This window comes from Legionella genomosp. 1 (genome assembly GCF_900640215.1).
Classification (GTDB): Bacteria; Pseudomonadota; Gammaproteobacteria; order Legionellales; family Legionellaceae; genus Legionella_C; species Legionella_C quinlivanii_A.
Window position 1 is genome coordinate 57,672 of sequence record NZ_CAAAJH010000001.1, and the last position, 115,343, is coordinate 173,014.

Below are 115,343 nucleotides of genomic sequence, written 5' to 3' on the forward strand. Positions count from 1 at the left end.
TCCGGATGGTGGTTTTCTACATTCGCTATCCAGGCAACGGCATTAACAAAGGCCATTGTTTCATAGAAATTATCGAAAGAAAAAGAACGTTTAATCGCCTGATGCTCATTAACAACCTGCCATCGTTCATGCAATTGGGAAAGTAAATTCAGGATTTGTTCCGCATTGAGGGTTTGCCCAATTCCTTCACAGGACTCACAGTGTTTTTGACGCAAATCATTAGTCATACAGTCTCCTTATTGGCTGATAAACATGTCGGTAATGTAGCAAGCAGGCGTGCATTCTGTTCTTTTGTGCCAATACTTATTCTTAGATGATTTGGTAATGCATAAGGAACAAGCGGCCTTACGATGATACCATGCTGAAGCAGGGATTGGTAAACTGGTAATGCATTTTGCTTACAATCAATGGTTAAAAAATTACAGGCAGAGGGAAGACAAGACAAACCCAAATCACTAAATCCCGCGGCCAGTTGCTCCATACCCTGCGTATTCACACTTAAGGTTTCTGCAACGAAGTTCTGATCAGCAAGCGCCTCAATGCCTGCCTGCATTGCGACCTGATTAACTGCAAAGGGTAGTTGAACTCGCAATAGCAACTGAATAATATCAGGATGGGCTATCGCATAACCAAGACGAAGCCCTGCCAGCCCATAGGCTTTCGAAAACGTACGGGTAATAATTAAATTGGGATATTGATTTAAAAATTGAAGTGCACCGGGCTGCCTGGCTGGATAGGCAAACTCATAATAGGCCTCATCAAGAACAACTATGGTAGAGCTTGGTATTGAAGCCATTAAGCGTCCGATTTCCTGCAAATCAAGCAGTAAACCGGTAGGATTATTCGGATTCGCAATAAAGATCAGGGCAGTATTGAGCGATGTGCGTTTGATTAATTCATCAATATTGACTTCCCACTCATTGAGCGCCGGACATATAGAGGTCGGAATCCCCAGAGTTTGAGCCTGAATCTGATAAGAAATAAAGGCGTGCTGATGCGTTAAAATCTCCTTTCCGCTGTGCAGGGCAAATGCAGTCATCACGGTATTAAAAAGCAAATCGGAACCATTGGACAAGGTCAGCATGGCTTCTTCAACACCGAGCCGATTCGCCAGTTGTTTTCTCAATGGATGGATGCCTGGACTAGGGTAAGTCGCGATAGTCGTACTGCCTAGCTTTTTAAGCACATCCAGGACATGCGGGCTGCAACCCAATGGGTTTTCATTACTGGCTAGTTTGATGATATTATCAATCCCTAGTTCGCGAGCAAGCTCCTCAATAGACTTACCCGGCACATAGGGATTAAGCGTTTTGATTCCTGGATGAGGAAGTGAGAAAAAATCACAGGCCAAAAGACTCTCCTTTTTCATGCCAAGAAAATATATTTACCCAAGTAAGCCTGAATTGCAACTCGTATACGCAGCCTGCCCCAGATAGTACTGTCAGCAAAATATACTCTCCTGATAAAATAAAAACATATTGGAATTATATGTCCTACTTATTTAATAAGTTTAATACAGAGCCAAGAGGATCTGAGAAATATTAAGTCTTCTTATAAAAAATATTGAACAAGAGGGCTGAAAGAGATAATCTCTCCCTGCAAGTTTGACCCCGGGAATATAAATGGAAATATACAAGGGATTTTCTTTGATTGAAGTGCTTATTGCCCTTTTTTTGGTTGGAACAGGAGCGCTGGGTCTTATCTCAGTACTTTGGCAGAGTTCACATCGGCTCAATGAGTCGCTTGACCAATTTTCTCAATTCATTATCCGTGTCAACCAGCAGGAAGAAGGTGGCCTTTTATGCGCTTTCAGCAGGGAATAAGTCTCGTTGAGTTGCTCATCAGCTTATTTTTATCAAGTCTGTTATTGATGGTTCTCAACCAGCAATACATAAACACCCGGCAACAATACTATCACAGTCAAAATCTGCTTGAGAAAGAAAATGATCTGCTGATGCTCGTTCAGTTGCTGAGGGATAGTTCGCGGCGTGCAGGTTTTAGTCCCTGCGCAAATATCGCAAGTTTAATTAATCCTGGTTTGGAAACGATACACATTGATAACCGTAAAATGGAATTGCGTTTAGCGAGGATGAATGAATCCTTTTCACGCCTGTTGGAGGAGAATGGAAAAATCATTCTGCTTGAAAAAAATGAAACGATAAAAGCGGGACAGACAATTGTCATTGCTGATTGCTTTCATGCGGAAACTCGCCTGGTAAAAATCACCAGGTTTAATCATTTTGGCCAGTTGCTGGAACTGGATCGCGCACTCATTTATCAATATCTTGATCCTGTCTATGCAGGGCTCTGGATTCAGGAGCAATTTTCTGTAGAAAATCATAGCCCAACTTCTCCTGCACTCTTTTACACTTTTAATAAAAAAGAAGAACTGAGCGGCATCATTGATGGAATGAAGACTGAACTGATTAGAAAAGGCGGCTATTGCTTTCTAAAAACAATGCTATTTTTAAAAAAAAGCAAGCCAGTTGAATTATTGACGCGAGTCCGTACCGTATGAAAAGTTCGCAGGGAATGATTCTAATCGTTTTTTCATTAATTTTAAGTTTTATCGCTTTACTGGTTATGGCTCAAAGCGAATCCTTGTTATTATTTTACAAAAATTTAGGACAGATGATCCATATTCAAAGCGAAATCCAGCTCCTGGAAGAGGAGGCCATCCGATTGCTAAAACAGAAAAACAATACATGTATAGTATTTGCTCAGGGAGCTAATGAAATTCTTCATCAGCTGCAATCAAGATCGGCATGCTGTATCATGCATGAGGAAAAAAAATACTGTTATTTGCTTGAAGACTTAGGGGAGTTTCCTTGTCTTCCGATCAAGAATAAATACCTGAGTCATCAGTGGCGAATTACACTAAGCGAAAATGAATTACGACCCTTAATCATGCAGATTCGCTACGCTGAAGCAGGGCGCCCTCAACAATGCCTGGAAAATCAATCCAGGGTGATAGAGGAAGGAGTCCAAAGTTTAAGAATACTGTAAACGATGACTATCAGGATGCTGAGGGGCCATTTATCCCCCTGCTGATATCCACCAGCTGATCGCTATCCAGTACCTCAATCGCCTGCCTTGGTTTGGATTTATATTCATAGATTCCAAAGCTCAGGATTTTAAGTATAATTCGCGTAAATTTTTCAAAAGTACTGTGCAGTGAAGATAAAGAGGGTTTGTCCAGAACTGTATCTTGTACCGTTTTCTTTAAATCATCGCTATATTTAACCAGCAGCAAGCCTGCATTATGCGTATTGCCCGTTTCCAGAATGAACTTAATGCTATCATCCAATTCTGTTTGTGAGGCATTGAATTTAAGAAGCGCATCATCGATGTCTTTTAGTTGCTGTTGCTTTAGCGGATCGGAACTCTCTGGGTCAATTGAAGTTTTAAATTGTTCCAGGCTATTAATTGCCTCCATTAGATTTTCATGCAGTTTCCTTAAGCGGGCAAGAGGGGGCAATTCGATATAGTTCATAACCGATTTTACTGCTGATGTAACGATCGGTTTATAATTTTTAGGACATTTGGATAAGTCATCAAGTTCCTTCTGATATTTGGGTAGTTCCCGTACAATGAGGTCCAAATGTGCCTGGTATTCGGTACTAAAATAATCAAGATCTTCGAGGTCCTCGGTCACATTCCTGTATTTCATGGTGAGTGATTCGACTTCCACATAGACATCAGTGGTCAGATCAAGCAGGCTTACAAGGTTATTACCAAAAGTGCTTGCCTGGGTGGCAGAACGAAATAATTTAGGGGCATATTCCTTTGTCAATTCAAGCACACAGGCTCGCCACATTTGCGCTTGCTCCCGGTTTTGAAAATGGAGTTTGGCTGGATAAATTGATTTGAGTTGGGTCAGCACTTCCTCAACGCTCTCCCGATTTACAGCCACAGAGGGTTTTCTCTTTTGAATTGTTCCAACAATTTTATCTTGAAGCTCATTAGCCAGATTAATAACCTGACATATGGCTTGTGCTGTAATAGGCAAGCTTAGGGAAGCGTTAATCGCTGTGATTAAATCTTCAAATTCATCGAGAACCAATTTATCGTTCAATGGACCAGGCATACCCGGGGTTGTAGAATCACCTTTGCCAAGCTCAGGAGCAGGACTGATAATTTCCAAATTAAAAGCAGGAGTCGTTAAGAGTTCATCCTGTTCTCCATCATTAGAGAAGAGGTTTTCTTCTGGCGGCAGCGAAGGTAAATCAATCACTGTCAACTCAGGAAGAGGGGCTGGCATGCTGAGGTCTTGCGAGCGAGCTGGTTGGGGTGACGGATTGCAATTAAAAAAAGAAGCCCTTGGCAAGGGTGATGAGGGGATTACCCTGATTAATTCTTCCTCTTCTGCCTTTGGAACTGGTTGAGTTCCCTGAGTGCTTATCTGAACAGGCTCCATTAGTGAATTGACAATTTCATTCAGTTGGGAGACGCCCTTTAAAGTATACGGCTTGCCTTGTTCCCGGAGTCTGAGGCAATTTCTAACGGCAGCGATTATTTCTGGAGAATACTCATGAATAAATTCAGGCAACTGAGTAATTAGTTCTAAAAATAAGGAACCTGGCTCTGGATTAATAATTCGAATGGCCATCTCTTTGGGAACCGCATTGAGTAGCGTTGCATATTTCGATAGTTGCAGGGCAAGTAAATCAAGGAATTCAATTTCGTTTTTCCTGTCAAGCCCAGTTGACACTCCCTCGTACATCCTGTTAACGTGTTGTTTGAGTATATCCAAACCCATTCGAGTCACACTGGGGTTATCTTTCAAAAGCCGAACTATATGGCCTAGCTTTGAGTCATCCGCTATTTCATAGTCCACGCGTTCCAGCTCATTATCGGTTCTTTCCCAATGCCCGCCATCTCCAGCTCCTCCGATGCCTCCTTCATGATAAACATCGATTAATCCAACCGGGTCGTGTAATGCGATATGCGGAAGAGTTTTGGGAGGTGTCCCGGCTTTGTGATAAGTAAACATAATCCCCAAAGGTGCTGCGACAAAGGTTGAAATTTCATCGGGGCTGGCGGAGTGAAAACGATTTTGTAATTCTGGAACTGGTTCAGACATCTGCCGTATATAAGCTTCCAGTCCGGTTTTATCTTCAAAAAAGTCAGGTAATGCCAAATCAACTTTCATTGAATCAGCCATAAATTGACGTAGTACGGGTCCTAAGATGATTTGCTGGTCGAATGGATTATATTGCCGTAAAAGTTCCGCGAGTTCTGTCCAGGATATTTCTTTTCCTTCAAGGTAGGTAGCCGCAAACGTCTGTTTCAAACGCTCATAGTTCACATCATCCTGAGGACGGCTGTAACTGCCGTCGCTGCCCCGTTTCATGCACTCCTGAACAATTTCAGGGGTTAGAAAATGCATTGGGCAGTTATTCAGTAAGGCAGAAATTTTTGGATAGGCCATTTTCTTTTCTAAATTTAAACATATGTTATAAAAATAACACAGATATGAGGTTTGTATCAACTAGTGCCTGATTAATAGGCAGTAATAAATCGTGACAAATCTGTAAAGCATCCCGTTATGAGTAATGCCGGAGCGCGTAGGGGGGTGGATGAGAGAGGGATTCCCGCATAGCGGGAATCCGGGTTAATTACTGTGAGGTTTTATTTCCACTGTTAGTTGTGGTTTGATTGGTGGAAGGCACGCTTTGTTGCCCAGAACCTATTTGTCTGGGTGAGGCGATCATCTGCATAATACCCAGATCACCGGTAATTTTACGTCCAATGACTAAGTAAACAGAGAGAGGCTGAGTCAGCTTTTCTTTGTCATTCTGGTAGACTACCTGCAATGGAAAGGTGATTTTCCATTGGTTATCTTTACTCTCTACAACTTGTTCCTGGCCATCGATCATACTGCTGACCATTAATTTTTGGGCTTTGATGGCTTCCAGGTTGCCTGATTTGGTCAATGCATCATTGAAACTTTGCCAACCCTGATCCGTATAGCAATTTTTCAGTGATGCAAGTTGCTGATCAACGGTATTAAAATCCAGATCAAACGATTGTTGTAATGCTTTTGCTGCCCATTTAATCACAAGGGATTGCTCAATTTGGGTGGTTTCTGCAGGTATGCGGTAATTGCAATCAATGACCTGAGGCTGAGCAGTTGCAGGAATTGTTGTCGTCTGGGTTGTTTGTCCAGCGGGAACGACTGTGGGTTTCACGGAAGTATTGGCCGGATTCGCTGTGTTCGCTGCAGGAGTTGTCTGGGTCGTTGTCTGGCTGGGTGTTTGAGTAGTGGTCGTGGTGGTTTGAGTTTTGATTGTGGCAGGAGTTGTTGCCTGTTTTGTCTGGGTTGTACTGTCGGTCTGACCACTTTGAGTCTGTGTGGCGGCCCCAGACTGGCCAGCTTGCCCATTCTGATTTTGGGTTGCTGCGGCGGGCTGACTGGTTTGACTGCCTTGATTTTGAGTAGTTGTATCCGGTTGAGTTGTTTGTGCGGCTACAGGCTGAGTTAAAATAGCAGCAGGTTTGTTATCGGCATGCGCAGTCGCACACATTATAGATAACACACTACCACACAACACTAATTTATTCATTGGTTGACTCCTTGCAATAAAATTCACGTAACTATTCACCACGTTCAACGAAAAGCCATATTTGGTGCATCTTGGACGATCTCGATTCAAAAAACTGCTCACATACTGATGTATGCTGCGCTTTTTTTGAATCGAGATCGTCCAACCTGCGCTCAAATCTGTCTTTTCCCCTTAAAGGATTCAAAATGTGGTGAATGGATACAAATTCACAACTTAAAGACCATTAATTGTTCGCTCTGATTTCAATTAATCCATCTTTTCAATATCAACAGACGTTTAATCAACAGGTTAGATTACTATCTTACAATTCATGAATTTACGCAACCAGCGCAGATGATCCTGAATAAAATTAATGCTTTCAAACTGAGCTTTCAAGATGGTATTAACAAAACCAGAGACCTGTTATCATTTCCTCTATTTAAAATTGACAGAGGCTGCTGCGGTTTAACTTGTCAATCCCTGAATAGTAGCGGCCTGGCAGTGAGGATAACTATGTTTTTAATTACCGGAGGCGGCACTGGTATTGGACGTGCCTTGGCTATTGCACTGACTGAACGACAAAAAGAAGTCCTGATTGTGGGGCGGCGAATCGATGTACTTGAATCAACAGCCAGTCTGTCAGAGCGAATTTCATTTTTTCAATGTGATGTCTCCAAGGCCCGGGATCGTCAGCGTCTCGTGGATCATTTAGAGACAAGGGGCAATCTGGAAGGTCTGGTGCACAATGCTGGAGTGATTACACCGATTCAGCCAGTTCAAACTGTCAGTGAAGTTGACTGGAACCGCTTTATTAAGACTAATTTAAATGCACCGCTTTTTTTATCTCAATTACTCCATCATAAACTGAGCCAGGGGCGAGTACTGCATATCGGTTCAGGCGCCGCCTATTTTCCAGTTGCCGGATGGGCAGGCTATTGCGTATCTAAAGCAGCATTGGCTATGCTGACGCGCTGCTGGCAATTAGAAGAGAAAGGGGTTGCTTTCGCCAGTGTAATGCCGGGTATTATTGACACGCCTATGCAGGAAATTATTCGTGAAGCCAGTCACATGGAAAATGAAAAGCAAAGTTTTTTTAAATCCCTGAAGGCTGAACAGCGACTGCTTGAGCCCTCTACAGTGGCTCTGTTTTTGACATGGCTGCTAATTGATGTTCCCAAAGAGGAATATATTGCGCAGGAGTGGGATATTTATGACACAAGTCATCACTCTGCCTGGTTAAAAACTCCTCATATCGTACCTCACTGGGAGTAATATGAGTCTCACCATTTTAAAAAATGCTTTGACGCTTGCTTCGAATGGATCGGAAAGGGGCGGACAGTCAATTGTTATTTCGCAGGATAAAATTGCCTGGTGTGGAAAGGATGAACTGCTTCCTGTGGAATTTCAGCGCATCGATGCCTTGATTGAGGATTGTCAGGGGCAGTTGATTACTCCCGGTCTTATTGATTGCCATACACATCTTGTATATGCCGGCGATCGCTCCAGAGAATTTCAGCGAAAACTCGAAGGTGCCAGTTATACGGATATTGCCAGAGAAGGCGGAGGTATTGTCTCCACGGTGACGCAGACTAGAAAGGCTTCATTGGAAGAACTGATTGAACAGTCCTTGCCTCGCCTGCTTGCCTTGCGCTCAGAAGGTGTTACCAGCGTTGAAATCAAATCGGGCTATGGCCTTGATCTGGACAATGAAATTAAAATGCTGAAAGCGGCAAGGCAGCTGCAGACTTTCAGCGGAATGCGGATTAAAACCAGCTTTCTGGGTGCGCATGCAGTGCCTGTCGAGTATAAACACAATGCACAGGCTTATGTGGATTATTTATGTGCAGAGGTACTGCCTGCTGTGGCCGACCAGGGGTTGGCTGATGCGGTCGATGTATTTTGTGAATCCATTGGTTTTAATCTTGCTCAAACAGAGCAAATATTCAATGCTGCGCACTACTATAAGATTCCGCTCAGATGCCATGCGGAACAGATTTCCAACCTGGGTGCAAGCAGACTGGCCGCGAGCATGAAGGCTTTATCCTGCGATCATCTGGAATATCTGGAGGAGGAGGGTGCAAGAGCTTTAGGCGAAAACGGTACTGTCGCAGTTCTGTTGCCGGGTGCTTATTATTTCCTTGCAGAGAAAAGGAAGCCGCCGGTAGAGCTTCTGCGTCAGCATGGGGTGGATATTGCTATTGCAACGGATTGTAATCCAGGCTCATCACCAACAGCGTCTTTATTGCTGATGATGAGTATGGCTTGCCGTTTCTTTTCCTTAAGCATTCCGGAAGTACTCAAAGCCGTTACAGTAAATGCAGCAAAAGCCTTGGGTATTCATCAGGAAACTGGCATACTTGCCGCTGGTTTTGCCGCGGACCTTGTTCGCTGGTCAGTAAAAGAAAGTGCTTCCCTGTGTTATTATTTTGCTTACCCTCTTCCTCACAGCACAATGATTGGCGGAAAATGGTTAAAGCAGTAGAGGAGTCGTTATGAAAAAAATAGTACAAATACTGATGTTATTAACTCTAATGACTGGCGGCGTTTCTAACGCACTGGCATCGGTAAAAACAGTCACCATCAAGCAGGAAGATGAAAAGCTGGTTTTGGATATTAACTACCCTCAGGGCTATGCCAGCAACACAATAAACAAACCTGTTCAGGATTTTATTAGTAAGCAAAAGGAAGCCATTTTAGAGATAAACAAACAGGATAATTTATCTGCCGATATCCCTGGTAAAAATGGATTATACATCAATTATCAAACCAAGTTTTCCAATGCCTGTATTCTGAGTCTTTTATTTAATGTCTCAAGCAATATGAGAGGCGCCGCTCATCCTTCCCAAAGCATTAAGACATTCAACTTTTTTAATGGGCAAGAGATTAGTCTGGATTCACTGTTTAAACCGGAGAGTGACGCACTCAATCAAATCGCAAAATTCTGTCATGATCATTTCGTCAAGCAAGGAAAGGCAGATGAAAACTGGATTAATGAAGGAACGAAACCCACTGCTGAAAATTATAAAAGCTGGTATTTCACTAGGTCTGGAGTAATGATTGTGTTTGATACCTATCAGGTTGCAGCCTATGTCTATGGACCGCAAAAAGTCCTGATTCCCTACTCAATGCTTAAGCCCTGGATTAAACCGGAAATTGCCAAGGCTGTCTGGGGTAATGCATGACCAAGTCTGTTGTGAAAGAAATAAAAGAGCCCTATATAGCTGAGTTAACACTCCGTAGTATTTTGCTGGCGGTATTACTGACTGTACTACTGGCTATGTCCAATGCCTATCTGGCATTGAAGCTGGGGATACTGACCTCCGCATCTATTCCTGCCGCTATTATTTCAATGGGTATTTTACGATTTTTCAAAAATGCGACCATTCTCGAAAATAATGCGGTACAAACGGCTGCTTCGGCAGGTGAGGCTGTTGCAGGAGGTATCGTTTACACCATTCCCGCTTTAGTTATTATCCATTACTGGCATCATTTTGATTACATTAACAACTTCATGATTGCAGCCTGCGGCGGGATTTTGGGGGTACTTTTTTCAATCCCCTTACGCCGGGTACTGGTTAATGAACCGGTTTTGAAATTCCCGGAGGGCCGGGCAATTGCCGAGGTGTTAAAATCTTCGAGAAGCTCTGGCATCCGCGATATCTTTTTAGGCGGGGCTATTGGCGGTTTAATTGAATTATTGCAGGTTGGCTTTAAACTGATTGCCAGCAGTTGGAGTGTCTGGTTTGTTGCCAGACGTTCCCTTTTTGGTTTTGGTGCCGGATTTTCTGCCACTATGATTGGTGCAGGTTATCTGGTTGGCTTTGAAATGGCTATCAGTATTTTTATCGGCTCGGTGGTATCCTGGTTAATTGCTCTGCCAATTGTGAGTCGATTTTATCCCGAGTTCCTACATCAATATCCGGTTGAGCAGGCAGCGGCTTTCCTCTGGGATAGCGAAATGCGCTATTTAGGAATTGGTGCTATGCTTTTCGCCGGTGTATGGACTTTCCTGAAGCTTATCAAGCCATTGGCCAAAAGTATTTCTGTCTCCTTTGATGCCTTTGTCACCAAGAACCGTAAGGATAGTTTTTTTCCCCGAACGGATCGGGATATTCCGTTGCCGTTTTTATTAATCGGGATCATGCTGATGTCGGGCATCCTGTTTTTCTTTTTTCAGTATATTTTTCCTACTGAAGCAGTCGGGTTTTCAGAGGATTCGGCTCCCGGTCTGGCATTCGCAGCGGTTTTATACGTTCTCATCGTTGGATTTTTATTTTCGGTAATGACTGGTTATTTTTCAGGAATGGTAGGGGTAACTGCCAGTCCCGGAAGTTCTGTTGTGATTGCCGGAATGTTATTTGCTGCCTGGGTATTATTGACCTTTATCAATAAAATGCTGCCTTTGCCTTTTACCGAGGATCAGATTAAAGCGGCGGAAGCGATAACCATCATTATTGGCTCCATTGTGACGGGTATTGCAGCGATTGCAAATGACAACACTCAGGATTTGAAAGTGGGGCAGCTGGTTGGCGCAACCCCATGGCGTCAGCAGGTGATGCTGCTTTTAGGCGTTATCGTTTCCGCATTAGTTATCCCTCCAGTAATGCAGCTTTTATTTGATGTATATGGCATTGCCGGTGTGATGCCCCATGAAGGAATGGACCCTGCCCAATCCTTACCCGCACCGACTGCCGCATTAATGGCTGCCATTACCGAAGCAGTTTTCAGGAATACGTTGCCCTGGGCGATGATGTTAATAGGTTCCGCCATCATTGTGGCAATTATCATTATTGACAAATTGTTTAAAATTCATCGCATAATCCGCTTGTCAATTCTTGGTATAGCTATCGGGATGTACCTTCCTATTGCATCCTCATTTCCTCTGTTTTTAGGCGGCCTGATTTACATGCTGGTTCAATGGTCCTTAAAACGCAGAAAAATAAATGAGGAAGAAAAGAAAGAACGTAAACAAATCGGGATTCTTCTGGCCTGCGGACTTGTAGCAGGTTCGGCCATTGTCGATGTATTGCTGGCGGTGCCATTCTCTCTTCTGCACTCCCCGGATGCCTTAAAACTGGTGGGAGACGGCTGGCATAATTATGGAGTCGCCCTGGGAGTTATCTCGACAATCCTGTTGGCTTTATGGATTGAACGCAGGGTTTGCCACTCTGAAAAAAGTAATTAATATGGATAAATCAAAGCTCTTGGGTTTGGACAAATTTCAGCTGGATACCCCTTGTTTGCTGATTGACAAGCAAAAGCTTGAGCTTAATCTTTTATCCATGCGCGACCATTGCATACAACAGGGTATTCAGTTAAGACCCCATTGTAAAACACATAAATCGTCTTCCCTGGCACAGATGCAAATGGACTATGGCGCTATTGGTCTTTGCGTAGCCAAAGTGAGTGAAGCCCTGGTGCTGGCATCTAAAGGCCTTTCTAATATTTTGATTACCTCGCCGGTGGTTACCAGGCATAAGATTCAACGCTTAATGGAATGCCATCAGCTTTGCTCTGATTTGTGCATTGTGGTGGATAATAAAGAGAATATCGAGCAACTCAATGCGGCTGCTCAAATCTGCGGTAAAGTGTTATCAGTTCTGATTGATATCAATTCCGGCATTGGACGAACGGGAGTGAATGCCAGTGATGCTTTGTCACTAGGTCAGTTTGTCCAGCGAATGCCTTGGCTGCGTTTAGTGGGAATCCAATGTTATGCGGGAAATTTACAACATATAGCAATATATGAGGAACGTAAAAACAAGTCACTTGCCGTTATGGAAATGGCTAGTGAACTGGTTTGTCAATTTAGAAAAGCGGGATTGCCTTGTCGGATTTTGACCGGTACGGGAACGGGCACTTTTGATATTGATTGCCAGGCTTCTGAGGTCACTGAGATTCAGCCGGGGTCTTATACGGTCATGGATGTTCAGTATAGTGCAATCGGCTCAGGAGCTGGCAATCGCTTTTTGCCGGCAATGACGCTGCTCACCACTGTTATCAGCATCAATCAAACCTCGCATGTAACTGTTGATGCGGGTACTAAAGCCTTGTATGTCGATCGCTGTAAACCTGTCATCATCAGTCACTCGAATTTGGAATACGACTGGGCCGGCTTCGGTGATGAGCATGGTCGTGTTTCTTCTTCAGGAAATGCGCCGCTGCCCCAAAATGGCGAAGTTCTGGAGTTAATCGTTCCTCATTGCGATCCTACTATTAATCTGCATGATTATTTTTATATTACTGAGAATGATATTGTAGTCGATGTATGGGAAATTGACATGCGGGGGAAAGTTCAGTAAAGAGTAGTTTGGTAAGTGCATTGGGAGTGAATAGGAAGTATTAATCGTATTAGCTTTAACAAGGAGTGTGAAAGTGAAAACGGTAGTATATGATTTAATAGAAGGTGATTTACAATTGTGGGACGGCAAACGCGAGGTATTAAATACTTATTCCTTAGATAGTCTTGTCAATGGCGAGAATAAGGAGATTTTGTATCGATTCGCATTAACCATCCATCAAAATCGAGGCGGTGGCGAGTTTTATACATCCACTGACACGTTTAAATATTTCAACAAGCCCGCCATACTTTTGCAGTTTAATCTTCCTGAAGATCTGCAGCAGGCTGTCACTGAAGATGTTATTTATCGTGATCATGATATTAATCCACGCAAATGTGGTTTATCCAATGGGTTCTGGGCTGGAAAATCCAATATAAATAAGATTTTTGCCCCTGCAAACTTCGCTGGTTTTTGGTATAAACCTGAAGCTGAAAAGCCCGATAGTTATTTTGTTTCTGCCGAGGATTTTAAACGCAGCCTTATGGAGGGGAAGTCAATTGCTGATACGGTGATTGGCTTTTTTGGTGCAGCACCCCAGATGCAGCAGGGTGGGATGCAGCCGGCTGAAATTGAATACCACTGTGTGAATGCAGCTTGTACTTTATTGTAGGGGTGAGGCTCTCCCAATCATCCGTTAGCAAATTGGCGTTGTTAATAGATGAAGATAAGTACACAAAAACCGTCTTTGCGAGCCTTAGCGAAGCAATCCAGCTCTTAACTTTGTTCAGGATTCGATCTGGATTGCTTCACTTTGTTCGCAAAGACGATAGGTTGGTTATTTGGTCATGAGGCTCTCGTTTTTCATCGCCTCAGTTGCTTTAATCAATTTCCTGGTTACATTAACTTCCATCGCCGAATGACCGGAGCTGTCAGCAAAAATCAATTGCGAGTTCGGCCATGCCTGATGCAATTCAAATGCTGTGCGGGCCCTGGTCACCGTATCATAGCGCCCGTGAACGATAATCAAGGGTAGATGATTGATTTTGTCGATGTTATCCAGGAGCTGATTCTCTTCCAGGAAAAAATGATGTTCATTATAATAAATAAAGGTTCTGGCAACCCCCAGAACGAGTTGATCATCGCTTAGAAACGCTTCTAATTGTTTTTTACCCAGCTTGATAAATGAACAAATCAGATCATATTTCATGAGTGCTTTCGCCGCTGGTAAAGCGACCTTGGGATCAGAGTCCATCACCAGCTGGTAATAGGCATTTCCCAGATTATGTTGTTGGTCCTTGGGGATGAAATCATTAAACTCTTGCCAGGCCTCAGGAAAAGTATCGCGCATGCCATATAATAGTTGAGTGCTTTCCCGCTGACGCGCGAGGAAAATCCCCCGCAACACAAAGCCTGTTACTTTATCAGGATGCGCTTCACCATAAGCCAGCGCCAGTGCACTGCCCCAGGAGCCTCCAAATACCATCCATTGCTTGATGTTTAACTGGGTTCGTAAACGCTCAAGATCAGCGATTAGATCCTGGGTGGTATTTTCACGCATCTCGCCAAAAGGTTTTGAGCGTTTAGCGCCTCGCTGATCCAGCAAAATAATACGCCAGTAAGCGGGATCGAAATAACGCATGTCATTTTCACCGCATCCGGCACCAGGCCCCCCGTGTAATACTATAACGGGCTTCCCATTGGGATTGCCATACTCGGCATACCATAGTGTGTGCAGGCCGCCAGTGACTAGATAATCTTCATGAAAGGGTTTGATAGCAGGATATAAATAGCTTTCCTGAGCAGTACTATTCGCCATATGCTTTGAATTCCATTGATAAGCGGCCGTCAGAAGAATGGCCGCTAAAATAACACCAAAAACTATACGAGACATTTATTATCCTCGAAGCGAATCTAGCCTGAAATGATAGGTCGGACGCTTCGTCCGACATTTTTTTTGCATATTCAAGCATGCGGTAATTTATCAATAGGAGTTCCATCCTTCTTTGGAATAATAACATCTCATCTATTTGATTTGATGAAAATCCAATGTCGGCTACTCCAAATTCTCAACGGTTTTTTTATGCGCCAGTAACTTTTCCTTCGTCAGAAGGGCCTGCGATAATTTTTCCTTTTCCTTGGCAATAATATCCGCCGGTGCCTTATCAGTAAACTTCGGATTATTCAACTTGCCTTCGGCCAGTGAAATATCCTTGTTCAATTTTGACAACTCTCTATCGAGTCGCAGCAATTCCGCTTGCTTGTCAATCAAACCTGCCATTGGAATTAAAAACTCGGCATCGCCCACAATTGCAGAGGCGGATGGTGGAACAGGTTCATTAGCTTCGATAAAATGAACGTGAGTCAGCTTGCAAAGCGCAATTAGAATGGCATGATATTTTTTCAGTAGCTCTCTTACCGCTGGAGAAGCGTTTTTAACCTGTAAGGGGATCAGTTTGGCAGGCGAAATTGCCATTTCGCTTCGAATGGTTCGCAGGGATTGGATCACTTCTTTAAGCCATATCACCTCTTTTTCCAGGTCCTCATTGATAAATTCTTCAATAACCTTTGGATAAGGGCAAAGCATAATGCTTTCGCCATTTAAGCTGGTGAGATTATTAGTTCTCTGCCAGATTTCCTCAGTAATAAAAGGCATAATTGGATGTAAAAGCTTAAGGATCTGATCGAGAACATTCAGTAAAGTTCTGCGAGTACCGCGCTTCATTGCTCCTAATGCTTGCTCAGCATAAAGAATAGGCTTGGAGAGCTCCAGATACCAATCACAATATTCATGCCAGACAAAATCGTAGAGAGTATTCGCCAGCAAGTCAAAGCGGAAATTGTTGAAGTATTGATGACATAGAGCAATTGTTTGCTGAAGTCTCGATATGATCCATTGATCAGCCGGGCTGTACTGGAAGGCGCCGTCTCCCAAATCAGCACGTTCTTCTTCGGTGTTTAAAAGAACATAACGTGCTGCATTCCAAAGTTTATTACAGAAATTCCGATAGCCTTCCACACGCCCCAAATCAAAGCGAACGTTCCGGCCGGTGGATGCCAGCGAACAGAAGGTAAAGCGAAGGGCATCAGTGCCATATGCGGGTATACCTTCAGGAAATTCCTTGCGGGTTGCCTTAATAATTTTATCTCGGGCTGAACCCAGCATGAGACTGTCTGTACGTTTATCAACCAGAGACTCAATATCGATTCCATCAATGATATCGATAGGATCAAGCACATTTCCCTTGGATTTCGACATTTTCTGGCCTTCACTGTCACGAATCAAGCCGGTGATAACGATATGCCTGAAAGGCACTTTGCCAGTGAATTTAAGCCCCATCATAATCATGCGGGCTACCCAGAAGAAAATAATGTCAAAACCGGTCAGCAGGACAGACGTCGGGTAAAATGCTTCCAATTCAGGCGTTTTCTCGGGCCAACCTAAAGTCGAAAAGGGCCACAGGGCTGAAGAGAACCAGGTATCCAGAACGTCTTCATCCTGTTTTAAAGGAATAGAATCATCCAGTTTATACTTGAAACGAACATCGTTTTCACTGTAGCCTACATAAACATGGCCTTGATTATCGTACCAGGCCGGAATTCGGTGTCCCCACCATAATTGACGGCTGATACACCAGTCCTCGATATTTTCCATCCACTGGAAATACGTTTTATTCCAGTTCTCAGGAACGAATTGGATATCCCCGCGCTTGACCGCTTCAATAGCAGGTTCAGCCAGGGGTTTTGTTTTCACATACCATTGATCAGTCAGCAAAGGCTCGATAATGACACCTGACTTTTCACCGCGAGGCACTTTCAAACGGTGCGGCTCAGCTTTAACCAGCAAGCCGGCGTCGGTCAGATCTTTCAAAATCTGCTCACGGGCAATAAAGCGATCCATACCTTGGTATTTGACCGGAGCATTTTTATTAATGGTCGCTTTTTTAGTAAGGATATTAATTGATTCAAGTTTATGGCGTTTACCAATTTCATGATCGTTAAAGTCATGAGCTGGGGTAATTTTTACACAACCGCTGCCGAATTCCATATCCACATAATCATCGGCAATAACTGGAATTTCACGATCGCATAGGGGGAGGCTTATCATTTTTCCAATAAAATGCTTGTAGCGCTCATCTTCAGGATGAACTGCAACCGCCACATCACCAAGCATGGTTTCAGGACGAGTGGTGGCTATCACCAGGCTGTCATCAGAGTTTGAGAGGGGATAGCGTATATGCCACATCTGTCCATCTTCTTCCTCAGAAAGCACTTCGAGATCAGATACTGCGGTTCCCAGCTTGGGATCCCAGTTAACCAGGCGTGTTCCTCGATAAATAAGACCTTCGTCATAGAGCTGTACAAACACTTTTTGTACAGCAGCAGATAATCCGTCATCCATTGTGAATCGTTCACGGGACCAGTCAACAGAAGAACCAATTCGTCGCATTTGTCGGGTGATATTGTTACCCGATTCTTCTTTCCATGCCCATACATGCTCTAAAAACTCATCGCGGGTCATGTCTTTTCGGACTAAGCCTTTCTTTTCTAACTGACGTTCTACGACCAACTGAGTCGAGATTCCGGCATGATCGGTTCCGGGTTGCCAAAGCGTACGCTCACCCAGCATGCGATGGTAGCGAGTTAATGCATCCATTAGCGTGTGTTGAAAACCATGCCCCATATGCAGGCTGCCAGTCACATTTGGAGGGGGCAACATAATGCAGTATGGTTTTCCTTCACCATGCGGTTTGAAAAAGTTATGATATTCCCAATTGTCATAACACGCTTGTTCAATTGCTTTAGGTGAATACGTCTTATCCATTGTCTAGCCTGTAATGATGAAAGCTGCAATTTTAGCACAAGATTTTTTAATCTCGCAGCGTAAAATCTTTATATTATAGGTGATTACTGGTGTTGATGGGGTTGAGCTGAGCCGGATTGCCGGGCTTTACAGCCCGGCATTCAGGATAGTCGAGAGTGTTCATCAAACTGTCTCATGCCCTGTCAGATTTTGGAGATCTCTCACTGCGTTCGAGATGACGGCGTGCCTGTGAGTAATGACACAGTTTAATTAGCACTCCCGGTTAGTCTTATGGACTAAGCGCATCAGGATTTTTCTGTTCGCGATGATCTTCTGCAATGTAGGAATACATTGTGGGTACTACAAACAAGGTGAAGCCAGTTCCTACCAGCAGTCCTGCGGCAATAACAAGACCTATATCGAAGCGGCTTACTGCTCCAGCTCCTGTAGCCATTAATAAGGGAATAACGCCGAAAACCATTGCAGCTGTGGTCATAAGAATTGGTCTTAATCGAATGCCTGCGGCTTCCTCTACGGCCTGGCGACGATCAAGTCCTCTTTCCTTTTGAAGCTGGTTGGCAAAGTCAACGATCAAAATCCCGTGTTTACTGATTAAGCCAATCAGGGTAATTAATCCAACCTGTGTATAAATATTAATACTGGCCGCTCCAAAGCTCAGTGGAATCAATGCTCCGCAAATGGACATCGGTACGCTGATAAGAACGATTAACGGATCGCGAAAACTTTCATACTGGGCAGACAGCACCAGAAAAATCACAATAATCGCCATAAAAAAAGCAAAGATTAAGGCGTTTCCTTCCTGTATAAATTGCCTTGACTGCCCGCCAAAGTCGTAAGTATATCCTTTTGGTAAAGTATTTTTTGCCTCTGCCTCCAAAAAGTTCAAGGCTTCCCCCAAAGTGGTTCCAGGCATCATTACCGCCTGGATAGTGGCTGAGTTTAATTGCTGGAAATGTGAAACTGCATTAGGCTGCGTTTTGGCCTTTGGTGTGACCACAGTGGATAAGGGAACCATTGTTCCGCTAGCTGTTTTTACATAAATCCATCCAAGTTGCTCTGTGGTCAGGCGAAAACGACGATCGAGCTGGGGTATAACTTCATAACTTCGGCCCTGCAGATTGAAATAATTGACATAATTGCCGGAGAGGGCGCTGGTCAGGCTGCTGCCAACCGCCTGCATATCCAGACCCAGATCAGAGGCTTTTGAGCGGTTAATCTCAAACTCGATTTCAGGCTGGTTAAATTTAAGGCTGTTATCCAGATAGATAAATAAGCCGCTGGCCTGCGCCTTGGCAATCAGCTGATTGGATACTTCAAATAAGGTTTGGAAATCATTAGTCGTCTTAATCACAAACTGGACTGGTGTTCCCGAACCGCCACCAGGTAATGGAGGAGGAATCACCGCAAACGCTTTTAAACCCGCTACTTGATCAAGCTTGGCCTGTAAGGGCTCTTTCATTTCAAACTCAGTTCGTTTGCGCTCATCCCAGGGTTTTAAAACCATCCCGGAAATCGATTGCGTTGACACCGAATTCAAATTAAAAAAATGAGCTGTTTCAGGAATGGTTTTATAAATTTCATCGAATGCTTTGGTAAACGTTTCGATGTAATTAATAGTGGCATATTGTGGGGCGGTGGGTACAACAATAAAAAAGCCCTGATCTTCTTCAGGAGCGGTCTCGGTGGGGATGCTGTTATATAAATAAGGAAGCATTAGCAAAACGACGGCTGCAAACACCAGCATAATGGCTCGTGTGTCCAGCAAACTGTGCAGCATACGCTGATAGCGTATTTTTAAATTATGAAAACGCTTATCAAGGAATTGGACAAAACGGCCGCTGCTCATCTCCGCAGTGAGTAACCTGGAACACATCATAGGTGTCAGTGTCAGCGCAATAATCCCTGAAATAATTACCGCACAGGCGAGTGTAAACGCAAACTCTTTGAAAAGAGCGCCTGTTAATCCCCCCATAAAACCAATGGGTGCATAGACGGCAGCCAGGGTAATCGTCATCGCGATGACGGGGACGGCGATTTCACGAGCACCTGTTAATGCCGCCTGGAAGGGACTTAAGCCTTCTTCAATATGGCGGTGAACATTTTCCACAACCACAATGGCGTCATCCACAACCAGACCAATCGCGAGTACAAAGGCAAGCAAGGTTAAAAGGTTAACTGAATACCCAAGGAAGAGCATCAGCGTACAAACACCGACCAGTGACAGCGGAATAGTGATTACCGGAATGATCACGGATCGCAGGGAACCAAGGAACAGGAAAATCACTACCACGACAATGAGAGCTGCTTCCGCAATGGTTAATATTACTTCTTTGATCGATGCGCGGATAAAATCGGTGGCGTCATAAACAATTGTTCCGGTCAAAGAGGGAGGGAAGTCCCGCACGATTCCTGGAAACAGTTTGCGAGCATCTTTAATGACCGTTAGGGGATTTGCGGTGGGCGTCGGTGTAATCGCCAGAAAAACCGCTTTTTTACCGTTAAAAGTGACTGTGGTATTGTAGTCCTGTGAGCCTAGAATCACATTACCCACGTCCTTCAGTCGAATAATCGAGTTTTTATCGCTGCGAATAATCAATCGACCGAATTCCTGGGCATCATTCAAATCCGTTTTCGCGGTCATATTGACTGCGACGTATTCTCCTTTAGTGCTGCCAGCCGCTGTAAGAAAGTTATTCTTGGCGAGTACGCTGGATACCTCGGATGGGGAGACATTCAAAGCGGCCATTTTTATCGGATCGAGAAAGATACGCATTGAATAAGTAGCTCCACCGAGAATCTGAGCCTGCGCCACTCCGTCTACTGTCTGTAACTGCGGTTGAACCACACGAACCGCGTAATCAGTAATTTGCTGCGGCGTCATCGAATCGCTGTCGAGACTAATATACATCAGGGGAGTAGAGGTATCGGAGCTTTTTATGATTACTGGCTGCTGCGATTCCGGAGGCAGCTGATTTAAGGTTTGCTGGACTTTACTCATCACATCAGTAAAAGCGACCTGCGGATTAAAGTTCAGTTTAATATTGAGAGTGATTGTGCTCAAACCCTGAGTACTGGTCGATGTCATATAATCAATCCCTTCCGCGCTGGCTACAGCTGCCTCAAGTGGAGTGGTTATAAATCCGGCAATCAGATTAGCATCAGCCCCGGGATAGGCTGTAGTGACTGTAATGATGGTATTATCCATCCGCGGATATTGGCGAATTTGCATGGTGCTAATCGAGTTCAGCCCGAATAGAAAAATCAATAAACTCACCACAGTAGCCAGCACGGGCCGCTTGATAAACAGATCAGTAAAATTCATAAAAAAATCCTGTAATGTACAATGCCGGACAACAGTCCGGCATATCCTCTACTGCCCTAAGCTGTCGGGATTATTCACGGTGTTCATGGGGATACTATTGTTGATTATCACTCGTGTTCCATTCTGTAGTTTCAATTCTCCGGAGCTGACAACCTGCTGTCCTGCCTCAACACCTTTAGTAATGACGGTTAAATTGCCTTCCTGTTCGCCAGTACTGACAAAAACCCGTTTGACATATAACAGATCATTGCCGTCCTGATCTTTCTTTCCTTCTTTATCTTTCTCAATGATAAAAACCGAGTTGCCATATAGACTGTAGGAAATGGCTGTGGATGGCAGAACAACCACATTCGGAATAGCTGGTTGTTCGACCGAAATGGCGCTGAACATTCCGGGAATAAACGCGAATTGGCTTACGTGATTCTTCGCATTAAGCTCACTGTTACAGGACACCGTTATTTTTGAGCTGCCTTCCTGCTTTGCTGCTTTAACCAGCGTAGATTGCTCGGGTGCTTTCAGTGCTTCCAGAGGGCAGTTAGGCAACGTCGCCTGCACAAGAATATTGTGTGTATTTGTATCGACTTTGGAGTTTAATGCGGTGATTTTTCCTTCAAAAACCATGTTGGGATAGGATTCAATAGTGAAATGAATTTGTTGATTGAGATGCAGTTTTTTCAGAAGCTGCTCAGGTAAATAAAATTCAAGATATAAAGGATCCAGGGATTGCAGGCTAACGATTGCTGTCTGTCCGGGACTTACATACTGTCCCAGATTAACCTGTCGAATTCCTAACTGACCTGAGAAGGGAGAGCGTATGTGCTTCTGATAGATTTCTGCCTGTGTTTTTTCAACATTTGCCTGTGCCTGTTCCAGACTGGCCTTCGCTTCATCCACGTTGGATATTGGGGTAGCTCCACGCTTGAAAAGGTCAGCCTGTCTTTTATAACTGATATCCCTGAGAGCAAGCTGTGCCTGATTAAACTTTAATGTAGCCTGATCCACAGTGTCATCAATATCAATTAATAGCTGATCTTTTTCAACGTATTGACCTGATTCAAAATGAATTTTGACCACGTTTCCTGCAGCTTGGGAATTCACATCGACCCCATTGATCGCAACAAAATTACCGACTGCGGGCAGGTGAGGTTCCCAGCTTTTTTGAATCGCTGTTACACTGGATACGGTCACTGCGGGCGCTTCATAGCTTGCAAAAAAACGCTTCATCATAATGCTTTTGAATAAGTTAAAAGCAATTAATCCACCAAAAACAACTATTAAAGCGGAAATCATAATTGCCATGCGTTTTTTCATGCTGCTTCCTATGAGAACTGTTTGTTTCAAGAGTATGAATGGCTGAGTAATATATCATAATTAAGCGCTAGTTCCAGAGAAGAAAATTATTATTAAATTCAATCAAAAAAGAGGTAAAACTATGGACACAAAAAAAACCTGTTGACTAAATACAACACTTTGTTAACATTCGATTTCCATTTATCACTTGGACTAGTTATGAAATTAAAAGCCTTGTTGTTTGTTAGCTGTTTCGGTTTGTTAGGTTCTTCCTACGCGGAAAACCACCATGTTTATCCAAAAGCTGACGCTGTTCAAGCTCAAGCTAGCACTCAAAAAGGAGCTATGCTTCCTGGTTATTGTGAAATTGAAATTATTAACAGCAGTTTCGATAACGTAACTGTTTATGGCACTTTTGATGATGGTACTACGCTGACTCCTTTTGATGTTTACACTTTTGAAAGCCCACACTACATTGATTTGTTCTACTATGGCTACTGCCATAAGACAATGTATCTGGATGTTGTGACTTTCAGTGGTTATCACATTTACTCTGGATATACCCGGGTTAACAGCACAGTCCGCATTGTTCCCTATCTGAATAAGCAACCAAAATTCAAATTAGAATCTAAATAGTTTACATCCAATGGCACGAGAATCCTCGTGCCATTTCCCTGCAAATTAATGGTCTGGAGTTAATATGAAACGTTTTTTTGGAATATTAGCGCTGCTGCCGGCAATTGGAAATTCTACTGCTGTTATTGTTGAGAACCATTCACATCCTCTGCCTTCTGCTCAGGTTCAGATTATGGCTCGGCATTATGTAGCTGCAGTTAACACACATGGACATACTGTTACACCGGTACGAAAAAAGCCTTTGGAACGTAGTTATCATGGACACCGCCCGACTCATGTGGCTCGAGAGCCGGCACCTGATACACGTCATCACAAAAAATATGCCGCGAATAACCACGGGCATCTAAGTGCTCCTGGTAGTAAATCACACGGTCACGGTTAAGTTTTCTTAATTCGTCCCTGCTAATAAAACACAAGCAGGGAACTGCTAAGACTGAAGTGCACAAAAACTGTCTTTGCGAGCGTCAGCGAAGCAATCCAGCTCTTAACTTTGTTCAGGATTCGATCTGGATTGCTTCACTTCGTTCGCAAAGACGATAGCTTCTAGTTATGCTCCATCATCAATGTACTTATAGTTAAGCCACCGCTATAATCTGAAAATTAGAAACATGAGCAAGAACTCCTTGCTCCCATCCTCCGTCAATCAGATCATCCGCATTTTTTTGCAGCGCAGCAGCCACCTCACCAGAAAAATGTGCTTTTTGAGCATTCTTATCCTTAAAGGCATCGAAAATGGCATAGGTGTTGTTATCGGTTTTTAAGGCGAGCCAAAAATGCGTTCCTGGTTCTGTTGTATTTATAAGTTTGGCTCCTTCTTTCAGGAAGCTCTCCAACTCATGACTTTTACCCGATTTTGCCTTGAAATAAATATAAGATGCTTCCTTTGCTGTTAAGACCTTGTCCTTATCAAAGTGACTGGAGGCGATAAGATCATAATTATTAATATTTGCTAATACGCCTTGCTCCCATCCACCTGATACTAATTGCGAGGAATTCTCCTTCAGGGCATTGGCGACAAGGCCTGCAAAATGCTCCTCTCTTCCTTGCTTATTGAAAAAAACATCAAAGATAGCAAAGTGATTATCTTGTTTTAAAGCAAACCAAAGTGCCGTATTGGGCTCGGTTTTGTTAACCATCTGGGCGCCTTTTCGCAAAAATTGTTCAAATCTTTCCTCAACACCTTGATTGCTGATCATAGGGATATAGGTAGTGTCCTTAATAGTTTTTTCATTAATTGCTTTCATTGTCATACTCGCATAAGCAGAAGTTATTAAACCGCAGGTAAGGGCGCATAAACTTAACCATTTTTTCTTCATGTTCACCTCCAATGCATCTATCAGTAGATAGATAAATTCGATAAAAAAATTAAAATACTCTCTTTATAAACGATTTCACAGGTTCCACATAAGATATATCCTCGTATAATCTGGACAGTAGCAACCCGCCTTCCAATTGAACCAGCAAATTTCTTGAAAGTTCCCTGGATTGTAAAGCGTCCCATTGTTCTTTATCAGAGGATCCCTCACTGATCACATGAGTCAGCCATTTCTCTAAAATATTAAAAAATGAACGAACTTTGATTCGAAGCCTTTCCGGTAATGAAATCACATCCGATGCCAGCATGCCCCCCAAGCACATTTTCATTTCATCATGAACTGTCAAAAGCATTAGTTTATCGACCAGGCTGATTAACTTTTGTTGTAAGCTCAAAGTGGAGTTTAATTCCAATTCGTTTAAATACAACGACAGTCGGTGCAGTTGCCAGTCAATTACAGCAATAGCCAGGTCCTCTTTTGCGGGATAGTAATAATGTATACTTGAGGTTTTAATCCCTACTACCTGCGCAATATCTTTATAGCTAAAAGCGTTGTAACCCATTTTCTGGATCAATGTTTCAGCGGTATTCAGAATTTTTTCTTGCATCGTCGTAATATTCATAACGCTTATTCTACCTATCGATAGATGCATAATCAACCACTTTATTCAAATAATTTCAAATTTTAACCAGAAAGGGAGCTTAAACAGAGATCATGACTATAAGGTCAGGATATGATACTCTTGCCCTCCTGAATTTTCTATGAAGGAGTTTTGTGAAATGTTGTCATTTACTAAAAGCCTGTTGATTGCGTTCGCTGCATTTGCTTTGCTTGCCTGTTCCGCTACTCCCACTCGTGAAAGTACCGGACAATATCTGGACAGTACTTCAATCACTGCCAGAGCAAAGGCAAAGCTTGTTGATGAGCTGGGGCCAGAGAGCCTTTCCATTCAGGTTAAAACCTTTAAGGATGAAGTCCAGCTGAGTGGCTTTGTCAACAGCCCGATCATCAAAAACAGAGCGGCGCTAATAGTAAGAAGTATTCCAGATGTAAGACGCGTGCGAAATGATTTGATTGTGAAATAAAGGTAGGGGTGATTTTAAACCCCTCTCTCTGACTCTCTCCCTGAGGGAGAGAGGATTCATCTAAGTCAGGGCTTTTGCAGATAATATTTTTGCTGTTAAACACTCGTTAAACTACAATTATTCAATCGTAAGCAAGTAAGGAAAGTTATGTTTGATAGCCAGTACACGATAGCCGGGTTTGATGAACAACTCTGGCAAGCCATTGAGGCTGAAAATAAACGTCAGGAAGAGCATATTGAACTCATCGCGTCTGAAAATTATGCCAGTCCGCGTGTGCTGGCTGCGCAAGGCAGTGTCTTAACCAATAAGTATGCCGAAGGATATCCTGGTAAGCGATATTACGGTGGTTGTGAATACGTGGATATCGCTGAAAACCTGGCCATTGAGCGTGCAAAGCAGTTATTCGCCGCCGATTATGTCAATGTTCAGCCGCACTCAGGTTCTCAGGCAAATGCAGCGGCGATGATGGCTTTACTGTCACCAGGTGATTCGGTACTTGGCATGGCGCTTCCGCATGGTGGGCATTTGACGCATGGTTCAAAGGTAAATTTTTCCGGAAAAATTTATAATTCTCATGAGTATGGTGTTGACCCGCACAGCGGTCTAATCAATTATGATGAAGTGGAAGAAAAGGCCAGACTGCATCAGCCAAAAATGATTATTGCAGGATTTTCAGCCTATTCTCAGGAACTGGATTGGGCAAGATTTCGTGCGATTGCTGATTCAGTAGGTGCTTATCTGATGGCGGATGTGGCGCATGTCGCCGGCTTGATTGTCACTGGATTATACCCATCTCCTGTTCCTTATGCAGATGTGGTAACGACAACAACACATAAAACCCTGCGTGGCCCCCGTGGCGGGATGATTCTTGCGCGTGCTAATGAAGTTATTGAAAAGAAATTGAATTCATCTGTTTTCCCTGGGAATCAGGGCGGGCCGTTAATGCATGTTATCGCTGCAAAAGCGGTTGCCTTCGCTGAAGCTTTGCAGCCGGAATTTAAAGTGTATCAGCAGCAAGTGCTGACTAATGCAAAGACCATGGCTCAAACCCTCATCGAAAGGGGCTACCCCATTGTTTCCGGCAGCACTAAAAACCATTTACTGCTGGTCAATCTAATTGGCAGGGAATACACGGGTAAAGATGCGGATGCCGCTTTGGGACGGGCGAATATTACTGTAAATAAAAATACCGTACCTAATGACCCCCGTTCACCTTTTGTAACCAGCGGCTTACGTCTTGGTACGCCGGCAGTCACTACTCGTGGATTTAAGGAAAAAGAGATAGAATTGCTGACTGGATGGATTTGCGATGTATTGGATCATATGGGCGACGATAGTGTGATCGATCGCATAAGATCGCAAGTACTGCAATTGTGTCGTGAATTTCCGGTATATCGTTAATCATGTATTGTCCCTTTTGTCATGCAGAAGAAACCAAAGTCATCGATTCCCGCCTGGTTGCCGAAGGAGCTCAGGTACGCAGGCGGCGTCAGTGCGTCATATGTAACGAGCGGTTTACAACCTTTGAAACTGCGGAATTAATTATGCCGGATATCATCAAGCGTGACGGGGCAAGAGTTCCTTTTAATCTGGAAAATTTACGTCTTGGAATGAAAAAGGCTCTTGAAAAGAGACCGGTTAGCACGGATTTGCTGGAGGAAGCGATAGTTGCCATTACGCAGGACATTCGACGTAGTGGCGAGCGAGAAATACAATCTCGTCAGGTAGGTGAGCTGGTTATGGAACAATTACTTAAATTGGATCATGTAGCTTATGTAAGGTTTGCGTCTGTATATAAACGATTTAAGGATGTGAGTGATTTCAGACAAACTATTGATCAAATGAAAAACGACAAAACGTCCTGAGGTAATAGTGGAAAAAGAAGCAATACGAGGAAAAAGACGAGCGCGGCGATTAGCATTACAAGCGCTGTACCAATGGTTAATGTCTGGCCATGACTTACACGAAATAGAAGCACAGTTCAGAGTAGCTAATAACATGGATAAAGTCGATGCCGACTATTTTTGTAATTTGCTTTACGGTGTTCCAAAGCATTTGCAGGAACTGGAAAGCGGTTTTGAATTGTTTCTTCAGGACCGATCGCTTCAGGAATTAAATCCAATCGAGCATACTGTATTAAGAATAGGTGCCTATGAACTCGTGTATTGTCTGGAAATACCTTACAAAGTAGTTCTGGATGAAGCGGTTAGTCTGGCCCGCGAATTTGGCTCACAGGATGGCCATCGTTATGTGAATGGTGTTCTCAATAATCTTTCAAGAAAAGTTCGTTCACTGGAAGTTAGTCTTGAGCCTAAATGAGTTCTCCCTTATCGATACCTTTTTCAAATCAGGAGCAATCGAACGCTCTGATGTGGTTTTTGGAATCGGTGATGATGCAGCCTGCCTGGAGGTTCCTCCAGACAGGCATTTAGTAGTAAGCACTGATACACTGGTTGCTGAAGTGCATTTCCTAAGTGCATGGGATCCTTATGATATCGCCTGGAAGGCGGTTATGGTGAATGTCAGTGATATGGCGGCAATGGCTGCCGCACCTTGCTGGATGAGTTTAGCGCTTACCATGCCGACTGCCTGCGAAAACTGGCTTGGCCGTTTTTCTCTAGGCCTTAAGGCTGCATTGAAACGTTATAACATCGCATTAGTAGGGGGAGATACAACGAGAGGCCCCCTTAGCCTGAGCCTGACTATTCATGGACTTATTCCCAAAGGAAAGGCGGTCAGACGTTGTAATGCAAAGCCTGGCGATACCGTTTGGGTTAGCGGAGAGCTTGGTGCAGCGGCTTTAGCGGTGGCCTATTTACAGGACGATACTATTCTAGCTGAAGATAAAGCTATACTCATGGACAAGCTTCTTCATCCTGTACCACGTATTGATTTAACTGGCTATTTACAGCAGTGGGCCAGTGCATGCATTGATATTTCAGATGGCTTGTCAGCAGATCTTAATCACATCTGTGAGCAAAGCGGCGTAGGTGCCTGCATCGCCTGGTCAAAAGTTCCTGTTCATCCCTTAGTCAGTAAGTACCGTCAGAATGCGACAGAATTTGCCATTGCTGGCGGTGATGATTATGAATTATGCTTTACCATTCCCGAGATTCATCAGCAGACTTTTTTTGAAGAAATAACTCGTAGTGGAATGACCTGCTACCCAATAGGGGTAATCGAAGAAGAAAAAGGCTTGCGATCTTTACAAGAAACAGGCAGAGTTTCTCCTTTAATACCCAAAGGGTTTGCTCATTTTTAAAGGTTGAATTCAATGAACCTATCTAGTAAAGTCTGGCAGGATCCTGCTTATTTTATTGCCTTTGGTTTTGGAGCCGGATTGGCTCCTGTTGCACCTGGCACTTGGGGAACGCTTGCCGCCTTTCCCATTTACTTACTGATGTCCTCACTCTCCCTGCCTCTCTATTTATTAATAACTCTGCTGTTTTTTATTCTTGGCGTGTATGTCAGCGATCGAGTATCCGCTGATCTTGGCGAACATGATTATTCTGGAATTGTCTGGGATGAGGTCGTCGGGCTTCTATTAACAATGGCCTTAGTGCCTCCCAGGCTGACGTGGATGATTATCGGATTTTTACTATTTCGGCTTTTCGATATCTGGAAGCCCTGGCCTATTACGATTGCTGATGAAAAAATTAAAGGCGGGTTTGGAATTATGTTTGACGATGTGCTTGCAGCTGTTCCTGCCTGGATAATTTTACAATTATTAATCTGGAGTTTCTCCTGATGAATGAGAGCCATAAAGAACTAATTAATATTGCCCTGACTGTCGGCATCGTATTACTCGCACTTTTCATTGTTCATCGATTTATTCCTTCCATGATCTGGGCAGCGATTATTGCAATTGCGACCTACCCGCTATACAAGCGCTGGAAGCAGTTTTTTGGCAGGCACCGTAATTGGGCCGCATTGTTATTTACAGCGATTCTGGCTTTGATTTTTCTACTGCCTTTAAGCTGGCTGGTCACCTTACTGGTAAAGGAACTGCAGGTTTTTATTAATTATCTGCAATTAATTAATAAAGAGGGCGGAGATGCGCCAGGAATTATTCAGCAAATTCCAGTGCTTGGTAAAGATTTAACAAACTACTGGCAAAATAATATTGGCCAGCCTGGTAATCTCAGAAATTTTCTATCGAACCTGCATATTTCACTGACGCCGGCGAGTTATTACATTAAGCAAGTAGGGGTTAATCTGGCCCACCGTGGTTTTCAACTTGGGTTTACCATTCTAACCTTATTTTTCTTCTATCGTGATGGAGATAAATTATTTCAGGAAATTAATCGTGTAGGAGAGATTTGCCTTGGGAAACGCTGGTTTCGCTATGCAGACCGTCTGCCATCGGCTCTTCGCGGCACCGTAAACGGTACCATTCTGGTTGGGCTTGGAGTGGGTATCTTAATGGGTTTGTGTTATGTCATCGTCGGAGTACCAGCGCCAACTCTGGTTGGTTTTATCACTGCTTTTGCTGCGATGATCCCATTTATTGTGCCCATCGTTTTTACCTTTGTCGCATTAATATTGATTTCAAGCGGCAGCCTGGCGGCAGCCATTGTGGTAGTAGTATGGGGCACCGTGGTGATGTTTATTGCCGATCATTTTATCAAGCCAGTGCTGATTGGCGGTGCAATTGAGCTTCCTTTCTTAGCGGTGCTTTTCGGAATATTGGGCGGAGTTGAAACGTTAGGATTGCTTGGTTTGTTTGTAGGGCCAATTGTGATGGTATTATTCGTGACTTTATGGCAAGAGCAGCAGGGGATACCCCTACAAGCATCTGAGCAGTAAAAAACAAGATAAGTTTGTATTGATTTTGTACAAAAAGTATGGCATTCTATATCTCTAGCCGCTGAACTTGCTATGGGAATTAACCATGGAGTAAGCTGCGTTAAGAGTTGCCATACTATCGAAGTAAAGGGGTGATTATGAATAAAAACTGGCCGACCAGAGATAAAGACATGTACACAGCACAAGTGATCATGGAAGAATATGCCAATAAAAATAAAAGCGAGGCGCTTGGATTGTTTGAACTGGTGGTCGATAAAGAAGAAAAACGAATGAATTTTCGTATTTCTGGCTGGGTGCGAACACTGGCCGAGTATTTCAAATCAGTCTATGGTGCAAATCAGGGTGACTTCGTCACTCGACAAGTGATTAGCCACTGCCTTACGAAGGGCGAAACAATTCACTAAACCATTGTGAATGACTTAAGGCAATCCCATTTCCAGGCTTCGGGATTGCCGCCCTATAAGTGATTAAATATCGAACAATTCTGGTGAACTTCTACTATAATTTAACAATCTTCGTTGTTTTATGAGAAGTGCCATGAGAAAACGTACTAAACATCCCAAGCATCAGCCTAAGAAAAAACAATATCTCAATGATAGCCATTTAGAAGAACTCTCTGGCGGAGGAATGTCCTCTATCAGAGATAGAATCGATGTACTCAATGATCTCAAGGGTAAAGCTATGGACGCAGCGCTGACCGCACGTGCCAATGTGGGAGCAGTCACAGGTCCTGCAACGGATCCAAAAATAAAAGCTGCTGAAGTGCGTAGCGCTGCAGTCCGGCAGAAATTTGTCCGCAAACCTTAATGGGACTAAAATTTAATAGCCTGCAAAATTGCTTAAAATATTTTTGTAATGAACTCTGATTTTATTCAATACATTAATAAATGAAGGATAGGCGGAACGCTTAGGTTTGGCAGAATGAGACTTTCCACTAACCATGGCTGCTTTCATTTCCAGATTCAAATGGAATCTCGATAAGATATTGAAACAATTCCACAAAAGTGGGCTATGATTTAATCAAAATAATGAATGGATGCAGTTATGCTTACCCCAAATGGATTACACGCGAATAAAATTGACAGAGTCATGCTGCTGGCTCTATGGGCAAATACACTGGCAGAAGAAGAGCAACAGAGTAGAGTTATTTTCGCAGGCGTAGGGAAACCGACCTATCCCATCAATGTACAGACTATTCGTTCTTTTCTGGGATATTGGCAAAAGCTTGAAAATCTGGCCGAAAATGAACGCCTTGATATCGATAACACTGACGGCGAGCATGCGATTGATTATGGAGATCCCAGAGGGGACAAAGGACCTCGTGAATTAATGGCGCAGACTATGTCTGCCTGGTATGAAGCCGATATCAGCCCGGATAATGTCCTGTTTACAGTGGGGGGTATTGGCGCTTTGCGTATTATGTTTGAAACATTGAATACGCATTATGAAGAATATCCAGGTTATCGCATTATTACGCCTTTTCCGCATTATTCAGCGTATGCCAGCAACGAGCTGCATCGTTTGCATCCCATCCATGTGATGAAAGAAAAAGGCTATCATATTAACGCTCAGGCTTTGGAAGACTCTATTCAGGAGGCGCTTTTCCTTGCTGAGGATGATCATGGCTGGCCCAAAGCCGTATTATTCTGTAATCCGTCGAACCCACTGGGAACAATGATTCCCGAGGAAGAGCTTGCCAAAATCGCAGAGGTACTTCGCCGTTATCCTGACTTATTTATTATTTTTGATGAAGCTTATACAGAAATGAGCTTTGTTAAAATCCCTTCCTTTTTAAAAATCGCTCCGGACTTGAAAAAACGCATTATGATCATGCGCTCAGCAACAAAAGCCTTATCCGCGGCGGGCGAACGTATGGCGGTGATTCTGGTATTTGACGAATTCGTGATGAATGAAATGTTGAACAAAAATATTAACTATTTCTTGCACGCGCCTCGCTCTGCCCAATTGGCATATGCTGAAACTATGGCTCATTTTGATGAAAAGGAAAGAGAGGACCTGGTTTTGTTTTACAAAAAGAAAGTGGACTATGTTTTAATGCGATTAAAAGAAATGGGCGCTGAGATGCCCGATCCTGATTATCAGGTTGAGGCAACTTTTTATGCCCTGGGTGATTTTTCTGATTTATTCGGTTTAGACCTTCCAGCACAGGCGGCTCGTGCACTGCAAAGAACAGGAAAAGTCAACAGCGGTGAGGAACTTGCCTATTATTTGTTGTTTGAAGACAAAATAATGATAGCTCCTTTGTCCTATTATGGGCTGGAAAAAGACTGTCCATTTATGCGAATCACTTGCAGCGCGAGTGAAAGGGATTTAAAAGAATTAATGGACCGGCTCGAGCAGCGCCTGTTCTCTGCAAGAAAAAGGAAATATCACAGTCTTTTAGAGAATATTGATAGCAATCTGGAAGCTGTTAGACATATAGAGCTTCATTTGTATGAAACCATCCGAAGTAAAATCAATGTGTTGTCAAATGAAGCTGAAACTTGTTTATCCTTGAAAGCAAAAAATCACTCCTTGAATAAGATTCAGTCCATTATCAGTAATCTATTGGATATAGAGTCTTGAAGCAAGCTAGGATTTGGAGCTCGCGACAGGTAGTGTGGTTACTAAAATGAGGATCGATGTACAAACTGTCTTTGCGAGCGTCTGCGAAGCAATCCATTTCCTAACTTTCTTCAAGTTCGATCTGAATTGCTTCACTTCGTTCGCAAAGACGACAGGTTACTCAAGGGACCTGGTATGGCCCTGGGAAAATAAGCCAGATCTCAGGATTTCCAATAATCAAATAACCCGCCCTTTGTTCCAAAGACCGGATCGCAGGCTGGCAGGCCTGTTCCTGCGATGTTTTCATCGACCCTTGGATGTTCTTCCAAAAGTCCGTAGCAAACATCGTAATCCCGCTCGAAGGGATAGGAGCCTATGCATTTAAAATCGTCCGAGCTGCCTGTGTTTTTATGAGCAACCCCTGCAGGAATTATAACGACATCGCCACGGCTCACTTCATAAATAATCCCATTATCGCCGCCAAATTGTACTTGGCAATGGCCCGAATAAATTACCAGGGTCTCATGAGTATTGCTATGATAATGCTGATAATCATAAACAACATCCAGCCAGGAGTTGATCCATTGGTTTTCTTTCAGAAATTGCTGAACATTCTCGACTGATTGTCCGTCCAAATCAAATACGTTCTTATAAATCAATAACGGGTAAATTGAATTATTCGGAAAATACCTGTCCGGCCCAATCAGCGGGTGCAATACTTTTGCTGAGCTTAAAGGAGTTAAATGATTCATTATTCCCCCGGTTCAAGTTATTAAGGCTTAAAATCTCCGAAATACCTGTCGTAATCTTGCTTAAAAATATCACTGGCGTGATATTGGCTGATCGCGTTGTTTAACTGTTGCAGTAATTCAAGATTATCTTTATTCACGGCAATGCCATACCCAAAACCATAAGTCTCTTTTTCCCCCAGTACAGCCAGTACACCTGAAGAATGATTGGCCCAGTAAATGGCAGTTGCATTATCCAGCAAGGCCAGATCAATATCTCCATTCTGTAGAGCAACTAAAATGTTGTCCTCTGTGTCATAGAGTTCTATTTGTGGATTTTTGATACCCAGGGTTTGGATAAGTTGCGGAAACAAAGTGCCTTCTTCAACGCCAATTTTTTTATTAGAGAGAAGGTCGAGACTAAAGTGTTGCAGGCTTAAGGCTTGTTTTCCCATGAATCGAAACTGACTTAACATATAAGGAGCGGTAAAATTGACGCGTGTCGCACGGTCAGGCGTTATGGTAATGGCACCGAGCGCCACTTCACTCGTTTTATTTTCAACCTCTTCCAAGAGGGAGTGGAAATGGACTGGTTTGTACTGGCAGGTCCTGTTCATAATTTTACAAAGATGCTCCATCATTTCCACATCAAATCCGTGAAATACATTATTTCCTGCCCGCATCACAAAGGGAGGAGAAAAATTATCCACCGCGATGAGCAGAGGCTCTCCCTGTGCAAAGCCAGCAGTTGAAAATGAGAGCAGGCCTAATAAAAAATAGCGGATAAGTTTCATGGTCCTACCAATTTATAGTTATTTAATTAATATATAGTACCTTTTTATTGTTAATAAACCATTGCTTATGATAAATGTTATTCAGGAACTTTATAAATGACAGATATAGAGGTGTTTATTGACTCACGATCCCAGCTTTTGGATAAGCATTTTAGCCATGCCGCCCCGCATTTGCGAAAGGGGATACAAAAGGTTTTGCTAAGCAGTGATTATGCTCTGCGTCATATTGAGATTTTTTCAAGATTAGTAACAGAAGATGATTGCCTGGCTCCGGTTTTTGCCAAAGAGTACCGGGAGCGATTCCAGACTATACCGAATTCACCCTTTACTTCCTTTGCCAAAGAAATTCGACAATATCGGCATTACAGTTTCCTGAGATTACTATTGAGGGAGGCATCGGGCCTGGCTGACACCGCAGAAACAATGCGCTCCTGGTCTGATTTTGCCGATGAAGCCATCCGCAGCGCATTGAGCTATTGTGAGCAGGATGTCAGCCAAAGACATGGTATTCCCCTCGAAGAAGGCGGTGACCCAGCCCGACTGTATGTATTGGCAATGGGAAAACTGGGTGGAAGAGAGTTAAATTATTCTTCGGATATCGATCTCATTCTTGCATATTCCAAAGATGGATGGACCGATGGTGAGGAATCCATCAGCAATCAACAGTTCTATATTAAAGTAGTCCAGCGTTTTATACAGTTATTGCAGCAGATCACTGCTGAAGGCTTCGTATTTCGTGTCGACCTGCGATTAAGACCGAATGGAGACAGCGGTGCTTTAGTGATTAATCTGGCCACTATAGAGAATTATTATCAGGAGCAGGGGAGAGATTGGGAGCGGTACGCAATGGTCAAGGCAAGGCCGCTGGATCTGACAGTTTCTGCCGATCACTGGTTCTATCAACTGATTACACCTTTTGTCTATCGCCGTTATGTTGATTTCAGCGTAATCGAATCACTTCGCAGTATGAAGTCCATGATTATCAGAGAAGTTCAGCTTAATCCTCGCCTGAATGATATTAAACGCGGATCAGGGGGAATTCGGGAAATTGAGTTTATTGTTCAGAATATACAATTAATCAGGGGCGGTCGATTACCTCAATTACAAAAAACCAGTTTATTGGAAGCCCTGGCTACTATAAAGCAAGAAAAATTGCTGACACGCGCTCAGGTTTTACAAGAAGCCTATTTATTTTATCGGAAACTCGAGAATGCGTTACAGTCACTTAATGATCAGCAAACCCATGTATTACCCGAAGATGAAGTTCGACAATTCCAGATTAGTCAGGCAATGAATTATGCTGACTGGCAGTCAGTTTATTTTAAGCTGAAACAATATCAGCGAATAGTCAGCAATTTATTCAGTTCGATGCTGGCTTATAAAAAAAGCAGCGGACAACTTGAGGATAATTCGAGACTTTTGGAACATCAATTGGCCAGTGTATGGCAGGGACACATCGAGTCGGAAATGGCAACTAACTTACTGGCCAGCATCAATTACCAGCATGCAAAGCGTTGTTATCAGCTGATACATTCATTCAGACATTCTCCTCGTTGTCTTCGTCTTAGCCAGGCAGCACGCATGATACTGGACCGATTCATGCCGCTTTTACTGAAAGAGCTGACACAGGTCAAAAATACAGAAGCTGTTTTACTCCGGGTCATGCAGCTTTTGGAGAACGTAGTCGGGCGAAGCGCTTATCTTGCATTACTGACCGAGAATCCTCAGACATTGAACGAACTGTTATACTGGTTTTCCCGCAGTCCCTTTATTTCGCAGTTGCTGGTAGCGCATCCTTTCCTGCTTGAAACCTTACTTGAGCCTATGCCCAATTGGCTCCCTCCTTCACGTCTGCAATTGAAGCAGCAGCTTGAAAAGAAAATGGCTCACTGCAAAGACCAGGAGGACGAGGAGGAGTATTTAAGACAATTCAAACTAAGCCATTGGCTATTGGCTGCAAGAGCCGAACTTCATGGCCGATTAAATGCAATACGCGCCGGACGTTTCCTTGCTGATTTAGCGGAAGCTATTGTTGTTCGGGTTGTTGAGATCGCTTCCAGGCAGCTGGCTTCAAGATATCCTGTTATGGATGCCGTATTTCAAGGATTTGCGGTTCTGGCTTATGGTAAACTGGGAAGCCGTGAAATGAATTATAATTCAGATTTGGATTTAGTATTCATTTACACATCAGATGCTGAACATAGTTCTTTGATTACCCGCCTGACGCAAAAGATTTTACACATGCTAACCACTCGTTTTCAATCTGGTATTTTATACCAGGTCGATACACGTTTACGCCCATCAGGGTCATCGGGTTTATTGGTAAGCAGTTTGTCTTCCTTCGTAACCTACCAGCAAACGGAAGCCTGGACCTGGGAACACCAGGCTCTGATTCGATCGCGCGTATTATTGGGGGGGCCGCGTGTGAGAGCCGTTTTCTCGAAACTGAAAGTATCAATATACGCTGAGCAGAGCAATGCCCGGGATGTGCTGGACGAAGTATTGTCAATGCGGGAGAAAATGCTGAAGTTTCAACTGGGACATTCTATTAAAGAGCGGCCGGGTGGATTGGTCGATTTGGAATTTCTGGTTCAATGCCTGATTCTGATTCATGCCAGAAAAAATTACAGCCGATATACGCATACCTTAAGTCTTTTACGGCAATTGGCAAAAGACGATATCCTGAGTAAGGAACAATTTAACTGCTTGAAAGAAGCCTATCAAAAATACCATCAGGTTTTACATCTGGGGCTTTTGGAAGATTATGAACCGTCCTGTGAAAAGGAATTGCAGCAGGTTTTTGCGATTAGTGAGGCAATTTATAAGCAGATAAAAACCAGTTAGAAAAACCGAGAGTGTTCATTAAACTGTGTCCTTACTCACAGGCACGCCGTCATCTCGAACGCAGTGAGAGATCTCCTGAATCTTGGTTTGTGCCAGCATTCGGAGATCTCTCACTGCGTTCGAGATGACATGGCCTGACACAGTTTGATGAAGACTCTCGTAAACCCTCTCTCTTAAGCTCTCTCCCCAGAGAGAGAGGACTTAAGGGGGATTTACAGAGGGTTTTTCTGATCATTTCTGCGTTTTACCGGAATCATCTTCCACCAGTTTTTTTCCAAAATGCTGTCTGACCAATACAAAGAATATTGGAACAAAGAATATTGCCAGGAAGGTAGCAGTAAACATACCGCCGACTACGCCAATTCCCACCGCGTTCTGAGCACCAGAACCGGCACCAGTGCTTAATGCCAGCGGTAATACCCCAAAAATAAAGGCAAGAGAGGTCATCAGAATAGGGCGTAAACGCATTCTTGTGGCTTCGAGCGTTGCCTCAATGAGTGGCTTATGCTCTTTTTCTATTAGATCCTTGGCAAATTCAACGATAAGGATGGCATTTTTCGCTGAAAGCCCCATAGTCGTCAGTAATCCGACCTTGAAATAAATGTCGTTATACATATTGAATAGTTTCGCCGCAATTAATGCGCCGATAATCCCCAGCGGAACCACCAGCATGACTGAAAAGGGAACTGACCAGCTTTCATATAGAGCTGCAAGAGAAAGGAATACCACTAAAAGAGATATCGCATAAAGAGCCGGTGCCTGATTACCAGAGAGTCTTTCCTGATACGACATTCCTGTCCAGTCAAAACCAATGCCGGTCGGTAATTCAGAGGTTAATTTTTCCATCAAAGCCATGGCCGTACCGGTACTCTGGCCTTCTGCCGCTTCACCCAAGATTTCCATTGAAGGTAAGCCATTGTATCGCTCAAGACGCGGCGAACCCTTCTGCCATTTGGCACTGGTGAATGCGGAAAAAGGGACCATTTGCCCATTGCCGCTGCGCACATACCATTCATTGATATCCTGCGGCAGCATCCGAAAACGGGGTGCTCCTTGAACGTATACTTTTTTAACACGTCCTCTATCAATAAAATCATTAACATACACACTGCCCAAGGCGGCGGAAATAGTCTGATTGATATCGGTAATAGAAACTCCAAGCGCTTCTGCTTTCTCCTGATCAACGATTAATTTATATTGCGGTGTATCTTCCAGTCCATTCGGCCTTACTCTGACCAGCACATTGGAATGCTCTCCCACCATTTCCATCAGTTTATTGCGTGCTTCTGTGAGTTCCTCATGGCCGAGGCCGCCGCGATCAATTAACTCAAAATCAAATCCGGTGGCAGTACCCAGTTCAATAATGGCCGGTAAATTAAAAGGGAATACCATTCCATCATTAATTATTTTGGCAAATTCCCCGCCAGCCCGATTAATAATTTCCTGCACACTGTTTTCTTTTCCGCTTCGCTCTGACCAGTCTTTCAAAGTGAGGAAGGCGATCCCGTTATTTTGTCCTTTACCGTTGAAACCGAATCCGACCACGGAGAACACGGAAATGACATTGTGCTTCTCTTTGGTTGCGAAATACTCATAGATCTGCTCGGCTACTTTTTGCGTACGTTCCTGAGTCGCTCCCGCAGGCAGCTGTATCATCGTCAGCAACATACCCTGGTCTTCTTCCGGCAGGAAGGAGCCAGGCAGACGCAGAAACAGATAAACCATGGAAATAATGATAATCAGATAAATTAAAAGATAGCGGCCTGTTCTCTTCAATATACTGGCGACTGCATCATGGTACCCATGAGTTGCAGCATGTAGAAAACGGTTAAACCATTTGAAAAGCCATTTGTCATGCCGCTCTTCGCCATAGGGTTTCAAAAGATTGGCGCAAAGGGCAGGTGTCAGGATTAAAGCGATTAGGATTGACAGTACCATTGCAGAAACAATGGTAATGGAAAACTGACGATAAATAGCACCTGTTGAGCCGCCAAAGAAAGCCATCGGGATGAAAACTGCCGATAAGACCATGGCGATACCTACTAAGGCTCCCTGAATCTGCTTCATGGAACGGTGAGTTGCTTCTTTGGGTGGTAAATTCTCTTCAGCCATCACTCGTTCAACGTTTTCTACCACTACAATGGCATCGTCAACCAGCAGACCAATTGCCAGAATCAGACCGAACATAGTCAGGGTATTAATTGACATGCCAAAAAGGGAAAGCACAGCAAAGGTACCCAGTATGACTACCGGGATGGCAATAGTTGGAATCAGTGTAGCTCTGAAGTTCTGTAAAAACAGATACATAACCAGAAACACCAGCACAAATGCCTCAATAAGGGTTTCCACTACCTTGTGGATCGAAATTTTGACGAAGGGGGTAGTGTCATAGGGGTACACCACCTTTAATCCCGGGGGGAAATAGGGCTCCATCCGTTTCAATTCAGTTTTAATGGCAGCTGCTGTATCGAGTGCATTGGCACCTGTTGTCAATCTGATTCCGAGCCCTGCTGCAGGCCGGCCATTATACTGGGCAATCAGGTCATAGTTTTCACCGCCAAGTTCAACTTTTGCGACATCTTTCAGGCGCACCTGAGAACCATCTTTATTCACCTTCAAGAGAATTTTTGAAAATTCTTCCGGGGATTTAAGACGGGTCTGAGCAATAATCGACGCATTAAGCTGTTGATTGGATGTTGCAGGCAGTCCACCCAATTGGCCTGCTGCGATTTGATTATTTTGGGCACGAATGGCTAAGATCACGTCAATAGGCGTTAACTGATAATTATTTAGTTTATTGGCATCCATCCAGACGCGCATCGCATATTGGGCGCCAAAGAGCTCCACATTACCGACACCATTGATACGGCCAATCGGATCTTTAAGATAGGAGGACAGATAGTCTCCCAGGTCATACTGGTTCAAGTGGTCATTCTCAGAGTAAACGCCCACAACCAAAAGATAACTGCTGCTTGCCTTTTGAACTACAATACCCTGTTGCTGAACCTCGATTGGCAACAGAGGCATGGCAAGCTGGAGTTTGTTCTGTACCTGTACCTGTGCGATATCCGGATCGGCTTTAGGATCAAAGGTCAGTGTGATTGTCATGCTGCCTGAGGAATCGCTCTGAGAGGACATATAAAGCAGGTTGTCAAGCCCTGTCATGTTTTGCTCAATAACCTGAGTCACTGTATCCTGCACGGTCTGGGCATCAGCTCCTGGATAAATAGTGGTTACTGCAATTGACGGCGGTGCTACTGTTGGATATTGCGAAATGGGCAGTTGAAATAAGGCAATACTGCCAGCCACCATAATCATGATGGCGATTACCCAGGCAAAGATAGGACGATTTATAAAAAAATCTGACATAATCAGCCATCCACCTTAGTCTGCTCAGGCTTTTTCTCATCTGGCTTGAGTATTTTAACTTTTGAACCCGGTTTAACCTTCAGTTGTCCACTGACAATAATTTTATCACCGGCGCTTAGTCCTTTGGTCACCAGCCATTTATCCCTGACAGCCTGCGTGACCGTAATATTGCGTTGTTCAACCTTGTTTTCACTATCAACAATCAGAGCAGTTGCCTTTCCGGTGTTATCGCGGGTGATTCCCTGCTGAGGTACCAGCAGGGCTTTGGGATTAATGCCCATATTCAGCTGTGCGCGAACAAACATCCCCGGCAAAAGCTTGCTATCAGGATTTGGAAAAATTGCTCTTAAAGTAATGGAGCCTGTGGTTTCATCAACCTGAACTTCTGAGAACTCCAGTTTGCCTTTCTGATCGTAGAGGCTGCCGTCATCTAAAAATAACTGAACGGAAATATCCTGTGATTTTCCTTGAGGTTTGCCTTTTTCCAGTTCTTTTTGGAGCTTGAAATAATCATTACTTGACTGGGTAATATCAACAAAAATGGGGTTAAGCTGATGGATAACGGCCATCGCGGTTTGCTGATTGGCTGCCACTAATGCGCCCTCAGTTACACTTGAGCGTCCAATTCGGCCATTAATGGGTGAGAGAACCTTGGTATATTGTAAATTGATCCTGGCTGTTTCTAGCGAGGCCTTGGCGGATTCAACACTGGCTTCTGCCTGTTTGGCATTAGCTACCGCAGTATCATAGTCTTGCTTACTAACAAATTTATTGCCCAGTAAGGGTTTATAGCGCTGTACGGTCAGGTTGGCAATTTCGAGATTGGCTTCTGCTTTGCTGAGCTCGCCCTTGGCGGTATCTACCGCAGCCTGATAAGGGGCGGGATCAATCTGGTATAATGACTGTCCTTCCTTGACATCGCTGCCTTCTGTAAACAGTCGTTTTAAAATAATCCCGTTCACTTGCGGGCGAACTTCAGCAATACGATGAGCGCGTACCCGTCCCGGTAATTCAACTGTGATCGGAAAGGATTGATATTGCAGTTCAACCACGCCAACTTCTGGTTCACCCCAGGATTGCTGGGCAGGCTTTTCTCCGCAAGCGGTTATCAATAGCAGCGGAGACACCAGAAGACAACGTCTCAATAAACTGGATATATAATGATAAGAAGCCCACTTCATTCAAAGTAAACCTGTTAATTATTAATATCCTATGAGTATACGCATGGAATATGGATCAGGTACAGATCTTATTAAGCAGGAGTTGTAAAGGCCGCGTATAAATCATAGTCATCGCTGTCAACAATTTCTACATCCAACAGCTGACCGGCTGTGACCTGGCTATCAGGAGGCAGATAAACCAATCCATCAATTTCAGGCGCATCGCTTTTACTGCGGGCAATAATTTGCTCATCATCGACAGAATCTACCAGAACGGTTTGAATACTCCCCACTTTCTCAGCTAATTTATTACGGCTAATTTCAGCCTGCAGCTGCATAAAACGGTGGTAACGTTCCTCTTTGACTTCATCTGGAACCGGATCAGCCAGTTCATTAGCCTTGGCCCCTTCAACTGGAGAGTATTGAAAACAGCCTACTCTGTCGAGCTGGGCTTCCTCGAGAAAGTCGAGTAACTCTTCAAATTCTTCTTCAGTTTCACCGGGAAAACCCACAATAAAAGTCGAACGAATAGTTATTTCGGGACAAACTTCGCGCCAGGAAGCGATACGTTGCAGCGTGTTTTCACTGCTGGCCGGACGCTTCATAGCTTTTAAAACCCTTGTGCTCGCATGTTGCAGGGGAATATCCAGATAGGGGAGAATTAAGCCGTCTCGCATTAAAGGAATGATCTCATCAACATGAGGATAAGGATAAACATAATGAAGCCGAACCCAAATTCCCAACTCCCCGAGTTCCTGGCATAGATCAAGAAAACGGGTATTCACTGTACGGCCTTGCCACTCAACAGGCTGATAACGGGTATCTACGCCGTAAGCGCTGGTATCCTGAGAAATAACCAGCAACTCCTGTACGCCTGCCTCTTTCAGCTTTCTTGCTTCAGTGAGAATCTGGCTTAAAGGATAGCTTTGCAATTTTCCACGCATGCTGGGAATAATGCAGAAAGTACATTTCTGATTACATCCTTCGGAGATTTTTAAATAGGCGTAATGGCGGGGTGTTAATTTAATTCCCTGAGGGGGCACTAATTGTGTGAAGGGATCAGTGGGTGGGGGGAGATGGCGGTGAACCGCACGAAGTACTTCTTCATAGGCATGAGCACCACTGATATGCAGGACATCCGGGCAAGCTTCCCGAATCACGTCGGCTTTAGCGCCCAAGCAGCCGGTTACAATAACCCGTCCGTTTTCGGCCATTGCTTCCTTAATAGTATCGAGGGATTCAGTGACCGCTGAATCAATAAAACCGCAAGTATTGACGACGACTAAGCCGGCATTCTGATAACTGGAAACAAGCTCATAACCCTGAGCCCGTAATTGGGTAATAATCCTCTCTGAATCAACCAGTGCCTTGGGACAACCCAAACTGACAAAGCCCACGCGATGATTCATTGATAACTCCCCAATGCAAAAGGCGACTATTATAACCTTTTGAAGTAGCGACTGTCCAATTAAAAGACGGACAAGCAGGATAACTGGCAGGGCTTGGGATTTCAGAGATCGTAGGTCGGGCGCTTCGCCCATAGCCGTCAGGCTAAGAATATCTGATCCCCTCTCCACCGCGCGCAGCGTGGGGGAGAGGGTTAGGGTGAGGGGGCTATAAATAAGGTCGCGTAGCGATTCATTACTCATTTTTCTGTAGCTATGGTTTATTGTCACAACAAAAATGGAATCACTAACGTGATAAATTTTCTAACCCCCTCTCCCCCACGCTATGCGCGGTGGAGAGGGGATAACATTAATTTTTAGCCTGACGGCTATACGACCTACGATTTGATATAAAGGGTGAGAAATAGTCAATTTCTTGCCAGAGTTTCCACTTTTTGCAAGCGATCTAAGAACTCACGAGTAGACACATCACCCACTAGACGCAGTCCGCTTAACTCTTTTCCGGCGGAATTAAAGAAAAGGAAGGTGGGAGGAGCTACTACCTGATACTGTCTCATGAGTGCCTGTGCTGCTGCGTCATTGGCAGTGACATCAATTTTCAAAACTAGAAAATTACCCAGGGTTCTTTTAATTTCAGCATTGTTTAATGTGGAAGAAGCGATGACTTTACAAGATGCACACCAGTCGGCATAAAAATCAAGCATTACCGGTCGGCCTTCTGCTGTTTGCAGCGCCTCTTTTAATTCTGCAGGGGTTTTAATAATCAGCTCTTCGCGTTCCATACTGGCTGCGGTGGCTTTACTGAATATACCTGCTAAAGGCAGCAGGGGATCTTTACTGCCCATGCTGGCGCCTGCCAGAATCAGTAAGCCATAAACAAGAAGTAAAATACCAGTGCTCTGATGCATTTTTTCAGAATTGTTTTGTGCAGGGTTTAGAGCACCGGCAAAAATACCGGAGAAAACGAGAAGCGCTGCCCATAAAATCATGGTGACAGGAGGGGGCAACAGACGACCCATTAAATAAATGGCAACCGCCAGCAACAGGAAGCCAAAAAAGTTTTTTACCGAATTCATCCAGGTTCCTGCCCGGGGAAGCCATTTACCGGCGGAGGTGCCAATCAGCAGAAGGGGGGTTCCCATACCCAGCCCCAGGAAAAACAGAGTCAGGCTGCCAAACAGTACATTGCCTGAATGCGCAATGTATCCCAGTGCACCGATTAAAGGAGCGGTTACGCAGGGAGAAAGAATAAGTGTTGACAAGCAGCCCATAATGGCCGCCCCAAGATAATGACCGCCATGCTGACTGCGGCTGGCTTTAGCTAATTTCGCCTGCCAGGAAACAGGCAGTTTTAACTCAAAAAAACCAAACATGGAGAGAGCGAGCAATATAAATATCAGGCTAAACAATCCAATAGCCCAGGGGGCCTGCATTATAATTTGCAGATTGCTGCCAAGCGTGGCAACGATGGCGCCCGCAATCGCATAAGTCAGTGACATGCTAAGCACATAACTGAAAGACAGCAGAAACGCCTTGCGTGTGGAAATGTCATGGCCATGCCCGACAATAATACCTGACAAGACCGGAACCATCGGCAAGACACAGGGTGTAAACGCTAAAAGCAGGCCAAAGCCGAAGAAACTGAGAATAACCATAAACCAGTGTGAGTTTTTATAAATATCAGCTATCGCATCACTTTCCTGATCACTGGTCTGCACCACCGGCGGTGCCTTAACTGCGGTACCAGTGGACGCCGAAACTAAAGCTAACTGCTCATTAATGGCTAATTTAATCTGTTTGGTTTCAGGCGGATAACAGAAACCATCATCCGAGCATCCCTGATAATGCAGGCTTACAGAGGTTTCTCCTGATTGCTCACCGAGCACCGGGATTAATAGTGATAATGCATCACGGTACACCAGATAACTATGACCTTGGCGATCCTTCTTTTCGGTTGCCTGCGGAAAGATAATGGAGCCAAATTGAAGAACAGGATCAGCAGGCGCACTCAATGAGATGCGATCGCGATAAAGAAAATAGCCTGGCTTGATTTGCCAATCGATTGAAAAAGTATTGGGATCGACCGGTTTTACCTTGACTGTAAAGACTTCTTCAGCGGGAAGAGGCGCTGCGTAACCGAAACCATTAAAAATCGCGAGAGACAGCAAGAATAACCACTTATACATGCTTAATCCAGGTTATGGTTCAATAAATTGAACTTAATCTATATAGCGTAGCAGCTTATAATACAATTATTGTCCGATTTTAAAAAGTATGGGGCATTATTTGAGTGTTCGGCCATACAAAAAGCTATCTCATCTTGTTTTGATTCCTTTAATCGCTTCATCCACCTTAAGAGTGACATTTTCGGATTCTGTTTTGGGTTGAAACAGGCTATAGCGGCCTGTCCATGCATAGTTGATACCAAATGCAATGCCGGCTGTGCCGAGAGAAAGCACAGCGCTCAACACATGGAGTGCGATTTTTTTGACTTTATAACCCCTGTGATTTGCTAAATCCGGTAGAGCGGTATCGATAGCGCCTTTACAGGCTGATTGAAACTCAGGGATTGATAATTCACCTTTTAAAAAGCGCTCTTGATTTCTGGTCAGGCGAATATACATTGTTCTGGCTTTTTTTGCGGGATCGACATAGTCGGCTTTGGTTCGAGCTTCTTTTTCCAATTCTTTCACTTTACGTTCAAGGTTGCCCAAATGCTTTTGCAGGTTAATGCTGCTAAGAATGCCAGGTGCGGCGGCTTTTCTAAAACCGACAATAAGTTCATCGGCCCGTCGATCGATATCTTGGCGTTTTCGCTTTAGAGCATGTGCAATTTGAGGGGGATAACCATCAACGAATACTGCCCGACTTATTCCGCTATTAGCCAGCGCCTTTTCATAACCGGATACATCCAGATGTGTGAGCAGTTGTTGTTTCAGCGCTTCCCGGCGCTCATTAGCCTTTACCTCAGAATTACACTGTGGAAACTGAATGCGAAAACGATTGATATCAGATGCGATTTTAGCAAGTTGCTGTTGGCTATGATTTATTATTCTGTTCTCAGCAGCCTGAGCAGTAGAGATTATACTATTAAGTTTTGCCTGATAGGCTGATTTAACAAGACCTGGTAATCCTGAACTGCCTTCAATAGAGGCTGCCTTTCTGGATGCGTCAGTAGTTTCAGTTAAGTCTTTCAGCTGCTCTTGTAGTGCCTTTTGATGCAGTCGCACTTGCACAAGATCAGTGCAATGATTGAAATGAAAATTAAAGTCATTAATCCTGGTAACCATAGGTGCTACCAGATCATTCGCCTGCTTTCTTAAATTTTGTATTTGTCCGCTAGCCTGCTGATTTAGGTTTCGTTCATAGTCGCCTTTCGCTTTCAAAATGGCAGGATATCCGGACGAATAACCAAGAAGACGTTCTGCCTGGGCCACTATATCCTGTTTGACTAAACGATAAATCTGCTCTTCCCGTTGTTCTTTTTGCAAAATGACAGCCACTACTTTATGGCAATTTGTAAATGCTACGGGAAGCGATCTTATTTGCTCTGCTACTCTATTGAGGGCGTCCTCAGCAAGCAAATAGGGTTGTACTGATCTTTTCAATGCATTCTTTTTTTCATCTACCAGGGCATCGAGTTGGTCGAGGTGAACGGTATATAATTCCTGCGAATGATTATTCTTAAAATCGGCGAGGAATTTGTCCAGTTCAGCAAGGCGCTCCTCGTATTTCTGATAATTCAAAGCACTGAATTTACTTGAAAATTTTCCAAGTTGCTCTTTGAATTCTTCGAATCGACGCAGGCGTTCAATGGGTTGTGGAGAATCAGCCAAGTGTCTGGCAAGCCAGTTTCTAACAGGAGCGTCTTTCTCTTGCGCAATGATGTTGTTTAGATTCACTCTTGCTGATAAATCCTCTTTAGCAAACTTCAAAAACTGTTCAGCTGCGCGAGGATTCACCAAACTCAGATTATATAAAGCGTTGAGAAGATGTGCTGTATTCTTGTTTTTTTGCCGGGAAATAACTTGCTGATAGAGCTCTCTTGTTAAAGGATAGTCACTTTGCAGCAGCTTTTTACCATGGGAAGTGAGCTCGGAGTTAGCACCTGCCATCGCTAAAGATAAGCCGTGGGGAAGTAATTGTTCCTTTACCCGGCTGTCGGCAATTGTTTGCGCATCGAACTCCTTGCGAGTAAATCGAAAACGAAGACCGCCGGCCTGGGTTAAATTGTATGGTTGACCCTGAAAATAAAAATTGAGCAGACCTTCTTCTACTGTTTCTCGCGCGTTATGGGCAAAGCCGGCTTGTTTTGCTTTCTCGCTTATCGCATGTTCAAGCGCATCCTTAAAAATGCTTTCGAGCGTTGGCAGAATGGATGGCGCAGTCGGTCTGGCCAATATCACATCATCTTTTAAACGGTCTGGAAATCTGGTTTTCAGAATGTGGTAGTTTCTGTCAAAAGCGGAGTGAGTGCTGTTAAGACAAGCCAGAAAAATTTCTCGAAGCGGAGCTTGGGTTAGTTCCGGCTTTTCAAAAATAGCAGGGGCAAGCTCATACAATTTAACCGCATTATCCAGTGCATTTCCATTGAGTATGATATTTTGCTCTTGCAGACTTAATAAGCTTTGAAACAGCTGATAATTATTAAAGATAACTTTTCCAGTCCGCTCATTAGTATGATTGGCAATATTCCAGGTCAAAGTATCACTGGCCTGATTTTCACTGAAATAACAAAATCGGGTTTGCCGTTTTCTTATATCAGCAAGATTAATCGTTTCAGTCGTTCGGTTATCCCAGGGATTAACCAAAACAAATTCGTAGCCGCCAGGTGCACTGGGATTGTGGATAATTCTGTCCAGTCTCAAGCCGTGACGACCATGATATTTTCCATGAGCATCTTTTTGGCCATAGGCGAGGCTAATGTAAACCGGGGCTTCAGGCCAACGGTTTTTTAAATTAATAATCTTTGGTATGTCATCCGTGTCATGACTATGTACTTCAAGAAGATGCCCGACAAAGGCAGTTGATGTGCCTTCATGCCGATTATTTAAATCATGAGCACTAATACTGGTAAGCACATCTTCCTGGTATTTCCAGGCGTTCTTATAGTAGTAGGAGCTTATGCGTTCTAAAATTTTGACTGCAAGTGAATTGCTTTGAACCCCTTTTCTGGACGCATCAATTTTGACGAGATAGGAGTGAGGGATAGTGATGACATCCTCATTGGTATCTGGATCGATACGATGCCGGTAATTAATCCCGATTTTGTCGGGATCAAGATTTTCGCTTTGTTTTGTGCGCTTTACGCGAATTTCCACATCACCATTGCCCAGCTGTTTAAACATCGATTTAAAGCGTTCTCTGCCCTCTTTGCTGGCATTATAAATACAGTCGATGGAGGCGATTAAATAGCAGTCTCCTGTTTTGCCTTGCCTTAGGGTGAGGCGTTCACCGTCTCTCGGAAATAGAGGAGTCATTTTTTAGCCATAGTGATTATGTAGTTTTCTATGCCCATATTATAGTTTGGCAATATTAAGTAAAAATTAAGCAGTTATCGAACTCCATAGCTGTTAGTATCAAAAAATTTAAAAAATTTGCATTGCTGCCCTTGAATCTGAAATGAATGCCCCCATATGGTTGTCATCGGTAGTGACTGAAGTATCAGTCAGTACTTTCAGCTCAGAGTTCACTCTGAAAAAACAAGGTGATTAATTAAACCAGGAGAAAACAAGTATGAAAATTCGTCCTTTACACGATCGTGTTGTTGTTCAGCGCATGGAAGAAGAACGAACTACTGCTGGCGGAATTGTAATTCCAGACAGTGCTACTGAAAAACCCATTCGTGGTAAAGTACTGGCTGTTGGCCCAGGCAAAAACCTTGACAATGGTGATGTGCGTGCATTGGCCGTTAAAATAGGCGATGTCGTTTTATTTGGCAAATACTCTGGCACAGAAGTCAAAATTGACGGTCAGGAGATGGTGGTCATGCGTGAAGATGACATCATGGGTGTTATTGAAGGCTAATCATACAACAGATTATTAGGAGACTTTAAGAATGGCTAAAGAATTACGTTTTGGTAACAATGCGCGCCAGGAAATGCTGGCCGGTGTAAATGGCTTGGCTGACGCTGTACAAGTAACAATGGGCCCACGTGGTCGTAATGTGGTCCTGGAGAAATCCTTCGGCGCTCCCACTGTAACTAAAGACGGTGTGTCTGTTGCTAAAGAAATCGAGTTTGAGCAACGCTTCATGAATATGGGCGCTCAAATGGTTAAAGAAGTAGCTTCCAAAACTTCTGATGCAGCTGGTGATGGTACTACTACGGCTACTGTATTGGCTCGTTCAATCCTGGTTGAAGGTCACAAAGCAGTTGCTGCCGGCATGAATCCAATGGATTTAAAACGCGGAATTGACAAAGCAGTTATCGCTGTCACTAAACACCTGCAAAGCATGTCCAAGCCTTGTAAAGATGGCAAAGCGATTGCGCAAGTAGGTACTATTTCTGCTAACTCTGACGAAGCTATCGGCGCAATCATTGCTGAAGCGATGGAAAAAGTTGGAAAAGAAGGCGTTATCACTGTTGAAGATGGTAATGGTCTTGAGAATGAGCTGTCTGTTGTTGAAGGAATGCAGTTTGATCGTGGTTACATTTCTCCATACTTCATCAACAACCAGCAAAACATGAGCTCTGAACTTGAGCATCCATTTATTCTGTTAGTTGACAAGAAAATTTCCAGCATCCGTGACATGTTGTCTGTTCTGGAAGCGGTTGCCAAATCTGGCCGTCCTTTACTGATCGTTGCTGAAGACGTTGAAGGCGAAGCACTGGCTACTCTGGTTGTTAACAACATGCGTGGTATTGTTAAAGTTTGCGCAGTTAAAGCGCCTGGCTTTGGCGATCGCCGTAAAGCAATGCTGCAGGATATTGCTATTCTGACTAACGGCCAGGTGATTTCTGAAGAAGTGGGCAAGAGCCTTGAAGGTGCTTCTATGGAAGACCTGGGTACTGCCAAACGAGTTGTTGTGACTAAAGAAACTACAACTATTATTGACGGCGAAGGTAAAGCAACTGAAATCAATGCTCGCATCAGCCAAATCCGCGCCCAAATGGAAGAAACTACTTCTGATTACGATCGTGAGAAACTGCAAGAGCGTGTTGCCAAACTGGCCGGAGGTGTTGCGGTTATCAAAGTCGGTGCTGCTACTGAAGTTGAGATGAAAGAGAAGAAAGCTCGCGTTGAAGACGCTCTGCATGCTACTCGTGCCGCTGTTGAAGAAGGTATTGTAGCCGGTGGTGGTGTTGCTTTAATCCGTGCTCAATCCGCTCTGAATGGTTTGAAAGGCGACAATGCTGATCAGGATATGGGTATCAACATCCTGCGTCGTGCTATTGAGTCTCCATTGCGTCAAATCGTTGCCAACGCAGGTTATGAAGCATCTGTTATCGTTAACCGTGTTGCTGAGCAAAAAGACAACTTCGGCTTTAACGCTGCAAGCGGTGAGTTTGGTGATATGGTTGAAATGGGTATCCTGGATCCAACTAAAGTTACCCGTACAGCGCTGCAAAACGCTGCTTCAGTTGCCAGCCTCATGTTAACTACTGAGTGTATGGTTGCTGAACTGCCAAAGAAAGATGAAGCTGCTGGTGCTGGCGATATGGGCGGCATGGGCGGTATGGGCGGCATGGGCATGATGTAAGCCTATGCTTCCTGAAAAAACCCGCCTTGTGGCGGGTTTTTTTTTGGAAAAACTATTTCTTTTTTCTTTAACTCTCTTGTTGTATAAATTGATATCCAAAACAGGAAGTTTACTATGACCAGATTAACTCAGGAATTTAAAGCAAAAGCAGAGCAGTTGCTTTTTATTTTAAAGGCAGCGGCAAAAGAAAATTACATGCTCTTATTGTCCTCTAATCCAGCCCCTGGCTTGCAATTCAACAAAGAGGAAATCTTGTATATGAAGGCGTTTAAAAAATTTTTTGATTCATTGCCTGAAAACCTTCGCGCTCATTTAACAGCAAGAAAAACAGAGCAATTTGATACAGCGGAAAAATTATATTATCTGGGTCTGGAGAATTGGGAACCGACAGATTGGGCAAGGGCCTATTTCTTTAATCCTGGAATACCAATTATGACAGCCTGCGTGCAAAGAATAGATAAATATAATGAGGAACAAATATGTGAAAACTGGCTGGATTATCATGTGAAAAAAATAAGCGCTCTGAGTGAGAGGAGAGAGCTATTAAGCGGACAATTGAAGGAAAATGACCTGCAGGAAGAGATGCAAGAAGACCTGATTAAACAGTTAGAACTCAATGAAGAAACACTAAAATACCATCAATTGCAAAAAGAACAATTACAAATTGTTGAAAAACAGGTCAATGCATTGCTGGATCCCATGTACTCATCTAGCCACAGAGCTTTGCTCTCATTAATCAATAAATGCAATTTAGGAACACTTTCCGTGGCTCAGGCCAGAATCAGCAAGCGATTTGCCGAGCAAAATGAATGGCAGGCAAAACGCAATGAATTGATAGAAATTCGCAGAAGCGAGTTAAAAGCAGAGTGGTCGATGAGCTCCCTTCTCAATCAAGCGGGCAAGAGTCCTGTATTCTCAAGGAGACCAGATCCTCTAGCACTGAACCCGGATGAGATAGTCAGACCAGCTAGAGATTACAAATAAACCGTTTTAGTGGATTAAATTAAATCAATAAAATTAAGGATAATTCTATGCCTGTATTCTCGGATGAATTTAAGAAAAAAGCGGATCAAATGATTTTCATTTTGGAAAATGCAAGGGAAGGAAATTTTCTCAGCTTGCTGAAACTTCCTTATTCAATGGAAGAAATTGGATTCAAAACAGAAGATCAAGGATATATTCTGTTCTTCAGACTGTTTTATCATTCCTTGCCGAATGCCTTAAAAGAGAAATTTTCACATGGGCTTTGCACCTATGAAACCCTGTACGACTCAGGCTTGAATGATTGGACACCAACTTCGGAACAAAAGCTTTATTTTGATGCTCCAGGTGTACACACTATTGCCTGTTATGTAAAGCGTGTGGAAAATTTTGTCAAAGAAAAAAAATGGCAAAACGATATGGCATTCCACCAGGAGAAAATCGATGGTTTAAAAAAGAAAAGAGAGGCTTTAACAGAGCAGCTCAATGAGCATCAAAATACTTTGGATGTGGATAAGATTGCTGATATAAGGAAGCAATTGAGTTTGAACGAGGACACACTTTCATATCACATAGTGCAGCATCGCCTGTTGCTGGAAGAGGTGGAAATAACCAACCTCGATAAGCTGTTGAATGCACGATATATACGGGATCGAAGCTGTCTGCAGCATTGGGTGGACCGCTTTAATTTACCAACTCTATATCAGCTTAGAGAAGAAATTAGTAAAAGAACGGGCATACAACCTCTTTGGCTGCCCACCTTAAAAAAGCAGGTTGAGGGGCGAATCGATACGCTGGTTAAGGAGTCAACCGCGGCTCTTATTGCGAAGGCTGGTGGAAGTCCGGTTTATTCAAGACAGGAAGAGAAACTCTGCCATACGCCTTTACTGAGCAATCTCTCTCCAACTCTGTAATCAGGCTTCTCGCCTTGCGATGCATCGCAAGGTGAGAAGCTAAGAACTTAACGGTCTTATTGCGTCTCTAGTAAAGACAGTGATCTGGGTAGCCATAGGCCATTAGAACTTGCAGTATCGAGCCGACCTCCAAAGAATGTATTGCTATTATCCGGTGTAAAAATCGGGGAATTGGCAGCAGATGGAAAGGTCCAGGTCTGGCCCAAATCCTGACTAACAGCTAGGAGAGGGCGTTGGACTCCACCAGTAATATAAAATCCTGCTGCGATACAAAGCCCTCCTGCACAATGGACATCATTAAACTGGCCATCGTTGGTAAAGACATTGGTATTATCCGGTGTAAAAACTGGCGAAGTGACCGAGGAGGGGAAAGTCCAGCTAGACCCTGCGTCATGACTGACTGCCAGGAGCGGCCTAAATCCGCCCCCGCCAAAATAAAACCCTCCCGTGACGCACTCAGGACCCTGGCAACTGATGCTCAAAAGGTTAGCGCTGCCCGTGAAGGCATTGGTATTGTCAGGGGTAAAAACAGGTGCAGTGACAGAGGATGGGAAAGTCCAGCTCGAGCCTGCGTCATGGCTGACTGCCAGGAGCGGGCGTTGAGTTCCACCTCCAAAATAACGCCCTACTGCTATGCAAGTTGTTCCCTGACAGTTGACGTCAGCAAAACTGCCATTAGCTGTAAATGCGTTGCTATTGTCCGGTGTGAACACTGGGGAGTTGACAGCAGAAGGATAAGTCCAGGTTACTGTGGCGTTTTGGCTTAATGCCAGCAATGGCCTTTCAATACCACCGCTGCGGTAACTGCCGGCGGCAATACAAACACTATCCTGGCAGGCGACTCCGTTGAACGACCCATTATTCGAGAAGGCATTGGTATTATCAGGGGTAAAAACGGGGGCATTAATAGCGGAAGGATAAGTCCAGTTTTGGCCCAGATCCTGGCTAACCGCCAGAAGTGGTCTGTCAACTCCACCACTGCTGTATAAACCACCGGCTATACAAATAGCGCCATGGCAGTTTACAGCAAAAAATCTGCCGTTACCGACAAAAGCATTTGTATTATCTGGAATAAAAACAGGGGCATTGATAACTGCAGGAAAGTTCCAGTTCGTACCCGAATCATGGCTAATTGCCAGGATTGGACGTCGCGTTCCTGCACTAAAGTAGTTGCCGGCAGCGATACAAGTGCTTCCCTGGCAAGTTGCACCGACTAATTCACCTGCGCTACTAAAGGGGTTTGTATTAACTGGTGAGAAAACGACTGCATTGATAGAAGACGGAAAGATCCAATTTAAGCCTGAGTCCTGACTAACTGCCAGCAGTGGGCGTTGCACCAATCCTGCATCGCGGTATTGGCCGACAGCGATACAGGTTTGTGCATCGCAACTTGACTCAAAGAAGCCGGCGCTATTATTGTAGGAATTAGTATTATCAGGTACAAAAACCGGTGAATTTACAGCTGAAGGAAAAGTCCAGCTTGTACCCATATCCGAGCTGAGCGCCAAAAGCGGGCGAATTGCGCCAACACTTGTGTATTGGCCTGCGGCAATGGCTATCGGGACTGGCTTCACTTCAATATTAATAGAGACGCTGGAGGTATTATCGCCCTGAATAGGGATTAGCTGCAAAGAATGGATAACGGAGCCGGGGGTAAAGGAGATCTGACAGGAAGCGCCAGGCGCTAATACGGTGCAACTGCTGGCGTCCTGAATGACATCGGTCCAGCTTGCGGGAAGAATCGCCCGAATATTATACGCGGTGATTTGTGTGGAGTGATTAGTAATCGTGACCACTTTTGCGTTTTGATTGATAATTAAAACGAGGTTTGCTGGAGAAGCGCTAATCGAGGCAGTTGCGGGCTGGCCTTTGGTAATTGCCAGGCTGTTAAGAGGTGAGGGTTGATAACATTGGTTCGGATTGCCTTGTTGGCATAAAACAGGCCCGCCCATGACGTTCCCGGACAGCGCTGATCCGTTGATCTGTAACGTCAGGATGCAATAGCCTTTAGCGGGCAACTGGCAAAGACTGGTTTGTGTGATTCCCTGAATTGGCTGCATTATCAGCACTTTTGCACGTGCGGACTGATTATACACAGCATATTGCACCTGAGCTGTCTCTCCGGGCGCTACGGTTAATGCCACTGGAGTTTGAGGAACAAATACCCATAAAGGAGTAGCGGCATATAAGCTGGGTACTGTCAGCAAACAGCAGAGCCATTTAAGCAATTGTTGGAACAATGTTTTTCCTTCCATTTTTCAAGTCCTTTTTTAATTATCTGGTAAACTCACCTGGATGGTCAGCATTGATTTTTAGATTCAAGCGTAAACTAACTCTTCCATCTTGTTTTTCTCCCAACAGCGTAAAGGAGAGTGCTCGGGGTTTCTCATTGCAGCAACTGGCAGATAGAATGTTTGTTCGAGCAGAAACTGCCCGCTTAAAGCCGCGTGAGAAACATGATCTGTAAAGACGATCCAGGTGCTTTGCGCCTGAAAATTAATGGTGTTTTTGGAAACTGTCTGTTGATAATGGTCATCAAGCTTCATGCGATCGTGCAGTTGCAGCTGATAATGATCATAAGCGGAACGCATGGTTTTAGTCACCTTTAACCATTTTAATAGTTTGGCAACAGAGGAATTGTATTTGGGGATGGATGGAGAAAAGCGTTCCAGTACTTGATTAAACGCTTCGCCCAGTTGCCACACTCGTGGTTCACCATAGGGATTAATGTTACAAAAAACCCGCAGGATACGACGACCATTGACAGGCGATGCAGGAAATGAGTCGACATGAACACGGGTATCATCCTTTCGCTTTGAACTTGCCCTGCCGCGAATTTCTGCAGGGCGGTAGCTGGTACGGCCCCAGATTAAATGCTCAGCGTATAGAGGACATACGGTATCTAGCAAATGTTTTGCAAATTCGGCATAGTGACGCATAAACGATTTCAGAATCGAGGGAAGGGGTTGATTATTGGTGTTATAGCCGCCCAGACGATCTTTTAAATAGTCATAACTGATATTTTTGTGCTGACCATCCAGAATCTGGTCCGTGAGCAAATAATGTTCTTGTTGGGCATTATGGGCGTAAAAATATTCAGGAAAATAAAGAACTTGCCCTGATTCCAGTAAATTCAGTGCTAAATCCTTTTGTACTTCATTAATCTTGTCTAAACTATTAGAGTTTAATATATAGAGTGGTTCGTCCATTATCGCCTCAAACAATCGATTTAATGGAGCAATTCTATCAATACTTATCCTGATTCCCCAAATTTTACGGATATTTATTTCAAAACCAATTAAAAAGGAGAGGGAAATGTCACAAGTAGTAGAGAAATTATCAGTCATTCTGGCAGATACCTATGCCTTATACCTTAAAACACAAAACTACCACTGGCATGTCAAAGGGCCACAGTTTAAAACCTTGCACGAGCTTTTTGAAATGCAATATCAGGAACTGGCTGAAGCGGTAGATCAGGTGGCAGAACGCATCTTAATCACCGGGCATAAAGCGCCTGCTACTTTTAAGGAGTTTGAGCGTTTGAAGCGCATCAAGGACGGCAATTCAAGTCTTTCCGCCAATCAAATGGTGATTGAGTTGGCAGAGGATAATGCGACCCTGGTAAAGGATTTGAATCAGGCGCTCACACTCGCTCAGGAAAGTCATGATGAAGGAACGGCCAATCTTCTGAGCGATCGAATAGCCGCGCATGAAAAAGCGCACTGGATGTTGAATGCTTCCAAAGAATAAGATAAAGAAATGCCGCTTTTAAAGCGGCATTTCAGACAGGGCTGGGAATTATTCTAGTGAATTTTGTTACTTGAATAATTGCGCCAATCATTTTCCAAAGTTGTATCCTTACGATTTTCCACTCCCAATACGATGCCTCCGGATTCCAATCCTTTTTCATACACCTTGGCTCGTTCTTCGGGGATGCCCCATCCAATTAAGGCACCAATTAATCCACCGGAGATACTGCCTGCACCAGCGCCGGCTAATCCTGCTGCTATTGGGCCTGCGACAATGAGTCCAAGACCAGGGAAAATCAGATTAGTTCCGATTGCGGCAATCGCACCCAGGGTAGCACCTACTGTGCCTCCGATAAGTCCTCCGACTCCCATCCCTTCAACTGCTTTGGAACCGGTTTCTTCAGTCGTGAGAAATGAATCATAATATTTTTCACGGGTGTCATCTGACATTAACACGCTGATTTCTTCGGGTTTGTATCCTTGATCAATTGCACGCAAATAAGCTTTTTCCGCGGAATCCCTATCATGAAAGAGCTCTGTGGTCATAGGAGCTGATGCTGCCTTTGAAACATGCGGTTTATAATAATTTTCTACAGTTGAAGAAAATTCTGGAGTTGCGAAATTTGGCCAGTGATCTTTGTCAAAACCGGGCGCATTTTCGAGGATTTCTTTATCGAGATTAAGTACGAAACAATCATCCTCTTCATCATATGAAAATAATTTCCAGGGCATTGCAAAGAATTTATTTCCAAACCCAAGCATTCCACCGGAATCCAATACCAGGTAGTTGACAGAACCTGAAATTTTATCCAAGACTATTTCATTGATTTCACCGAGATTATCATTATTCAGATTTTTAACTTTGACTCCAGTCACTTCACTGGCTTTAACCACTTCATGAGGTCGTTCCATGATGACTTCTCCTAAATTATGTTTATGGCAAGATTAAAGGGCAGTTAAGTAAATCAATTCATAAACTTCATTAATGACAAAAGCCACACGCAGTGGCTTTTGCAGTGAATGGTTCCTCTGCATCTTCGCAGTTGAATCGTCCTACACTTTAAATATAGTAAACGATGGTCAGTATGTCAAAAAATAATGCAAAATCAACTCGCACCCATACGGGTTAATTGAAAAATAGAATCCATTCTATTGATCCATAATGAAATTCGTGGTGGGAGAATTTAGAAGATGTAACCCTCATCAAGATTGTTCTCACAATTATAGCCAATATTTCCGGATGAGATTAGCAAGAGACAGAATTTAAGCGATTATAAATCTTTGGAAGAGATTCCAGTGCATAATTTGCTGCATCCACTTGAACTTCAGATCGTGTTCCCTTAAATTTTTTTGTTTCCGAATAGAGCCGCCATCCCTGATTGTTCTTTAATCCCCAGGCAAAACAAATAGTACCTGGTTCTACACCGTCCATCGGTTCCGAGCCAGTTAGTCCGGTGGTGGCAATTACAACATTGGCCTTGCTTTTTTGCAAAGCGCCTAAGGCCATTTCACGAGCAACCTGTTCACTCGTTAACGTATACGTTTTAATGGTTTCATCGCGTACATGAAGTACATTTTTCTTTGCATCTTCAGAATATACGACATATCCCAACTCAAGGCATTCTCCGCAGCCTTCAATTTTTCCAAGAATAGCTAAAATTTGTCCAGCCGTACACGATTCCGCTGTGACCAGAACTAAATCTCTTTCTTTTAAAAAGTCAATAGCCATCTGCCCTGATTTCATATTTTGAAGTATGCTGATAAGTTGATACTTACAGTATAAACCCAATCACGTCGGAAGTCGGTCTATTTGACATATGACTGTATGGGTCTAAGTTTAAAATAGGACATGTAAAAATTGATGTTAACAATAAACGATGTTCTTAATAAGGAGATTATTTTTTAAGGAGAAAATCATGACTGGTACTTCAATTGGCGGTAAAAAAGCTGCCGAAACTCGAAAACGAAATCAAAGATCCTCACAAACAAAAAAGAATGCTTCCAGTAGTAGTCACAAAAGTAAGTAGCGCAGATTTCATGTCGCGCCGAATTATCATCATTGGAGGATTTTATCATGGATAGAAATATACCCAATCAGGGTCAAAATCAAAATTCAGGCAAGCAGAACATGCCGCAGAATCTAAAGCAAGAAAAGCAAAATTTTGATCCACTGAAAGAGAAAAAAGGCATGCGGAACATGTCCGATCAAGATGAAGGACTGGATATGGATAATGAAGAAAATCCGCATCAGTCTTTATAATTAATTTCTCTCCCCATAGGGGGAGAGATGTTTTGTAAACCACTAAGGATGGAGGAAGCGATCATGATGTATGTTATTGGCTGGTTGTTAGGAATTCCTATCAGTATTTTACTGTTGATATGGCTTGTTTCACACTTATAAAATAATAATAAATATACAATAAGGAGTCATCATGAATCACGAAACGGTTGTAGTTGATCAAAAACTATGCGCTCCGCACCATCATTGGTTTTGCTGGTCGGCTATTATCATTGGGGCACTGGTAGGTCTTGGTCTGGGTTTTTTATTGCACCTTTATAGTATTGCTATTGGATTGACCGCTTTTGTGTCTGATAACGAAGCCACGACCGTTACCATAGGCGGTCTGATTGGCTTATTAATTGGTACTATTGTGGCAATGGGACTGGCCGGATTTACTGCCGGGTTTCTGGCGCATGTGGTTAGCCCTGGAGTTGGGATTTTATATGGCTTTGCCACCTGGAGTCTGGCCTTATTATTAACTGCTATTCTGGCAATGCCTCTTAGTAGTTATGTCAGCACTTACACTGCTGCCCTGGCACCCACAGTGAAGGTTGACACAGGAAATACGACTGCCCAGGGAAATCAGGTCACCGTCCAAAGTCCGGCTACTGAAGCGACCAAAGCGGCCTCACCTGAAACATTGGCATGGAGTGGATGGATAGTATTTGTTTTGTTTGCAATAGGTGCTTTATCCAGTTGTCTTGGAGCCTGTGGGGGAATTCATTGCCACAGAAAGCATTGCCTGCATTCAGAGGTTTAATAGTATATAAGGAGATAAGTGATGGATTATCCAAATCAGTTACCTCCACAAAAGCAATCAAGGCAACCTGGGATAGAAAGTGTCATGCAACCTGCCCCTGTCTATGTTTCTCCTGATTATAAACCAGGTCAGAAACTGACAGGTAAGGTTGCTTTGATTACCGGTGGAGATAGCGGTATAGGTCGAGCAGTGGCCTGTGCATTTGCTCTGGAAGGGGCTGACGTCATTGTGCATTATCTGGATGAAGAATCGGATGCCCGGGAAACCGCCGACTTTATAACAAACTGTGGAAGAAAGTGCTGGTTGTTTGCGAAAAACCTCCAGTCCTACAATGCTTGTGAAGAGCTGGTGCAGAAGGCGATACAGGAAGTTTCACAGATAGATATCCTGGTTAACAATATCGCTGAGCAGCATCCCCAGGAAAGCATCGAAGATATTAATTGTGAACAACTCGAAGCTACTTTCAAGACTAATTTTTTTTCCTATTTTTATATGATTAAAGCGCTGTTGCCCTATTTGAAAGAGGAAGCAGTTATAATTAACACTACATCGGTCACTGCTTATAAAGGCAACGATCACTTGATTGATTATTCCTCTACAAAAGGAGCTATTGTCGGCTTAACGCGTTCCCTGTCACAAAATCTTGTGAAAAAAGGAATCCGCGTTAACGCCGTAGCACCGGGCCCGATATGGACCCCATTGATTCCGGCAAGTTTTTCCGCTGAGCAAGTTGCTGAATTTGGTCAGCAGGTTCCGATGAAAAGAGTGGGGCAGCCAGCTGAAATGGCTCCTGCCTATGTGTACCTTGCCTCTTCGGATTCTTCCTATATGACGGGGCAGGTGCTTCATCCCAATGGAGGTGTTATTGTAAATGCCTGAGTAGGCATAAATGTTGAGATAGTAATCGGGGCAATGAGCCGCTGTTCAGCTTATTGCGTATATGGGGTCATGTTAAAAGGATTGAATCATGAGCTTACTTGGACTAATTTTATTAATTGTTATTTTATTGGCAGTTTTGCCCACCTGGCCGTATAGTAGCGGATGGGGTTATTATCCCAGTGGCGCGGTAGGGTTAATCTTAATTATACTGATAATATTGCTGCTGACGCGTGGTGGCTTATAAAGCAGTTTCCCCTAACTCCCGCGCAGGCGGGAGTTAGCAGGGCAAATTTCTGTCAGGGCTGTTAATGAAGATCTTTAGAGTACTGTCTTTTGAATTGACTCATGTCTTTACCAATCTGCTCCAATTCCTCTTCACTTAGAAGTTTTCGCACTTTGGGAAAAAGTTTTTGTTCCTCTTCTTCAGCATGGTGGATGACGTCATCCATAAGTTTGTTAAATTTTCTTTCCCAGGCGGCTTCAGTTTTAATGTCATCGAATTGACGAATAGCTTGTTCTGCATGCTTTTCTTCAGTTAATAAATGTCTGACTGTATCATCAAGCCGATCATCATTTTTAAAGTGTGGATACCAGACTTTATGTTCCATTTTTTCATGGCGTATTAATTCCATACACAATTCGTTAAACATCTTTTTACGAGTTTCTTCGCGGTGACTTTCATCACTAATATCAATGAAGCGTTGTTTTACCCTTTCATGTTCTCTGATGAGAAAATCAATGGCATTCATAATATGGACTCCTGTTCAATAGAAAGTCCGTGGCAGCAGCCACGGACTTTCTGTTGCCTTAGTCGTTATCAGATTCGCAGGTGATTTTTGTACAATCTCTGCAATTTTTAGCAGCGAATGCAAAAGCATCAGCAGCTGATTTTGGAGTATTGTCCATTTGTTTATCCGCATCCTGATCGGCAGCCACATCACTACTGCTGGCATTCGTCGAGCAAGTCCAGTTTTTATCCATTGGTGTGGGGGTCGTGTTATCTGCCATTGAAACAGATGCGAAGGATAACAATAATCCGCTAATAATAATTGGTAAATTCCTTTTCATTCTATTCTCCTCGTTAACATTGAGTTATCAGGGGTACTCAGGTAACTTGGATTTGTACCCTACTTATTAAGTATTGGTCCTGTTAAGCAAACTTACAAGTCAATGATGCCCAGCTCGCTGACTTTATTACAGAAGAAAGCGAGCAGCTCATTAATTAAATTCAGTTTATGTTTATGGTTTTTATAAATTGCATAAAGCATTATATCTGGTGAGGTTTCATTGCCAAGAACTGGGACTAGCAATCCCTTCTCAACCTCTTCCATTACAGTAAAATGAGGGGCCCAGATTAAGCCAATACCCGCTGTGGCAGCCTGTTTTAGAATACAGGCATTATTACTCTGAAAATTACCTTGTACATGGATAATTTTATTATTCAAAATCCATTTATTCTGTAGTCCATATAAGGTGTTAATCAGACAATTATGCTGATTAAGATCTTCAGCGGTTTCCGGGTTGCCATTGCGGTTAAGGTAAGCTTCTGAACCGTAGACATTACGTTGCACAGAAAACAATTTCTTACACACAAGATTGGGGTAGCGAATGGGCTCGAAACTTATGCTTAAATCGAATGAATGCTGAAAAAAAGTGGCATGATCTGAACCGGCTATTATTTCCAATGAGACACCCGGGTGGAGTTTTATAAATTCTATGCCTAAAGACGTAAAAAAAGTAATGGCGGGTGAAACGGTGAGGTAAAGGCTGATTTTTCCCTGTAAATGACTTTTTTTGTTCTGAGAAATAGATTGAATATCGCCTATTTCCTCAAATAGATTTCCCGCTTTTTCATATAAAGTTTTCCCAGCGTCAGTTAAAATCAATTGTTTGGTTGAGCGAATAAAAAGCTTCATTTTTAATTCGTCCTCAAGCCAGTTAATTTGCTTACTGACTTTGGAGGGGGAAACATTCAACAATCTTGAAGCTGCCGAAAAGCTGTTATTTTCAACAACGGTAGTAAAACTTTTCAGGCATTCTATGAGATTCATATCGTCTCTTTTAAACGAGGCTTATTTAAATAGTGTACGCCAATTGCAAATATTTGAGAAAAAGGGAAAGGGTTATTGGGCTGGATAACCAGCCCAATAGGGATATTGCAGCTTATTGACTACGGCCGATGTGTTGAGACATTGAGCTTTTCAGCTCATCCAGCTGGCGATGAGCTCTTTCTTCATTGCCAAGGCCATGTTCTGAGAAGCGGACTTTGACATCGCCTAAAAGTCTGCTGTTGAAGAATACTCCCTGATATCCTTTCTCTGTGTAATGCTGGGGTCGATTTAAATTAAACTCCAGGCGCATATCCTTTAATGCTTTAATGACAGTTAGTTTGGCCGACAGTATCAGCATATCCTGAATTTCATTGGTAAATTCAGGACAATACCAATCTTTCATGGCGGGGATTTCGATATCAATAAAGGACTCTGGATGTGCGTTGCTGAAAATTTCAGGAAGCCAGTTTTTTCCAACAAATTGCTCTTTGGAAAGGATTTTTTGCTGGCAAAAGTTTCGCTGTAACACGCCAGGTCCTGTACCATCATTGGTTTTTCGTTCAATGATTGTCAAGCGGCCATCTCTGAGTGCCAGACCATCGAATTCTTGCTGAAACTGTTTGCAAGGAGAGAATACTTCAAAGGATTTATAGAGATTAACGGCTAACTCCATTACATAATCATTCACTGCCTGCTCAAAGGGATCCGCTTCTTTTTCTATTTCTTTGCCTTTTTCCTTATCTTCCACCTCTTCCAGGGGAATATTATCGAATAATTCCTGAATCAGAGCTTCCAGACTCTCTTTCTGATTCTCTTCTTCATATAGAAACTCAACTTCGTGAGCGTCCTCTGCATGAGGCGGTTGGTATTTCAAAGGGGGGAGGGTGTTGAAATGTTCCAGATTATTCAACCACTGTTGTATGACTTCCAGATCATTAATGGATTCTGCTTTTTCGTACAAGGCCAGATATTCTTTCTGATAGGCACGATAGGTTTCTGAATCCATCTTGCCATCCAGTTCCTGTTTTTTCAGATTTAGCATGGAACCGATGGATTTTAAATAGATAATCAAACCGATGACTGCATCGTTTTTCAATTGAAAGCAAACTTCCAAATGGCGCTGAGTCTGTTCAAGGCAGCGCGATTTAATTTCTTTTTCCAATCGGGCGCACTCTAGTCTCAGTAATTGCCTGATCGATTCAAATGAAGGTTTTTTCTCAGTGGAAGGCGGGAGTATGCGAAGAAAATTTGCATAATAATAGTTAAAGTCTTCGCTTTCCTCAGGGACTAGCGCAGCAGGAAAATCAGATTTATCGGTCAGATAATGATTGTATTGTACGAGGACAAAGTTATAAGCGTCATCCAGCGTTTGCTGTCGTGTACGTTCAGCTTTCGGATTATCTTCTTTTGCTTCAGACTGGAGTTGGGCTCGTTCGTGTTTTAATTGTATTAATGCGTTTACGAAACGAGTCACGACGTCAGGAAGTCTCGGTAAAGTGTTGGGTGAAGAAAGCTTTTGTACATATTTCAAAGCCAGCATGATCTCATCAATTTTTTTGTCCATTTCTGAGAGCAGGTTTCTGTTTAAAGCGGGATCGGAGGAAAAGTACTCGCCGAATGGCCGGCCTTTAATAATACTTATCTGTTGATTAATCACCACAGTCAGCAATTGCACTAACTGCTGTTCTTCGCTGATATTCTCACTGACCAGCAATTGTGTATACAGTTTTCTAAAGGAGTCGTTGACGCTGCGCTCTTCTTTTTCATCAAAAGAGCTTACCGCCCAGTCAAACTGCGATTCCAATGCGTCCACGCCGCCATCGATTAAGAGGTCATTCCAGTCATAACCATCTGTGTCAGGACTCTTTGGTACAGGCTCTTTGATAATCACCTGGTAGCCAGCTGATTCAAATAATTCATGCGCCTTCCGGAAGGCTATATCTGCATCTCCTTCGGGTTTATCATGATCTTTTAAGAGAACCACTTTAGTATTTGGCGGGAAATGCGTTTTGATATAGCCTAGAGTTGCCGGCAGTTCGTTGACGCCCATTGAAGCCAGGATGCTAAAATTATCTCTGATTGCAGGAATTGCAGCGATACTGGCAGCCGTTTCTACTCCTTCCGCGATAAAAACAAAATCAGGGTTTCTTCCCTTATTGACCAGGGCGGCTTTCCCAGGACGCGAAGGATGGCCCGCTCCGAGATACCTCTTGCAATAATAGTCTTTTTCATCAACATGAATGGCCTGGGCTTTATTGCCGTGAGCGTCAAGTTGAATAATCTGCAGTCCGACCAGCTGATCGTCCAGATTATAAACAGGAGCAATCAGGTAGTCATCCTGTTGGTTATTATCAAAACTCGCAATATTGAGAGGACCTTTTAAGTATCTGAATTCTAAGTGTTTTACAGTTTCAGCCGGAATTTTTCTGGTAACGGTTAAATACAATTCGGCCGCAGTGCCCTCAATAGGTTCGCTTTTTTTCCATAACTTCTGAGCTAATCGTACTTTATCATTGTCTTTTTGTTTCTGTATGAGCCTGCTTACTTCAACACTTTGCTTCATTTTAACTCCAACCAGGATAATTTATGAAGCAATTGTATCAATGTTGGACAAAAATGAATATAGATAGATTTGGAAACCAGTTTTTTCCAAATCGTAAAAATTAAACTTCAGCCAAATTTCCTTTGGTTTCCAGCCAGGTTTTACGATCGGCTGCTCGCTTTTTCGCCAGTAACATGTCCATAAGAGCCATTGTTTCCTGTTCATTTTCCAGCGTTAGCTGAACCAGCCGTCTGGTATTGGGATCCATTGTCGTTTCGCGCAGCTGAATGGGATTCATCTCTCCCAGCCCTTTAAACCGCTGCACATTGACTTTTCCTTTATTGGCCTTAAGGAACTGCTCCACAATTTTAAGTTTTTCAGCATCATCCAGTGCATATTGCACGGTTTTCCCCATATCTATTCGATATAAGGGAGGCATCGCTACAAATACATGACCCGCAGAAACCAGAGGACGAAAATGTTTTAGAAACAGCGCACAGATCAGGGTGGCGATGTGAGCGCCATCTGAGTCAGCATCCGCAAGAATACATAATTTGCCATAGCGAAGGCCTGAGAGATCATCTGATCCGGGATCAACTCCTATTGCTACGGAAATATCATGAATTTCCTGCGAGGCCAGAACCTGGCTTGATTCAACTTCCCAGGAATTCAGAATCTTGCCGCGTAAAGGCAAGATTGCCTGAAAGTCTTTGTTACGTGCCTGCTTGGCTGAACCGCCTGCCGAGTCTCCTTCCACCAAAAAAAGTTCAGCCATCGATAAATCCTGCTGAAGGCAGTCAGCCAGTTTGCCGGGAAGTGCTGGACCCTGATGAATGCGTTTACGGGCAACCTGTTTCGCCTGACGCAGGCGCTTTTGCGCACGTTCGATAGCGAGGGCTGCGATAATCTCTCCCTGGCTGCGATGCTGATTTAACCACAATGCAAACGCATCTTTTATCACATTGCTGACAAATGCGGCAGTCTGTCTTGAACTTAACCGCTCCTTTGTCTGTCCTGCAAACTGCGGTTCTTTCATTTTTACAGACAGGATGTACTGGCATGGCTCCCAGAGATCATCTGCGGTCAGTTTAACCGCACGCGGCAGAAGATTGCGTAATTCGCAAAAAGTAGCGAGTGCGTCATACAAACCTGCTCTTAGCCCATTGACATGTGTTCCTCCTTGCGGAGTCGGGATTAAATTAACATAACTTTCGCTTGAACCGCTGGCCTGAGTACCTAAAGACCAGGCGAGAGCCCAATCAACCGTTCCTTCTTCACTGCTGTACTCACCGCTAAAAGGCTCTTCCGGTAAAAAATCTTCAGGGAGCGATTGACGCAGATAATCGGTCAGGCCTCTTTCATAACACCAGTGTGTCTGCTCGCCACTGACCTTATTAATGAATGTCATGGATAAGCCAGGACAAAGCACCGCTTTGGCCCGCAATACATGGATGAGCGGCTTGATGGAAAAGCGAATAGAGTCAAAATATTTTTCATTAGGCCAAAAACGAATACAGGTTCCGGTATCGCGTTTACGAGTCACGCCCACTTCATTTAATTCCTGTACTTTATCGCCATTCGCAAAGGCCATTTGATAAATGATGCCATTGCGTTTTATTTGTACGTCCACCCGTTCAGATAGGGCGTTAACTACTGAAACACCGACCCCATGTAAACCGCCGGAAAAACTGTAATTTTTATCTGAAAATTTTCCGCCCGCGTGCAGACGAGTCATAATTACTTCCACGCCGCTGAGTCCAAGCTGCGGGTGTAAATCGACTGGCATCCCCCGGCCATTATCTTCGACTTCAATAGAGCCGTCTTCATGCAGGGTTACGATGATTTTGCTGGCATGACCGGCAATAACTTCATCGACGCTATTGTCAATGACTTCCTGGGCCAGATGGTTAGGGCGGGTGGTATCGGTATACATTCCCGGCCGGCGTTGTACAGGTTCAAGGCCATTGAGTACCTCAATAGCTTCGGCGGTATAGTTATCAGACATTGCTTATATCACTTCATTATTTAATTGAATTTAGTCTACCACAAATAACACCGGGGGGCACCGATGGATATTGGCATTAATTAAGAAAACTGTTGGTGCTGAAGGTTCATGCGACAGCGGGCTTTGTTGCCTAAATGAAAATAAGTGCCTAAAAAACTGTCTTTGCGAGCGGTAGCGAAGCAATCCATAGCTCCGGACTTTATTCAGAGTTCGATCTGGATTGCTTCACTTCGTTCGCAAAGACGACAGGTAACTTGCTTGTTCTATCTATGCAACAGCGCCGGTTGCAGCAATCGGTCTACCAGTAAATTCTCCATTTAGGGTGATGTCATTTTTCTGGAACTGTCCTCCTGCTCTAGCGATTCCCGTTCTTCTTTATTAATCTGCCCACTGGAAGCCATGTGGTCAATTGCCTTATGCAAGGTATCCGCCAGACGGCTTTTGGTAAGGGCTATACCAAAAATTTTAATTGTATTTTTGTAATGATCCTGAACGGTTTCTCGCTCAGCCTGACGCAATGCCTTTGCTATACGATAGGCATAGGATTCATCGCTGGGAGTATTAATGATAGTTTTAATTTGCTCATGTAACTTCTCAATGGTGTTTACACGCTGCTGGCTTTGCCTAAAGAAAACACCACTATGCTTCGCTTCGTTGTAAGTACGCAGCTCGGCATTCAGGAAGTCATCAAGAATTTGTATAGAGGCCTCAGTGACACGTGATTTGTCAGAAGATACAAGGTCTGTCGAAAACAAAGTATCAACCTCTTGTTTTAAAACATTATTGCGGCCTGAAAATATGGTCATTTCCTTTTTTAATTCCCGCATGTTCTTTAAATTGTCAAAGTCCTGCTTGAATGTTTCACTGGGAGAATGCGTCGAGGTCAGCAATTTGTTTCTCAGCTCAAGATAACCATTCTCCCATTCATTTTTCACCTCGGGCTTATCAAGCTCTGCATCAATGGATTGAATATTAGTGATCCGCTCCGTTAGTTCCGCCTGAAATTGCTGAAGACCGTTGTCATTTCGGGTGATAAAATCCAGACAGCTGTCCGCATCTGAAAAGGCAGACGACAGGCCTGAAACTATTTCTGCATAGATTTTTTTCTGCCCCTCGGTCAAATGCGAAGGTTCAGTTAATTTAAAATCCCGGGTAATCTGCTCTGCCTGCGTTAACAGCTTTTCCATTGCAGCAAGGCTATCAGGAGAATCCTTATCCAGTAAATTCAATGCGCTTTTTTTAATTGAGTCTAAAAGCGCCTGATTGCACTCGTTGGCGGCTAACTGATGAATGGCAATGAATTTCATTAACTTTGGAAGCTTATTTAATAATTCTTCGGTGTCAAATGCGGCAAGATTTTCAAATGGATCAAGTGCCAATTCCTGCAGTACATCATACTCCGCCGTATTTTGTATGCTTTGTTTAAATTCTTCCGATAGTATTAAATCAGAAATACGGTAAAATTCCTGAACCCTTGTGAACAGCTCTGCTTTTTCCAGCCCTTGACAATAGGCGCTGACCTGTGCAGGTGCATAGTATTCGCCAGTGATATCCTGAATAACCTGTTCAGTAATCTTTTGGTTTTGCGGACTCAGTCCGGCTTTCAGGTCATTAAGGCGTTGAATTAAATTATCAACTGTTCTAATGTCTTCAATTATTTGAGTTGCCTTGAATACCAGGGAAAAAGAGAATGTATCCAGCGACTTTTCATTAAGCAGCTCTGTTTTTAATTCGTTTAGCGCGGCCTGGCGATCTCCCGGGCTGTTCTGCTGAAGTAAGCTGTCCACTTCCAGGACCAGAGTATTCAATTGGGGCAGGGTATTTTTCAGCGCTTGCAGTTCTTCTATTTTCTCAGGATCCAACAGACCATCGCCAGTGAATTTATCTATATTTTCCCGGTAAAGTGCAAAGCTATCATAACCCACTCCCGTTTGTTCCAGTTCCTGTCGAATGGATTCAAGTGACTGAGTTAGCTGTTCTTGTCTCGACAAGTTTGCATAAATATATTCCGCACTTCTTTCCTTAGAGGGAGGAGAGGTTAAAACTTTCTCCACAAAAATCATTTTCTCGCCCGTTAATCCCTGAGAACTGATATTCTGCACTAGCTGAGGAAAGTGCTCTTGCAGGGCGATGCCCACTGCAACCCAGTTTTTTGAATACTCTGTCTCGTGCAGCCACTGGTTTACGAATGCTTCATCCGGTGCAATATCTAATTCTTTAAGTGCTATCAAAGTGTTCTCGTTCACGCGTCCCCGCCTGAGTGCCTCTGATAGACCATCTGCACTAATTTTGGATAAAATCAGGTCTTTGTCTTCCTGCAGGCGCTCATAATCAGTGAAGTCGACTGCTGATAAGACTCGCCATATATCTTCATAAAATAAATCGAACAGTGGCTTTCCCTGAGGGCCAAGTGCGGATAGAGTGTTTAAGGCCCCTTCTATTGTACTTGTATAATGGCCCTGGAAAATCTTATCCATAAGTTCTGGTTTTTCCTTTAAATACTGCTCTATCAACCAGAATGAGTTGATGTCTTGATTCTGCACCATATAGAGAATTTTCGAACCAACCTCTTTTAACCGCAGATCATAAAACAAGTCGTTTTGCTGAGGCAGGCTGTGGAACGCAGTAATTAATTCCCTGGCGTCCCTGGAGAGAAGCAGGTCTTTCACATAGTCGTCTGAGAAAAATTTTTGTATGGTCGGATCCGATGTGCTGGCCCTTAAAATTTCTCCGTATTTCTGATTTAGTTCCGGGAATTGGCGAAGAAAATCCCGTGCCAGGGCCACTGGATTAATCGACATCGTTTCCGGCAGAGTCACCCTTTGATTTGAGCTGATTTTAAACCCGAAACCTGGAAATGGCTGTGGCGGAAGTGTATCTAAAAATAGAATGGGGAAGTCCTCATCATGTTTTCTATACGCATCACTGGAAAGAATGGCTTTCAAGAAAATAAAGCGATCTTCTAATTCAGGCAGGTTCTTGTCGATAAAATTATAATAGTGATGGGCGCTATTTTCCGCCATTGCCCGATTCTGATACACGGACGCGCCATTGGGCGCGTTGGTAACATTCATAGGAATATAGGCGCGATTGGAAGGGGTATAATCAAAGGGAAAGCCCTTACCATTAAACTTTCTGTCAGAATTGGGCATACAGGTTTATCCAATATGTTATTATTGGATAAATTTTAGCACAATAAGGCAATAAATTGACATGTCTCTTGTTTGTAACTCCCCACGTCATCCCGAGCACAGCAGGGAGATCGCGCGGGATGACGTGGCAGTTTTACTCCACCACAATATCCGGGAAGCGATCCGCATAATTCAGAGGCTTTTGCGCTAATCGAATAGCGAATTCCAAAGCGGTTTTATGAAAAATATCCGCTAATGCCGCATCTTTTGCAAGAGCGGCAGGCTGGCCTTCATCGCAATGATTACGGATAGCAGTTTCTAATGGCCATTGTCCCAGGAGAGGCACATTATATTTTTCGCTTAACTTTTTAGCCCCGCCTGTACCAAAAATTGCATCCTGGTGACCGCAGGCACTGCAGTTGTGCCAGGCCATATTTTCGATAATACCCAGCACATCAATATGAGTTTTTTCAAACATCATAATGGCTTTTTGAGCGTCGAGAGTCGCAACTGGCTGCGGTGTAGTGACGATAACGGCTCCAGTCAGCGGAATTTTTTGTACCAGACTTAATTGAATATCGCCTGTTCCCGGGGGCAAATCAATAAACAAATAATCCAGTTCATGCCAGAGGGTTATATCAAGCATTTGAAGCAGGGCTTTTGCCAGCATCGGGCCTCTCCAGACCAATGCCTGATCGCTATCTTCCGTCAGATAGGCAATTGACATCGCCTGAATCCCATGCACTTCAACGGGTAAATAATGATCATTTTCAACTTTTACCGGAGAAGAGCTTCCCAGCATAAGGGGAATACTTGGACCATAAATGTCGGCATCCAGAATCCCAACCCGCGCACCGGCTCGGGCAAGGGCTGTCGCTAAATTGATGGTCACAGTTGATTTGCCGACACCTCCCTTTCCGGAGGCAACTGCAATAATATTTTTAACACCGCGTAAGCCCTTACCGCTCATTTGTGTGCGATGGGTCTGGATTTTGCTTTGTAAATCAATTTCAACTGCCATTCCCGGGCTTGCAGCGCGGGCCTTTTTATTTAATAAATCGAGCAAAGCTTCTTTTATCCCGAGGACAGGAAAGCCGGCCGTAAACCGAATCTTTAGTATCTCATCAGTTTCGATGCTATATTTCAGTCCTAACTCTTCAATGGTTTTATTAAGAAAAGGGACCTGCATTGAGGCAATCTGGTAAAGAAGTTGATCGACTTGATTCATAATGTGGTCACAGGCTGACAGGAAACGGGGTAGCTTACACTATTTGAGATGCGTCCACCACATGTGAAGTTTCGGCAAAGGCCCAATGAATCCAGAGACCAGTGGCCAGATAATATACACCGCAATGCACAGGCCGCTGATCTCTTTGTGAGATATAGCGGGCATAACTCTCAACCTGCAGACGATGTTCCTCTCTGGCCTGGCTATTTTCATCGCCTGTTTTAAAATCAATGATCCAGAGAATACTATTCTCAACAAACATTCTGTCGATAATTCGTGTGACAATCTGATTATTTTCCTCTACCAGGATAGGGTACTCAGAGAACTCCTCTTCATGCTGCTGACAAATCCATTGTCCGACCGGATTAGAGCAAAAATTGCATAGATAGTCTTTTATAGTCGCCATACCATTAATTTGCTCTTGCAAAGAACAACCCTGACTTTTGAAATAGTCAGAGGCTAGATGCCAGGGAATTTCTGATACAGAAAGCGGATAATGCTCGCCAATCCATTGCAATAAAAGATGGATGGCATTACCCAGATGACGTGCGATATTATCGTCTATCCATTGAATAGGAAGGGAAAAGGGATTAGCGGACTCATAGGAATTCTCTCCGGAATACAATTCAATCGGCAAACGGTAAAGAACAGGAAGAGCCTGCTCCGATTCCCGGACAGCTTCATTCTCAGCAATAAACTCTTCCCGGATTAAGCTTCTGAAGCTCCCCTCACGGGCTTTTTCCTGATGGTCAAAAAGATAGAGGCGTTTTTTAGCCCGGGTAATAGCAACATATAATAAACGCTGTTGTTCGTAGCTTTCTTTTTCAGAATGTATTTCGCCGATGTAATCGTACAACTGACAGTTTTGCTCATGTGCTGCTCTTACTGGCGACATGAGGAAAAGCGCGTTTTGTGCCTGACGGGGCATTTTTAGCCATCGGAAAAGTGGCTTGTCTGATTGTGCTGATTTGCTGCCCAGGCCGGGAAGGATCACGGTGTCAAATTCAAGTCCCTTTGATTTATGGATAGTCATAATCTGTAAACGGGAAAAAGCCGCTTCCCGAGCATAAAGCTCATTAAACTGGCGCTCAAATTGCGGTAAATCATTTAATAAGCCATTGTCATCGTATTTTTCCAAAAGACTTAGGAATTGCTCAATATCCTGCTCTTGCGCAGCTTCCAAAATAGAGTTGAAGTGAAAGCGTTCCGCAGTGATTTTTACCCAACTGGCCAGTGATTGTCGATTCCGCTCTTTAAAAGCCTGCCTGAAAAGGGAGCTGGCAAATTGCACGCGAATCTGGCTGTCCGGGCTTAGCGATTGAACAAGAGAGTCTGTGCTCATTAACTCAAGCAACGTCGCTTTTTTATCTGCGTCAGCGAGGTGGCATAAGTCAGTTAAGGATAAGCCCACTGAAGGACTTCTGAGAAATGCCATCCAGGAGCTACGGTCAGCCGGCATTAACAGCGCCTTTGTTAAAGACCAGATGTCCTGCAGATGGGGCAGGTTAGCTAATCGCTCAATATCGACTCCCTGAAACGCAATGCCTTCACTGCGTAAAACGGCTGTAATTGCCTGCAATTGCGATCTTGAGCGCACAAGAATGGCCACACTATCGTCAGGATATTGAGCTTGCTGGGTTTTAATAAGGCTTGCAACTGCCTGCGCTTCCGATTCCTTGCTGCAGAATTGTCGGGCAACGATGTGACTATTCTCCCGAGTTTGTATTACATTAACTGAGGGAGAAAAGGATATGGCTCCTGATTCGATATCATCTCGCGCAGGAAAAATGCTTTTAAACTCCTGATTAATCCATTCAATCACTGGTGCTGTTGAACGAAAATTACTGCATAATTCCAGCGAGTGCAGAGGAACAGGGCCAATGCCTTCCTCTTTCGCTTTTAAAAACAATCCCACTTCCGCCTGTCGGAAGCGATAAATGGATTGCATCGGATCCCCTACAACAAACAAGGTTTTATTTTCAGAGGGCAGCCACCCCTGAACCAGTTTTTCCAGCAACTGATATTGCTGAATGGAGGTATCCTGAAATTCATCGATAAGCAGGTGATGGATACTGTAATCAAGATAAAGACTTAAGTCGGTGGGATTGTCTTCATCGCCTAAAGCATGCAGTGCCTGCTGAGAAACGGCTGCAAAATCCACCTGATTTTTCTCAGTAAATACCATCTGTAAATGGGCTGCCAGCATAGGCAGCAGGGTCAGTAAGGATTGCAGAATATGCCATTGGTATCCATCGTAGACCGGTTCAGGCAATTGTTTAATTTTAATTAGTCTGTTGGTAAAGTCAGGGAATAATTCAAGTGCTGCCAGCAATTGTTTACTGTCGTTTTTTAAAGCCTGGTATTCCGCTTTCGGACAACTATTAGCCTTCAGACCAACATGATGATCAAAGCCGTTGCGAAGTTTGTCCGCTTTCGTTAGTAGCAGTGAAGCCAGACCAAGACCCAATTCCTTAGTTAATTCCTCAAACTTATTCCAGGATTTCAGCGGATAGCGTAAAGAGCCTGGGTCATTTTCGATTGAAGCCACATGCTGGCATAACTTGCGCAGGGTTTCACGCAGGGATACCGGAACACTTTCCTGAAGGCGCTTGATTTCATGGTTCTCTATCCAGCGTAAAGCCTGTTCAAATGAACTCTTTGTTTGGGCACGCACGGAGTAGATAAGTCCTAACCATTGTTCCCTGGTTGCCAGTAAACTGGAAAACAGGTCCAGTAATTTATCCTGGCGATTATCAAGGTGTTCAAGCAGGGCCTGAATTGGAGGCTGTAGTTCCTGGGTCTCAAGGCAGTTATGCAGGCATTGACGAGCTGCGAGTCGATACAGCTCAGCCTGATTGTCCGTGATTGCAGCAAAATTGCTTTCCTGTTCCAGCAAAGGGATTGACTGCGCCAGATATTGGCATAAGGAGTCAATGGTCATTACTTTTAATCGGCCGGGCTGCTGCAATAGTTGCCAGCCCATTCTATTGCTATGTTCCAGTGCAGACTGCGCATAACTAAAGGTAAGTTGCTGGTGGGCGCTGGCAGGAGTCTGATTTTGTTCTGCCTTTTCCAGGGCCAGCAAAATCCGCTCCTTCATTTCACTCGCAGCTTTACGGGTAAAAGTTAACGCGATGATTTGTTCTGGCGCACTGACCTGGCTTAGCAGCCGCAAAAAACGCTGAGTAAGTAATTCCGTTTTTCCTGAACCGGCAGGTGCCTGCACAATGAAGGAGCGCCGAGGATCCGTGGCCTCTCTGCGCTCGAATGCGTCCTGAAGCATATTAGTCAACAACGATTTCCTGCGCAGGGGGGCGTAAATTGTAGTTGGAGCCCATGCAATGACCATAAGCACCGGTATTGGCAATCAGCATAATGTCATTTTCACTGGTGTCTGGCATTAGACGGTTGTAACCCAGAGTATCTCCGGATTCACATATGGGCCCTACAATATGGGCAAATCCAACTTTTTCCTCGTGAAGCCGGCTAAGATTAACTATCTCATGATAAGCGCCGTAGAGCGAGGGGCGAACCAGAGAGTTCATGCCGGTTTCTATACCAATAAAGCGCACTCTGCCTTTGTCTTTACATTGCGTTACTCTGGCAAGAATCACACCACTGTTGGCTACAAAATATCGGCCTGGCTCCAACCAGAAAGACAATTGCGGGAACTGGGATTTAATCGCCATCAGCGAGCTGTCGAATGCAGCCAGGTCCAGGGCGCGTTGGCCAGGTTTTTCTGCAATTCCCAAACCGCCTCCCAGATTAATGATGCTGATTTCCGGAAACAGTTTGGTAAAATTGGCCAGCATTCTGGCTGTGTCCTGCCATAATTCAGGAGTCAGAATGCCGCTGCCGGAATGAGAGTGTAAGCCGACAACCTGAATTTTCAGCTCGGAAATCAACTCTGCTGCAAGGCTTAAGTCATTTTGCGGAATGCCGAATTTCGACTCGTTGCCTGCTGTGCTTACAAACTTGTGATGGCCTGCGCCAGTGCCGGGATCTATTCTTAAAAAGAGTTTTCGGTTTTTAAAAATTTCTGGCCATGTCTGTAAAGGATAGAGATTATCGATAGTCAGATGACACTCCAGATCCAGTGCAAATTCATATTCGATTCGTGGTGCAAAATTGGGAGTGAATAATATCCTTTCGCGAGAAATAGCAGGAAAGAGAGCTAGAACATGTTTAAGTTCATTGACGGAAACGCACTCAAACCCAATGCCCTTGTCATGTAAAGTCTTGAGAATTTCAGGGTGGGGATTGGCTTTAACCGAATAAAACAATTCATCAATGGATTCTAGATTAATTAGCTCATCGGCTTTTTGCTGCTGAGTTTCGCGGTCATACGCATAGCAGGGCGAGTATTGCTGGGCCAGATCCAGGAGTTGCTCACGCTTGTTTTCCCACCAGGGGGCTTTTTGGATTTCGGGCTTGCCGAATTCCTCATGCCAGCTTTTTGAATAATAGAAACTTTGCGGATTATTTTCGATCAATAATTGATGAAGTTTCTGGCAGAGTTTTTCTGCATGCGATTCATCCACTACAAAGGTCATATTAAGATCATTTGATGCGAGCGACATCAGATAGATTTGTTTGGCTTCAAATACTTCAAGTGTCGGACCTAATTGCGGCAATACGGTGCGAATGTGATGGCCCACCAGACTAACGGCACTGCAAGGTTCAATTATCTTGGCACGACCGAAACGGTTGAGGTCAGTTATCAGTGCGTTTAATACTTCACGATCTCTTAACTTGACGCTGCTGTCTAATGAAAGGGTCACGTTAAACTCAGAGGATGAAAGCAGATCAACTGAAAAGCCGTGGTGCTTAAAGGCGGTGAAAACATCCGCGAGAAAACCTACCTGCTGCCACATATTCAAGGTGTCAATTGAGATAAGGATAATGCTGTGTTTTACCTGAATGGATTTAATTGGCGGTGCCAGCTCATCGCTATCCTTGGAAATCATGGTTCCAGAATGCTCAGGCATGCGTGTAAATTTGACGACCATCGGAATACCGGCATTGCGCACAGGCGGCAAACAATTGGGATGCAATACCTTGGCACCCATCGATGCAATTTCCTGGGCTTCGTCGTAGTTGAGCTGTTTTAAAAGCCTGGCATGCGGCATTTGATGCGGATTGGCAGTATAAATTCCTGGTACATCCGTCCAGATTTCACAGAGACTCGCCTGTAGTTTGGCAGCCAGCAGAGCCGCTGAGGTGTCAGAGCCGCCACGTCCAAGCAATACAGTGTCACCTTGCGGATTTGCTGCAAAAAAGCCCTGGGTAATAATTGCATGATAGCCGGAGCTTAGCAGTTCGCTGGCAAGTTCGGGGTGCGGGTCACTGTGACAACGTGCGGACAGATAATTAACGGAGTCGCCTCCTGGAATCGGGGTTGAGACCAGTGCTTTTCGAACATCATACCAGAGACAATGAATACCCCTGGCTTCGAGAAAGGCGTGGCCAAGCCGGGTCATCATAATTTCACCGAGAGACAGGACCTGCGCGCGTGTTTTTGCGGGGGCCTCTCGCAGAAGAGCAATCCCTGTCAGCCATTTTTCAAGCTGTTCCAGTTCTGCCTGAATCAGCGAAGGGGATAAGCCCAGTTCTTCTATCAACTGGTAATGGCTCTGCTTGATATCATCATAAATACTATTGTGCTGATCAACCAGAGCGGCTTCAATCGCTTGCTCAAGCTTATTGGAAATCTGGGTCATTGCCGAGCAGACTATGACAGGCTGCAAGCCATTTTTTATGTGCTTCTGAGTGATAAAGCCAATATTTTCCCAGGTTTGTAAAGAGGAGACGCTGGTGCCTCCAAATTTGGTTACTATTTGCTGCATAATATACTCGCACAAAAAAAGACCACATTACCACGGAGTTGTGAGAAAAGACAAGTGTGGAAGAAGCTGCTGCGGAAATAAAATACCAATGTGATTTTATATATTCCACTTTGATTTTTTATTTACTTATCAATGGTTTTTTTATGATTATTTTAATTGATTTAATTGAAAACTATTGTAATTCATTTATTATCTTTGCTTTGGCTGAACGATTGATAATATTGTTTGACAATGCTGTTTAAATTTTTGGGACGCATTAATAGTTAAGGAGCGTGGAGTGAAGAGCATGCAAAAACCCATAAGAACGATGGTCAGTGCTGCTGTTGTGTCAATGATGGCTGTAAGTGCTGCTAATGCAGGGGCGTTTTCTCTGTATACTGAAAGTGCGGGATATGTAATTGGTAACTATGCTGCAGGAGCTGCTGCTGAAGCTGCAGATGCCTCAACAGGCTGGTATAACCCTGCCGGATTGGCCTTGTTACATAATCAACAGGTTGTAACGGGCGGTGTGGGCGTTTTCCCAAGCAGTAAATTATCTGGTACTTCTACTTTCAGATCGTTTTCAGGTCTTCCATTCCCCTCAAATCTCAATATCCAGACGTTCAATGATCTGCAGGGCGCGAAAAGTGCATTCGTACCTTCTTTCCATTACGCGCTGCCATTGACTGATCGAGCGACCTTCGGTTTGAGCATCGTATCTCCATTTGGTCTGTCTACCGAATGGGCTCGAAATGAGCCAATGCGCTATCAGGGAACATTCAGTGAATTGATTACCACCACTATTTCTCCTGAAATTGGCGGTATGATTACTGATAACTTCTCTCTAGGGGCCGGTATCGACCTGCAATATGCGCGAGTTAAATTTAACAGCGTTCTGGGGGTTCCGACAGTAGCCTTCGCAATTACTCGAAATTCGTTCGCACTGGATTCTCCTTCCTATAATAAAGGAAATTCGACCGGTGTTGGATTCCATGCTGGTGCGATGTATATGTTTAATGACAATCATTCGCGAATTGGTTTGAACTACCAGTCCAAAATGAACCACACATTTCATGGTTACAGCCGTTTAAGCGGACCACTGGCAACTCCAGGACTAAATCTGACAAACCCTCGCAGTGTGATCTTCGCTTGCAACACTTGCACGTTCACAAGCCATAACCTGTCAAGTAACAACCTGGATTTCCCTGAAATTGTTACCCTGAGTGGATACCATGATGTCAATGACAAGCTGGCATTATTAGGTTCGGTTGTTTATAGCGGATGGCATACAATCAGAACGATTGAACTAAGAAACGTTGCTGCGTTTTCTCAGGGCATCGGTCAGGTAAAAGCGAATTCAATATCCAACGAATACTATGACAATGCATGGCGTGCTGCTATTGGCGCGAACTACAAGTTCACTGACCAATGGATGCTGCGTGTGGGTGGTGGATACGACCAAACTCCAACTACTGATGCAAATCGTACTGTTCGTCTGCCTGATGCTGATCGCTGGGCGCTTTCAGTGGGCGGTCACTATCAATGGCGTTCTGACATTGGGTTTGATGCTGGCTGGACTCACTTGTTTGCTGCTGGCGATCCAACACTTAACAAGAATCAGACCACTTCAAGCTTTACTACCAATGTGAATGCCACAGCGAAAGTAAGAGCCGATCTGGTTGGGGTGCAAGCAACCTGGACAATGGACCAAGTAGCTCCTGTACCTACAAAATAATTAAGCTACACTCTAAGAAAGCCACCTCACAGGTGGCTTTCTTGTTGCAGGAAGTTACATAAGCTGAGCAGGTAGGGGACAGAAAAAAGCCTCTGTCATTTCCGCGCAGGCCTTGTCTTCCCCTTTACTCCAGATTAAGCCCCCTCGCCCGCGGAAGAAGTTTGAGCAAAATACTTTCTTTTTCGCGGGAGGGTTGGGGACACTGCCATTAAGTTAAGGACTTCTGTCATTCCCGCGAAAGGCGGGAATCCATTCCTCAATTGGCATTGTGGCTAGCTCAGAGATGGAATCCCCGCCTTTCGCGGGGATGACAGTTTAAACAATTGGAGCTTAACTTAATGGCAGTGTCCCAACCCTCCCGCTCTTACCAACTGGATTTTGCTCAAACTTCTTCCGCGGGCGAGGGGGCGTCAAGAAAAATATCAGGCCAATTGAAAGGGCGTTGTTGCATAAATGAAGCCGGCTTTCCAGGAATTGCTTCACTTCAAAGACGACAGTCTCACTCATCTCATCATTTTTGCTAAATCTTTGGCAAAATAAGAAATGATCATATCGGCGCCAGCTCTTTTAATCGCAATCAGGCTTTCCAGCATTGCCTGTTCTTCATTGATCAATCCCTGGCTTGCTGCGCATTTAAGCATGGAATATTCTCCGCTTACCTGGTAGGCACACAGGGGAACCGCGGGAATGGCCTGTTTTATCTTATAGATAATATCCAGATAATTCATTGCCGGTTTAACCATCAGCATGTCTGCGCCTTCTGCCAAATCAAGCTCAGCTTCTCGCAGCGACTCTTTGCTGTTGGCCGGATCCATTTGATAGGATTTACGATCGCCGAATTGCGGAGCACCTTGAGCGGCTTCCCGAAATGGACCATAAAAGCTGGAGCAATATTTTACCGCATAGCTCAATATCGCTTTATCCTGAAACCCGGCGGCGTCGAGTGCGTTTCTGATTGCCATCACCATACCATCCATCATCCCGCTCGGTGCTATCCAGTCAGCTCCCGCCTGCGCATGACTAACGGCCTGTTGCGCCAGAAGCTCAAGCGTCCGGTCATTATCGACAATGCTATCTCTCAGCACACCGCAATGGCCATGATCAGTGTATTCGCAGAAACACAGGTCAGTAATAATGAGCATTTCGGGATTAGTCTGGCGGATAATCTGTATGGCTTTTTGAATAATTCCCTCAGGTTGCCATGATGAACTGCCTCGCTCATCCTTATGGGCAGGCAAACCAAATAGCAATACCGCCGGAATACCCAAAGATGAGATCTCTTCAATTTCTTTGGCCAGCGCATTAAGCGGCAGTTGGTATTGACCGGGCATGCTGGGAATTTCACGCGCTGCATTTAGTGTTTCACTGATAAATAAGGGATAAATAAACTGTTCAATGTTTAGTCGAGTTTCCCTTAAAAGTGCTCGGCTTGCCGGGGTTTGTCGCATACGTCTCAATCGCAACGGCAGATTATAAGCCATAGTCATTTACTCCTTTTGATGAGTGTATAAAAGATCGATACCGCTTCCTGTAGTGCTTGCATCAACCTGTATACTAAAAAATTTGTTCAGCAGATATTTCAGGGTCAGCACATTGCTGTCTGCCTGGGAAAGACCAACGTTATAACTAAGATACAGCCGCTTGGAAATCGCTTTACCTACCACGAGCGAGGTTGTGTCATTGACCTGATTGGTTTGTTTATTATAAGTACTGTTATTGGCTAAATTAAAATCGACACCCAGTTTCTGTTTTAACTGATTCACCAGTTGAAGGCCATTGCTTCCTGAATCCAGATTCATAGAGGTGATGGCAGTTAAAAGCAATTGCCCGCCCGATTTATTAGCCTGACTGGCAGGGCGGCCAAGCAATAGCATCGACAAAATGTCCGCTTGCGAAAGCGTTGCAGGATTTGAAAATAATTTGACCTGCGGCGAGAGCAGCCGCCCGCTCACTTCAATGCCCACCGTAAGCTTATTGCCAAAATCGAGGGTTTGTATATTGCTGGGATTAAAATCAAATAATTGATCAGAACCTGCAAACGTTGCGGTAGTGTTGGAAAATTTTCTAACCGCTCTGATATTTAAGCCCGGGTTATCTATTAGGCCACCGGTAAATAGAAGTTCGCCCTGTTCAATAGTTAAATCCTGTCCATAAGCCTGATATTTACCATTAGTAATGGTTAACTCTCCACCCGCATTTAAAGGTCCATCCGGCAATTGCCTGAGATTGATTGAACCCCGTAAAAATCCATTTAAGCCTTTAACGGCTAACTCGACTTCGTCCCCCATTTCGACATTGACATTCGCATCAATATGCAGGGGATTATCAGCCGGTTTTTTGTCTTTGAAAACTACATCGCTGCTTAAGGTGACGGTATTATTAAAAGACTGCGGCTTCAGTGAGGCTTTGGGAATAACGAGCCGCCCATTTAAGGCCAGTGAGGAGGGGGTAAATACAAATTTTAAATGGGGGGATAAATAAATGACATATTCCGCGGTGTTCATCACCAGCAGATTCTCGCCATCTAAAGACAACTGGCCTTTAATCTCGGGGAAGAAATCGCCGTTACCTGCGATCTTAAGCGGCTTTTCACCGGCATAGAGGTTACCGGTTACCAGCCAGTGGTTATCCTGGCTCTTTAGTTTGATATCAACAGGGCTTAGCGTTAAACCATTTCGTTTAGCAACCAGGCTTCCATTTTTCAGATCAATGATCCCACTCAAATCTGGTTTGCCAATGCTTCCTTTGATATCCAGATTAGCCAAAAGCTGGCCGCTGGTTCGGGAAATTTCAGGGCTCATATTGGCAAGGAAATCCAGAGAGTTAATTACCAGACGAACGGAACCTTTGATCGCTTGCTGGTTGATATCCGTTTGGAGGAAATTAAATTTTGGCAAATCGATAGCAAGGCGAATCGATTTGTCCGAATCAATATTAAAGTCTCCGCTTGTTCTTAGCCCGCTTTTCGCCAGATTCGCTTCAAATTTCCCGCCTTTAAAGACAAGCAACTCCTTCTCGGGGATTTGGTAACTGCCCTGGGCAATCTCGACTAGCAGTTTGCCTTTATGTTCTGTCTCAAAGTTTCCCTTTGCAGTGATCCGGGTTTTTAAGCCGGCCAGTGAGGGATGTAATAGCACCGGTTCGTTTAACGACGCATTCAGTTGCCAGGGCTTACTGGGAAAATGTTTTATGAGAATCTGATTATTTCCCAGATTAATTTGTGCTGATTGAGTTTGTTCCTGTGATTTAATAACTGCTTTTAACGCCTGCTGATAGTAGAGAGCATTGATTTGGCCGTTTAATAGTAAATTCTCTAAATTTTCGCCAGAAAATTTCAGATTCGTCTGTAATTCTTTAAGAGGGGAATCAGGTAAAAAATGTTCGGAAAAACTGGCATTCAGTGATCCCTGTAATCCTGGTTTTCCATTCAGAGAATAGAGGGTTTGCAAATGCAGTTTGCCCTCTCGAGAGTTAAAGTCCGTTGTACTGCTAATTTTGTCCTGATTTGCAATGGCATTAAGCGTCAATTGCCCCTTAAGCGGTTGCGTAAATTGCGCCTGCATTTGCAGGAGCAGATTGGAAAGCTTGCCTGTTATATGTAACTGGCCTTTAGCAATTTCCAGTTCGGGTTTTTCAAGAGGCCATTTTAAATCAGCCCATTGAAACAGGGCATTGACCTCTGAAAAATGCTCGATGGTTCCATGTCCGCTCAATGAACCTGGCTGATTAAGCTTTCCTCTCCAGCTATACAGAGATTGATCACCTGCAAACAGAAGCTCACCCTTGACAGCTTCTGGTGAAATAGAATTCAGACTCAAACGAGCCGCTGCCTGATAGGGAGGCTTGGTTTGCATCCAGGCTTGCAATCCAAGCTGCTGCTGTTGATAACCTAAATGCAGCTCATCGAGTAGCCACAAGTCTTTTTTAAGCTGCACACGCAGTTTCAATCCATCTACTTGATGGATTTCATTGTTTAGTGAAACCATTAAGCGTTGAACTGTGAGTTTATTGATGAGCAGCTCCACAGGGAGGGAGGGTAAGCTAAAGCCCGCGTGTTCAGACGACGGATTTTGACAGTTCACTGGCTGGCTGCAAGGTACTTGCTTATAATCCAGCCCTTCAACTTGCATAGAGCGAACATTAATACGCCGATGCAGCACATCCTTAAGCCGCCAGTGTAATTGAAATCCCGTCAGATTAATCTCCTGGCTCTTATCGGTATAATGGAGCTTGTCAATATGAATACGACCTGCGGCTTCGCCTTTTAAACCTTCAAACTCTAAGGTTCCAGGAGCAAAATGGCTTGCCGTTTTTACAAGAAGATATAATCCAGGAGTTGTGGTAAGCAGGAAAAGCAGAAGGCTGCTCAATATCACCAGGATCCAGAGAGTGCTATAAAATAGTTTTCTGAAAATTAGTCTGAATATCATAAATCCGGCCCCATATTGATTACCAGACGAGGCTTTTTATCCTTTCGATTAAAATGTCCGTCAATAGCCTGAGCCACTCCAATCTTAATCGGGCCAACCGGGGAAACCCACATCAAACCAATCCCCACATCGTTTTGCCAGTCTTTAGAGCTGGGTTTATACACATCGCCCGTATCAAAAAATCCGGTTAAATACCAATGTTCAAACGTTTCTTTCTGAATTTCCAGGCCGCCGTAAGACATAATTTTACCGGGACCGATGGAATTATAGGTATAGGCTTTTAAATTATCCGCCCCCCCGAGCAGCATGGAGAGAGACAAGGGTAATTCGTTGATATCATCAATCAAAGTGACTCCCTGAATAGTATGGAAGTAAAAGCGCGTACGCATTTTTTCAATGGTTACAGCGGCTTTGGCATCCAGAGAGGTCTGTGCAAAACTAATTTCTGACAAAGCCAGTTGACTGGCTCCCAGAACATTAACTGTCACATTATAACCTGTTGGCGAAAACAGCTGATCTTTTTTATTCATCCAGCTCAGGCTTGCCTTAGGATAGAGAATCAATTTTTCAAACTTGGGGGTGTCATCATAGCTGTAGCGCTCATAAAGACCATTAAGAGACAAAACTCTCTGGAAATGGCTAAGTGTATGCCTTTGGGCTAAAGATACCTGAGCGGAATTACTATAGCCTGCACTGTAATTGAGATTGGCGACACTGCCGAAAATGTCGTATTCATCAATGAGCGGTTTCTGACCGGGAATAATGTACTGCGCCTGCAGGCGGTTCTCATTGACTGAACCCATTGCAATCGCATTAAACTTGTGGCCGGATGAATTGACCGGAGTGACATGATAGCCCAGGCGTCCGCGAACACCCGTATCGGTACCAAAGCCGAGCCCCACTGAATAATTGACTCGCGGAGCTGGCTGAAGATGAACATTGACAGGAATCACTTGTCCATTTTCATTTAAAACGGGTTTGACGATCACATTGCTAAAGTAGCCGCTTCCGGACAGTGCGTTATTTAAAGCGAGTATTTGCTCTGTGGAATAAGATTGCCCTTGGCTGAAAGGAATATATCGACGCAATACTTCTGGAGAAATACAGCTTGGACTGAATTGGACCTGGCCAAAATAGTATTGCGGCCCGGTATTAAAAATCAATTGAATATCCGCAGTATTCTGTTCATTGTCTACCAGCACTTCTGCTTTATCAAAGGAGGCATGCAGATAACCCTGATTCTCGGCGGCGTTCATCAGAGCTAGTTTGGCTTTTTCATAGTGTTCACTAATAAATGGTTTGCCCGTTTCAAGCCCCAGTTTTTTCAGACTGCGATTAATCAGGTAATTATTATTTCCTTCACCGATGACACTAATGGAAACCCTGGAAATTAACAAGCGCGGCCCAGGGTTTACTTTGATTTGCAAATTATTTTTTCTGCGCGTAATCGAAATCTGAGGACTGAAATAGCCGTAAGGAGAAACCGCCTGAGCAATTTGAGTAGTTAATTCCTCATCGGTTTGAAATTCAAGTGACTTATTTTCCGAAATTTCCTGCAGTCGTGATTGAATATTGGCCAATACTTTACCTTTAACACCTGAGATCACAAAGTGCTCGGCATTTTCTGCTGCCATCAAAAGCGGCAGCGACAGGAAAAGTAATAGAAGCCTTTTATTCATAATGGAACTGTATCATGGATTAACCCTTTCCTCTGAGGAGAGGGCATAATCATCTTTTAATTGATAAATCAGCTCCAAAGCCTGTTTCGCGGTCAGATTATCCGGTTCAATTCGCGATAGCCTGTTTAAAATAGAATGCACATATTCAGGCATTGGCGCTGGTTTACTGATTTCAGTGAACACTGATGGAGGTGTTGCCTGCTGAATTTCATGCAAATGCATTTTAGCGAGTGCCAACACTTCAGCAGGTAGTCCCGCCAACTGAGCAACCTCCAATCCATAACTTCGATCAGTACAACCATCCTCAATGTTATAGAGGAACACAATTTTTCCTTCGATTAGTTTTACCTGCAAATGCTTATTAATAATACAGGGATATTGATCAGGCAGGCTGGTTAATTCAAAATAGTGCGTCGAGAAAAGGGTAAAAGCCTTAATAGTATGGGCCAAATGAACACAGACGGCATAAGCAAGCGCCATTCCGTCATAAGTACTGGTACCGCGGCCAATTTCATCAATCAGAACCAGGCTGTTCGCTGTTGCCTGTCTCAGAATATGGGCAGTCTCCGTCATCTCGACCATGAAAGTTGAGCGTCCTGAAGCCAAGTCATCACTGGCGCCAATTCGAGTAAAAATTTTATCAATCAGGCTTAAATGAACTCGAGCTGCCGGTACATAGCTCCCAATATGGGCGAGTAGTACAATCAACGCGGTTTGCCGCATATAAGTGGATTTACCTCCCATGTTCGGGCCGGTAATCAGCAGCATATTCTTTTGCGGCTCAAGGGTCAGATCATTGGCGATAAATTGCTCCTGGCGGATGAGTTCAATCACTGGATGACGTCCCGCAACAATGTGAATGCCTTGTTGATCGATAAACCCAGGGCAAGTCCAGTTATAGAGGATAGCTCGATCAGCGAGATTAACCAGAACATCCAACTGACTAATCGCATCAGCGAACTGGCTTAAGGGTTTAATATGATCGAGCAGGAGTGCCAGAAGATTCTCATACAGCCATTTTTCTCTGGCCAAGGCTTTAACCTGTGCGGAAAGTACTTTTTCTTCAAAGGCTTTCAACTCAGGGGTGATATACCGTTCCACTCCCTTTAGAGTTTGCTTTCTTTGATAGTAATCCGGGGCTTTATCCGATTGATTTCTGGACAATTCAATATAATATCCCTGGACGCGATTATAGCCGAATTTTAATGTGGATAAGCCGGTTCGTTGTTTTTCCGCCAACTCAAACTCGTTTAACTTTCCATTTGCGTTTTCACTCAAAGCCCTTAATTCATCAAGCTCATCATCAAATCCAGGGGCAATCACCCCGCCGTCTCGAATCAGCATGGGGGGATTATCAATAATGGCCTGCATTAACAGGTTTAACAGCTCCGCTTGCGGCGTCAATCCCTGGGCAATCCGCTGAAGCAGGGTAGAGGTATTATTTTGTAAATTGCGGGCAAATTCAGGTAGAAGGCTCAGGCTTTGTCTCAGGTGGACTAAATCGCGAGGTCTGGCCGAGCCTAGGGCTATTCGAGATACAATACGCTCTACATCGCAAATTTGCCTAAGTAGTGACTGAAGCGAGGTAATCTGCTGTTTTTCGCTTAATTCACGGATACTGTCCTGTCTTTGGGTAATTGTAGAGAGATTTCTTAAAGGTCGGCCCAGCCATCTTTTCAGAAGACGGCTTCCCATCGGATTAACTGTGTGATCCAGCACGGCCAATAAACTGTTCTCCCGGCTTCCCTGATAATTTTCAAAAAGCTCCAGATGTTTTTGGGTCGCAGCATCCACATGTAAATAATCTTCATTATTTTCCAGAGTGATTTGTTTTAAATGAGGCAGTGCCTGACGTTGAGTTGTTTTGAGATAACTCAAGAGGCAACCGGCTGCAACCAAAGCCAATTGGTAATTTTTTTCGCCAAAAGCATGAAGACTGGCGACTTCAAACTGTTCAGCAAAGAGCTCTTTAGCTTTATTTAAATCAAAGTCCCAGTGCGGTCGGGGTTTAACGCAGCAATGAGCGGGCAATGAAAGCGAAGCCGATTCCTGTAGCAAATGTTCAGCGGCTTGCAGGCGGCTAACCGCAGCATACAGCTGCTCGTCATCCTCTGCTTCCAGCAAATGAAAGCGTCCGCCACTTAAGTCAACCCAGGCAAGCCCATAGCGCTTTGCCTTTTCGTATATAGCCAGGAGCAGATTGTCGGATTTGGCATCCAGCAGTGCTTCATCGGTTAAAGTGCCTGGCGTAATGATCCGCGTTACCTGACGTTCAACTGGACCTTTGCTTGTTGCCGGATCGCCAGTCTGTTCGCAAATGGCAACCGATTCGCCTTTCTTCACCAGACGTGCCAGATAATTTTCTACAGCATGATAGGGTACGCCGGCCATTGGAATTGGCTTATCCGCCGATTGCCCGCGATGGGTCAGAGTGAGATCGAGCAACTGGGCCGCTCGTCTGGCATCGTCAAAAAATAATTCGTAAAAATCACCCATGCGGTAGAACAACAGCATGTCAGGATAATCAGCTTTAATGCGTAAATACTGCTGCATCATTGGAGTGTGTGTTACAGACATGAGCAAAATTCAACAGAAATAAAACTCCCGATTTTAGCAAACTGGCAGAGCCAAGTCAGTATTTAAGTGTATAAACAAAGTTAAGCCCGTTATCCTTCCTGATCCTGATCCCAATAATCCGGATAAAAATTTCCAGGTTTTCGATCAATGGGTGGAAATTTTACCCACCGATCAGGTCGTTCCAGTAAAGGTAACCTACAATCCTTTAACGGGAAGACAGGAGCCGCCGGTTTAAGGATAAAGCAATGAATGGAGTTACCAGGCCGGCAACCCGGCAAATGGATAATTATGGCTCTGATGTACAGGACGCATTCAAAAAAGCAGAAGATCAGTTTTTTGCTTCTGGAAAGCCTTACCGGAAGGATGAGGTGATTAATCTGATTTCCAATACCGGGTACTTTAAAGTGGATATTTATGAATATACGCCTGTAGATATTCATTATGTGGTGTTCTTTTTTAACAAGAAAAATTATGAGGCAACCGGAAAAGCAGAAGTGTTTGAGTGTCATGGAACGATTGCCCGCAGTTATATTGAGTGGCACCGAAATCTTCCCAATATCAGTAATTTTCCCATTGATAATGACCGGCGCATGAAAACCGATGCCGACTCTGTTATCTCAATTCAAAGTGAGTCCGCTCTGATTTGGGACAGTCGTACCAATGGTGTAACTCAGAGAAAATACGCATCCCATATTCCCGGAAACGAAAATCGGCTGGTCGCTTTTACAGAAGAATATGCAATTTCCAATAATGATATTCTTTTCAAAAACTGGAAGGCAGCGACTTTGCAATCCATTTCTTCCCGAAGTGTGGGCAAGCCCTCGCAGATTCTTCTTCATGAAACAGCCGGCATGGAAATGGACAGTACTGCGGTCTTCAATGTGCCCGCTCATTTCTGCGTGGCCAATGTCAAGGACAATAAAGGAACGATTTATCAGATGGCGGATATTGCCGCCAATGTACCGCATGGGGAAATCACCAATAGCCGAGCCATTGGAATTGAGTTTGTGAATGCGCCGTTTGATATCTGGAAGCAAGTGAAAGACCCCGTTACCGGACAGGCAAGAGATGAGTTGCCAAGAACGCGTTCCAATTTTGGTCTGAAGGACAGTGTAAAAGGCATCTACGTTGAGAGTAATAAAATCCCTATTCGTGATCCGGTGATTAGTAAGAATGTGCAATTCATTCCGCTTGAGTTTTCAGATTCAACGGCCAGTGAATTTTTCGAGTTAAAAATTCCTGAGGCCAGTTTAATTAATAAAAGTGCTTTGCAAACTCATCAGATTAATGGACGAAACATTCTTACTGTTAATGATGGTATGGCGTCCATTAAATATTGCAAGCCTGTTAAATTTGAAAATCTGCGGCATTTAATTATTTTACTGAGTGATAACAGCCTGATTAAAGACGCTTTGCCTGAAAATTTGGGGATATGGAAATCCATTCATGCCGCGAATGGCAAGCTGTTTTATTTTTATCAGCGCATGTTTTCCGAGGCCACTACAACTTCTGTTGTCGCCGGAAAAACAATTAAAAAAATTACCATGAATTTTCCAATCAACCTGACAAATCCGGCGATTTTTTCCCACGGGCATATTGGACATCATGCGGATGGATTTTTGCAGGGAATTTATCTTTATTTAAGAATGTTTGAAAGCTTAAATGCTCAACGAAGCTTACAGGCCATGATTTATTTTCTAACCTCGGAAAAGACGGATGCAGAAAAAAATCCTCTTGAGTTGACGGAAGTAATGACAGTGACTCGTACGTCCGAGCTGGTGAATGGAAGTGAGCGGAATATTGAAGTTAAATTTACTCCTGCGGCAAGTCCGGCAACCATTCGCATCACCAATTTTCTTGAAATCGATCTTCAGGGGGTGGATAGAAAATATCCAGTTAATAATTCCAATTAATCAATAGATTGATGATTTCAGGTTTTTGGTCTAAAGTTAACAGGGAATTGAGTTAACTCCTTCACTTAAGATAAATTTTTGTTAAACTAGAGGTGGGATTGACTTTGAATTTAAACCAGGGAGAATAAAATGAGAAGAATGGTTCTGTTAGTTTTAGCAGCTTGTACTGCATTAGTGTTATCTGCTTGCGGTGACAACGCTGAGAAAAAGGTAGAGTCTACTACTACTGTTGAGCAACAAGGCACTGATCAAAACAATGATGGTAAAGCAGATCAAGGTTCTGCAACCACTACAACGACTACTGAAACAACTAAAACTAACGACAATTAATAATTTCAAAGCCCCTGAAAAGGGGCTTTTTTTATTTGTGACCTATGGAAGCACTACTCTATCAATTAAAAGAACTTTTTTTAGCAAAAGGCCATTCTATTGCTACTGCAGAGTCCTGTACTGGAGGGCTAGTCGCCAGCGAACTCACGGAAATTCCTGGCAGTTCGCAGTGGTTTGAGCGGGGTTTTGTTTGCTACAGTAATCTTTCCAAGCAAGAGATGCTGGGTGTTGATGCCCTGCTTATTGAGCAATATGGGGCTGTTAGTCAACAGGTCGCCGAAGCCATGGCGCTGGGCGCTTTGCAACATAGCAAGGCAAGCATTTCTCTTTCAATTACCGGTATTGCCGGACCCGAGGGAGGAAGTATTGAAAAACCTGTTGGTACAGTCTGGTTTGGATATGCATCCCGAACCCGGAATATTGTGCGTACCGAACATTGTCATTTCAGCAACTGTTCCCGACATCAGATACGAACGCGCGCCTGCAGAAAAGCCCTGGCAGGAATTCTGACGTTGCTTTCTACTCAATAAACTGTCTTTATCAGCCTGATAATTACGCTCAGGCTCATAAAAATTTTGCTGCCTATCCATATCTATGTGATAATTTGCGCTTTGCATACTTTGGATAATACGATGGATAACAACAAGCAAAAAGCACTAAGTGCTGCTCTGGCACAAATAGAAAGACAATTTGGGAAAGGTTCAGTCATGCGCATGGGAGATAACCCTGCCGAGCGCGATATCGAGGCGATCTCAACCGGCTCTCTGGGATTGGACATTGCCTTAGGCATTGGCGGTTTGCCCAAGGGGCGAATCGTAGAAATCTATGGACCTGAATCCTCTGGTAAAACCACATTAACTCTGCAGGTTATCGCTGAATGCCAGAAAGCGGGGGGAACTGCAGCATTTGTGGACGCGGAACATGCTCTGGATCCTGGTTATGCGGCTAAGCTCGGCGTCAATGTAGATGATCTGCTGGTTTCGCAGCCGGATACTGGTGAGCAGGCACTTGAAATTACGGATATGCTGGTTCGCTCAGCTGCAGTGGATGTTATTGTGGTGGATTCTGTCGCTGCCTTAACTCCCAAAGCAGAAATTGAAGGGGAAATGGGTGATACTCATGTGGGTTTGCAGGCTCGACTGATGTCGCAGGCTTTGCGTAAATTAACAGCCAATATCAAGCGCTCTAATACGCTGGTGATTTTTATCAATCAGATCCGTATGAAAATTGGAGTGATGTTTGGTAATCCTGAAACAACCACAGGCGGTAATGCGCTCAAGTTTTATGCCTCAGTTCGTTTGGACATTCGCCGTACTGGCTCCATTAAAAAAGGCGAAGAGGTATTGGGTAGCGAAACCCGTGTTAAAGTGGTTAAAAACAAGGTCGCGCCGCCATTTAGAACCACTGATTTTGATATTCTTTATAATGAAGGGATTTCCCGCGAGAGTGAGATTATTAATCTGGGAACCCAGCTGGGACTGATTGAAAAAGCAGGCGCCTGGTATAGTTACAAGCAGGAAAAAATTGGACAAGGGAAAGATAATGTCCGGGTTTATCTAAAAGAACATCCTGAAGTAGCAGTAGAGCTGGAGCGGTTAATTCGCGCCGAGTTGCTGGAGAAAAAAATGCCGGCGGCGGTGATGGAAGAAGATATAGAGATGATGGATGAGTAAAGCCTTTGACAGTGCTCTTCGCTTGCTGGCCAGGCGAGAGCACGGGGCAAATGAATTGGCTCAAAAATTGGCTCACAAGGGATTTGAAAGGCTTGATATTGAAAATGCTGTGGACAAATGCCAGCAGCTTAATTATCAAAGTGATGAACGGTTCATTGCTTCATTCTGTCGTCAGCGCATCGGGCAAGGATATGGTCCGCAGCGAATTATACAGGAACTGCAGCTCAAAGGTCTGGCAAAAGATCTTATACTGGAAATAATCAATGAGCAGAATCTGTCCTGGGAAACTCTCGCCAGGGAAGTGATACAAAAGAAATTCAGGCAAATAGAGGAGCAGGATTTTGTTGCTCGGCAGAAACAACAGCGTTTTTTGCAAAATCGTGGTTTTTCTTTTGAGATAATTAATAAACTATTTAAACAATAGATCGGAGACTATGAGATTGAGTTACTTCGTTTCGCAGGGAGACTCAATCTATTCTGATAATCTTAACAAGAAGTTGTGAATTATGAAAAGTTCAGAAATTAGACAAGCATTTTTTGATTATTTTATCGACAATGGCCATCAATTTGTGGAGTCAAGCCCGCTGATTCCCGGAAATGACCCTACCTTATTATTTACCAATGCCGGGATGGTTCAGTTTAAAGAAACCTTTTTAGGAATTGAGCCGCGAGCCTACAGCCGTGCAGTAAGCGCCCAACGTTGTGTGCGCGCCGGTGGGAAGCATAATGATTTGGAAAATGTAGGATATACTGCCAGACATCATACTTTTTTTGAAATGCTGGGTAATTTTAGTTTCGGCGATTATTTCAAGCGTGAGGCGATTCGCTTTGCCTGGGGATTTCTAACAGACGTCCTGCGTTTACCGCCCGAAAAATTATGGGTTACTGTCTACGAACAGGATGATGAAGCGGCTGATATCTGGCTAAAGGAAATGAAGGTTTCTGCCGAGCGCTTTTCTCGCTGCGGCGACAAAGATAACTTCTGGTCGATGGGGGATACAGGACCCTGTGGTCCTTGCACCGAAATTTTTTATGATCATGGCCCGGAGATAGCCGGGGGACCTCCAGGGAGTCCTGATGCGGATGGTGATCGCTATATTGAGATCTGGAACCTGGTATTTATGCAGTACAATCGGGATAAGGAAGGCAAGTTGCATCCCTTACCTCAGCCTTCAGTAGATACGGGGATGGGATTGGAGCGAATTGCCGCTGTCGTGCAAGGCGTTCATAACAATTACGATATTGACAGTTTTCAACTCCTGATTCGCTCTATATTGGAAATGTCTCCCGGAATTGATCCGAAGCATCCGTCTTTGCGAGTGATTGCAGATCATATCCGCGCCTGTGCGTTTTTAATAGCCGATGGCGTCTCTCCCAGTAATGAAGGACGAGGCTATGTGCTAAGGCGCATTATCCGGCGAGCTATTCGGCATGGTAATAAATTAGGTTTGCCATCGCCTTTCTTCAGCCGTCTTGTTGAGCCCTTAGGCCACGTAATGGGCGATGCCTATCCGGAACTATTGGAAGCAAGGCTGCAGATTGAGCGGATTCTGACGCAGGAAGAAAATCAGTTTATTCGTACTCTGGAACAAGGTTTAAGGCTTTTACAGGAGCAAATTCAAACTTTGGATTCTGCAATAATTCCAGGCGAAATCGTGTTTAAACTCTATGATACCTACGGGTTTCCCCTCGATTTAACTCAGGATATCGCTCGCGAGCAAAATTTAACGGTTGATCTTGATGGGTTTAACCAGTGCATGCAGCAACAGCGTGAGTTATCGCAATCAGCCAGTCAATTTTCCGCTGATTATTCTTCAGCCTGCCAGGTTGAGGAAACAAGCCATTTTCATGGTTATGAGATGGATAGCATGTCGAGTGCCATTACCGTTTTATTAATGGATAATAAACGAGTCAATCAGCTGGCACAGGGTGAGAGGGGAGCCATTATTCTTGAGCATACCCCGTTCTATGCTGAAAGCGGCGGACAGGTTGGTGATAAAGGGCAGTTAGTTACCAGTCATGGGGTTTTTCAGGTTGAGGATACCCAGCGTACTGGCCAGGCCATAGTTCATTATGGCGAAGTGCTGGAAGGTGAAATTAAACTGGGACAAACAGCTGCCGCCCAGATTGATGCCAGACGCCGCGCAGCCATTCGACTTAATCATACAGCGACTCACTTGTTGCATGCCGCATTAAAACAACTAATCGGGCCTCATGTACAACAGAAAGGCTCCCTGGTTGATGCAGAACGCGCGCGCTTTGACTTCTCTCATTTTGAGGCATTAAGTTCTCAGCAACTGCGTGCACTGGAAGAACTGGTAAATGATCGTATCCGTGCGAATGAAGAAGTACTGACTCGCATAATGAATCTGGAAGAGGCTAAAAAAAGCGGGGCTGTCGCCCTGTTTGGTGAAAAATACAGTGATGAAGTAAGAGTATTATCTGTAGGGGATTTCTCTATGGAGCTTTGCGGTGGTACGCACGCAGAGCGTACAGGTGATATTGGTGTATTTAAAATAGTGGCTGAATATGGGATTGCCAGTGGTGTCCGGCGGATTGAAATGGTAACTGGCGCTTACGCACTGGATTGGATAAACCAACAGCTTGCTCTGCTGGATGAAATGGCTGCGAAATTAAAGACAAGTGCCGGCACTGCGGCTGAAAAATTAAGTCAGTTCCTGAACGATTTTAAACTGCAGGAAAAAGAGCTGAGTCGAATGCAGACTAAACTGGCAGCCAAGTCAGGAGGCGATTTGCAGAAAGAAATGCAGACTATCGCGGACACTGCGGTGCTGATCAAGCAATTGAATGGAGCAGATAATCAATCAATGCGGACAACACTCGATCAACTGAAATCATCAAATGAACGAGCGATTATTGTATTGTACACCGTTGATAATGCGAAAATAAATGTCATTGCCGGGATTACAAAATCATTAGTCGGTCAGGCGCCTTCTGCAGCCGTTCTGGTGAAAATGCTCTGTGGTAAAGGCGGCGGCCGCGAGGATATGGCACAGGGCGGCGGCCCTGCTCCTGACGATTTGGATAGCCGTCTCGCAGAGATAGCCGTTTTGCTGGAGGACTGGGGAAAATCCAGAGTAAGTGATCCAAATACATAAAATATAAATGAGTAGCAAATTGCATCAGATTAAGCTTCGCGATGCAATTTGCCTTAAAAGATTTATTGCGGCTGGAAATAATCATAAGGATTTGATGATGAGCTTCTTAAGTGAATTTAAACAGTTTGCCATGCGCGGTAATGTGGTCGATCTGGCAGTGGCAGTGATCATTGGTGCTGCGTTTGGCAAGATTGTTTCCTCCCTGGTGGACGGTATTGTGATGCCTTTAATCGGCTTGCTTCTGGGGGGTGTTAACATTACTGCCAAATCTTTTAAAATCGGTGCTGCTGTAGTTAAATGGGGTGCTTTTTTACAAACCATTATCGATTTTACAATCATTGCTTTTGCCATTTTTGTGGCGGTTAAATTCATCAATTTATTGCAGGAAAAAAAAGAGGCAGAACCTGAGAAAATCAGTAACGAAGAAAAGTTATTAGTCGAGATTAGAGATCTTCTGCAAGCCAATTTGCATAAACAATAGAATTTTAACCTTTATCTGGCAATGCCTGGACATTTTTCTGCTAAGCTAAAAAAAACAATCCAGCGGATAATACTTATGGAATATCGCAATCCCGAAGCGGCTGATTTCGAGAAAATGGTCGAACTGCAAAATGAGAATCTGGCTGTTAATCTGGCTTCTGATTTGCAGGATGGATTCCTGTCAGCAGGATTTACAGCTGAACAGTTTAAGGAAATGGATGCTGATTTAGGCATTATTGTGGGGATTGAGGATAAAGCGGTTTGTGCCTATCAGTGTGCCAGCACTCTGAATTATAATAAAAATGTTCCGTTAGTGCAGGCAATGATTGATCAATTCAATCGTTTGAAATATCAGGGAAAATCTCTTGCCGATTATCAGACTTGTGTGTACGGACCTGTTTGTATTGCCAAAACGCATCGAGGCAAAAATGTCATGTCCGGATTATTTGAACACATGAGCCAGTATTTAAAACAAGCGCATCCCGAGATAGACATGCTGACTGTTCTGGTTTCTAAAAGTAATCCTCGCTCAGTGAATGCACATAAAAAACTGGGAATGGAAGTGATCGGTGATTTTCAATTTAATGGCAGCGAATTTGTCATTTTAGTCTATCCAGCTCATTAATCCAGTTATTAAGCAGCGATATAAAAATTTTTTTTCTTCAGAATTTTATTCCCGAATCTGAGCTATATTAAAATTATCAAGGACTGTATTGAGATGCCATGCCTCCTTTATCGCCGATCTCTGAGTTCATAAAATCCCCAGAAATGAATCCTGTTCCCAGTTCTTTTCCTAAAACATTAGCAATGGAAGCACTTCAATACGTTAAATCACTGCCAACCCATGCTCCAGAGAGTGAGGAAGCGAAATTAAGCGAGGAGCAGATAGAGACAATTCTAAATGGCAACGGATCGACTCTGGATAAAATAAAGGCCTCTTATATTGCAATGAAGCAAACAGGCGCTTGCAACAGCAAGCATCAGGCGCTTTGCGCTTTTCAGTTTATTCTAAACCGATTAATCACTAGCCGCGTAGCTGATATTAACAAGACTATGCCTCTGGAATTGCTGTCATTACTCAAGCATTTTATCGTGATAATTAATGATGAGGTGATCTGCGATCCAGCCCTGGAAGCCTGCTATCTGGCCAGTGACTTACCCACACTGATTTCCAGAGATCATAAAGCCGATTGGGGTATGTTTCATGATCCCAGTACTTATTTTAAAATAGAAAAGAACTGGCTCTGCTATTCCTGCCTTAATCCCAATAACACATCGAGTCTTGATCGAGCCTCAATGGAAAGTATTTATAATTTATTCCCGCAGGTTTATTCCGATTCTCCGCTGACTAAATCAGTTCCTCAAAAAGCGGAAGATGCACCCGATATTGTGGTTCCCAAGCGCTGAGCTTGTTAACAAACTCTCGGAATTTCAGTATATTATATGTTTTGTTATCAGGGAAAATAGCTTTGACCTTCCGCGAGCGATTGTCGGCATTTCAATACTGGCCTCATGTCATCACCATCAGCCTAATCGTCCTGGCTGTCGCGGGTTATCGTTATTTTGCCTATTATGATACACGCTCAAACGATGCCTACGTCTCGGCTAATGTTATCAATATGGCTGCTTTGGTTTCAGGCCCGATCAGCGAAATTTATGTTGTAGAAAATCAGCAGGTAAAAAAAGGAGACAAGCTGATTACTATCGACCCCAGGCCCTATCTGTATGCATTAAATAAAGCCAAGGCTCAATATAATATGGCCAAAATCAGATACGCGAATGAAAAACTGGGTATCCAGGTTGCAGAAGAAGAATTACGGCAAAGCAAATCCATGCTTGCTCTCAGTCAGGATCATTTAAGTCGTTATCAAAAACTGCAAAAGCAGGGCGATTTGGCTGAAATACAGCTGATTAATACGGAGGCGAAGATAAGCGAACAGCAGGCTATTGTGCTGGCTGCCATGCAGAAACTCAGGATTGCCCAGCAAAATTTTGATAATAGTGAAATCAAAGCCGCACTGGCTGAAGTGCACAAAGCGCAATACCTTTATGATCACACCACGATCGTTGCGCCTACTGATGGTTATATTACCAATTTCAATTTGCGCCAAGGGCAATACATTCATACCGGTGAAGGCTTATTTGCGCTGGTTGACACCAGTTACTGGTGGATTGTAACCCGTTACCGCGAAACAGCAATCCGCCTGATTAAACCAGGTGACAAGGCAAAAATTTATCTTGATATGTATCCTGGAAAGACCTTTCACGGCCATGTGGAGAGTATCGGCTGGGGAATTAATCGCGTACAGTCAGGACAAGTGGCTCCATCCACACTCGCATATCTGGAAGCGACCGAAGACTGGATTAAAATTGCCCAACGTTTTCCAGTACGTATCGTTATCGATGACGTGAGTAAAGAGTATCCTTTACGTATTGGCGCCAGTGCGACAACGATCACCTATCCGGAGAAGAAGTGATCCCTCCCTTCCTTCTGAAAACCCTTGAAAACCGTGCGGCAATAAGGACTGCAATATCGACTCTGATTGCTATTTTAATTGCTTTTGCCCTGCATCTGGATAAGCCTTACTGGGCAGGCATGACTGTTGTAATTCTCGCCAATGTGTATACTGGAAATATTATCGATAAAGCGATTATGCGAATCGCCGGCACTATAATTGGGGCATGGCTTGGTTATTTCATGTCAGGTTTTATTGCGAACAGTTTTTTTCTCTATTTGCTGGCTGGATTTTTTCTCATCGCCATTGCCGTTTATTATTATAATCTGAGTCGCTATGCCTATGCTTTTCTGTTGCTGGCGATCAGTGCTTTTATAGTTATTTCCGAACTGGCCTTTTCTCCGGGAGAAGCGTTTCAGGTGGCCATCTGGCGTCCGGCCGAAATTGGGTTGGGCGTACTAGTATCCGCGATCGCTGCTTTTTTTCTTTTCCCAAACACTATCCAGGATGCAATGAATAAAAGTGTGAATACTATTTTCACCAGTATGGATAGTCTCATTGCAGAAATTGCTTCAGCACTGCAGGATCAGAATATGGATATGGTTTCGGGAATCCAGAAAAATAATCTGCTTGTCAAAAAGAAATTGCGTCAAGGCATGGAAATGCTTGGTTTTATGCGCCGCGAGATTGGTTTTGAGCGGATAAAGCTGGATCAATACCGTTTATTGCTGGAGTCGTTCCAATCGTTTATTCGGATGAACAGTTATTATGTGAGAAACCATTTTTTTATTACCCCTGAAAATGTCGTTTTTGCTGATCAACTGACTTTGGAAAGAATTTTTGAGGCTATACGAAATGATTTAAAAAAGATAAAAACTATTCTTGGTGATCAAAAAAATCCAGAGGCCAAATCTGCCTTGCAGACCACAGCGCTCGTCAACAATTACAGGAAAACGATTGGCCGGTTAACGTCCCTGCATCCTGAGCAATCTCAAAACTATCTTGCAATTGCCCATTATTTCAGACAGCTAAATACCATGCTGGATAATATCCAGTCTGTTCTGCTTGGGAAAGAAAAAAAGGGGAAAATAAAGCCGAATTTTATTTCTCATCAGGAGCAGTTAAAGAACGATCCGGATGTCATTTTGCATTCGATTAAAGCAGGATTATCTGCAACTCTGGCCTTGATCTTCTGGTTAATCAGCAATTGGCCAGGCGGTTTAAATGGTATTATCAGCAGTATTGTTATATCAGTGCGTAAAAGCCTGTTTGAAATGAAAAGTGTCAGTCTGCATCGGGTATTAGGTTGCCTGTTAGGCGGCGGACTTGCTTTAGGCAGTTTAGCTTATTTTTCGTTTAATCTTTATAATTTTATTATTTTGATTCTTGCGGGGGTGTGGGCATTCAGTTATTTTTCATTCAAATGGCCTGCTGATGCTTACATCGGATTACAGGCCAATCTGGCTTTGGTAATTACCATCGCCCAGGAAGGCGGGCCGCCGACCAGTTTAACGCCGCCACTAGAGCGCCTTGGCGGAATTTTTATAGGGATTGCTGCCAGCTTTTTAGTCGCAAATGTGCTTTGGCGTACCGACCTCTGGCATATTCTGCTCAGGCAAATTGCCAAATTGAAGCGCCACTTGATTCATAATTGCATGCAGATACTGATGTCTGAATATAAGATGAGACGCCCTTTTGATCTGGTGAATCAATTTTGGTTAACAAGAGGTGTGCTTGAAAACTTGGAGGTTGAAGGTCAGACCAACGAGAAAAAGCTGCCTCAGTTGCAGGCTATTCATGATGAATACGATAAATTAGTGATGATGCAGGCCACGTTGAGCCATATTCAGGAAACAGTAAACCAACAGGAAGCCATCTCGACTGCCAGTCAATTAAACGTTGATCTAAAGCAACTTACAGAGGCAGTGGGGAGTCTTTATGAAGGAGCGAATTCGTCTAAAGTCTCAGAAACGCAGACTCAATTAAAATTAGTCATGCAGAAATTAGTTGAGCAGGGGGAGGCATTTTCTACCGATGAATTAGAGAACTGTGAAGTTTACTTACAAGCCCTCTATCAATTAACAGTAATCAATTTGGGCATACTGGGAATTAGTGAGTCAGTAAATTTTTGGTCTTTTAAGAAGCTTGTTAAAAATTGATCAAAGGGTTCAAGTGATACTGCTGAAGCCAAAGACATCCTGGGCCAAGAAGAAGTTTATGCAGAGCCAGCATAATTTTGCCATAATTTAGAAGGATTCCTTTAATTAAAGGCTGCTATGGATAAGCAAAATGGCTGTTACATTGGTACCTCAGGCTGGAGTTATGAAGGCTGGATTGGCAATTTTTATCCTGACAAAATCAAATCACCTGATGTCTTGCCTTACTACACTAAAATCTTCGATTCAGTGGAACTCAATAATAGTTTTTATCAGCTTCCTAAAGAGAATAATGTAAAAAAATGGGTGGAGCAAACGCCAGAGGAGTTCGTCTTTTCCTGCAAGGCGAATCGTTATATTACCCATATGAAAAAGCTGGAAGATGCCGAAGAAAGTGTTGATCGCTTATTAACTGCGTTTCGTTATTTTGAACATAAACTGGGGCCCATTCTTTTTCAATTTCCGCCCTATTGGCATATTGATATACCTCGACTTAAGAAATTTATTGATTATTTGCCAAAAGATTTACGTTATACCTTTGAATTCCGCTCAAAAAGCTGGTTTTGTGACTCCCTTTATGAACTCTTGGCGTCTCAGCGTATGAGCCTTTGTTTTTATGATCATAAACAATATCAAACTCCGAGTATCGTAACCGGTGATTTTATTTATATTCGTATGCACGGACCGGAGATAACCCCTTATACTGGTGCTTACTCAGAAGACGCAATCCAGGGATGTGCCAGGAAAATACTGGAATGGCAAAAGGAAAATAAGCCTGTCTATTGTTATTTTGATAATGATGAAAAAGCATGTGCTCCTCAGGATGCTAAAAGGCTAAGAGCGGCAATTAAAGCGCAGAAGGGCATCTAGAACAGGTGCTCAATCCAGGGTTGAAATCCTACTATTCATTGGTAATTTTTTGAGTCAGCAAATATTTTAAAAGGATGCCGGTATTGTCCTGTCCTTTCAAAATGACTTTCTCATAAAATTCAATAATAATGTTAGCGATTTGAGGTTTATCCAGAGCATCGTAAGGTTTGGTAAATGTCTCTTCTATTGCTGCTTCACCATATTTAGCTGCTAATTGCGCAAAAATTTCTCTCAGATTCACTTGCGCGGCAACAATTTCCTCCTGAGTGATTGGAGGGGAGGGATTTCTTATTGCAGATTCGATGATATTGAGTTTGGCGATTGTAATCGTATCACCGCAAACTTCAGTGCCTTTTTCCAGGTTATCAAAATTGATACGATTGGGAAAAAAACTGGCAAATTCCATATCGATAACCAGCGGCGGATTTGTTTTATATAGACTATGGTAACAATTCAATGTCGTTACCGTATACTCATAGATAGACAGATTACTTGCCCTTCCGATGTATTTTGATAGCTGGGAGTTGATGAATTCACCCGTATACACTGCAACTACTTTCTGGCCTTTTGAATGCCGAATGGCATGCTGAGCCTCATCCATGTAGGCACGAAATTCCGTAGGCGATTGCTGTTCAATCAGGCTCATTACCGGATAAGTCTGTCTCATGTAATTTTCAAATTCAGAGGCTCGGTAATAAGGAATTCCATAAACAAAAAGGGCGGCTATCAGAAGGGAAATAGTTAGAATGGCTACCCACAAAGCGACACTGTTTGAAGGCCTTTTAATGGCGAAAATACAAAGGAATACCATCAAAAGGGCAGCGACAAAAGCAACAATAATATATATCCAAAGCACGTTGCTTATCCTTGAGGTTGAGACACTTAATTATAGTATATTCTGCCTGATAAAATTCTCTGGCTTGTATCCTCTTAGCTTGTCAACCCTTTTTGAAGCGGTTACTCATAGGAGTCAAGTGCTCTCATCACCGCAGGACGCTCAGCAATCTGACGATACCAGCGAATTAGTGCTGGGAATTGTGTTTCATCAATATGTGCCTGATAAAATTCTTCATAACAATAAAGCCAGGGCCATATTGCCATATCAGCGATGGTATACTCGTTTCCGCTAATAAAGGGATTGCTGGCCAGCTGCTTTTCCATAACGCCCATCAATCGTAATACTTCATTGGCATAGCGCTCTTGCGCATAAAGGACTTGCTCTGGAGCATAGCGGTGGAAATGACCGTATTGCCCAAACATGGGACCAATGTGGGCTGCCTGAAAATAGCACCACTGCATGACCTGAAATTTGGCTTTGAGATGAGTTGGTAAAAATCGTTCATTTTTTTCAGCCAGATATTGAAGAATAGCAACGCTTTCAAAAAGAAAAAAATCCTGTTCACTATCATAGATGACGGGAATTTTATTATTCGGCGAAATGATCAAAAATTCCGGTTTGAACTGTTCACCGCTCATAATATCAATCATTTTAACAGAGTAGGGCACTTCCAGCTCTTCAAGCATAATGGTTGGTTTTATGCCGTTTGGCGTACGGGCTGAATATAAAGTATACATGTTAAATTCCTTTCCTTTTGAATAATAGGACTAAATATCTGCTGGTCAATCAGCTTTCCAGATCACTGGAAATAAAGGATGGCACATAGGCGCCCCGGCTGCCAGGTCTTCCGTCAGCCCAGGAAAATCAGGTGAAGTAATCCAGGGACGTGGGGCATGGATAATGTCATCCCCTAAAAAGCGAAGAGAGAATGCTCTGCGTCTTTGCCCAGTGTCAGCACCTCGTGAGGAATGCAGACTTAGCATATGAAAGCAAATCACATCGCCAGGCTGCATAGACCAGGATTTAATCTCGTAATGCTGTGGATTCTGCTCAATATCAGGCAGCTCACCAAGCGATCCCTCAGGAAACCATTTGGCCTGCTTATCCATAAATGAACGGGGCATTAGCCAGGGCCCGCGGTGTGAATGCGATACAAAACGCAAGGCAGCATGCTGGCTGACAGGGTCAACCGGAATCCACATGCTGCAATTCTGTAAGCCTTCGATATTATAATAAGGCTGATCCTGATGCCAGGGTGTTGACTGACGCGTAGCCGCTTCTTTAACCAGTAAGTGATCATGATACAAGCGTATGTGGCGGCTATCAGTTAATTTAGCGGCTATCTCCCCCAAATGGGAATTAAAAATAAGTTCCTGGTAAAAGGGATTGGTTTGCCAGGTGCAGAAATCCTCAACAAAGCAGCCTGGATCATCCGGGCGGCTGGCTACTTTGGCGCGATGGCTCAATTGCTGCAAATTATGTTCAATACCTTCAGTCAGGAGAGCTATCTGCCTTGGATTTAATAATTGCCGGATACAGACTACCCCTTCTTCCTGATAATCCCTGATGAGTCTTTCTTCATCCTGATTCCAAAACACGAGCGTCTCCTTGCCTGCACTGCTATGAAGCTACGAAAATTTTGTCATTCCCGCGAATGCGGGAATCCATACCTCAGTTGGCATTATAGCGAGCACAGAGATGGATCCCCGCCTTCGCGGGGAGGACAGTATATTTAACATACAATAGAGCATAACTTAATGGCAGTACTATTTGCCGGTTAATCAACTGAAATGTATCACACTGCATGCGGCTGAATCCAGCCCATACTAAAGGCGAGCAAAAGAAAGAGAAACAGCGCGAGTGACAAGCCTATTCGCCAGCTTAAGGCTTTGACTGTGCGATTAGTTGAACCTTTATCCTTAATCAGAAAAATCAAACCGCTTCCCAGTGCGAATAGAATAATTAGCATCACAATTAGGATGATTGCTTTGGTGAACATTTGGTATAATCTCCTCAGTGCTTTTTCATGATTCCAAAAATGCTGAGTGTAACTTGTTTTAATCATCGTTTCACGTCCGGCGGACGTATCCTTGTACTGGCTGTATTGGCTATTATCCTGCTTATCACTTTGGGGTTCTGGCAGCTGCATCGCGCAGAAGAAAAACAGTTGATCCTTACTGCCGAAGCCAGAGAGACTCAATTGCCTCCCGTTGAATGGGTTGCCGGAATGCCCTATCCCAAGCAGTATCAATCGATTAAGGTAAAAGGCCGGTATTTGTCATCCGTTTTTCTTCTGGATAATCAGTTTTTCGAGCACCAGCCGGGATATAATGTGCTTTCCCCCTATTTGCTTGCTGACGGTCATTTGCTATTAATTGACAGAGGCTGGATCGCAGGTGATCGCAGCCATATTCCGGTATTGCCTCCTCTGCAGTCAGCACCTCATTTAAGCGGTCGAGCCTATTTTCCTTCCACTAAATCATGGGTTTTAGGACAGGAAGCTGAAATAAAAAGCGATAGTATTACCATAGTTGAACGCATTGACGTGAAATTAATCAGTAATCTTTTGCATAAATCCGTCTATCCGTTTATTATTCGCCTCAATAAAGATGACGTTAATGGTTTTACCCGTGAGTGGCCCACTGTTACAATGTCGCCGCAACGTCACTATGCCTATGCCTTGCAATGGTTTGCCCTGGCTTTTATTGCCCTGGTGGTTTTTATTGGCTCGAATTTGAAAAAAATCAATGACTAATACTGTTAAATCGAAAAATCTGGTCCTGTATCTTTTAGCGCTTCTGTTCATCGCTCCTGGTGTTGCGGCCTATCTTTTTTTTACTCATCCGCAATGGCTCCGCGCGCAGGCGATTAATAAGGGCAATTTGCTAGTGCCTGCTGTTTCTGTGGAGCTTGCTAATCCAAAAAATAAATGGCAGCTGGTATTCTGGAATCCCGGCGTTTGTGAACAAGCCTGTTTGTCACAGCTCGATAAATTAGGACGTATTCGTTTAGCGCTTGGAAGGCATTTATATGAAGTGGAAGAGGTGCTTATCCTTCCTCCTGGTGTCAAATTATCTCCAGAGGTTGCTCAGCTATTGCAGGAGCAGGATATGCATTATCAAAACCTGTCAGCCAGCAAGCTTCCGTCGTCAGCACAGGTGTATATTGCCAATCCTGACAAATTCCTGATTTTATCCTATTCACCAGCCGCCAAGCCGGCAGATATTTATAAAGATTTAAAACATTTATTAAATGCGGGTAAACAGAGTGCTTGATACTATTTATACAAACTGGATGCGCTGGGCTTTGAGTATTGCTGTCATATTGTCCTTGCTGGTCGTGATGCTGGGCGCTTATACCCGCCTGACTAATGCAGGCCTTGGCTGCCCCGACTGGCCAGGATGTTATGGACACATGGTTCTACCGTCAGATACCAAGGCGTTGGGCAAAGCACAAAAGACCTACCCGGATAATCCTATCGAATCCCGTAAAGCCTGGACGGAGATGGCGCACCGCTATGCAGCGGGTACGCTGGCCCTGTTAATCTTTGCTGTAGGAGGAGTTTCGGTATTTCGGACATTGAAAGAACGGAGACCTTTTGCCCGTTTGCCTTTTCTACTCATGCTGCTTGTCTTGTTTCAGGCCGCGTTAGGTATGTGGACAGTGACGCTTAAGTTACTACCTGTGGTGGTGATGGCCCATTTACTGGGAGGTATATTAATTTTTTCCTGTCTTGTTCGTCTTCGTTTGCAGATGACAGCCAGAAGAGAGGCTTCAAAACCTTCATGGGGTTTCTGGATTGCCCTGGGGGCATTCATCGTATTTTTCCAGATCGCTCTGGGCGGTTGGGTAAGTGCCAACTATGCAGGGATTGCCTGTATTGGTTTTCCACAGTGTAATGGCGAATGGTTACCGGCTATAAAGCTTTCCCAGGGGTTTAATCTGTTTTCACCCGTTGGCGAAAATTATCAGGGCGGCCTTCTCGATAGCGAAGTCAGAGCATCTATTCAAGGGATTCATCGCCTGGGCGCTTTGATTACCACTCTTTATTTATTGGGTCTTTCTGGACTTATATTGCTGAGATCTGCGAGCAAATCCTTGCGTGGAATGGCGGTTTTTGTGCTCATCCTGCTTGGTGTTCAGCTATGCCTTGGTATTATCAATGTCTTGTATCTGCTTCCATTATGGTCAGCAGTTGCCCACAATGGGATGGCTGCCATGCTATTGGCCAGCCTGTTTACCATGTTTTATTTCTCTCGGGAGGAGCGCTGTGATGCAAAATGAGGCCTGCCTGACGTCAGCATCCTGGCGAGATTATCTGGAGCTTTGCAAGCCGCGGGTGGTGTTGTTAATGCTGTTAACCGTTATGGTGGGCATGTATCTGGCAGCGCCGGGTTGGATACCCTTATCTACCTTGTGCATTACACTCGTAGGAGTCGGCTGTGCCGCCAGTAGTGCCGCAGCAATCAACCATCTGGTTGATAAACGTATTGACGCCTTAATGGCAAGAACCAAAAAACGTCCGGTGGCTCGGGGCCGCATTTCGATTAAACAGGCGATTAGTTTTGCCTTGTTTTTGGGTGTTACAGGTCTGACCTTGCTTTCTCTATGGATCAATACGCTTACTGCAGTGCTAACCTTTGTGACGCTTATTGGTTATGCCGGAATTTACACTGGTTATCTGAAACGGGCTACTCCGCAAAATATTGTGATCGGCGGCCTTGCGGGTGCATCACCCCCTTTACTGGGATGGACGGCAATTACCAATCACCTTGATCCCAATGCCCTTTTGCTGGTATTAATTATTTTTACCTGGACTCCGCCTCATTTCTGGGCGCTGGCTATTTATCGATTTGAAGATTATCGTCATGCAGAAATCCCAATGCTGCCGGTAACCCATGGTATTGCTTTTACCAAGCTCAATATTGTTCTGTATACTATTCTGCTGCTGGTGGTCACCATGCTTCCAGTCCTTGTAGGGATGAGCGGTTTAATTTATCTGGCTGGTGCGGTGATTTTGGGACTTCGATTTTTACACTGGACCTGGCGCTTGTATCGAAGTGATGAGCCGGTTATTGCCTTGCGTACCTTTCGATTCTCTATTGTGTATTTAATGTTACTGTTTGTCTTTTTGTTAATTGACCATTACGTGTAAGAGGAAAAAATGGCAAATCAAAATAAAAAAATTACCCTGACGGTCACGGTGCTTTTAGCTATAGCAGCCATGTTTACCGGTTTGTTCGTCGCGCAACATATGCATTGGAATAAAGAAATTGACCCTTCGCAATTTCATGGCACCTTATTACAGAAACCTCGTGATATCGAACAATTCAGTCTGACAGGGGTTGATGAGAAATCCTTTGATAATAAGAGTCTGCAGGGACAATGGACAATGATATTTTTTGGTTTTACTAACTGCGGATACGTTTGTCCCACTACGATGGCTGAGTTGGCTAAAATGTACAGTATCCTTGAAGAACAGCGGGTGAAGCCTTTACCGCATGTTGTTATGATTTCTGTAGATCCGGAAAGAGATGATCTTGAAAAACTGAAAAATTATGTGATCGCTTTCAATCCTCATTTTTATGGCGCAAGAGGGGAGCAGGCGACTGTGAAAAAGATGGCAATGGAAATGGGTATTGCCTATGAGAAAAAGATCTCAACAAATTCAGAGAACTATGATGTACAGCACAGCGGTGCTGTCATGCTATTCAATCCCCAGGGGGAATTGAGTGCATTTTTCACCACTCCTCATCGAGCTGATTTACTGGCAAAAGATTATCAGCTTCTGGTTGGTTAAAAATTTTAGGGTGTTGCTTAACTACTCGTTTTCCTGTCATATCTGAAATAGATTGTATACTCTGTGAAGCCTGAGCCTGTATGCTTATCAGGCATCCAGCTCTCTATGGCATTGTCTTTGAGAGATGGAGTACCGGAACACAATAATTTCGTATGAATAACGAGCCAACAAGCCCTTACTTGTCGTCTATACTTTTCTCATGAGACAAAGCAGACTCAGTCCTGTGACTGGCTCAGAGAATAAATAGATTTTTGGATACAATAAAAACAATTGGGAATAATTATCTTCATGAAAATTGCGATCTTGGCGACCAATCCCCATTTATATTCTCACCAACGATTAAAGGAAGCCGGTGAAGCTGCTGGACATGAAGTCAATATTATCAATCCACTGTACTGCTATATGAATGTTGCGGCTTCAAGCCCTAAAGTGCATTATCGCGGCGGTGAGCCCTTGCCCAAGTATGACGCGGTGATCCCACGTATTGGTGCGTCAATTACTTACTACGGCACTGCAGTCTTGCGGCATATGGAAACTATGGGGATGTATACCTTAAACGAATCGATAGCGATTTCTCGCTCCCGGGACAAATTCCGCTCCCTGCAGATATTGGCTCGAAAAGGGATCCCGATGCCATTGACCAGTTTTGCACAGTCACCGGATGATACAGAAGATTTAATTCGTATGGTCGGAGGAGCTCCCCTGGTCATTAAATTACTTGAGGGAACACAGGGCAAAGGCGTTATTCTAGCAGACAGCCATCAATCAGCAGTTAGCATTATTAATGCATTTAAGGAAATGTCGGCCAATATTCTGGTGCAGGAATTTATTCAGGAATCCAAAGGAACGGACATCCGGTGCTTTGTCATAGGGGATAAAGTCGTTGCCGCAGTTAAACGACAGGCAAAAGAGGGTGAGTTTCGCGCCAATGTTCACCAGGGGGGTAAAGCGCAAAAAGTTGCCTTATCCCCACAGGAGCGAGCCATTGCGATAGGAGCGGCAAAAGCGATGGGTCTCAAAGTAGCCGGTGTCGATTTAATCCGTTCGAACCATGGACCGCTGGTGCTCGAAATCAACTCTTCCCCAGGATTGGAGGGAGTTGAAAAGGCGACCCATATTAATATCGCGGGAAAGATCATTCAGTACATAGAAAAAAATGCCAGACCCAAAGGCTTAAATCAACGCTTTCAGGGATAGGTGGCCTTCCTTTCCTTATACTGCGGCTTGACCGCAGTATAACAATCTTAAAAAAAAACAATTAAATGTGTTTATTATAAATAAACAATGATGTAAAATTGAGCAAATTGTTTTTGCTTACAGGTCTCAAAATGCCTTGGAAAAAATTAGGTGGAGGTAGTTTTAATACCACTTATGTGAATGTCGAGAAAGGAGAGGTCTTGAAAATTCAAAAAAAGTGCTATGAGACAGACCTCCCAGAACGTTCAGTAAGGCTGTGGAATGAAATAAACTCTCATATCAAACCCCCCGCCCGTGTTGTTCGTACCGAACAGTATGGCCCTGGATGGATTTGTCCTTACATTAAAGGCAGACAATCTACCGATGAGGAAATGGTTGGCGCTTTAATTGATATTTTTTCACGAACTGGCCGTATTGTCATTGACGCGGCTGGACGCAAGAATTTTGTGACAACGAAAAGCGGTCATGTCGTTTGTGTGGATGTAGGGCTTTGTCTGGAGCTTGAGAAAAGGCATGAAGTTCGCCTGGGAAATAAAACAAGACGAAGCAGTATAGCAAGCCAGAACTATTGGGGGGATGCGGAGGTTCTTCATGACAATTGGTTTCGGATAAATAGTTGGGTCTTTCCACAAACAATAGAAACAGTCAAAGCCTTATTGTTTATCAAGAACAATCGGCCTGACATTTTTGACGCCGGATTTTTAAAAAACAAACCCAATTTAATAAAGGCATTGGCTGCCGGCTATGATGCTCAACGCAATGTGGGCGTTAACTCACGGGTTGAACTGGCGGCGGAGATAATCGATTATCGAGCCAGCATCTCTACTCATCCCTCCCGGCGTTTGCCTGCAGTTTCTTTAAAAACCAAAGACAGATTGTCCGAAGCAGTTAATAAAGCGAAAAATATTTTATTAGTTGAAAGAGAATTAAGTCTCGATAATCTTAAAGAAAGCTGCATCAGAGAGTTAACCCGTTATCTGCTTTCGAGAGGTTCCTTAAAAGAGGGTGAGTTTTCGGCGTCTCTGATTACTCGTTTCTTTAGAAATTCCGAGCTGACGGCAACAAAAGCTGAATATACCAGGCTGCTCATGCATAGCATTAATAATGCAGAGTCGGTTGAGGAAATAAAGGCGCTTGCAGGCAAGGCTTTCGATAATCAATTATTAAGTTCTTCAGCGCATAGCGTCAGCCTCGCTGTACGTCTGGCGAAATGTTCTGCTATGTGTGAGGTGGTGGAAGAGCAATCTGCTGGTCTGCAGAGACGGGCGAGTTTCTAATCTCTGCAAACAGGTTAGGAGGCCCGGGTTTCTCTCTTTCGGTTATCACTTTTACCGATGAGCCAATCCGGGTTAACCTCCAGTTCATCGGCTAAACGATCCAGTATTTTAGCTGTGGGAATGACTATTCCGTTTAAAAAAGCCTCTGCCTGATATCTGGGAATTTTCAAGAGCTTAGAAAATACTTCAATCCGCTCATCGTCTCTAAGAGGAACCCCGATACCATCCAGTTCTTTATTCAGGCGTTCAGCAAATCGTCTATTGCTCATTCCCTGCTCCTAAACAGTATTGTATAGATTCTTCTATAGCATAAAAAACCACTTTTGCAATATTCTGGTGTATGATTAAAATGTGAATGGAATAAGACTCTTAGTTCTCATTATTTGGAGCATATCGTGGAATCCTTAATTACATTGGGTTTACTGGTTATTTTTGCAGTTGCTTTTGTTCTTTCTGGTGTGAAAGTGGTTCCTCAATCAGAAGAGTGGACTGTGGAGCGGTTTGGACGCTACACCCACACTCTGTCACCAGGGTTGGGATTAATTGTTCCATTTATTGATCGGGTTACCTATAAAGTAAATATGAGGGAACGAGTCCTTGAGATTCCTCCGCAGGAAATCATTTCGTCTGATAATGCGATGGTGACTATCGACGCAGTCTGTTTTTTTCAGGTGGTGGATACGGCAAAATCCGCTTATCAGGTCGATAATCTGGAACATGCCATCCGCAATTTAACCATGACCAATATACGTACCGTTCTGGGATCTCTGGAATTGGACGGTATGCTTAGCCATCGGGATGAAATCAATAGCCGGCTAATGCATGTGGTTGATCAGGCAACTACTCCCTGGGGGGTAAAGGTGACCCGAATTGAAATTCGTGATATTCGACCGCCCCAGGATCTGGTGGATGCAATGGCGAATCAAATGAAAGCCGAGCGTGAAAAAAGGGCTTCAATTCTCGCTGCCGAAGGGGATAGACAAGCAGAAATACTGCGCGCTGAAGGGGATAAACAGGGGCAGATTTTGCGGGCAGAAGCGGCTCGTCAGGAAGCATTCCTGGAGGCTGAGGCGCGTGAACGCACCGCGCAGGCTGATGCTAATGCGACGCGTATGGTGTCTGAAGCGATAGCGCAAGGTGATATCAATGCGATTAATTATTTTATCGCCGAGAAATATGTCGATGCGCTTAAATCGATAGGAAATGCTCAAAACAGTAAGATGGTATTATTACCCGTTGAAGCAACTGGAATAATCGGAGCGCTTGGCGGAATCAGCGAATTGATGAATAACGTTAAGACTAAATCGAATTAGTGAGATGATAATGAGCTGGTTAGTATATTGGCATTGGTTCGCATTGGCCCTGATCTTAATGATTGCTGAAACCTTGGGGGCTGCAGGATTACTGGTTGCACTTGGAATGGCTGCTGCGTTAACTGGGATCCTCGCGTTAGCAGCCGGCTTATACTGGCAATGGCAACTGATTTGGTTCTCCCTGTTCTGCGTTTTATTCGCCATAGGATGGTGGAGAGTGCTTAAATATCGCTCACAGGTTTCACCGCCGCCACTGATTAATCGCCCCTTGGACGCACTAATAGGGCGAACCGCTATTCTGAGTCAGGCTATTGAAAATGGTCGAGGTAAAATCTATTTAAATGACGCCTACTGGTTTGTAACCGGGCCTGAGTTAGCCGCAGGAGCTCGCGTTAAAATCATTGCTGTTCAGGATAATACGGTTTTACTGGTAGAACCACTTTAACTAAGTGCGCAGCTGCTAGCGATGATTCAGACGTTTGAGCCGTTCGGGCTGAGGATATCCCTCAACTCGAATCGGTTCAGGAGCAACGCTTTTTAAATGATGTATTCGCGTTAATCCAGATATTTAAAGCGGTACATGGTAATAAAAGGCGGTAAGCTATATCAGCCTAAGCCAATTCTTCAACTGGTTCACTTAATGCAATGACATTAGACGCATGCAGACCACGCTCGCCTTTTTCCAAATCGTAAGAAACCTGTTGCCCGGGAGCCAGAGTTTTGTACCCTGAACCATGAATGGCAGAAAAATGTACAAAAATATCTTCGCCACCACCTTCAGGCATAATAAATCCCCATCCTTTGGCATTATTAAACCATTTAACTTCGCCTGTAGCCATAAATCCTCCTTAAACTGGCAGCTGCATATCGATTTATACAACATAACCAATAGCGTAATTGCCTTCGTCCTTAAATGACAATTGTGAAAACCCATAAATAATATAGGTACTTTTCAACATAACTCAAAATTCATGCTTGTCAAATATTTTTTATGAAAAAATTTATTATTTTCCTGACATTATAAGGAGTCTGCTCTAAAAAAAATAACTGTTTTAAAAAAATGCTCATATTCAGCAAGCCTGGATTAACTTTTAATACACCATCCTTTAGAATGCATAAACTAACCAAAAATAGCTTGAACTATGTTTTCAATCGACGAGCGCATACTAAATTCCAGTGTATTTGTTTGTGAGAGCCGTTTATCTACCGTACTGGTAAAAAATGACAGCCGTTTCCCCTGGCTTCTTTTAGTGCCAAGAGTGGAGGGCGTACAGGAAATCACTCAGTTATCTCCAAAGCAACAACTCGTCCTTATCGAGGAGATCGATTTGTTTTCCCGCGTTTTACAGGCGTCTCGCGAACCGGATAAATTAAACATCGGTGCTCTGGGGAATATAGTTAGCCAGTTGCATATTCATATTGTTGCGCGATTTAAAACCGATATTGCCTGGCCTCATAGCGTGTGGCAGCCGCTGGTGGATAGTTGCTCCTATGAGCCGCAAACCCTGGAAATTTTTATCGGGCGAATAAAAGAACAGATTGCCTGTCTCTCCAAACCCGCCGATTTACTCTCATTTCCTAAATAAAAACAAGTTTTACTCAATGGTATATACTGAGATTAAGAACTATATTTTTTTAAGGAGAGGGTTTATGGCAATTGATAATTCATTCGCCAATCAACTATTAATTGCCATGCCTTCGTTAACGGATCCTAACTTTCAGCATGCCGTGATTTATGTGTGCGAACATAATGAACACGGTACAGTCGGATTAATTATTAACCGTCCCATGCAATACCCGCTTGGGCTCGTTTTTGAACAAATGAATATTCACCCTCTTCGCAATGAGCAAAACTATCAGCCTTTGTTATATGGAGGCCCTGTGCAGCCGGAAAGAGGTTTTGTAATCCATCGGCCAACCGGCGGCTGGCGTTCCAGTTTATCCCTGCGTGATGATGTGACCGTGACTACCTCCAATGATATTATCCGCGCAATCGCTGATGATACTGGTCCCAAAGATGCTTTAATTACTCTGGGATATACGGGATGGGGTGAGCATCAGCTTGAACAGGAAGTGATAACTAATGTATGGCTGGTATGTCCTTATAAGGCCGAAATTATGTATGAAGTTCCTTTTTCTCAACGATGGGAGTATGCCGGTAAGATTCTGGGCATCAACATGAGTCAACTCACTTCTGACGCTGGTCATGCCTGATAAATCCCGGGTATAATTTATAAGACAGCACTATTTGGATTTTTTTATGCCCAGCGGTATTTATTTGGGATTTGACTTTGGTTTAAAGCGCATTGGATTGGCGGTAGGACAAAAAATAACTCTGACAGCCCGGCCCCTGACAACCTTCAGTGCAGAAGCGGGGATCCCTGACTGGCGTCTGGTCGAGAAATCGATAAAAGAATGGAAACCAGAAGCCCTGATTGTCGGTTTGCCCACCTGTATCGATAACAGTGAACAGTACACCACCACCTTAGCCCGCGAATTTGCGGATCAATTGTCCAATCGTTTTTCCCTGCCGGTTCATCTGGTAGATGAACGATTATCAACCGTAGAAGCCAGAGCAGAGTTGTTTGCGCAGGGCGGATACCGTAAACTAAAGAGCAGCCCTATTGACAGTTTTGCTGCCTGTGTGATTCTTGAACAATGGTTGCAATATCCGGATAACTAATATGAATCATTTTCTCAATATCGATCAGTTAAACTCGGCTGAGATCCATCGTTTGCTGAAGCGTGCCAAGGCATTCAAAGAGAATAAAATCCCTTACCCTGCGTATTCTGAACAGCGCCTGGCCAATTTATTTTATGAAAACAGCACTCGAACAAGAGTCAGTTTTGAAGTGGCTGCTGCTAATTTATCCATGCAGGTAATCAACCTTGATTTGGATCGCTCCTCAGAAAACAAAGGGGAAGTGATTGAGGACACCATAAGAAATCTTGCGGCAATGGGGATTAATTTTTTTACCATTCGTCACAGCCAGAATTTTTTGCCTCAGGAATTATCGCAGATATTAGATAAAGGCGTTCATTTAATTAATGCTGGCGATGGCACGAATGAGCATCCTACTCAGGCAATGCTGGATTTAATGACTATCCTTGAACATAAACCTGATCTGCAATCACTGAAAATCGCTTTAATCGGAAATCTGCGGCATTCGCGGGTAGCGAATTCCCTGCAGAAGTTATTTGCTCTCGTGGGGGTTAAAGAACTTCATTTAATAGCACCAGAGCTATGGCAACCGCAGACGCTGCATTTTGGTCAGGCTACAGAATCGCTGCGGGAGGGATTAAGCAATGCGGATGTGGTGATATGTCTTCGCGTACAGCGTGAACGATTGCTGGATAATGAAAACCTCGATCTGAGCACATTTCGCCGTTATTTTGCCCTGACCCCTGAGCATGTTAAATGGGCAAAACCTGACGCCATTGTGATGCATCCCGGGCCGGTGAATCGTGGTGTTGAGATTGACAGCGACATCGTAGATGGACCGCAATCAGTCATTTTGCAGCAAGTACGAAATGGCGTGTTTATGCGCATGGCGGTGCTTGACGCGGTAATGAACTCCAAATAAGTGAATGGCAGGCCCGGCTTTTCGCCAGCCTGCAGTTTGTTCTAAAGGGAACATTATTTTGGAGCCTGCAGCATTTGTCTGAACGACAATGCCTGTTTCAATGAACTGTTATCCACCCGGCTTTTATTCTTCATATCAGCAATGGTGCGTGCTACTTTCAGTAGGCGATGATAGGCACGTGCCGATAAATTAAGCCTTGATAATACTTCAGATAAAAAATGCTGCTCTTCCTGCTGCAGTTCGCAGTATACTTCGCATTCTTTGGCGCTCAAGTGCGCATTGAGACAACCCTGTCTTGCCAATTGCAGTTCTCGACAGCTTTGCACCTCATTTCTCAGATATTCACTTTGTTTTGATTCGTTATTGACAGGACTAAGCAATTCCTCTTTGGACAGTGGCTGTACAGTAATTTGCATGTCAATTCGGTCCAGAAAGGGGGCGGATAATTTGCCAAGATAGCGATGAATTCGTTCCGGGCTGCACAGGCAATTGGCTGTTGGATTACCCCATTGCCCGCAGGGGCATGGATTCATTGCTGCGATCAATTGAAATCTGGCAGGATATTCCGTTTGAACAGCGGCTCTGGAAATATGAATAACGCCTGATTCAAGAGGTTCACGCAGAGTTTCCAGCACGTGCCTGCTGAATTCGGGCAGCTCGTCTAAAAATAATATACCATTATGCGCCAGGGAAATTTCCCCCGGCTTGGGAGGATTGCTGCCGCCGACCAGTGCCACCGTCGATGCGGTATGGTGAGGTGAGCGGAAAGGGGGAGAGCGCCAGCTTTGATAATCGATCGCTTTTTTGCTGATGGAATGTATAGCAATGCATTCAAATGCCTGTTCATCACCGAGTTCTGGAACCAGGGTATGGAATCGTTTTGCCAACATGGTTTTGCC

General features: G+C 43.8%; 98 protein-coding genes (2 of these 98 cut by a window edge). 57 read left to right on the top strand and 41 right to left on the bottom strand.

Annotation, left to right across the window (positions count from 1 at the left end; genetic code table 11):
• Positions 1 to 227, bottom strand: the 5' portion of a protein-coding gene (locus E1O89_RS00270; RefSeq protein ID WP_058508863.1) for a 4a-hydroxytetrahydrobiopterin dehydratase. It extends 115 nt beyond the left edge of the window; 227 of the gene's 342 nt are visible here — the first part of the coding sequence; the start codon lies at positions 225 to 227; the stop codon falls past the left edge of the window.
• Entirely contained in the window at positions 224 to 1,351 is a 1,128-nt protein-coding gene (gene hisC, locus E1O89_RS00275; RefSeq protein ID WP_133138431.1) for a histidinol-phosphate transaminase, read from the bottom strand. The genes E1O89_RS00270 and hisC overlap by 4 nt, the downstream gene beginning before the upstream one ends.
• A gap of 271 nt (positions 1,352 to 1,622) precedes the next feature.
• Here hisC and E1O89_RS00280 point away from each other — a divergent pair, with 271 nt between their 5' ends.
• Genes E1O89_RS00280 through E1O89_RS00290 form a run of 3 tightly spaced genes read left to right on the top strand, consistent with a single transcriptional unit; the run spans position 1,623 to position 3,006 of the window.
• Positions 1,623 to 1,823 (top strand): prepilin-type N-terminal cleavage/methylation domain-containing protein, encoded by a 201-nt coding sequence (locus E1O89_RS00280; protein ID WP_133138432.1) that lies wholly within the window; start codon positions 1,623 to 1,625, stop codon positions 1,821 to 1,823.
• Positions 1,802 to 2,518, top strand: coding sequence for a prepilin-type N-terminal cleavage/methylation domain-containing protein (locus tag E1O89_RS00285; RefSeq protein WP_133138433.1), 717 nt, complete (start codon positions 1,802 to 1,804; stop codon positions 2,516 to 2,518). Before E1O89_RS00280 ends, E1O89_RS00285 begins: the two co-directional genes overlap by 22 nt.
• Complete coding sequence (locus E1O89_RS00290) at positions 2,515 to 3,006, top strand: hypothetical protein (protein ID WP_133138434.1); 492 nt, start codon at positions 2,515 to 2,517, stop codon at positions 3,004 to 3,006. The genes E1O89_RS00285 and E1O89_RS00290 overlap by 4 nt, the downstream gene beginning before the upstream one ends.
• 10 nt (positions 3,007 to 3,016) lie before the next feature.
• On the opposite strand, the gene E1O89_RS00295 is transcribed toward E1O89_RS00290, so the two are convergent.
• Together E1O89_RS00295 and E1O89_RS00300 are read right to left on the bottom strand one after the other, a co-directional pair.
• On the bottom strand, positions 3,017 to 5,431 hold the full coding sequence (locus E1O89_RS00295) for a hypothetical protein (protein ID WP_133138435.1): 2,415 nt from the start codon (positions 5,429 to 5,431) through the stop codon (positions 3,017 to 3,019).
• A gap of 187 nt (positions 5,432 to 5,618) precedes the next feature.
• Positions 5,619 to 6,566, bottom strand: a complete 948-nt coding sequence (locus E1O89_RS00300) for a DotI/IcmL family type IV secretion protein (RefSeq protein ID WP_262337349.1) — start codon at positions 6,564 to 6,566, stop codon at positions 5,619 to 5,621.
• 492 nt (positions 6,567 to 7,058) lie between these two features.
• Between E1O89_RS00300 and E1O89_RS00305 the strand changes: the two genes are divergently transcribed.
• The 6 genes from E1O89_RS00305 to E1O89_RS00330 all read left to right on the top strand — a co-directional run bounded on the left by E1O89_RS00305 (position 7,059) and on the right by E1O89_RS00330 (position 13,496).
• On the top strand, positions 7,059 to 7,817 hold the full coding sequence (locus E1O89_RS00305; RefSeq protein ID WP_133138436.1) for an SDR family NAD(P)-dependent oxidoreductase: 759 nt from the start codon (positions 7,059 to 7,061) through the stop codon (positions 7,815 to 7,817).
• A 1-nt stretch (position 7,818) separates the two neighbouring features.
• Entirely contained in the window at positions 7,819 to 9,027 is a 1,209-nt protein-coding gene (gene hutI / locus E1O89_RS00310; RefSeq protein ID WP_133138437.1) for an imidazolonepropionase, read from the top strand.
• 10 nt (positions 9,028 to 9,037) lie between these two features.
• The gene (locus E1O89_RS00315; protein ID WP_133138438.1) at positions 9,038 to 9,727 is read left to right on the top strand and encodes a DUF3298 and DUF4163 domain-containing protein; all 690 of its coding nucleotides are present in this window, start codon (positions 9,038 to 9,040) and stop codon (positions 9,725 to 9,727) included.
• On the top strand, positions 9,724 to 11,730 hold the full coding sequence (locus tag E1O89_RS00320; RefSeq protein WP_133138439.1) for an OPT family oligopeptide transporter: 2,007 nt from the start codon (positions 9,724 to 9,726) through the stop codon (positions 11,728 to 11,730). Before E1O89_RS00315 ends, E1O89_RS00320 begins: the two co-directional genes overlap by 4 nt.
• Position 11,731: 1 nt before the next feature.
• The gene (locus E1O89_RS00325; RefSeq protein WP_133138440.1) at positions 11,732 to 12,847 is read left to right on the top strand and encodes a DSD1 family PLP-dependent enzyme; all 1,116 of its coding nucleotides are present in this window, start codon (positions 11,732 to 11,734) and stop codon (positions 12,845 to 12,847) included.
• Between the two features lie 73 nt (positions 12,848 to 12,920).
• Positions 12,921 to 13,496 (top strand): hypothetical protein, encoded by a 576-nt coding sequence (locus E1O89_RS00330; protein WP_133138441.1) that lies wholly within the window; start codon positions 12,921 to 12,923, stop codon positions 13,494 to 13,496.
• A gap of 165 nt (positions 13,497 to 13,661) precedes the next feature.
• Here E1O89_RS00330 and pip read toward each other — a convergent pair whose 3' ends face one another.
• The 4 genes from pip to E1O89_RS00350 form a co-directional block, all read right to left on the bottom strand.
• On the bottom strand, positions 13,662 to 14,717 hold the full coding sequence (gene pip / locus E1O89_RS00335; RefSeq protein WP_133138442.1) for a prolyl aminopeptidase: 1,056 nt from the start codon (positions 14,715 to 14,717) through the stop codon (positions 13,662 to 13,664).
• A 162-nt stretch (positions 14,718 to 14,879) separates the two neighbouring features.
• The gene (locus E1O89_RS00340) at positions 14,880 to 17,648 is read right to left on the bottom strand and encodes a valine--tRNA ligase (protein WP_133138443.1); all 2,769 of its coding nucleotides are present in this window, start codon (positions 17,646 to 17,648) and stop codon (positions 14,880 to 14,882) included.
• 268 nt (positions 17,649 to 17,916) lie between these two features.
• A complete protein-coding gene (locus tag E1O89_RS00345) occupies positions 17,917 to 20,970 on the bottom strand; it encodes an efflux RND transporter permease subunit (protein ID WP_133138444.1) in 3,054 nt (1,017 codons plus the stop codon).
• A 48-nt stretch (positions 20,971 to 21,018) separates the two neighbouring features.
• Complete coding sequence (locus tag E1O89_RS00350) at positions 21,019 to 22,281, bottom strand: efflux RND transporter periplasmic adaptor subunit (protein WP_133138445.1); 1,263 nt, start codon at positions 22,279 to 22,281, stop codon at positions 21,019 to 21,021.
• A 198-nt stretch (positions 22,282 to 22,479) separates the two neighbouring features.
• Between E1O89_RS00350 and E1O89_RS00355 the strand changes: the two genes are divergently transcribed.
• Both E1O89_RS00355 and E1O89_RS00360 read left to right on the top strand, forming a co-directional pair.
• Positions 22,480 to 22,896, top strand: a complete 417-nt coding sequence (locus tag E1O89_RS00355; RefSeq protein WP_112220827.1) for a hypothetical protein — start codon at positions 22,480 to 22,482, stop codon at positions 22,894 to 22,896.
• Positions 22,897 to 22,960: 64 nt separating this feature from the next.
• Positions 22,961 to 23,278 (top strand): hypothetical protein, encoded by a 318-nt coding sequence (locus tag E1O89_RS00360; protein WP_133138446.1) that lies wholly within the window; start codon positions 22,961 to 22,963, stop codon positions 23,276 to 23,278.
• A 193-nt stretch (positions 23,279 to 23,471) separates the two neighbouring features.
• Here E1O89_RS00360 and E1O89_RS00365 read toward each other — a convergent pair whose 3' ends face one another.
• Both E1O89_RS00365 and E1O89_RS00370 read right to left on the bottom strand, forming a co-directional pair.
• Entirely contained in the window at positions 23,472 to 24,212 is a 741-nt protein-coding gene (locus tag E1O89_RS00365; protein WP_262337350.1) for a putative quinol monooxygenase, read from the bottom strand.
• 49 nt (positions 24,213 to 24,261) lie between these two features.
• Positions 24,262 to 24,864 carry a TetR/AcrR family transcriptional regulator gene (locus E1O89_RS00370; protein ID WP_262337351.1) on the bottom strand — a complete coding sequence of 201 codons (603 nt, stop codon included), beginning with the start codon at positions 24,862 to 24,864 and terminating at the stop codon, positions 24,262 to 24,264.
• A 127-nt stretch (positions 24,865 to 24,991) separates the two neighbouring features.
• On the opposite strand from E1O89_RS00370, the gene E1O89_RS00375 reads away from it, so the two are divergent.
• The 10 genes from E1O89_RS00375 (at position 24,992) to E1O89_RS00420 (ending at position 32,689) form a co-directional block, all read left to right on the top strand.
• Positions 24,992 to 25,297, top strand: coding sequence for a BON domain-containing protein (locus tag E1O89_RS00375; protein ID WP_133138447.1), 306 nt, complete (start codon positions 24,992 to 24,994; stop codon positions 25,295 to 25,297).
• Positions 25,298 to 25,444: 147 nt separating this feature from the next.
• Positions 25,445 to 26,698 carry a serine hydroxymethyltransferase gene (gene glyA, locus E1O89_RS00380; protein WP_133138448.1) on the top strand — a complete coding sequence of 418 codons (1,254 nt, stop codon included), beginning with the start codon at positions 25,445 to 25,447 and terminating at the stop codon, positions 26,696 to 26,698.
• Positions 26,699 to 26,700: 2 nt separating this feature from the next.
• Positions 26,701 to 27,162 (top strand): transcriptional regulator NrdR, encoded by a 462-nt coding sequence (gene nrdR / locus E1O89_RS00385; RefSeq protein WP_058506149.1) that lies wholly within the window; start codon positions 26,701 to 26,703, stop codon positions 27,160 to 27,162.
• Between the two features lie 7 nt (positions 27,163 to 27,169).
• On the top strand, positions 27,170 to 27,616 hold the full coding sequence (gene nusB, locus E1O89_RS00390) for a transcription antitermination factor NusB (protein ID WP_112220833.1): 447 nt from the start codon (positions 27,170 to 27,172) through the stop codon (positions 27,614 to 27,616).
• A complete protein-coding gene (gene thiL, locus E1O89_RS00395; RefSeq protein ID WP_133138449.1) occupies positions 27,552 to 28,559 on the top strand; it encodes a thiamine-phosphate kinase in 1,008 nt (335 codons plus the stop codon). The genes nusB and thiL overlap by 65 nt, the downstream gene beginning before the upstream one ends.
• 3 nt (positions 28,560 to 28,562) lie before the next feature.
• The gene (locus E1O89_RS00400) at positions 28,563 to 29,045 is read left to right on the top strand and encodes a phosphatidylglycerophosphatase A (RefSeq protein ID WP_133138450.1); all 483 of its coding nucleotides are present in this window, start codon (positions 28,563 to 28,565) and stop codon (positions 29,043 to 29,045) included.
• The gene (locus tag E1O89_RS00405; RefSeq protein ID WP_133138451.1) at positions 29,045 to 30,103 is read left to right on the top strand and encodes an AI-2E family transporter; all 1,059 of its coding nucleotides are present in this window, start codon (positions 29,045 to 29,047) and stop codon (positions 30,101 to 30,103) included. The genes E1O89_RS00400 and E1O89_RS00405 overlap by 1 nt, the downstream gene beginning before the upstream one ends.
• A 137-nt stretch (positions 30,104 to 30,240) precedes the next feature.
• Positions 30,241 to 30,507, top strand: a complete 267-nt coding sequence (locus E1O89_RS00410) for a hypothetical protein (protein ID WP_112220837.1) — start codon at positions 30,241 to 30,243, stop codon at positions 30,505 to 30,507.
• Between the two features lie 133 nt (positions 30,508 to 30,640).
• On the top strand, positions 30,641 to 30,910 hold the full coding sequence (locus E1O89_RS00415; RefSeq protein ID WP_133138452.1) for a hypothetical protein: 270 nt from the start codon (positions 30,641 to 30,643) through the stop codon (positions 30,908 to 30,910).
• A gap of 237 nt (positions 30,911 to 31,147) precedes the next feature.
• Positions 31,148 to 32,689 carry a pyridoxal phosphate-dependent aminotransferase gene (locus E1O89_RS00420; RefSeq protein ID WP_133138453.1) on the top strand — a complete coding sequence of 514 codons (1,542 nt, stop codon included), beginning with the start codon at positions 31,148 to 31,150 and terminating at the stop codon, positions 32,687 to 32,689.
• Positions 32,690 to 32,889: 200 nt separating this feature from the next.
• On the opposite strand, the gene E1O89_RS00425 is transcribed toward E1O89_RS00420, so the two are convergent.
• Together E1O89_RS00425 and E1O89_RS00430 are read right to left on the bottom strand one after the other, a co-directional pair.
• On the bottom strand, positions 32,890 to 33,420 hold the full coding sequence (locus E1O89_RS00425) for a cupin domain-containing protein (protein WP_133138454.1): 531 nt from the start codon (positions 33,418 to 33,420) through the stop codon (positions 32,890 to 32,892).
• Between the two features lie 20 nt (positions 33,421 to 33,440).
• A complete protein-coding gene (locus E1O89_RS00430) occupies positions 33,441 to 34,190 on the bottom strand; it encodes a transporter substrate-binding domain-containing protein (protein ID WP_133138455.1) in 750 nt (249 codons plus the stop codon).
• 96 nt (positions 34,191 to 34,286) lie between these two features.
• Here E1O89_RS00430 and glnE point away from each other — a divergent pair, with 96 nt between their 5' ends.
• Positions 34,287 to 37,034 carry a bifunctional [glutamate--ammonia ligase]-adenylyl-L-tyrosine phosphorylase/[glutamate--ammonia-ligase] adenylyltransferase gene (gene glnE, locus E1O89_RS00435; protein WP_133138456.1) on the top strand — a complete coding sequence of 916 codons (2,748 nt, stop codon included), beginning with the start codon at positions 34,287 to 34,289 and terminating at the stop codon, positions 37,032 to 37,034.
• A 231-nt stretch (positions 37,035 to 37,265) separates the two neighbouring features.
• Here the strand turns inward: glnE and E1O89_RS00440 are convergent, their stop codons facing one another.
• From E1O89_RS00440 to E1O89_RS00460, 5 genes are all read right to left on the bottom strand, one after another.
• The gene (locus E1O89_RS00440; RefSeq protein ID WP_133138457.1) at positions 37,266 to 40,403 is read right to left on the bottom strand and encodes an efflux RND transporter permease subunit; all 3,138 of its coding nucleotides are present in this window, start codon (positions 40,401 to 40,403) and stop codon (positions 37,266 to 37,268) included.
• A gap of 2 nt (positions 40,404 to 40,405) precedes the next feature.
• Positions 40,406 to 41,584, bottom strand: coding sequence for an efflux RND transporter periplasmic adaptor subunit (locus E1O89_RS00445; protein ID WP_133138458.1), 1,179 nt, complete (start codon positions 41,582 to 41,584; stop codon positions 40,406 to 40,408).
• Between the two features lie 71 nt (positions 41,585 to 41,655).
• A complete protein-coding gene (gene rimO, locus E1O89_RS00450; RefSeq protein ID WP_133138459.1) occupies positions 41,656 to 42,972 on the bottom strand; it encodes a 30S ribosomal protein S12 methylthiotransferase RimO in 1,317 nt (438 codons plus the stop codon).
• A gap of 404 nt (positions 42,973 to 43,376) precedes the next feature.
• Positions 43,377 to 45,155 carry a protein-disulfide reductase DsbD gene (gene dsbD / locus E1O89_RS00455; RefSeq protein ID WP_133138460.1) on the bottom strand — a complete coding sequence of 593 codons (1,779 nt, stop codon included), beginning with the start codon at positions 45,153 to 45,155 and terminating at the stop codon, positions 43,377 to 43,379.
• Between the two features lie 129 nt (positions 45,156 to 45,284).
• Positions 45,285 to 48,449, bottom strand: a complete 3,165-nt coding sequence (locus tag E1O89_RS00460; protein ID WP_133138461.1) for a hypothetical protein — start codon at positions 48,447 to 48,449, stop codon at positions 45,285 to 45,287.
• Between the two features lie 256 nt (positions 48,450 to 48,705).
• Here E1O89_RS00460 and groES point away from each other — a divergent pair, with 256 nt between their 5' ends.
• The 4 genes from groES (at position 48,706) to E1O89_RS00480 (ending at position 52,566) form a co-directional block, all read left to right on the top strand.
• Positions 48,706 to 48,996, top strand: a complete 291-nt coding sequence (gene groES, locus E1O89_RS00465; RefSeq protein ID WP_112219812.1) for a co-chaperone GroES — start codon at positions 48,706 to 48,708, stop codon at positions 48,994 to 48,996.
• Positions 48,997 to 49,027: 31 nt separating this feature from the next.
• Positions 49,028 to 50,671 (top strand): chaperonin GroEL, encoded by a 1,644-nt coding sequence (gene groL / locus E1O89_RS00470; protein WP_058506165.1) that lies wholly within the window; start codon positions 49,028 to 49,030, stop codon positions 50,669 to 50,671.
• Between the two features lie 114 nt (positions 50,672 to 50,785).
• Entirely contained in the window at positions 50,786 to 51,655 is an 870-nt protein-coding gene (locus tag E1O89_RS00475; protein ID WP_133138462.1) for a hypothetical protein, read from the top strand.
• A gap of 47 nt (positions 51,656 to 51,702) precedes the next feature.
• Positions 51,703 to 52,566, top strand: a complete 864-nt coding sequence (locus tag E1O89_RS00480) for a hypothetical protein (RefSeq protein ID WP_133138463.1) — start codon at positions 51,703 to 51,705, stop codon at positions 52,564 to 52,566.
• A gap of 56 nt (positions 52,567 to 52,622) precedes the next feature.
• Here the strand turns inward: E1O89_RS00480 and E1O89_RS00485 are convergent, their stop codons facing one another.
• Positions 52,623 to 54,821, bottom strand: coding sequence for a sialidase family protein (locus E1O89_RS00485; protein ID WP_133138464.1), 2,199 nt, complete (start codon positions 54,819 to 54,821; stop codon positions 52,623 to 52,625).
• A gap of 63 nt (positions 54,822 to 54,884) precedes the next feature.
• A complete protein-coding gene (locus E1O89_RS00490) occupies positions 54,885 to 55,775 on the bottom strand; it encodes a Kdo hydroxylase family protein (protein WP_133138465.1) in 891 nt (296 codons plus the stop codon).
• A gap of 106 nt (positions 55,776 to 55,881) precedes the next feature.
• Between E1O89_RS00490 and E1O89_RS00495 the strand changes: the two genes are divergently transcribed.
• Positions 55,882 to 56,316: a Dps family protein gene (locus E1O89_RS00495; RefSeq protein WP_133138466.1), complete on the top strand. Its 435-nt coding sequence runs from the start codon at positions 55,882 to 55,884 to the stop codon at positions 56,314 to 56,316.
• Positions 56,317 to 56,369: 53 nt separating this feature from the next.
• Here the strand turns inward: E1O89_RS00495 and E1O89_RS15580 are convergent, their stop codons facing one another.
• On the bottom strand, positions 56,370 to 57,227 hold the full coding sequence (locus E1O89_RS15580) for a PRC-barrel domain-containing protein (protein ID WP_262337352.1): 858 nt from the start codon (positions 57,225 to 57,227) through the stop codon (positions 56,370 to 56,372).
• A 334-nt stretch (positions 57,228 to 57,561) separates the two neighbouring features.
• A complete protein-coding gene (locus E1O89_RS00510; RefSeq protein WP_262337353.1) occupies positions 57,562 to 58,044 on the bottom strand; it encodes a CinA family protein in 483 nt (160 codons plus the stop codon).
• A 345-nt stretch (positions 58,045 to 58,389) separates the two neighbouring features.
• Between E1O89_RS00510 and E1O89_RS00515 the strand changes: the two genes are divergently transcribed.
• The 4 genes from E1O89_RS00515 to E1O89_RS00530 all read left to right on the top strand — a co-directional run bounded on the left by E1O89_RS00515 (position 58,390) and on the right by E1O89_RS00530 (position 60,479).
• Positions 58,390 to 58,575: a hypothetical protein gene (locus E1O89_RS00515; protein WP_133138468.1), complete on the top strand. Its 186-nt coding sequence runs from the start codon at positions 58,390 to 58,392 to the stop codon at positions 58,573 to 58,575.
• A 172-nt stretch (positions 58,576 to 58,747) separates the two neighbouring features.
• Positions 58,748 to 59,356: a hypothetical protein gene (locus E1O89_RS00520; RefSeq protein ID WP_253255832.1), complete on the top strand. Its 609-nt coding sequence runs from the start codon at positions 58,748 to 58,750 to the stop codon at positions 59,354 to 59,356.
• Positions 59,357 to 59,377: 21 nt separating this feature from the next.
• Positions 59,378 to 60,235, top strand: coding sequence for an SDR family oxidoreductase (locus E1O89_RS00525; protein WP_133138469.1), 858 nt, complete (start codon positions 59,378 to 59,380; stop codon positions 60,233 to 60,235).
• A gap of 88 nt (positions 60,236 to 60,323) precedes the next feature.
• Positions 60,324 to 60,479, top strand: a complete 156-nt coding sequence (locus E1O89_RS00530; RefSeq protein WP_112219820.1) for a DUF3309 family protein — start codon at positions 60,324 to 60,326, stop codon at positions 60,477 to 60,479.
• 61 nt (positions 60,480 to 60,540) lie between these two features.
• On the opposite strand, the gene E1O89_RS00535 is transcribed toward E1O89_RS00530, so the two are convergent.
• The 9 genes from E1O89_RS00535 to E1O89_RS00575 all read right to left on the bottom strand — a co-directional run bounded on the left by E1O89_RS00535 (position 60,541) and on the right by E1O89_RS00575 (position 77,038).
• Positions 60,541 to 60,984, bottom strand: a complete 444-nt coding sequence (locus E1O89_RS00535; protein WP_112219821.1) for a hemerythrin domain-containing protein — start codon at positions 60,982 to 60,984, stop codon at positions 60,541 to 60,543.
• 58 nt (positions 60,985 to 61,042) lie between these two features.
• Positions 61,043 to 61,303, bottom strand: a complete 261-nt coding sequence (locus E1O89_RS00540; RefSeq protein ID WP_187347021.1) for a hypothetical protein — start codon at positions 61,301 to 61,303, stop codon at positions 61,043 to 61,045.
• A gap of 92 nt (positions 61,304 to 61,395) precedes the next feature.
• Complete coding sequence (locus E1O89_RS00545; RefSeq protein WP_133138470.1) at positions 61,396 to 62,286, bottom strand: LysR family transcriptional regulator; 891 nt, start codon at positions 62,284 to 62,286, stop codon at positions 61,396 to 61,398.
• A gap of 112 nt (positions 62,287 to 62,398) precedes the next feature.
• Positions 62,399 to 64,849 carry a toprim domain-containing protein gene (locus E1O89_RS00550; RefSeq protein ID WP_133138471.1) on the bottom strand — a complete coding sequence of 817 codons (2,451 nt, stop codon included), beginning with the start codon at positions 64,847 to 64,849 and terminating at the stop codon, positions 62,399 to 62,401.
• A gap of 100 nt (positions 64,850 to 64,949) precedes the next feature.
• Positions 64,950 to 66,833: a DNA topoisomerase IV subunit B gene (parE, locus tag E1O89_RS00555; protein WP_133138472.1), complete on the bottom strand. Its 1,884-nt coding sequence runs from the start codon at positions 66,831 to 66,833 to the stop codon at positions 64,950 to 64,952.
• A 317-nt stretch (positions 66,834 to 67,150) separates the two neighbouring features.
• On the bottom strand, positions 67,151 to 69,985 hold the full coding sequence (locus E1O89_RS00560) for a hypothetical protein (protein WP_133138473.1): 2,835 nt from the start codon (positions 69,983 to 69,985) through the stop codon (positions 67,151 to 67,153).
• 133 nt (positions 69,986 to 70,118) lie between these two features.
• Positions 70,119 to 71,192, bottom strand: coding sequence for an iron-sulfur cluster carrier protein ApbC (apbC, locus tag E1O89_RS00565; RefSeq protein ID WP_133138474.1), 1,074 nt, complete (start codon positions 71,190 to 71,192; stop codon positions 70,119 to 70,121).
• 34 nt (positions 71,193 to 71,226) lie between these two features.
• Complete coding sequence (locus tag E1O89_RS00570; protein ID WP_262337354.1) at positions 71,227 to 74,487, bottom strand: UvrD-helicase domain-containing protein; 3,261 nt, start codon at positions 74,485 to 74,487, stop codon at positions 71,227 to 71,229.
• Positions 74,477 to 77,038 carry a bifunctional aspartate kinase/diaminopimelate decarboxylase gene (locus tag E1O89_RS00575; protein ID WP_133138475.1) on the bottom strand — a complete coding sequence of 854 codons (2,562 nt, stop codon included), beginning with the start codon at positions 77,036 to 77,038 and terminating at the stop codon, positions 74,477 to 74,479. The genes E1O89_RS00570 and E1O89_RS00575 overlap by 11 nt, the downstream gene beginning before the upstream one ends.
• Before the next feature lie 277 nt (positions 77,039 to 77,315).
• Here E1O89_RS00575 and E1O89_RS00580 point away from each other — a divergent pair, with 277 nt between their 5' ends.
• The gene (locus E1O89_RS00580) at positions 77,316 to 78,752 is read left to right on the top strand and encodes an OmpP1/FadL family transporter (protein ID WP_165483021.1); all 1,437 of its coding nucleotides are present in this window, start codon (positions 77,316 to 77,318) and stop codon (positions 78,750 to 78,752) included.
• 503 nt (positions 78,753 to 79,255) lie between these two features.
• Here the strand turns inward: E1O89_RS00580 and hemB are convergent.
• Genes hemB through mutS form a run of 4 tightly spaced genes read right to left on the bottom strand, consistent with a single transcriptional unit; the run spans position 79,256 to position 87,438 of the window.
• Positions 79,256 to 80,233: a porphobilinogen synthase gene (gene hemB / locus E1O89_RS00585; protein ID WP_410054747.1), complete on the bottom strand. Its 978-nt coding sequence runs from the start codon at positions 80,231 to 80,233 to the stop codon at positions 79,256 to 79,258.
• A 6-nt stretch (positions 80,234 to 80,239) separates the two neighbouring features.
• Entirely contained in the window at positions 80,240 to 83,182 is a 2,943-nt protein-coding gene (locus tag E1O89_RS00590; RefSeq protein WP_133138478.1) for a translocation/assembly module TamB domain-containing protein, read from the bottom strand.
• Positions 83,179 to 84,861, bottom strand: a complete 1,683-nt coding sequence (locus tag E1O89_RS00595; RefSeq protein WP_133138479.1) for an autotransporter assembly complex protein TamA — start codon at positions 84,859 to 84,861, stop codon at positions 83,179 to 83,181. Before E1O89_RS00595 ends, E1O89_RS00590 begins: the two co-directional genes overlap by 4 nt.
• Positions 84,862 to 84,873: 12 nt before the next feature.
• Positions 84,874 to 87,438, bottom strand: coding sequence for a DNA mismatch repair protein MutS (mutS, locus tag E1O89_RS00600; protein ID WP_133138480.1), 2,565 nt, complete (start codon positions 87,436 to 87,438; stop codon positions 84,874 to 84,876).
• 245 nt (positions 87,439 to 87,683) lie between these two features.
• On the opposite strand from mutS, the gene E1O89_RS00605 reads away from it, so the two are divergent.
• From E1O89_RS00605 to E1O89_RS00660, 12 genes are all read left to right on the top strand, one after another.
• Positions 87,684 to 89,351 (top strand): N-acetylmuramoyl-L-alanine amidase, encoded by a 1,668-nt coding sequence (locus E1O89_RS00605; protein WP_133138481.1) that lies wholly within the window; start codon positions 87,684 to 87,686, stop codon positions 89,349 to 89,351.
• 129 nt (positions 89,352 to 89,480) lie between these two features.
• On the top strand, positions 89,481 to 89,681 hold the full coding sequence (locus E1O89_RS00610; RefSeq protein ID WP_112219836.1) for a hypothetical protein: 201 nt from the start codon (positions 89,481 to 89,483) through the stop codon (positions 89,679 to 89,681).
• Positions 89,682 to 89,725: 44 nt separating this feature from the next.
• Positions 89,726 to 90,211 (top strand): CinA family protein, encoded by a 486-nt coding sequence (locus tag E1O89_RS00615; protein ID WP_133138482.1) that lies wholly within the window; start codon positions 89,726 to 89,728, stop codon positions 90,209 to 90,211.
• A gap of 102 nt (positions 90,212 to 90,313) precedes the next feature.
• Entirely contained in the window at positions 90,314 to 91,354 is a 1,041-nt protein-coding gene (gene recA, locus E1O89_RS00620) for a recombinase RecA (RefSeq protein WP_133138483.1), read from the top strand.
• Complete coding sequence (recX, locus tag E1O89_RS00625; RefSeq protein WP_112219839.1) at positions 91,347 to 91,778, top strand: recombination regulator RecX; 432 nt, start codon at positions 91,347 to 91,349, stop codon at positions 91,776 to 91,778. The genes recA and recX overlap by 8 nt, the downstream gene beginning before the upstream one ends.
• A gap of 82 nt (positions 91,779 to 91,860) precedes the next feature.
• Positions 91,861 to 94,473 (top strand): alanine--tRNA ligase, encoded by a 2,613-nt coding sequence (alaS, locus tag E1O89_RS00630; RefSeq protein ID WP_133138484.1) that lies wholly within the window; start codon positions 91,861 to 91,863, stop codon positions 94,471 to 94,473.
• 97 nt (positions 94,474 to 94,570) lie between these two features.
• Positions 94,571 to 94,954, top strand: coding sequence for a large-conductance mechanosensitive channel protein MscL (mscL, locus tag E1O89_RS00635; protein WP_133138739.1), 384 nt, complete (start codon positions 94,571 to 94,573; stop codon positions 94,952 to 94,954).
• A 75-nt stretch (positions 94,955 to 95,029) separates the two neighbouring features.
• Positions 95,030 to 95,578 carry a GNAT family N-acetyltransferase gene (locus E1O89_RS00640; protein ID WP_165483022.1) on the top strand — a complete coding sequence of 183 codons (549 nt, stop codon included), beginning with the start codon at positions 95,030 to 95,032 and terminating at the stop codon, positions 95,576 to 95,578.
• A 98-nt stretch (positions 95,579 to 95,676) separates the two neighbouring features.
• Positions 95,677 to 96,360 carry a hypothetical protein gene (locus E1O89_RS00645; RefSeq protein ID WP_133138486.1) on the top strand — a complete coding sequence of 228 codons (684 nt, stop codon included), beginning with the start codon at positions 95,677 to 95,679 and terminating at the stop codon, positions 96,358 to 96,360.
• A gap of 62 nt (positions 96,361 to 96,422) precedes the next feature.
• Complete coding sequence (locus E1O89_RS00650) at positions 96,423 to 97,430, top strand: HlyD family secretion protein (protein WP_262337355.1); 1,008 nt, start codon at positions 96,423 to 96,425, stop codon at positions 97,428 to 97,430.
• A complete protein-coding gene (locus E1O89_RS00655) occupies positions 97,427 to 99,568 on the top strand; it encodes an FUSC family protein (RefSeq protein WP_133138487.1) in 2,142 nt (713 codons plus the stop codon). The genes E1O89_RS00650 and E1O89_RS00655 overlap by 4 nt, the downstream gene beginning before the upstream one ends.
• Before the next feature lie 117 nt (positions 99,569 to 99,685).
• Positions 99,686 to 100,435, top strand: a complete 750-nt coding sequence (locus tag E1O89_RS00660; protein WP_133138488.1) for a DUF72 domain-containing protein — start codon at positions 99,686 to 99,688, stop codon at positions 100,433 to 100,435.
• Positions 100,436 to 100,466: 31 nt separating this feature from the next.
• Here the strand turns inward: E1O89_RS00660 and E1O89_RS00665 are convergent, their stop codons facing one another.
• The 4 genes from E1O89_RS00665 to E1O89_RS00680 form a co-directional block, all read right to left on the bottom strand.
• A complete protein-coding gene (locus tag E1O89_RS00665) occupies positions 100,467 to 101,291 on the bottom strand; it encodes a hypothetical protein (RefSeq protein WP_133138489.1) in 825 nt (274 codons plus the stop codon).
• 101 nt (positions 101,292 to 101,392) lie between these two features.
• Positions 101,393 to 102,010 carry a glutathione S-transferase C-terminal domain-containing protein gene (locus E1O89_RS00670; RefSeq protein WP_112219846.1) on the bottom strand — a complete coding sequence of 206 codons (618 nt, stop codon included), beginning with the start codon at positions 102,008 to 102,010 and terminating at the stop codon, positions 101,393 to 101,395.
• Positions 102,011 to 102,055: 45 nt separating this feature from the next.
• Entirely contained in the window at positions 102,056 to 102,871 is an 816-nt protein-coding gene (locus tag E1O89_RS00675; RefSeq protein WP_133138490.1) for a phytanoyl-CoA dioxygenase family protein, read from the bottom strand.
• Positions 102,872 to 103,068: 197 nt separating this feature from the next.
• Positions 103,069 to 103,272 carry a twin transmembrane helix small protein gene (locus tag E1O89_RS00680; protein WP_112219847.1) on the bottom strand — a complete coding sequence of 68 codons (204 nt, stop codon included), beginning with the start codon at positions 103,270 to 103,272 and terminating at the stop codon, positions 103,069 to 103,071.
• 39 nt (positions 103,273 to 103,311) lie between these two features.
• Here E1O89_RS00680 and E1O89_RS00685 point away from each other — a divergent pair, with 39 nt between their 5' ends.
• The 7 genes from E1O89_RS00685 to E1O89_RS00715 all read left to right on the top strand — a co-directional run bounded on the left by E1O89_RS00685 (position 103,312) and on the right by E1O89_RS00715 (position 109,547).
• Positions 103,312 to 104,028, top strand: a complete 717-nt coding sequence (locus tag E1O89_RS00685; RefSeq protein WP_133138491.1) for an SURF1 family protein — start codon at positions 103,312 to 103,314, stop codon at positions 104,026 to 104,028.
• Positions 104,021 to 104,548, top strand: a complete 528-nt coding sequence (locus E1O89_RS00690) for a hypothetical protein (protein WP_133138492.1) — start codon at positions 104,021 to 104,023, stop codon at positions 104,546 to 104,548. Before E1O89_RS00685 ends, E1O89_RS00690 begins: the two co-directional genes overlap by 8 nt.
• A gap of 4 nt (positions 104,549 to 104,552) precedes the next feature.
• Complete coding sequence (locus E1O89_RS00695; RefSeq protein WP_187347024.1) at positions 104,553 to 105,557, top strand: COX15/CtaA family protein; 1,005 nt, start codon at positions 104,553 to 104,555, stop codon at positions 105,555 to 105,557.
• Positions 105,547 to 106,428 carry a heme o synthase gene (gene cyoE, locus E1O89_RS00700; RefSeq protein ID WP_133138494.1) on the top strand — a complete coding sequence of 294 codons (882 nt, stop codon included), beginning with the start codon at positions 105,547 to 105,549 and terminating at the stop codon, positions 106,426 to 106,428. Before E1O89_RS00695 ends, cyoE begins: the two co-directional genes overlap by 11 nt.
• Before the next feature lie 9 nt (positions 106,429 to 106,437).
• Positions 106,438 to 107,073 carry an SCO family protein gene (locus E1O89_RS00705; RefSeq protein ID WP_133138495.1) on the top strand — a complete coding sequence of 212 codons (636 nt, stop codon included), beginning with the start codon at positions 106,438 to 106,440 and terminating at the stop codon, positions 107,071 to 107,073.
• A gap of 288 nt (positions 107,074 to 107,361) precedes the next feature.
• Positions 107,362 to 108,270, top strand: a complete 909-nt coding sequence (rimK, locus tag E1O89_RS00710; RefSeq protein WP_133138496.1) for a 30S ribosomal protein S6--L-glutamate ligase — start codon at positions 107,362 to 107,364, stop codon at positions 108,268 to 108,270.
• Positions 108,271 to 108,401: 131 nt separating this feature from the next.
• The gene (locus tag E1O89_RS00715) at positions 108,402 to 109,547 is read left to right on the top strand and encodes a hypothetical protein (RefSeq protein WP_133138497.1); all 1,146 of its coding nucleotides are present in this window, start codon (positions 108,402 to 108,404) and stop codon (positions 109,545 to 109,547) included.
• A 14-nt stretch (positions 109,548 to 109,561) separates the two neighbouring features.
• Here E1O89_RS00715 and E1O89_RS00720 read toward each other — a convergent pair whose 3' ends face one another.
• Complete coding sequence (locus E1O89_RS00720) at positions 109,562 to 109,816, bottom strand: hypothetical protein (protein ID WP_112219853.1); 255 nt, start codon at positions 109,814 to 109,816, stop codon at positions 109,562 to 109,564.
• A gap of 126 nt (positions 109,817 to 109,942) precedes the next feature.
• Between E1O89_RS00720 and E1O89_RS00725 the strand changes: the two genes are divergently transcribed.
• Together E1O89_RS00725 and E1O89_RS00730 are read left to right on the top strand one after the other, a co-directional pair.
• Positions 109,943 to 110,860 carry an SPFH domain-containing protein gene (locus tag E1O89_RS00725; RefSeq protein ID WP_172458273.1) on the top strand — a complete coding sequence of 306 codons (918 nt, stop codon included), beginning with the start codon at positions 109,943 to 109,945 and terminating at the stop codon, positions 110,858 to 110,860.
• Positions 110,861 to 110,870: 10 nt separating this feature from the next.
• Positions 110,871 to 111,305 (top strand): NfeD family protein, encoded by a 435-nt coding sequence (locus E1O89_RS00730; RefSeq protein WP_165483023.1) that lies wholly within the window; start codon positions 110,871 to 110,873, stop codon positions 111,303 to 111,305.
• A gap of 166 nt (positions 111,306 to 111,471) precedes the next feature.
• Here E1O89_RS00730 and E1O89_RS00735 read toward each other — a convergent pair whose 3' ends face one another.
• Complete coding sequence (locus E1O89_RS00735) at positions 111,472 to 111,699, bottom strand: cold-shock protein (protein ID WP_133138499.1); 228 nt, start codon at positions 111,697 to 111,699, stop codon at positions 111,472 to 111,474.
• 303 nt (positions 111,700 to 112,002) lie between these two features.
• Here E1O89_RS00735 and E1O89_RS00740 point away from each other — a divergent pair, with 303 nt between their 5' ends.
• From E1O89_RS00740 to E1O89_RS00755, 4 genes are all read left to right on the top strand, one after another.
• A complete protein-coding gene (locus E1O89_RS00740; RefSeq protein ID WP_133138500.1) occupies positions 112,003 to 112,446 on the top strand; it encodes an HIT domain-containing protein in 444 nt (147 codons plus the stop codon).
• Between the two features lie 64 nt (positions 112,447 to 112,510).
• Positions 112,511 to 113,074 (top strand): YqgE/AlgH family protein, encoded by a 564-nt coding sequence (locus E1O89_RS00745; protein ID WP_058508943.1) that lies wholly within the window; start codon positions 112,511 to 112,513, stop codon positions 113,072 to 113,074.
• A 46-nt stretch (positions 113,075 to 113,120) separates the two neighbouring features.
• A complete protein-coding gene (gene ruvX, locus E1O89_RS00750) occupies positions 113,121 to 113,543 on the top strand; it encodes a Holliday junction resolvase RuvX (RefSeq protein WP_133138501.1) in 423 nt (140 codons plus the stop codon).
• Between the two features lies 1 nt (position 113,544).
• Complete coding sequence (locus tag E1O89_RS00755; RefSeq protein WP_133138502.1) at positions 113,545 to 114,444, top strand: aspartate carbamoyltransferase catalytic subunit; 900 nt, start codon at positions 113,545 to 113,547, stop codon at positions 114,442 to 114,444.
• 53 nt (positions 114,445 to 114,497) lie between these two features.
• Here the strand turns inward: E1O89_RS00755 and E1O89_RS00760 are convergent, their stop codons facing one another.
• Positions 114,498 to 115,343, bottom strand: partial view of a YifB family Mg chelatase-like AAA ATPase gene (locus E1O89_RS00760; RefSeq protein WP_133138503.1) — the 3' portion only. 663 nt of this gene lie beyond the right edge of the window; the window shows 846 of its 1,509 coding nt (coding positions 664-1,509); the start codon falls outside the window, past its right edge; the stop codon is at positions 114,498 to 114,500.

What these genes read in the sequence shown, in the direction of transcription:
- E1O89_RS00280 (WP_133138432.1), top strand. Translation starts at nt 1,623, where the DNA reads ATGGAAATATACAAGGGATTTTCTTTGATTGAAGTGCTTATTGCCCTT.
- E1O89_RS00285 (WP_133138433.1), top strand. Translation starts at nt 1,802, where the DNA reads ATGCGCTTTCAGCAGGGAATAAGTCTCGTTGAGTTGCTCATCAGCTTA.
- E1O89_RS00290 (WP_133138434.1), top strand. Translation starts at nt 2,515, where the DNA reads ATGAAAAGTTCGCAGGGAATGATTCTAATCGTTTTTTCATTAATTTTA.
- E1O89_RS00295 (WP_133138435.1), bottom strand. Translation starts at nt 5,431, where the DNA reads ATGGCCTATCCAAAAATTTCTGCCTTACTGAATAACTGCCCAATGCAT.
- E1O89_RS00300 (WP_262337349.1), bottom strand. Translation starts at nt 6,566, where the DNA reads ATGAATAAATTAGTGTTGTGTGGTAGTGTGTTATCTATAATGTGTGCG.
- E1O89_RS00305 (WP_133138436.1), top strand. Translation starts at nt 7,059, where the DNA reads ATGTTTTTAATTACCGGAGGCGGCACTGGTATTGGACGTGCCTTGGCT.
- hutI (WP_133138437.1), top strand. Translation starts at nt 7,819, where the DNA reads ATGAGTCTCACCATTTTAAAAAATGCTTTGACGCTTGCTTCGAATGGA.
- E1O89_RS00315 (WP_133138438.1), top strand. Translation starts at nt 9,038, where the DNA reads ATGAAAAAAATAGTACAAATACTGATGTTATTAACTCTAATGACTGGC.
- E1O89_RS00320 (WP_133138439.1), top strand. Translation starts at nt 9,724, where the DNA reads ATGACCAAGTCTGTTGTGAAAGAAATAAAAGAGCCCTATATAGCTGAG.
- E1O89_RS00325 (WP_133138440.1), top strand. Translation starts at nt 11,732, where the DNA reads ATGGATAAATCAAAGCTCTTGGGTTTGGACAAATTTCAGCTGGATACC.
- pip (WP_133138442.1), bottom strand. Translation starts at nt 14,717, where the DNA reads ATGTCTCGTATAGTTTTTGGTGTTATTTTAGCGGCCATTCTTCTGACG.
- E1O89_RS00340 (WP_133138443.1), bottom strand. Translation starts at nt 17,648, where the DNA reads ATGGATAAGACGTATTCACCTAAAGCAATTGAACAAGCGTGTTATGAC.
- E1O89_RS00345 (WP_133138444.1), bottom strand. Translation starts at nt 20,970, where the DNA reads ATGAATTTTACTGATCTGTTTATCAAGCGGCCCGTGCTGGCTACTGTG.
- E1O89_RS00350 (WP_133138445.1), bottom strand. Translation starts at nt 22,281, where the DNA reads ATGAAAAAACGCATGGCAATTATGATTTCCGCTTTAATAGTTGTTTTT.
- E1O89_RS00355 (WP_112220827.1), top strand. Translation starts at nt 22,480, where the DNA reads ATGAAATTAAAAGCCTTGTTGTTTGTTAGCTGTTTCGGTTTGTTAGGT.
- E1O89_RS00360 (WP_133138446.1), top strand. Translation starts at nt 22,961, where the DNA reads ATGAAACGTTTTTTTGGAATATTAGCGCTGCTGCCGGCAATTGGAAAT.
- E1O89_RS00365 (WP_262337350.1), bottom strand. Translation starts at nt 24,212, where the DNA reads ATGAAGAAAAAATGGTTAAGTTTATGCGCCCTTACCTGCGGTTTAATA.
- E1O89_RS00370 (WP_262337351.1), bottom strand. Translation starts at nt 24,864, where the DNA reads ATGCATCTATCGATAGGTAGAATAAGCGTTATGAATATTACGACGATG.
- E1O89_RS00375 (WP_133138447.1), top strand. Translation starts at nt 24,992, where the DNA reads ATGTTGTCATTTACTAAAAGCCTGTTGATTGCGTTCGCTGCATTTGCT.
- glyA (WP_133138448.1), top strand. Translation starts at nt 25,445, where the DNA reads ATGTTTGATAGCCAGTACACGATAGCCGGGTTTGATGAACAACTCTGG.
- nrdR (WP_058506149.1), top strand. Translation starts at nt 26,701, where the DNA reads ATGTATTGTCCCTTTTGTCATGCAGAAGAAACCAAAGTCATCGATTCC.
- thiL (WP_133138449.1), top strand. Translation starts at nt 27,552, where the DNA reads ATGGTGTTCTCAATAATCTTTCAAGAAAAGTTCGTTCACTGGAAGTTA.
- E1O89_RS00405 (WP_133138451.1), top strand. Translation starts at nt 29,045, where the DNA reads ATGAATGAGAGCCATAAAGAACTAATTAATATTGCCCTGACTGTCGGC.
- E1O89_RS00410 (WP_112220837.1), top strand. Translation starts at nt 30,241, where the DNA reads ATGAATAAAAACTGGCCGACCAGAGATAAAGACATGTACACAGCACAA.
- E1O89_RS00415 (WP_133138452.1), top strand. Translation starts at nt 30,641, where the DNA reads ATGAGAAAACGTACTAAACATCCCAAGCATCAGCCTAAGAAAAAACAA.
- E1O89_RS00420 (WP_133138453.1), top strand. Translation starts at nt 31,148, where the DNA reads ATGCTTACCCCAAATGGATTACACGCGAATAAAATTGACAGAGTCATG.
- E1O89_RS00425 (WP_133138454.1), bottom strand. Translation starts at nt 33,420, where the DNA reads ATGAATCATTTAACTCCTTTAAGCTCAGCAAAAGTATTGCACCCGCTG.
- E1O89_RS00430 (WP_133138455.1), bottom strand. Translation starts at nt 34,190, where the DNA reads ATGAAACTTATCCGCTATTTTTTATTAGGCCTGCTCTCATTTTCAACT.
- glnE (WP_133138456.1), top strand. Translation starts at nt 34,287, where the DNA reads ATGACAGATATAGAGGTGTTTATTGACTCACGATCCCAGCTTTTGGAT.
- E1O89_RS00440 (WP_133138457.1), bottom strand. Translation starts at nt 40,403, where the DNA reads ATGTCAGATTTTTTTATAAATCGTCCTATCTTTGCCTGGGTAATCGCC.
- E1O89_RS00445 (WP_133138458.1), bottom strand. Translation starts at nt 41,584, where the DNA reads ATGAAGTGGGCTTCTTATCATTATATATCCAGTTTATTGAGACGTTGT.
- rimO (WP_133138459.1), bottom strand. Translation starts at nt 42,972, where the DNA reads ATGAATCATCGCGTGGGCTTTGTCAGTTTGGGTTGTCCCAAGGCACTG.
- dsbD (WP_133138460.1), bottom strand. Translation starts at nt 45,155, where the DNA reads ATGTATAAGTGGTTATTCTTGCTGTCTCTCGCGATTTTTAATGGTTTC.
- E1O89_RS00460 (WP_133138461.1), bottom strand. Translation starts at nt 48,449, where the DNA reads ATGACTCCTCTATTTCCGAGAGACGGTGAACGCCTCACCCTAAGGCAA.
- groES (WP_112219812.1), top strand. Translation starts at nt 48,706, where the DNA reads ATGAAAATTCGTCCTTTACACGATCGTGTTGTTGTTCAGCGCATGGAA.
- groL (WP_058506165.1), top strand. Translation starts at nt 49,028, where the DNA reads ATGGCTAAAGAATTACGTTTTGGTAACAATGCGCGCCAGGAAATGCTG.
- E1O89_RS00475 (WP_133138462.1), top strand. Translation starts at nt 50,786, where the DNA reads ATGACCAGATTAACTCAGGAATTTAAAGCAAAAGCAGAGCAGTTGCTT.
- E1O89_RS00480 (WP_133138463.1), top strand. Translation starts at nt 51,703, where the DNA reads ATGCCTGTATTCTCGGATGAATTTAAGAAAAAAGCGGATCAAATGATT.
- E1O89_RS00485 (WP_133138464.1), bottom strand. Translation starts at nt 54,821, where the DNA reads ATGGAAGGAAAAACATTGTTCCAACAATTGCTTAAATGGCTCTGCTGT.
- E1O89_RS00490 (WP_133138465.1), bottom strand. Translation starts at nt 55,775, where the DNA reads ATGGACGAACCACTCTATATATTAAACTCTAATAGTTTAGACAAGATT.
- E1O89_RS00495 (WP_133138466.1), top strand. Translation starts at nt 55,882, where the DNA reads ATGTCACAAGTAGTAGAGAAATTATCAGTCATTCTGGCAGATACCTAT.
- E1O89_RS15580 (WP_262337352.1), bottom strand. Translation starts at nt 57,227, where the DNA reads ATGGAACGACCTCATGAAGTGGTTAAAGCCAGTGAAGTGACTGGAGTC.
- E1O89_RS00510 (WP_262337353.1), bottom strand. Translation starts at nt 58,044, where the DNA reads ATGGCTATTGACTTTTTAAAAGAAAGAGATTTAGTTCTGGTCACAGCG.
- E1O89_RS00515 (WP_133138468.1), top strand. Translation starts at nt 58,390, where the DNA reads ATGGATAGAAATATACCCAATCAGGGTCAAAATCAAAATTCAGGCAAG.
- E1O89_RS00520 (WP_253255832.1), top strand. Translation starts at nt 58,748, where the DNA reads ATGAATCACGAAACGGTTGTAGTTGATCAAAAACTATGCGCTCCGCAC.
- E1O89_RS00525 (WP_133138469.1), top strand. Translation starts at nt 59,378, where the DNA reads ATGGATTATCCAAATCAGTTACCTCCACAAAAGCAATCAAGGCAACCT.
- E1O89_RS00530 (WP_112219820.1), top strand. Translation starts at nt 60,324, where the DNA reads ATGAGCTTACTTGGACTAATTTTATTAATTGTTATTTTATTGGCAGTT.
- E1O89_RS00535 (WP_112219821.1), bottom strand. Translation starts at nt 60,984, where the DNA reads ATGAATGCCATTGATTTTCTCATCAGAGAACATGAAAGGGTAAAACAA.
- E1O89_RS00540 (WP_187347021.1), bottom strand. Translation starts at nt 61,303, where the DNA reads ATGAAAAGGAATTTACCAATTATTATTAGCGGATTATTGTTATCCTTC.
- E1O89_RS00545 (WP_133138470.1), bottom strand. Translation starts at nt 62,286, where the DNA reads ATGAATCTCATAGAATGCCTGAAAAGTTTTACTACCGTTGTTGAAAAT.
- E1O89_RS00550 (WP_133138471.1), bottom strand. Translation starts at nt 64,849, where the DNA reads ATGAAGCAAAGTGTTGAAGTAAGCAGGCTCATACAGAAACAAAAAGAC.
- parE (WP_133138472.1), bottom strand. Translation starts at nt 66,833, where the DNA reads ATGTCTGATAACTATACCGCCGAAGCTATTGAGGTACTCAATGGCCTT.
- E1O89_RS00560 (WP_133138473.1), bottom strand. Translation starts at nt 69,985, where the DNA reads ATGCCCAATTCTGACAGAAAGTTTAATGGTAAGGGCTTTCCCTTTGAT.
- apbC (WP_133138474.1), bottom strand. Translation starts at nt 71,192, where the DNA reads ATGAATCAAGTCGATCAACTTCTTTACCAGATTGCCTCAATGCAGGTC.
- E1O89_RS00575 (WP_133138475.1), bottom strand. Translation starts at nt 77,038, where the DNA reads ATGCAGCAAATAGTAACCAAATTTGGAGGCACCAGCGTCTCCTCTTTA.
- hemB (WP_410054747.1), bottom strand. Translation starts at nt 80,233, where the DNA reads ATGGCTTATAATCTGCCGTTGCGATTGAGACGTATGCGACAAACCCCG.
- E1O89_RS00590 (WP_133138478.1), bottom strand. Translation starts at nt 83,182, where the DNA reads ATGATATTCAGACTAATTTTCAGAAAACTATTTTATAGCACTCTCTGG.
- E1O89_RS00595 (WP_133138479.1), bottom strand. Translation starts at nt 84,861, where the DNA reads ATGAATAAAAGGCTTCTATTACTTTTCCTGTCGCTGCCGCTTTTGATG.
- mutS (WP_133138480.1), bottom strand. Translation starts at nt 87,438, where the DNA reads ATGTCTGTAACACACACTCCAATGATGCAGCAGTATTTACGCATTAAA.
- E1O89_RS00605 (WP_133138481.1), top strand. Translation starts at nt 87,684, where the DNA reads ATGAATGGAGTTACCAGGCCGGCAACCCGGCAAATGGATAATTATGGC.
- E1O89_RS00610 (WP_112219836.1), top strand. Translation starts at nt 89,481, where the DNA reads ATGAGAAGAATGGTTCTGTTAGTTTTAGCAGCTTGTACTGCATTAGTG.
- E1O89_RS00615 (WP_133138482.1), top strand. Translation starts at nt 89,726, where the DNA reads ATGGAAGCACTACTCTATCAATTAAAAGAACTTTTTTTAGCAAAAGGC.
- recA (WP_133138483.1), top strand. Translation starts at nt 90,314, where the DNA reads ATGGATAACAACAAGCAAAAAGCACTAAGTGCTGCTCTGGCACAAATA.
- recX (WP_112219839.1), top strand. Translation starts at nt 91,347, where the DNA reads ATGAGTAAAGCCTTTGACAGTGCTCTTCGCTTGCTGGCCAGGCGAGAG.
- alaS (WP_133138484.1), top strand. Translation starts at nt 91,861, where the DNA reads ATGAAAAGTTCAGAAATTAGACAAGCATTTTTTGATTATTTTATCGAC.
- mscL (WP_133138739.1), top strand. Translation starts at nt 94,571, where the DNA reads ATGAGCTTCTTAAGTGAATTTAAACAGTTTGCCATGCGCGGTAATGTG.
- E1O89_RS00640 (WP_165483022.1), top strand. Translation starts at nt 95,030, where the DNA reads ATGGAATATCGCAATCCCGAAGCGGCTGATTTCGAGAAAATGGTCGAA.
- E1O89_RS00645 (WP_133138486.1), top strand. Translation starts at nt 95,677, where the DNA reads ATGCCTCCTTTATCGCCGATCTCTGAGTTCATAAAATCCCCAGAAATG.
- E1O89_RS00660 (WP_133138488.1), top strand. Translation starts at nt 99,686, where the DNA reads ATGGATAAGCAAAATGGCTGTTACATTGGTACCTCAGGCTGGAGTTAT.
- E1O89_RS00670 (WP_112219846.1), bottom strand. Translation starts at nt 102,010, where the DNA reads ATGTATACTTTATATTCAGCCCGTACGCCAAACGGCATAAAACCAACC.
- E1O89_RS00680 (WP_112219847.1), bottom strand. Translation starts at nt 103,272, where the DNA reads ATGTTCACCAAAGCAATCATCCTAATTGTGATGCTAATTATTCTATTC.
- E1O89_RS00685 (WP_133138491.1), top strand. Translation starts at nt 103,312, where the DNA reads ATGCTGAGTGTAACTTGTTTTAATCATCGTTTCACGTCCGGCGGACGT.
- E1O89_RS00690 (WP_133138492.1), top strand. Translation starts at nt 104,021, where the DNA reads ATGACTAATACTGTTAAATCGAAAAATCTGGTCCTGTATCTTTTAGCG.
- cyoE (WP_133138494.1), top strand. Translation starts at nt 105,547, where the DNA reads ATGCAAAATGAGGCCTGCCTGACGTCAGCATCCTGGCGAGATTATCTG.
- E1O89_RS00705 (WP_133138495.1), top strand. Translation starts at nt 106,438, where the DNA reads ATGGCAAATCAAAATAAAAAAATTACCCTGACGGTCACGGTGCTTTTA.
- rimK (WP_133138496.1), top strand. Translation starts at nt 107,362, where the DNA reads ATGAAAATTGCGATCTTGGCGACCAATCCCCATTTATATTCTCACCAA.
- E1O89_RS00715 (WP_133138497.1), top strand. Translation starts at nt 108,402, where the DNA reads ATGCCTTGGAAAAAATTAGGTGGAGGTAGTTTTAATACCACTTATGTG.
- E1O89_RS00720 (WP_112219853.1), bottom strand. Translation starts at nt 109,816, where the DNA reads ATGAGCAATAGACGATTTGCTGAACGCCTGAATAAAGAACTGGATGGT.
- E1O89_RS00730 (WP_165483023.1), top strand. Translation starts at nt 110,871, where the DNA reads ATGAGCTGGTTAGTATATTGGCATTGGTTCGCATTGGCCCTGATCTTA.
- E1O89_RS00735 (WP_133138499.1), bottom strand. Translation starts at nt 111,699, where the DNA reads ATGGCTACAGGCGAAGTTAAATGGTTTAATAATGCCAAAGGATGGGGA.
- E1O89_RS00740 (WP_133138500.1), top strand. Translation starts at nt 112,003, where the DNA reads ATGTTTTCAATCGACGAGCGCATACTAAATTCCAGTGTATTTGTTTGT.
- E1O89_RS00745 (WP_058508943.1), top strand. Translation starts at nt 112,511, where the DNA reads ATGGCAATTGATAATTCATTCGCCAATCAACTATTAATTGCCATGCCT.
- ruvX (WP_133138501.1), top strand. Translation starts at nt 113,121, where the DNA reads ATGCCCAGCGGTATTTATTTGGGATTTGACTTTGGTTTAAAGCGCATT.
- E1O89_RS00755 (WP_133138502.1), top strand. Translation starts at nt 113,545, where the DNA reads ATGAATCATTTTCTCAATATCGATCAGTTAAACTCGGCTGAGATCCAT.